Genomic DNA, 107,809 nt, shown 5'->3' with positions numbered 1-107,809 from the left:
CCTTGAAGACCTGCTCGGTTTCCTCGAGCGAAAAGGCGATGCGTTCGCAGAACACGTCCACTGCATCGACCAGCCCTTCGGCCGCGAGCGCGGGCAGCATCTGGTTGCAGACGAGGTCGATGTAGTCGCCGCTGCGGCCCGCGTATTCGGGTGGCAGCGCATGCGCGCCGAGGAAGGTGGTGCGCTCGGTGACGCCATAGGCCTTGCCCAGGCGCCGCGCCACGCGCAGCTGCTTGCGTTCGTGTTCGAGCGAAAGGCCGTAGCCCGACTTGATCTCGATGGCGCACACGCCATCGGCCAGCAGCTGTTCGAGGCGCGGCGCGGCCTCTCTGAAGAGCGTGTCTTCGTCGGCTTCACGCGTGGCGCGCACCGACGAGACGATGCCGCCGCCGGCTTTTGCCACTTCTTCGTAGGTGGCGCCGGCAAGCCGCATCGCGAACTCGTTGGCGCGCTGACCGCCGTAGACCAGGTGCGTGTGGCAATCGACCAGGCCCGGCGTGACGAGCGCGCCGCCGCCGTCGTGCGGCGCGAGAGAAGCGAACTCGGCGGGCAGCGCATTGCGGGCGCCGACCCAGCGGATCGCGCCCTCCGTGACCGCGATCGCGGCTTCGGCATCGGCTGGCAATGCGGCGTCGGGCGCGGCACCGGGCGCCAGGCGCAGGCCGGTCCAGAGGCCGTCGGCCGATGGAAATGAGTGTGCGGATGTCATGGTTCGTTTTCCGGTTTCCACAGCTTACGCCGGCACGATGCGAACCGCAGCCAGCCGAGCGCCTTCACCCTCGGGCACGGCCTGCCACGCCTGCGCGCCGTCGGTCCAGCAGAGGCCTTCACCCTCGGCGCAGGCCTCGCCGTTCAGCCGCCATGCGCCGCGAAGCGCAAGCAGCACGCCGTGCGGCGCGGGCTCGATGGCCGATGCGTGCGCGAGCACCCGCACGTCGGCGCGCCATTCGCCGCGCCGCGTCATGATGTTGAAGTCGTTCGACGATGCGCCGCCCAGCAGCGCACAGTCGATCGCGTCGTCGCCGCTGAACGCGAACGGCCGATGCGGCACGTCGAGCGCGTGGTCCACTCGCCCGTCTTGCGTGTAGAGCCGCACGCCGTCGCCTTCTAGCAGCATGATGCTGCGGTCGACGCCCGCGAACACCGAGAACGGGCCGGCCGCCGCGATGGTCGCAATGCTCGCGCGCCAGCCGAAGCTTTCGAGCCCCGCGCCTCGGGGCCAGCTGACGATTTCCTGCGTGGTGCCGCCGCCGTTCTTCCAGGGGGTGGCCGGCAGCGCGGCACGCGAGAAGCGATGCACGTGGTTCATGAGAGATCCTCTTGCTCCTTCCCCCTCTGGGGGAAGGCTGGGATGGGGGCAGCGTCCAATGAGCGCCGAGCAAGGCTCGAGGCCGTCGTGCCCCCACCCCGACCCTCCCCCGGGAGGGGAGGGAGAAATTCAAACGCAGCGGCGCCGCTCATCGCATCAACCCGCCCTGCCGCAGCTTCTGCTCGAAGTGCCTGAGAACCAGCGTCATCGTCCCCGTGAGCACGAAGTACACGAGCGCAATGGCCAGGTAGACCTCCAGCGAACGGTACGACACGCTGATGATCTTCTGCCCCTCGTGCATCACGTCATGGATCGTGAGCAGCGACACCAGCGCCGAGTTCTTGATGAGCGCGATGAACTCGTTGCCCAGCGGCGGAATCATGCGCACCACCGCCTGCGGCAGCACGATCTCGCGCATCGCCGTGCCGGGCGTCATGCCCAGCGACTGCGCGGCCATGGTCTGGCCCTTGTCGATCGACTGGATCGCGCCGCGCACGATCTCCGACACGTAGGCGCCCGAGTAAACGCCCAGCCCCAGCACACCGCACAAGAAGGCCGGCAGCAGGATGCCGAAATGCGGCAGGCCGAAGAACAGGATGAACAATTGCACCAGCAGCGGCGTGCCGCGAATCGCCGCCACGTAGGCCGTGCACACGCCATAGAGCCAGCGCCGCTTCGGGTTGAGCCGGCCGATGCCGACCAAGAGGCCCAGCACGCAGCCGAGCGCGAGCGCGCAGGCGGTGATTTCCACCGTGACGAGCGCACCGCGCAGCAGGTCAGGCCAGCCCTGCCAGACCGGCGAGAAGTCGAAATCCATGGGTCAACCTCTTCGGCGGCCGAGCGCCGGGCCGCCCCAAGCCGGCCGCGCCTCCCCCATGGGGGGTGGAGTTACACGCGCGCAGCGCGTGAAAAGCCGGGGGGCCGACATTACTTGAACCACTTGGCGACGATCTGCGCGTAGGTGCCGTCGGCCTTGAGCTTCTCGATGGCGCCATTCACGGCCTTGGTGAGTTCGGGCGTGTCCTTGCGAATGGCCATGCCGTATTCCTCGGTGGTGATCTGCTCCGGCAGGACCTTGAGGCCGCCGCGCGTGCGCACGTACTGGTAGGCCGCGGGCTTGCCGGTCACGGCGGCGTCGGCGCGGCCGATGTCGACGAGGTTGAACATCTCCTGGTTCTTCTCGACCTCCATCAGCTGCACCTGCGGGAATTTTTCCTTGGTGTAGGCGACCGACTTGGTGCCCACCTGCACGCTGACCTTCTTGCCGTTGATGTCGGCCGGCGTCTTGATGGCCGTGTTGCCGTCCTTCACCATCACGACCAGGCCGCCCGCATAGTACGGCACGGTGAAGTCGACGACCTTCTTGCGCTCGTCGGTGATGTAGATGGCCGACACGGCCATGTCGAAGCGCTTGGAGATAAGGCCCGGCACGAGGCCCTTGAAGTCGATGTCGATCCACTCGATCTTGCGGCCCAGCGTCTTGCCGATGGCCTCCACCAGTTCCACGTCGAAGCCCGTGCGCTTGCCGTTCTCCACGTATTCCATCGGCGGAAAGGTGGCATCGGTGGCCACGCGCAGCGGCTCGCCCTGGGCTTGCGCGGTGGTGGCAAAGCCGAAGAAGGCGAGGCTCGAGAGTGCGGCGGCGATGAGGGTGCGGCGGGTGTTCATGCGAAGGCTTTCGTGGGTTGAAAAAGAAAGGTGCAGCGATGCCTACTGCAGAGCGCGGGAAATGCGGGCCGCCGTGACGACGGTCATGTGGAGCAATGCAGCTTCCATGCCTTCGACGCGCGTGAGCGGCGCCATGAGCGTGATCGCGCCGCGCAGGCGCCGGCCCGCGGCCAGCACCGGTGCGCTGGCGCCCCAGACGCCGGCATCGACCTGGCCATGCGTCACGGCATGGCCGGCTTCGCGGATGGCATCGAGCTCGGCGGCACGTTCGGCGCGCCGCCCGGGGCTTTCGCCGAAGGCGCCGAGCAAGGCATCGCGCTGGTCGGTCGGCATGTGGGCCAGCAGGCACTTGGCGCTGGCGCCGTCGCGCGCCGGCACGCTGCGGCCCCGGTCGAACGAACAGCGCAGCGACTGCTCGCTGTCGATCATCTCGAGGCACACCACGCGGTCGTTCACGGCTGTGACCAGCGCCACGCTTTCATGGCTCTGCTGTGCGAGCGCGCGCATGTCGGCGCGCGCCGCCATCACGAGGTCGGAGTTGCCGTCGAAGCCGCTCGCGAGCTGCACGCTCACCGGGCCGGGCGAATAGCGCCCGTCGGACTCCATCACGAAGCCCCAGCGCCGCAGCATCGCGATCTGCCGGTACAGCGTGCTCTGCGAGAGCCCCGTGGCCTGCATCAGCTCCGCCGCCGACATTGCCACCTTGCTTTGCGCCAGCACCGACAGCACCAGCAAGGCACGGTCGTTGTAGGCGGAAGCTTCGGGCGTCGGCGTCGTCATCGGGGGCAATCGCGGGTGTCGAAAGTGGATGCGGCCTGCAGTATCTTGCCCGCCGTTCCCACGTCCAAGCCTTGATTCCCACTGAGTGGGAATGAGCGCGCTTTTTCTTTCTACCTTCGTCTTACCGCTTCAGCGGACGGTCAGTCAGTCAGCGCACCATCGGCAGATTCAGCCCCTGCTTCTTCGCGGTGGCCACGGCAATGTCGTAGCCCGCATCGGCATGGCGCATGACGCCGGTGGCCGGGTCGTTCCACAGCACGCGCTCGATGCGTTTGGCGGCGGCATCGGTGCCGTCGCAGACGATGACCACGCCCGAGTGCTGCGAGTAGCCCATGCCGACCCCGCCGCCATGGTGCAGGCTCACCCAGGTGGCGCCGCCCGCGGTGTTGAGCAGCGCGTTGAGCAGCGGCCAGTCGCTGACGGCATCGGTGCCGTCCTTCATGGCTTCGGTCTCGCGGTTGGGGCTGGCGACCGAGCCGGTGTCCAAGTGGTCGCGGCCGATGACGATCGGCGCCTTGAGTTCGCCGTTCTTCACCATCTCGTTGAAGGCCAGGCCGGCGATGTGGCGCTCGCCCAGGCCGAGCCAGCAGATGCGCGCGGGCAGGCCCTGAAAGGCAATGCGCTCACGCGCCATGTCGAGCCAGCGGTGCGTGTGGGTGTTCTCGGGGAACAGCTCCTTGATCTTGGCGTCGGTCTTGTAGATGTCTTCGGGGTCACCCGACAGCGCCACCCAGCGGAACGGGCCCTTGCCTTCGCAGAACAGCGGGCGGATGTAGGCCGGCACGAAGCCCGGAAAGTCGAACGCGTTCTTCACGCCCTCGTCGAAAGCGACCTGGCGGATGTTGTTGCCGTAGTCGACCGTGGGAATGCCCATGGCCTGGAAGTCGAGCATGGCCTGCACGTGCACGGCGCACGACTTGGCGGCGGCGGCCTTCAGCGCGTCGTGCTGCGAGGCATCCTTCATCGCGGCCTGCCATTGCGGCACGGTCCAGCCCGAGGGCAGGTAGCCGTTGATCAGGTCGTGCGCGGAAGTCTGGTCGGTCACGAGGTCGGGCTTGATGCCGCCGGCCTTCGCGCGCTTCACGAGTTCGGGCAGGATGTCGGCTGCATTGCCGAGCAACGCGATCGACACGGCTTCCTTCGCGTCGCAGTGCTGCTGGATGAGTTCGAGCGCATGGTCGATGTCGCGTGCCTGCTTGTCGACATAGCGCGTGCGCAGGCGAAAGTCGATGCTGGTCTGCTGGCACTCGATGTTGAGCGACACCGCGCCCGCGAGCGTGGCCGCGAGCGGCTGCGCGCCGCCCATGCCGCCAAGGCCGGCCGTGAGGATCCACTTGCCCGCGAGGCTGTTGCCGTAGTGCTGGCGCCCGGCTTCGACAAAAGTCTCGAAGGTGCCCTGCACGATGCCTTGGCTGCCGATGTAGATCCAGCTGCCAGCCGTCATCTGGCCATACATGAAGAGGCCCTGGCGGTCGAGCTCGTTGAAGTGCTCCCAGTTGGCCCATTTCGGTACGAGGTTCGAATTGGCAAGCAGCACGCGCGGCGCGTTCTCGTGCGTCTTGAACACGCCCACCGGCTTGCCCGATTGAATGAGCAGGGTCTCGTCGTCGTTGAGTTCCTTCAGCGACGCAAGGATCTGGTCGTAGCAGGCCCAGTTGCGCGCGGCACGGCCGATGCCGCCGTACACCACGAGGTCTTGCGGGCGCTCGGCCACCTCGGCGTCGAGGTTGTTCTGCAGCATGCGGAACGGCGCCTCGGTGAGCCAGCTCTTGCAGTTGAGCGTGCTGCCGCGCGGAGCGCGGATCACGCGCGTGGGGTCGTGGCGCGGATCGGCGGCATCAGGGCTGTTCAGGGCGGCGAATTTTTCCGGAGCGTTCATGGCGTGGTTCTCCTCAATCGGGATGTCGGTTCTTACGAATGGCTGGGCAGGATGTTCAGCAGCGCGGCCGGCAGTTCGGCCTTCAGCGCCCACTGGCGCATGGCTTCGATGTCGGGCGCGAGGTAGCGGTCGCGTTCGAGAAAAGCGACCTTCCGGCGGATGGCGGCGAATTCGGCTTCGACCAGCGGCGAGCTCTTGAGGCCACGCTTCAATTCGATGCCCTGCGCGGCGGCCATGGCTTCGATGCCGACGACGACCGCCGTGTTGTTGACCATGTCGCCCAGGCGGCGCGCCGCGAAGGTGGCCATCGACACATGGTCTTCCTGGTTGGCCGAGGTCGGCAGGCTGTCGACGCTGGCGGGATGCGCGAGCGATTTGTTTTCCGACGCAAGCGCCGCGGCCGTGACCTGCGCGATCATGAAGCCCGAGTTGAGGCCACCGTCGTGCACCAGGAACGGCGGCAGTCCCGAGAGGCCGGTGTCGAGCAGGAGCGCGATGCGGCGCTCGGCGATGGCGCCGACTTCGCTCACGGCCAGCGCGATGATGTCGGCCGCGAAGGCGACCGGCTCGGCGTGGAAGTTGCCGCCCGAAATCACCTCGCCGGTGTCGCAGAACACCAGCGGGTTGTCCGACGCGGCGTTGGCTTCGATCACCAGCACGCGTGCGGCATGCGCGAGGTTGTCGAGGCAGGCGCCCATCACCTGCGGGATGCAGCGCACCGAATATGGGTCTTGCACGCGGCCGCAGTCGGCATGCGACGGCACGATCTCGCTGCCTTCGAGCAGCGTGCGCACGGCACCGGCCACCGCGATCTGTCCCGGCTGGCCGCGTGCCGCGTGAATGCGCGCATCGAAAGGCTTGATCGAACCCTGGATGGCTTCGAGCGAGAGCGCACCCGACATCAAGGCCGAGGCGAACACATCCTCGGCGCCGAACAGCCCTGCGAGCGCGAGCGCGGTCGACACCTGTGTGCCGTTGAGCAGCGCCAAGCCCTCTTTAGGACCGAGCACGAATGGCTCCAGGCCGACGAGGCGCATGGCCTCGGCGCCGCTGACCACCGTGCCGTCGGCCGTGGTCGCTTCGCCCTCGCCGATCAGCACGCAGGCCATGTGGGCAAGCGGCGCAAGGTCGCCCGAAGCGCCGACCGAGCCCTTGCACGGAATGCGCGGCATGACGCCCGCATTGAACAAAGCCAGCAGCGCATCGACCAGCGCGGGCCGCACGCCCGAGTGGCCGCGCGCCAGGCTCACGGCCTTGGTGGCCAGCACCATGCGCACGACGGGCGCGGGCAGCGCCTCGCCGGTGCCCACGCTGTGCGAGAGCACGAGGTTGCGCTGCAGCTCGGCCAAATGGTCGTTGCCGATGCGCGTGCTCGCAAGCTTGCCGAAGCCGGTGTTGATGCCGTACACCACCTGGTCGTTGTCGACGATGTGGCGCACCGCCGCTTCGGCGCGGGCCATGCCATCTTGCACCGAGGGGTCGAGCGCCAGCTGCACGCCACCGGCCTGGATGCGGCGCAGCATCGCGAGGTCCACCTTGCCGGGCGTGAGGGTCAGTGTGGCGGTTGTGTGATTGCTTGGCATGTGAACCTGTCTATACAAGTGGTTGCGAGAGAAAACCTTCGGTTTCCGTGTCAAAAAAATCAACCGAAGGACGGGTTGCCGTCGGCTTTGAAGCGGCTGCCCAGGCTGTAGCGCGACGCCGGATGCAGGCAGCGCACCCAGGTGACCGGCGTGTTGCGTGTCCAGGTGCGGCGCGTGAGCAGCAGGCACGGGTCGGTGGGTTCCATCGCGAGCCGGCTCGCCTGTTCGGCGGTGGGCAGCACGGCATCGACGACGTGTTCGATCTGGTCGAAGGGCACGTTGCGCACCAGGTACTCGCTGGGCGGCACGGCGGCAAAGTCCTGCTCGAGGTAGTCGGGCACAACCTGCGGATTGACGTAGCGCTCTTCCAGCTGCACCGGCGTGTCGTTCTCCAGGTGCAGGCAGACGCTGTGGAACACCGAGGTGCCCGCGCGCATGTCGAGCCAGGCCGCGACGTCGGGCGAGGCGGACAGTCGTTCGACCGCGAGCATCTCGCAGCGGTAGTCGTGCCCGCGTTGGCGGATTTCGCTCGCGATGTTGGCAATCTGCAGCAGCGTGGACTGCGGTTTGTTCTCGGCCACGAAGCTGCCGACGCCGGCCGTGCGCACGATGCGGCCCTGCTCCATGAGCTCGCGCAGCGCGCGGTTCACCGTCATCCGCGAAATGCCGAATTGCGTGACCAGCTCACTCTCGGAAGGCAGGCGGTGGCCGGGCGGCCAGGTGCCGTCCTGGATCTTGCGGGAGATGTGATCCTTGACTTGCGCGTAGAGGGCGAGGGTGGGCAGGTCGCGTTTCATGTCAGGTTTCCAACGCGATGGTGCTTTTGTTCTGGGCGCTGTTGTTCTGGGCGCTGTTGTTCTGGGCGTGTGCACAGGCCACCGGGTACTCCCCTCCGCGAATGTCCCCCGGCTTCGCCTCCTCCTTTATTTCGCTGCGGGGAGCACCCGATGCCCTGTGCACTGGGGCACGCTCTGAGTGTTCCGCCGATCAACGACTGCTCCGTATAACGCTCCCGCTGATGGGGTGCCTTGCGCAGCGAAATAAAGGAGGAGGCCGCAGGCCGGGGGACATTCGCGGAGCAAGGTACCCCGTCGGCGGGTGCGCGCCCTGAACAGCAGCGCTCCGAACAACGCGCCAAACGCAACCCGCGATGAATTGAAAACCCGGCCTTCATCCTAGTGCTCCACAGCAGCCATCGACTCCGCGCGAATCTCTTCCGTCAACCGCGCCTTGATGTCCATGAATTCCGGCGAGGTCTTGATGGTGTAGCTGCGCGGATGCGGAAAGTCGACTGCGATCTCGGTCTTGATGCGGCCGGGCCGCGCGCTGAACACCGCCACGCGGTTGGCCATGAAGATCGCCTCGTCGATGTCGTGCGTGACGAACAGCACCGTCTTGCGCGCCGATTCCCAGATGCCGAGCAGCAGCTCCTGCATCAGCACGCGGGTCTGGTTGTCCAGCGCGCCGAAGGGCTCGTCCAGCAGCAGCATCTTGGGGTCGTTGGCGAGCGCGCGCGCAATCGCGGTGCGCTGCTGCATGCCGCCCGATAGCTGCTTCGGGAAGTGGTTCTCGAAGCCGCGCAGGCCCACCTTGGCAATGAAGAACTGGCTGCGCTCCTTCTGGTCGGCCTCGCTCATGCCGCGCTCGCGCAGGCCGAAGCGGATGTTCTGCGCCACCGTGAGCCACGGAAAGAGCGTGTAGCTCTGGAACACCACGCCGCGGTCGGCGCCCGGGCCATCGATGCGCTCGCCGTCGAGCAGCACCTGGCCGGTGGTCGGAAAGTCGAGCCCCGCGACGATGCGCAGCAGCGTCGACTTGCCGCAGCCCGAGGGGCCGAGGATGGTGACGAAGTCGTTCTCCTTCACCTCGAAGTCGATGGGCAGCAGCGCCTGCGTGCTCTGTCCCTTGGTGCCGGTGAAGACGCGCGAGACGCCTTGAATGGACAGCTGGTTGTTGTTCGTCATCACAGGGCCGCCCATGCAAAGAGGCGGCGGTTGAGCGCCTTGAAAGCGAAGTCGGACACGAGGCCGATGACGCCGATCACGATGATCCCGAAGATGATCTGCCCGGTGTTCAGGAGCGCCTGGCTGTCGGTGATCATGTGGCCGATGCCCGACGAGGAACCGATGAGCTCCGCCACGATCACGTAGGTCCAGGCCCAGCCGAGCACCAGCCGCAGCGTTTCGGCAATGCCGGGCGCGGCACCCGGAATGAGCACGCGCGCCACGATGCCGCGGCTCTTGGCGCCCAGCGTGTAGGCCGCCTCGACGAGGTCGCGCCGCGCGCCGCCCACGGTCACGGCCACCATCAGCACGATCTGGAAGAACGAGCCGATGAAGATCACCAGCAGCTTCTGCATTTCGCCCAGGCCCGCCCACAGGATGAGCAGCGGAATGAACGCGGACGCCGGCAGGTAGCGGCAGAACGAGACGAAGGGCTCGAAGAAGGCCTCGACCGTTTTCCACGTGCCCATCGCAATGCCCAGCGGCACGGCGAACACCGCGGCCAGCAGGAAGCCGCCGAACACGCGCCACACGGTCATGCCGATATCGCCGATGAAGCCGTACTCGGTGAAGAGCAGCCAGCCTTCCTTGACCATGGTCGGCGGGCTGGCGAGGAAGGTCGGCGACACGAAACCGCCGAGCGTGGCCATGGCCCACGCCAGCACGAACACGACGAAGAAGCCGAGCCCCAGCAGCACGCGCGAGCGCGCACCGATGGGTTCGAGCGGCGCGAACACGCGGCGCCGCGTGTTCGCCACGGTCTTGGATGAAACGGCAGGCGCTGATGCAGCCAGCGGCTGCACCTGCGGCAGGGCCTTACTTGACGAAGCTTGCATCGAAGGTTGCTGCATAGTCTTCAGGTGCCTTGCGGATCACGCCGGCCTCCAGCAGGATGGCCGTGGCTTCCTTCATGAAGCTGGTGAGTTCGCCCGCAAAGAACTTCTGGTTGGCGGCCTTGTCCTGCCAGCGCAGGTAAGCCGACGACTTGGCGAACTGCTCGCCGCTCTGCTTCACGGCCGAGCCCATGAGCTCGTTGGCCTTGGCCGGGTCGGCCTTGATCATGTCGAGCGCCTCGAAGTACGACTGCGTGAGCGCCTGCGCAGCCTTGGCGTTGGCCTTGAGCCAGGTGGGCGCGCAGCCCACGGTGTCCATCACCATCGGGTAGTCGAGCGTGGTGGCCAGGATCTTGCCGGCGGTGGGGTTGGCGCGCACGGTCGACAGGTAGGGCTCGTAGGTCATGGCCGCGTCGTTCTGGCCGGCCACGAAGGCTTGGGCGGCGGGCTGCGGCTCGAGCGAGACCAGCTTCACGTCCTTCAGCGTCATGCCGTTCTTGTTGAGCATCCAGGCCAGGCCGAAGTAAGGCGCGGTGCCGGGGGCGCTCACGCCGATGGTCTTGCCCTTGAGGTCGGCGAAGCCCTTCACGTCGTTGCGCACCGCGAGGCCGTCGGCGCCGTAGGACTTGTCCATCTGGAAGATCTGCACGATGGGCACGCCGTTGGCATTCCAGGCCACGTGCGTTTCCACCGTGGTGGCCGCGCACTGGATGGCGCCCGAGGCCAGCGCCAGGTGCCGGTCCTTCTGCGGAATCATCTTGAGTTCGACGTCCAGGCCGTTCTTCTTGAAGATGCCGGCCTTGTCGGCCAGTGAGAGCGGCGCGAAGCCGGTCCAGCCGGACATGCCGAGCGCAATTTTTGTTTCCTGCGCGGCGGCCGTTCCAGCCATGCCCGCTGCACATGCGCCTGCTGCCAGCAGGGACGCGACTTTCACAATTACCGGTTTGACCATGGGTACTCCTGGTTCTGTTCTCTGGAAAAAGGCTCGGCGGTGCACCCGGACTCGGGCTGCACGAACCTCGCATTGTTGCCAAGCGCCCCAACTTGTATATACAGGATAACCCGAAAGGATCAATTCCGGTGCATCCTTCAGGAAAATGCACCAGATTGCTGTCTATACAGGAAGGGTGGCGGGACGGGCTTCACCTTTGCAAACCTCATGCCACAGTCATGTCGATGCCGCTGGGGGACAATCGACGCCTCCCTCCTTTCCCTGCCCATCCCGCCCTTCGCACCCGCTGCCTGTGTCCTCGCTCGCCCCCCTCCCCCTCGACGCCCCCGGCAGCAGCAGCGCACCCGCCGACATCCTTCACGAAGTCTTCGGCTATTCGCAGTTCCGCGGGCCGCAGCAGGACATCGTCGACCACGTGGTGGGCGGCGGCGACGCGCTGGTGCTGATGCCCACGGGCGGCGGCAAGTCGCTGTGCTACCAGATCCCGGCCATTGCGCGGCAACGCGCGGGGCGCGGCGTCTCGGTGGTGGTGTCGCCGCTGATCGCGCTGATGCACGATCAGGTCGGCGCGCTGCACGAGGCCGGCGTGAACGCGGCCTTTCTCAATTCGACGCTCGACTGGGAACAGACGCAGGACGTGGAGCGCCGCATGCTGCGCGGCGAGATCACGCTGCTGTACGCGGCGCCCGAGCGCGTCAACACGCCGCGCTTTCTGTCGCAGCTCGATTCGCTGAAAGAGCGCGGCAAGCTCTCGCTGTTCGCGATCGACGAGGCGCATTGCGTGAGCCAGTGGGGCCACGACTTCCGGCCCGAGTACCGCGCACTCACGGTGCTGCACGAGCGCTACCCGGGCGTGCCGCGCATTGCGCTCACCGCCACCGCCGATGCGCTCACGCGCGCCGACATCGTCGAGCGGCTGCAGCTCGAAGAGGCGCGCCAGTTCGTCTCCAGCTTCGACCGGCCGAACATCCGCTACACCATCGTCGAGAAGAAGGACGCGACCACGCAGCTGCTGCGCTTCATCGAGCGCGAGCACGAGGGCGATGCGGGCGTGGTCTATTGCCAGTCGCGCAAACGCGTGGAAGACGTGGCGGTGATGCTGCAGGGCGCCGGCATCAACGCGCTGCCCTATCACGCGGGCCTGGATGCGGCGGTGCGCCAGAGGCACCAGGACCGGTTCCTGCGCGAGGAAGGCATCGTGATGGTGGCGACCATCGCCTTCGGCATGGGCATCGACAAGCCCGACGTGCGCTTTGTCGGCCACCTGGACATGCCCAAGAACATCGAGGGCTACTACCAGGAAACCGGCCGCGCGGGCCGCGACGGCGCGCCGGCGGACGCCTGGATGACCTACGGCCTGCAGGACGTGGTGAACCAGCGCCGCATGATCGACGAGAGCCCCGCCGGCGAAGAATTCAAGCAGGTGATGCGCGGCAAGCTCGATGCGCTGCTGTCGCTGGCCGAGGCGAGCGACTGCCGGCGCGTGCGCCTCCTGGGCTACTTCGGCGAGAAGAGCACGCCCTGCGGCAACTGCGACAACTGTTTGAACCCACCGCAGGTGTGGGACGGCACCGATGCCGCGCGCAAGCTGCTCTCCACCATCTACCGCGTACAGCAGCTGAGCGGCATCAGCTTTGGCGCGGGCCACATCATGGACATCCTGCGCGGCAAGGAAACCGAGAAGGTGAAGCAGTTCGGGCACGAGCGCATCAGCACCTTCGGGCTGGGCGCGGAGTTCAGCGAGGTGCAGCTGCGCGGCGTGCTGCGCCAGCTCATCGCCACGGGCGCGCTGGCGGTGGACGCGGAAGCCTTCAACACGTTGAAGCTCACCGAAGGCTCTCGCGCGGTGCTCAAAGGCGAATCGAACGTGACGCTGCGCGAATCCATCTCGTCGCCCGCGGAGCGCAAGCCCCGCCGCGAGAAAGTCGCCAAGGGTGCGCCGTCGCCGGCCGCTGCCAAGCTCGACGACACCGGCAAGAAGCGCTTCGAGGCGCTCAAAGCCTGGCGCGCCGAGGTGGCAAAGGAGCACAACCTGCCGGCCTATGTGATCTTCCACGACGCCACGCTGGCGTCGATTGCCGAGCGCGCACCGGCGACGCTCGAAGACCTGCAGGGCATCAGCGGCATCGGCACCAAGAAGCTCGAGGCCTACGGCGCCGAGGTGCTGCGGGTCTGCAAGGCGTTCTGACACGGGCGCAGCCATGGACACCCGCCAGATGCGCTGCATTGTCGCGGTCGCCGAGGCGGGCAGTCTCACGCGGGCGGCGGAGCGGCTCGGCCTGGCACAGCCGGCGCTCACGCAAACGCTGAACCGGCTGGAGCAGGAGATCGGCACGCGCCTGTTCACCCGCACGCGCCGCGGCGCCACGCTCACGGAGGCCGGCCTCGCGGTCATCGACGACCTGCGCGCCAGCCTCGCCTACAGCGACACGGCGGCCGAACGCGCGCGGGCCATGGGCGCCGGGCGTGCGGGCCGGCTGACCGTGGGTTTCGTGACGCATGCGGTCTACGAGGTGCTGCCAAACGCGTTGCGCCGGCTGCGCGCCGAACATCCGCAGCTCGACGTGGTGCTGCGCGAGATGAGCAATGCCGAGCAGGTGGCGGCGCTGGAGGGCGGCCGCATCGACATCGCGCTGCTGCATCCGCCGGTGTCGGTTACCGCCCGGGTGCACGAATTGCGGCTGGGCGAGGAGGCGATGGTCGCCGCGCTGCCGGCCGACTGGCCGCTGGCCGACGATGGATGCGTGTCGCTCGCCGAGATCGCCCGGCACGGACTGGTGTGGTTTCCGGAAGAACAGATTCCCGCCCTGCGCGCCCAGCTGCTCGGCGCGCTGCGCCGCGCGGGCCACGAGACGCGGGTGGTGCAGGACGCCAACCGCACGCTGACGGTGCTGGCCTGCGTGGCGGCGGGCCTGGGCTGGTCGCTGCTGCCGCGCTCGGTGCGCGCGCTGCGGCACGAGGGCGTGCGTTATGCCGAGGTACGCGACGGCGCAGGACTGCCGGCCTTCGAGTTGTCGGCGCTGTGGCTGGCGCGCTCGCGCCCGACGTTCGCCGACGCTTTCGCCGCCCTGCTTGCGAGCAGCCCGGCGCCGGCCTAGTCCACCTGGATCTTGTTGTCCTTCGCGAGCCGGGTCCACTTGGCGATCTCGGCACGGCGGAAGCTGTCGAGCTCGGCCGGGCTGGAGCCGATCACCTCGGCGCCGAGCGCTTCGAGCCGGGTGCGCACCTCGGGGTCCCTGAGCGTGGCGGCGAACTCTTTCGACAGCCGCTCCACCACGGGCGCGGGGGTGCCGGCCGGCACGAACACCGCATTCCATTCGTAGACCTCGTAGCCGGGCAGGCCGGCCTCGGCCACGGTGGGCAGCTGCGGCAATGCGGGCGAATGCGTCTTGCCGGTCACGGCCAGCGCACGCAGCTTGCCGCCCTGGATGAAGGGCAGGCTGGATGCCAGGCTGGCGAAGAACACGGGGACATGTCCCGACATCACGTCGGTGAGCGCCGGACCGCCGCCCTTGTAGGCCACGTGCGTGATCTGGACGCCGGCCATCGAGGCGAACAATTCGCCGGCCAGATGCTGCGCCGACCCATTGCCCGACGAGGCGTAGTTGATGCCGCCCGGCTTCGCCTTGGCCTGGGCGATCAGGTCGGCGACGCTCTTCATCGGCGCCGACGGATTCACCACCAGCACGTTGGGCACCTTCACCAGCAGCGACACCGGCGCCAGGTCGCGCAACGTGTCGAAGGGCATCTTGCGCAGCGCAGGGTTCTGGGCGTGGTTGGAAGCATCGAGCATCACGGTGTAGCCGTCGGGCGCGCTCTTGGCGACCAGGTCGCCGCCGATGGCACCGCCGGCGCCGCCGCGGTTATCGATCACTACCGGCTGGCCGAGCTTCGCCGAGAGCTTGGGCGCGATGATGCGCGCCACCGCATCGACGGTGCCGCCCGGCGGATAGCTCACGACCAGCCTCACGGGCTTTTCCGGCCACGCGCCGGCATGCGCTGAAAGCCCGGCGAGCAGCAGGGCCGCGCCCGCAAGGGCACGGGGAATGGCGCGCAGCAGGCGTGCGCGCGAGAGCTCATTGGTCGTCATCGATGTCTCCGGTTTTGAACTTGAACAATTGCGCGGGCGTGTCGACCTGGATGCGCCGGCGTGCCGTTTCGTCGGGCACCCAGTCGGCCAGCGCCGCCTGCGCGGCGGCGTAGTTCGCGACCTCGCGGTGCTGGGTGTGCGGCCAGTCGCTGCCCCACACCAGGCGTCCGGGGCCGAAGGCTTTCAGCAGCGCGCGGGCGGCATCGCGCGCGGCTGTGCCGGCCGTTGCCGCGGGCCAGTTCCGGTAGGCGGCCGACAGCTTGACCCAGATGCGCCCGCTGGCTGCGGTGCCGAGCAGCCAGGCAAAGCCTTCATCGGCGATGGCGGGCGCCGACGCAGGCCGGCCGAAATGGTCCACCACCAGCGCGCATCCGGCATCGAGCACGGCCTGCGCTGCGAGTGCCAGGTCGCGGGATTCGCGGTGCAGTTCCACATGCCAGCCGAGCGCCCGCGCGCGGACGAAGAGCCGGTGCCACTCGGGCCTGGAGAAATCGGGGAGCGGCAGGCCCACGAGGTTGAGGCGGATGCCGCAGATACCGGCCTCGGCCATGGAATACAGCATGGCGTCGTCCGCGGTCGGGTCGACCACCGCCACGCCCCGCAGCCGCTCGGGGCAGGCGCGCAGCGCGCCGAGCAGGAAGCTGTTGTCCAGGCCCAGAAAGCTGGGCTGCACCAGCACGCCATGCGAAACGCCGTGCGTGTCGAGCAGCGCCAGGTATTCGGCCAGCGTGGCCTCGTAGTCGGGCGCATGCCGGCGCGCCGCCGCCAAGGGCAGGCCATGCGCGAACACATGGGCATGGCTGTCGATGGCTGTGATGGCGGCAGGAGGCACGGCGTTTGTCTCGGTCGGAATCGTTGTGCGTTCGGGAGCGAACGTGGGCGAGTATCCGCAAGGCAAAACCTGTTGGGAATGCGTCTCCTGGTTGCGTTTGGATAAGCGCGGCTTATGACGCTCAGTTCGTGGCGGCAGGCAGCGTGATCGGCACGGGCCGCGTAAGCAGGTCGACATACAGCTCGAAGAATCGCGCGTTGTCGAACTTCTTCACCACCGTCATCTTCTGCAGCGTGGGCCCCGCGGGCTGCGAGCTGTAGCCGATGGAGCGGCCGTTGTCGGCGGCGCCCGGTTTGGCGACCACGTCGACATAACGCTCCACCGTTTGCGTGGCATAGCTCGGATCGATGAGGTAGGCGAGCGTGAGCGTGTCCCAGATGTTCTGCGTGTAGCTGGGGTTGTTCTCGAAGCCATTGGTGCCGCTGAAGCCATAGCCGTTGAGTTGCCCGAACACCTCGGTCACGGCCGTCGGCTTGGCGGTGTGCGCGACGCGGTCGTAGATGGGCTTGGTCAGGAACACGGTGTCGGTCACGTCCAGCGGCACCACCACCTGCGGAATCGGCAGCCGCACCACGAACTGCGCGGCCTCGGGATCGAACCACCAGTTGAACTCGGCAAACTTGGTGGTGTTGCCCGCCACGTCGATGGCGCCGCCCATGTAGATGATCTTCTTGATCAGCGGCACGATCTCGGGGTTCCGCTTGACCGCGAGCGCGATGTTGGTGAGCGGGCCGATGGCCAGGATGGTGATCTCGTTGGGGTTGGCCTTCACGGTGTCGACGATGAAATCGACCGCGCTCTTGCCCTGCACCGGCGTATGCGTGGCAAAGCCGTCGGGCGAGGGCTTCAGGTCGGCATCGCTCTTGGGCTCGGGCGAACTCCAGGCGCCCAGGTAGCCGTCGCCGCCGGAGCCGGCCGCCATCTCGGCCTCGATGGTCGCGTAGTCGTGGTTGAACGCGTAGTTCGCACCCGCATAAATGCCGATGCGGTCGCCCACGCCCAGCCGCTCCACTGACTTCAGCGCATCGGCCACGCCCTGCTTGAGCCACTGGTTGCCCGACACCACGCTGATGCCCATGACCTGCACCTTGCCCGACGCCTGCAGCTGCGCGGCCATGACGCCGAGCTGGCCGTCGTCGCTCATGGTGTTGTAGTCGCTGTCGATGATGATCTTCTGCGCCGGCGGCGGGGCCGCGCCAAACCCCGGGGCCAGCCCGATGCCGCTGTTGCCGTCGCCACCGCCACCGCCACCACCGCAGGCCGAAAGCGCCGTGGCGAGCAAAGCCGCCGCCATCCATTTGCGTCGCTGAATCCGAATCTTCATCCCGGCTCCTTCTCGAGTGGTGGTGTTGTTGGCGATGTAGAACTAAATGCCAAACGTTTGCGCAAACGTTTGCTTGCACTCTAAAGCGCAAGCCGTGGGCGTGGCAAAGGGCAAGGTTTCAAAGGGTAACGACCACGCCGCCGAGCCGGCTCAGCCCGGCGCGGGCGCGGCTTCGAGCAGGCGCATTTCGCGCAGCGGGGTGCGATGAAGCAGGTAGGGCTGCTCCTCGATCGCTTCGGATTTTTCCAGCCCCGGCAATGCCTTGGCCGAAGCCGATGCCGGGCATGCGCCGCCGCCGCGCATGGCAAGCGCGGCCGCGAGCCGTGCCTCGGCCGGGTCGCCGAGCGCATGGTCGAAATCGTCGGCCACGGTGCAGTCGGGCACGAAGCCGTCGCCATAGTCGCCGAAGCCCTTGGCGTTGACGCCCTGGAACTGGATCGCGAAGTAGCTGGTGCCGCAGTTGTCCTGCGGCGAGAAGCCGTAGGGCTTGCCGCAGGTGGCGCCGCCCACGAGGTTGACCCTGACGTCGATGCCGCGCAGGCTGTTGACGACCGATTCGCTGGCCGAGCAGGTGTCGGGCCCGACCAGCACCGTCACCTGCGAAAGGCCGAGCCTGGGCAGCGGCGCGCCGGTGCGGCTGGTGCCGTAGAACGGAATGATCGACTGCGCCGGCGTCAGGCGGAACGGGTTCTTGTCGTTGAAGACGAGGCGCTCGAAAGCCTTGCCTGAGGAAGCGGTGGACGAAGACACCATGGTGGCGAGCCGGCTCGCGATGTTGAGCTGCCCGCCGCCGTTGTAGCGCATGTCGAGCACCAGGTCCTGGATACCGTCCTGCCTGAACTGGTTGAAGGCATCGATGAGCTGCGGCTCCGAGGTCGTGATGTGGTCGTTGAAGAGCAGATAGCCCACGCGGCCGCTGCCGGTGTCGATGCTCTTCACGTTCTGCACCGGCGTGCGCGTGACGCTCGCGGCCGCCAGCGTCACGGTGCGCGTCGCGCTGCCTTCCTGCAGCTTGAAGGTGTGCGACTCGCCGATCGTCGTCGGCGAGAGGCCGCGGTTGATGACGGTGGTGTTGGTGCCGTTGATCACGTCGATGCCGTCCACCTCGAGCACCTTGGCGCCGCGCGCAATGCCGGCCCCGGCCGCGGGCGAGCCGGGCTCGATGAACGCAATGCGCAGGTCGCGCGGGCGCGAGTTGCGCACGAACGCGAACTCCATGCCGTAGCCCGGCGCCACGCCGTTCTGCGACAACTGCCGGTAGCGCTCGGTGTCGTACACGTAATGAAAGCGGTCCTTCGCGCGGCCCGACGCGGTGACGAGCGGGGTCTTGAGCACGTTGAAATAAGCCACCGGCGTGGCGTAGTCGGCCGCCTTGAGCGTGGTCGGCACCTCGCCGTACCAGAGATAGGTTTCGTCGATCCAGCCGCGCACCCAGCGCTTCTCGTCGGTCAGGGTGCCGGCCTTGTCGGGGTAGGCCACCCCGGTTTCGGGGTTGATGCCGCCGCGCGGCGCGGCGCACAGGCCCGCCACGGTGGACGAGGCAAGAATGGCATCGTCGTCGCCGCCGGGCGGCGGTGCGATGGCCGTGGGGGGCGCAACGATCGGGAACGCGACGCCCCCTCCTCCTCCGCCGCCACCCCCGCCCCCACAGCCCGCGAGGACGAGGGCCGCGCAGGCCAGCACGAATGCGGCCGCGGCCGATACGGTGGAGCGCGGCATCTCCCGCGCGCTCGCGTTGCCAAAGTTCATCGAACCCTCCTCGTGTCCGCTGCGACGGACGGTTGCTTTTTGTTTGCCGTGTTCCGGCGGACCTGTTGCGGCCGCTTCCGGCGTCTACCTACTGCACGAAACCCATGCCGCGCGACTCGCGCACCTCGGGCTTGATGCGGTGCTCGGCCTCGAGCTGGTCGAGGAATTCGGCGGCCGAGAAATCGACCGCCAGAATGTCCGTCTGCCGCTTCACGGCCGCGAAATCCCCCGGGCACAGCTGGCGCAATTGCGCGAGGCGGGCCTTGATCTCTCCGGTGAGCAGCGCGGCATCGCCCGCCAGCGCCTCGGTCACGAACATGCGCTCGCGCTGCGGCGCGGTGAGCGGCATGAACTTGATCTTGAAGGTGAAGCGCCGAAGCGCCGCCTGGTCGAGCCGGTCGAGCAGGTTGGTGGTACAGATGAAGATGCCGTTGAAGCGCTCCATGCCCTGCAGCATCTCGTTGACCTCGGTCACTTCGTAGGTCCGCTGGGCGCCGCGCCGGTCCTGCAGGAAGCTGTCGGCCTCGTCGAGCAACAGCACGGCTTTTTCGGCCTCCGCCTCCTTGAACATGGCGGCCATGTTCTGCTCGGTTTCGCCGACGTACTTGCTCATGAGGTCGCTGGCCTGCTTGATGATCAGCGGCCGGCCGATGGCCTTGGCGATGTGCTCGGCCAGCGCGGTCTTGCCGGTGCCGGGCGCGCCGTAGAAGCACAGCGTGCCGTGGCCGCGCGCCTTGAGCGCCACCACGATGCGCGGAATTTCGAAGCGGGTCTCGACGTTGAGCATGTCCAGGTCGTAGGTGGTCACGCTGCGGCGCTCGCCCGGGCCGGTGTCGAGGGTGCCCAGCGCGAGGTCGGCGTTCTTGAGCTGCCGCTCGATCAGCGCCTCCATCGAGGCGCCATCCTCCGTCTGCGCCAGCCCTGCAAAACGCACCGCGGTGCGGATCTGCGCGGGCGTGAGGCCCTTGCGCTCGGCCAGCTTGGCGGTGAAGGCTTCGGACACCACGATGCCTTCGAGCGTTTTCTTCACCAGCTGCTCGCGCGCGCCGGGGGGCGGCGACTTGAGTTCGAGGTGATAGGCAAAGCGGCGCCTGAACGCGGGGTCGATCTGCTCGATGCGGTTGGTCACCCACAGTGTGGGCACCGGGTTGGCTTCGAGGATCTGGTTGACCCAGGCCTTGCCGCTCACGCTGCCGCTGGTGGGCGCCGGAATCTGCTCGGCGCGCGCCATGAACTGCGCGGCCTCGGTGCTGATGGGCGGGAACACGTCCTCGACCTCGTCGAACAGCAGCGCGGCCTGCGCACTGCCCTTGAGGAACACCTGCGCAATCTGCAGCGAGCGGTAGCGGTCTCGGCCGCTCAGCGAGTTGCCGTCGCGGTCGGCATATTCGACCTCGAACAGCTCGAGCCCCGCAGCCTGCGCCACCACCTTGGCGAGTTCGGTCTTGCCGGTGCCGGGCGGCCCGTAGAGCAGCACGTTGACGCCCGGCTCCTTGCGCGCCACTGCCGCGCGCAGTAGCGTGACGAGCATCTGTGCGTCTTCCTCGACAAAGGAAAAGTCTTGCGTGGTGAGCGCGCTCTTGGCCGAGGGCCGCGTGAACACGGCCATCAGTTCGTTGTGGTCGCGGTATTCGCGCATCAGCACCGGCGGCAGCTTTTCGCTGACCTTCATGAGGTCGGCCAGGTCGGTAATGTTGTGCTCGGAGATCAGGTTCTCGACCAGGCCGATGCGCTCCAGCCGCGAGCCCGCGCGCAGCGCCTCGCCCACTTCGCTCGCGTTGACGCCCGCGATGTCGGCAATGGCCGCGTAGGCCTCGGGCGCATTGTTGACCTTGAACTCGACCAGCAGCGAACGCAGGTCGCGCTGGTAGCGCGCGAGCGTGCCGTAGAGCAGCAGTGCGCGCTCGGCCTTGTTGAGTTGCAAGAGGCCTGCGAGCGCATCGATGTTTTTCTCGACCAGCGTCGACTGCTTGCGCAGCGCATGCGTGAGCCAGTCGCGCGTGACGGCCAGCACCGAGAGCAGGTCCTTGGGCTGGTCCTTGGCGTATTCGTCCAGATAGAAGAAGAGCGTGCCTTCCTCGTACGGGCCGCGCCACACGCCGTGGCGCTCCAGCAGCGTGCGGCCGTCGAAATTCTCGACGCCCTTCCAGGCCTCGTTGCCCGCGCAGCGGCGGCCGAGGAACTCGCGGAGGCGATGCAGCACCGCGGCCGGCCAGACCAGGTGGCGGCCGGTGAGCGAGAGCAGGCCGTTGATGTCGCGGCGCACGTTGAAGCGCGGCCCCTGCTTGGCGGCGAGCGTGAGCACGAAGTGCGAGCACATCAGCTCGAGCACCGGCGCTCCCTTGAGCCCAGGCGACGGCAATGCCTGCCCGCGCACCGCAGCAGCCACCACATCGACACCCGCACGCTTGACCATCAGACAACCTCCAGGCGAGGAACTTCCTGGGGCGACCATAGCGCAGACTTTTGCCTTCGGGAAGACGCTGGAACGGTAAAAACCCTGATGGTGCGATTCCGGCCACAATGCCCGCCATGGTCGGAATCGAAGAAATCCGGCGCGCCGCGGCGCGTCTGCAGGGTCAGGTGCTCAACACGCCCTGTGTCGAATCGCGCACGCTCTCGGAAATCGTGGGCGCGCAAGTGTTCCTGAAGTTCGAGAACCTGCAGTTCACCTCCTCGTTCAAGGAACGAGGGGCGTGCAACAAATTGGTCGATCTTTCGGAGAATGGGCCGCGCGGCGACGGCCAGGAAACCACGCGGGGCGTGGTGGCCATGTCGGCCGGCAACCATGCCCAGGGTGTGGCCTATCACGCGCAGCGGCTCGGCCTGCGCGCGCTCATCGTGATGCCGCGGTTCACGCCCGGCGTGAAGATCGAGCGCACGCGCGGCTTCGGCGCCGAGGTGGTGCTGCACGGCGACACGCTGGACGCGGCCCGCGCGCATGCGCTGGAGCTGGCCGAGCGCGAAGGACTGACTTTCGTCCACCCCTACGACGACGAGGCCATCATCGCGGGCCAGGGCACGGTGGCGCTCGAAATGCTCGACGCGGTGCCCGATCTCGACATGCTGGTGGTGTCGGTCGGCGGCGGCGGGCTGATTGCCGGGATGGCCATTGCGGCGCGCGACCGGAAGCCGGGCATCGAGATCGTGGGCGTGCAGACCACGCGCTTCCCGGGCATGGTCAATGCCGTCAAGGGCACCCAGCACCTGCAGGGCAAGAGCACCATCGCCGAAGGCATCGCGGTCGGCACGCCGGGCGTGCTGACGCGGGAAATCATCGCCAAACATGTGGACGACCTGCTGCTGGTCGACGAAGGCGACATCGAGCAGGGCGTGCTGATGCTGCTCGAAATCGAAAAAACCCTGGTCGAAGGCGCGGGCGCGGCCGGCCTGGCGGCGCTGATCCGGCATCCGGAGCGCTTCAAGGGCAAGCGCGTGGGGCTGGTGCTTTCGGGCGGCAACATCGATCCGCTGCTGCTTGCGGCCATCATCGAACGCGGCATGGTGCGGGCCGGCCGGCTGGCCCGCGTGAGGGTGAGCGCGCGCGACGTTCCGGGGTCATTGGCCCAGATCACGGCCACTGTGGCAGAAGCGGGCGCTAACGTCGATGAGGTTCACCACCAACGTGCGTTTACCATGCTGGCAGCGCAGAACGTCGACATCGAGCTGGTGCTGCAGACCCGCGGACGGGCCCACCTGGCCAGCGTGCTGGGCGCGCTGCACGACGCCGGCTTCGAGGCCGAAGAGCAGCATTGAGGGGGCTGGCAACCCCCTAGACCCGTCCGGCGGGCCCGACCCGTAAAATGCCCCCCAGTTTTTGAATCTGAGTATTCGAGGTAATTTCAATGTCCAACCCCACTCCCGTCGAGCCCCACCACGCCGCCGCCGTTGAAAAAGACGCCGTCGAATCGGTCGTGCACCTGATGCCGATCGTGCTGCCGTTGGCTGGCGGCGTGCTGATGCTGCTGCTCGCGTCCATCGCTGTCTATTTGGCCTGACAGCGATTTGCGTCTTCGTCCGCGGGTTTTGCGGCCCGCGTTGACGCAGTCTCTCTAAGAGAAACGTTTTCTCAAACGGACCTCCGCGCCATGCCGGCGCGGCGTCCCGTTCGGAAAGACGATTTTTCAACTTAGGAGATTTCCGATGAACGCACCCACGATGCAGGGCCTCGCCATTCAGGCGCCCTCATACGTCAAGAACGCAAAACTGGTGGCCTGGGTGGCCGACATGGCCGCGCTCTGCAAACCGGAGGCCATCTACTGGTGCGACGGAAGCCAGGAAGAGTACGACCGCCTGTGCCAGAAACTGGTCGACGCGGGCACCTTCAAGAAGCTCAACCCCGCCAAGCGTCCCAACTCTTTCCTCGCGGCATCCGACCCGAGCGACGTCGCGCGCGTCGAAGACCGCACCTTCATCTGCTCCGAGAAGAAGGAAGACGCCGGCCCCACCAACAACTGGATGGCCCCGGCCGAGATGCGCGCCACGCTGCAGCCGCTCTTCGACGGCTGCATGAAGGGCCGCACGATGTACGTGGTGCCGTTCAGCATGGGCCCGCTCGGCTCGCCCATCGCGCACATCGGCATCGAGCTTTCCGACAGCCCCTACGTTGCGGTCAACATGAAGATCATGACACGCATGGGCAAGGCCGTGTACGAGGTGCTCGGCACCGACGGCGAGTTCGTGCCCTGCGTGCACACCGTGGGCGCGCCCCTCGAGGCCGGCCAGAAGGACGTGGCCTGGCCCTGCAACAAGACCAAGTACATCGTCCACTACCCCGAGACGCGCGAGATCTGGAGCTACGGCTCGGGCTACGGCGGCAACGCGCTCCTGGGCAAGAAGTGCTTTGCGCTGCGCATCGCTTCCACCATGGGCCGCGACGAGGGCTGGCTCGCCGAGCACATGCTGATCCTGGGCGTGACCTCGCCCGAAGGCAAGAAGTACCACGTAGCGGCCGCCTTCCCCTCCGCCTGCGGCAAGACCAACTTCTCGATGCTGGTGCCGCCGGCCGGCTTCGACGGCTGGAAGGTCACGACCATCGGCGACGACATCGCCTGGATCAAGCCCGGCAAGGATGGCCGCATGTACGCCATCAACCCCGAGGCAGGCTACTTCGGCGTGGCCCCCGGTACCAACCTCAAGACCAACCCCAACTGCCTCAAGAGCCTGGACCGCGACGTGATCTTCACGAACGTGGGGCTCACCGACGACGGCGACGTGTGGTGGGAAGGCCTGGAAGACGACGTGCCCGGCAAGAAGCTGCCCGAGCACCTGATCGACTGGCAGGGCAAGGACTGGACGCCGCAGATCGCCAAGGAAACCGGCGCCAAGGCCGCGCACCCCAACTCGCGCTTCACCGTCGCGGCCATCAACAATCCAGCGTTGGATCCGGCCTGGGACGACCCGGCGGGCGTGCCGATCGACGCCTTCATCTTCGGCGGCCGCCGCTCGACGACGGTGCCGCTGGTCACCGAAGGCCGCAACTGGACCGAGGGCGTCTACATGGCCGCCACCATGGGCTCTGAAACCACCGCCGCCATCGTCGGCCAGGTGGGCGTGGTGCGCCGCGATCCGTTCGCCATGCTGGCCTTCATGGGCTACAACATGAGCGACTACTTCCAGCACTGGCTCGACCTGGGCAAGAAGCTCGAAGCCTCGGGTGCCAAGCAGCCGAAGATCTACACCACCAACTGGTTCCGCAAGGGTCCGGACGGCAAGTTCGTCTGGCCCGGCTACGGCGAGAACATGCGCGTGCTCAAGTGGATCATCGACCGCATCGAAGGCAAGGCCCAGGGCGTGGACCATGTCTTCGGCGTGAGCCCGCGCTACGAAGACCTCAACTGGACCGGCCTGGACTTCAGCGCCGAGCAGTTCGCCACCGTCACCAGCATCGACAAGGCCGCCTGGCAGGCCGAGCTGAAGCTGCATGCCGAACTGTTCCAGCAGCTGGCGCACCACCTGCCGAAGGAACTGCCGGAAACCAAGGCCGCGATCGAGCAGCGCCTGGCGGCCTGACGCCTCTCCATGTGCGGCCACCGGGCCGCAGCAACGAAAAAGCCGCCCTCGTGGGCGGCTTTTTCATGACTCGGCTGAAGAATCGAATGGGTCGATCAGTAGTAGCGCGAGCTGTTCATGCGGCGCATGGCTTCGTAGAGCGTGGGCATGCGGACGTCGTTGGCACGTGCGGCCTGGCGGCGGGCCAGTGCGTCGACCTTGGCAACCGTGGCAATGGAAGCCGTGCCTTCCGACTGCTGGCGCCAGACAGCGGCTTGCAGTTCCTGCATCACGCGCGGGTCGCTGTGCGCAGTGGCCAGAAAGCGCTCGTCGGCACGGTCGGCGGCGCGGCGCTGGGCGGCTGCACTCAACACGCCGGCAACCTTGGCGGCCGCGTTGCGCAGCGAGCCGGCAAACAGGGCGGCGATGCCGAAAGCGGCGCCGCAGAGCACAGCCCAGGCGGCGAGCAAAGCGCCTTCGTCCCAGTTGGCAACGAGCGTGTCGGCCACCACCAGCACCGCGGAAGCCACGGCAACGATCAGCAGGACAATCAGCGGACGCGAACCGCTCGCGCCGGCGCGGGCGGCCTGGATCTGGCCGAACAACACCTCGGCGCGCTGGACGCCAGGGTGCACAGTGGGTTGGTCTACGTGGACAAAGCTGGTCATGATGAATCCCTCCAGGGATGAATGGCTGAGTGCCGATGTAGTGATATTAGGGTTTGCCCTAGTGTTTATCCACTTTATCTTTCTGATGTTTATCATTCACAACACTGATGGACGTCAATTTCCGCACCTTCGACCTCAACCTGCTTCGCGTCTTCGACGAGGTGATGGCGGAGCGCAACCTCACGCGCGCCGCGCGCAACCTGTCGATCACCCAGCCCGCGGTGAGCAATGCGCTGCGCCGCCTGCGCGAAGTGCTCGGCGACGAGCTGGTGAGCCGGTCGGGCGCAGGCGTCGAGCCCACGCCGCGCGCGCTGGCGCTCTGGCCCACCGTGCGCGATGCGCTCAGGCAGCTGCAGCACACGCTCGCGCCGGGCGAGTTCGATGCAGCGACGGCCGACACCACCTTCCTCCTGGCCATGGCCGATGCGACGGCCGCCGAGCTCATCCCGGGGCTGGTGAAAATCGTGGAGAAGGAAGCGCCCGCTATCTCGCTGCGCGTTCTGCCACTGACCACACGCGATCCGCGGCGCATGCTGGAGCAGGAAGAAGTCGACATGGCGATCGGCTACTTTCCGGCCGTGATTGCCAGCCTGGCGGCGCGTGGCCAATCGGGCGTGGGGGTGGCGTTCGAGACGCAGCGGCTCTATCTGGGCCAGTATGTCTGCGTGATGCGGCGCGGACACCCGCTCGCGGATGCGCCGCTCACGCTGGACGACTACTGCGCCGCGCGGCACCTGCTCGTGAGCTTTTCGGGGCGGCCGTACGGCTTCATCGACCAGACGCTGGGCGCCTTGGGGCGCGAGCGGCGCATCGTGGTGACGGTGAACCAGTTCTTCACCGCGGGCCGGGTGGTCGCGAATTCGGACCTGCTCACGGTGCTGCCGCGGCATTTCGTCACCGTCACCGGCATCGATGACCAGCTGGTGCTGCGCGACCTGCCCTTCGACCAGCCGATGGTGCACGTCGACGCCATCTGGCATCGGCGTGCGCAGCATGGGCACGCGCACGAATGGCTGCGCACGGCGCTGCTGCGTTCGGCCGCGGCGGCTTTCGCGGATTCGGTCCTCGGGCAGAAGGTGCCCGGCTGACCTGGGCTTTTTTTTAGCGAACGACCGAAAGCCAGGCCGATGCCGCAACGCGCAGTTCCTGCGCGTGGTGGGCGTCGAGGCCGGCACGGACGTCGGCGGTTTCCATCAGCGTCGCGGCATGGCTGGCCGGGATGCTGTCATTGGAAGAACGGAAGAAACGGGCCACTTGGGCAATGAGGCTGAACATGACAGTGCGCTGCTTTTGGCTGCGCTGGAGTGGTTGATGTCCTAAGAATAGGGGTTATCCCTAATATTGAAAGCCCCACTTCATGCGCTTTATGCATGGGCTGATTCCCCTAGACTGAGTAGACGATGAAGCTGCAACTGCTCTCCGACCTGCATTTGGAGTCCCATCCCCGGTTCCAGGCCGAGCCCGCGCCCGGGGCCGACATGCTGGTGCTGGCGGGCGACATCGGGTCCTACCAGGAAGGCTCCCGCCTGACCGATACCGACTTCGGCCTGGGCCGCTTCTCGCCCCGCAACGGCTGGCCCGTGCCGGTGATGTACGTGCCGGGCAACCACGAATACGACAACGCCGATTTCGACCAGACCCACGAGCGCCTGCGTGCGCTCTGCAAGGAGCTCGACATCCTCTGGCTCGAGCGGGAAACAACAGTCATCGACGGCATCCGCTTCATCGGCACCACCCTCTGGGCCGACTTCGACGCGCTGGTAACGCCCACCGACGGCCTGGCGGACGCGCTCAAGAAGCGCGGCAAGGCCATGCGGGCGGCCGATTTCTACCTGGAAAAAGCCGCCACCGTGCGCCATGGCCAGCCCTTCATGGCCGGTGCGATGCGGGAGCAGGGGCTGGCATGCCAGGCCTGGCTCGAAGCGGCGCTGGCCGAGCCGTTCGACGGCACCACGGTGGCCATCACGCATTTCGCGCCCAGCCTGGCCAGCGCCGATCCGCGCTACGGCCTCACGCCGGGCACGGCGGGTTTCTGCAATTCGCTCGATGCGCTGCTGCCCCGCGCCCGGCTGTGGCTGCATGGCCACCTGCACTGCCCCTTCGACTACGTGAAGGACGGCTGCCGCGTGGTGGCCAATCCGCTCGGGTACAAGGGCAAGGGCGAACAGGAAGGCTTTCGCCCGAATCTGCTGATCGAAGTGCCCTGACGCTAGAGCAGTTCTTCGCCCACGATCGGCAGCAGCAGCCAGTTCTTGAAGCGCAGCCAGAGAAACTCGCCGGGCTCGTCCTCGTGCACGACGTCGCCGCCCGCATCGTCGTATTCCAGCCACTGCACGCGGCGGCCGTCGGGCGCAAGCCGCAGCCGGTAGCCCAGGCTCACGCGCTCCCCGCCCATGAGCTTTTCGTAGTCGGCCACCAGTTCAGGGCTGTCGATCACGAGGCCCATCTCGGTGTTGACCGCGGCCGAGCGGCGATCGAGATTCATCGAGCCGATGAAGAAACGCTCGTCGTCGATCACCGCGACCTTGGCGTGCAGGCGGCTGATCGACTGGCCGAAGTTGCCGAAGTGCCCCGAGCGCCCGGTGAGCATCGGTGCGATCTCGTAGATGGTGACGCCGATCTTCAGCATGTCGGCGCGGTAGCGCTCGTAGCCCGCGTAGGCGAGCGGCTCGTCGGTGGCGCCCAGCGAGTTGGTCACCACGGTGATGCGCCCTCCACGCGCGATGGCCGCCTTCATCATGGCCATGCCGGGCGGGCCGGGAATGAAGTACGGCGAGGCGATCTTGACCTCGCGCTTGCCCGAATTGATGACGCCCAGCGCGCCCTCGTTCACGCTGCCCGCATAGGCCGCTTCGGGCGAGCGCGTGATCTTCGCGGGGTCGTCCACGAACAGCGTGAATGGTGCCCAGCGCAGATCGACCTTGCCGGTGGTGAGCTGCTCGCCCACCGGCGACTTGTCCATCACGTCGCGCTGGCGAATCGGCACGTCGGGCTGCGCCGTGCTGGCGATGGCATCGAAGCGCTTCTGCGCCTCGTCCACCGTCATGCGCAGCGGCGCGATGCGCTCGATAGGCCACGCATGCTCGCTGTTCCAGTAGCGGTCGAAGCCTTCGGACATCTTGCGCACCACCGGCCCGCTGGAGAGCACGTCCATGTCGATGAAATTGGCCGCCGTGCCGCGCATGAAGTATTCGTTGGCGATGTTGCGGCCGCCCGAGACTGCAAAGCTGTTGTCGGCCACCAGCAGCTTGTTGTGCATGCGGTGGTTGATGCGGCCGAAATCCGCAACCGAGAGCAGGAGACGCAGCGCGAGCGAGTCGGCCCGCGAAGGCAGCGGATTGAACAGCCGCACTTCGACGTTGGGAAACGCCGAGAGCGTGCCGAACAGCTCGTCCTCGCCGCCCGTGTAGAGATCGTCCACCAGGAGGCGCACCCGCACGCCCCGCGCCGCCGCATCGCGCAGTTCGCGCAGCAGCAGCAGGCCGACATCGTCTTTCTCGATCAGGTAGTACTGCACGTCGAGCGACTTCTCGGCATGCCGCGCGAGCGAGATGCGGGCGTCGAAGGCGAAGGCCGCTTCCGGGAGCAGCCGAAAGCCGGACAGCGATGCGGCTTCATCGGGCGCACCCGGCCTCACCAGTTGGCCCAGCGCGGTGCCGGCCACGTCGGTGATGGCCGCAGTCGGAGCACGCGGTTGCGGCGGCGGCAGGCTCGCGCAGCCCGCCAGCCACGCTGAGGCCACGGCGGCCCACACCAGGGCCGCGAGCCTGCGGATCAGGGGAGAGGCTGCCATGGGCCGCACTGTAGCTCCAGGCAGGCGCGAATGGAGCCCTATGATCGCGCTCACAAAAAAAGGAAAGAACACGCGTGCTCAACGGCTTGTGGCTAGGTTTCTTCGGAATGGCGATGCTGGCCGCGCTCGGGCGCTGGCTCGTGGGCGGCGACCCGGCCGTTTTTGCGGCGATCGTCGAAAGCCTCTTTGCGATGGCGCGGCTCGCGGTCGAGGTGATGGTGCTGCTGTTCGGCACGCTCACGCTGTGGCTCGGCTTCCTGCGCATCGCCGAGGCAGCGGGGCTGGTCGGCTGGCTCGCGCGGCTGCTCGGCCCGCTCTTCAGGCGGCTCATGCCGGGCGTGCCGGCGGGCCATCCGGCGCTGGGCCTCATCACGATGAACTTTGCGGCCAATGCGCTCGGGCTCGACAACGCGGCCACGCCCATCGGCCTCAAGGCCATGCGCGAGCTGCAGCGGCTGAACCCCGACCCGGTCACGGCCACCAACGCGCAGATCCTGTTCCTGGTGCTCAACGCCTCGTCGCTCACGCTGTTGCCCGTGACCATCTTCATGTACCGCGCGCAGCAGGGCGCAAGCGATCCGACGATGGTGTTTTTGCCGATCCTGCTGGCCACCAGCGCATCGACGCTGGTGGGCCTGCTCACGGTGGCCGTGGCGCAGCGCCTGCGGCTGTGGGACCCGGTGGTACTGGCCTACCTGGTGCCGGGCGCGCTGCTGCTGGGCGGCTTCATGGCCCTTCTGGGCACCTTGTCGGCGGCGGCGATTGCGTCGCTCTCCTCGCTCATGGGCAACCTGGCGCTGTTCGGCGTGATCATCGTGTTCCTGCTGGCCGGTGCGATCCGGCGCATCAAGGTCTACGAATGCTTCATCGAGGGCGCGAAGGAAGGCTTCGACATCGCGAAGAACCTGCTGCCCTACCTGGTGGCGATGCTGTGCGCGGTCGGCGTGCTGCGTGCCTCGGGCGCGCTCGACTTCGTGCTCGGCGGGCTGCGCTGGCTGGTCGACGCGGGCGGCTGGGATTCGCGTTTCGTCGACGCGATGCCGACCGCGCTGGTCAAGCCCTTCTCGGGCAGCGCGGCGCGTGCCATGCTGATCGAGACCATGAAAACTCAGGGCGTAGACAGCTTCCCCGCGCTCGCGGCCGCCACCATCCAGGGCAGCACCGAAACCACCTTCTACGTGCTGGCCGTGTACTTCGGTGCGGTCGGCATCCAGCGTGCGCGGCATGCGGTGTCTTGTGCACTGGCCGCGGAACTCGCGGGCGTGGTGGCGGCGATCGCGGTCTGCTACTGGTTCTTCGGATGAGCGGCAGCGCGCGGTGCTGCCGGTTTAAGCTCGCAGGCCCATGAAGAAAAGCTCCTCCGCCTCCAGGTCGCATGCCGGATCGCGCACGGTTCCGGCGGCACCCGGCGCTGATGCGCCGGTGCCCGATGCGGAGGCCAAGCGCTCGACCTACCACCACGGCAACCTGCGCGATGCGCTGGTGATGCGCGGCATCGAAATCCTCGATGCACAGGGCCTGGCCGCGCTGAGCCTGCGCCAGGCGGCGCGCGACGTGGGCGTGTCGCAGACCGCGCCGCTGCACCATTTCGAGGGCAAGTCGGGCTACCTCGCGGCCATTGCCGCGCAGGGCTTTCGCATGATGTTCGAGCAGCGCATCCGCGCGCTGCGCAGCCTCAGCGATCCGCGCGAACGGCTGCTGAGCGTGATGCTCGCGCACCTGCAGTTCTCGATCGAGCGGCCCGCGCTGTTCCAGTTGATGTACGGCCCGGCCATTCCGCAGAAGCTGCAGTTCCCCGACCTGGAGCAAGCCGCCACGCGCTCCTACGGCATCCTGGAGACCTGCGTGGGCGACTACCTGAGCCACCGCAACGTCCCGCTGGCCCGCGTGCGCCCCGCGGCGCTGGCCGCATGGACCGCCTGCCACGGCCTGGCCACCGTGATGGTCGACCGCCAGAACGCCTGGGACATCGTCGGCAAGGACCCGATGAAGATCGGCCACGACGTGTTCTCGATCTTCATCGCGGGGCTGGACCACCAGCCGGCGGCAAGCTAGCCCGGCACTACTTCCGCCAGAGCGCGGCTCGCTTCCGGAAGGTCGAGCGCAAGCGCCGCGCGGGCCCCGGCCGATTGGCCGCGGTGCAACGCGAAGGCCTGCAACGCCTGCATGGCTTCGGCCTCGCCCGGGAACACGGCGAAGCCACTACGGGCGAAGGCCTCGCGCACATGGGCGTGCGGGCTGTAGACCGCCAGCGGCTTGCCCGCATCGTCCACCACGGCCCGGCATTCGCGCACGAAACGCGGCAGGTCGTAGCTCGGTCCGCCGACGGCCAGCAGGCCCAGGGTAGCGGCATCCACTGCCTCGTCATGCAGCACCACCTGCATCACCGCGCCGAGCAATGCCGGTTCGGCCAGCAGCATCGCCGTCAGGTCGACCGGATTGCGGTTGAGCGAGAAATTGGGCAGCAGCTCGGCCAGGCGCTGCTCCGCGTGCGCTGCCAGCCGCGCCAGCGGTAGCCCGCGAGCCTGCGCTTCGTCGGCCGCCAGCACGCAGGACGCACCGGAGTTGCTGACGAGCGCGAGCCGCGGCAGCCCTCCGTGGCCGCCGACGCCCATCGCCGGCCCGAGGTACAGCGGCACGGCGCCGACCAGTTCGACCAGGCCGCCCACGGTGCGGCAGCCGTGCGCCTCGAACAGGGCATCGAGCTCGTCACCCGCCGCGCCGCCCGAACCCGTATGCAGATCGGCCGAGCGCCTGCCGTGCGCGGAACGCCCGGAGCGCACCGCCAGCACCGCCACGCCGCGCTGGCGGGCCGTGTCGAGCGCCGCGGCCATGCGCGCCGGGTCGGGCACGTGCTCGACGTAGAGCAGCACCAGCCGCACGCCGGGCTGCCGCGCCAGCGCATCGACGAGGTCGGCAGTGTCCACGTCGGCCTCGTTGCCGGTGGCGGCCACGCAGCGCACGCCCCATCCAGCCTCGCGCAGCAGCGCATAGGCGGACACGCCGAAAGCGCCGCTTTGCGAGACGATCGCCACCGGACCGTCGAGCGGCGCATGGTCGCTGTAGATCGATGCGAAGGAGAGCACCGCGCCGCTGTCGAAGCTGGCGACGCCGATGCTGTTCGGCCCCACCAGGCGGACACCACCCGCACGGGCGATGCCGGCCAGGGCTTCCTGCCGCAAGCGGCCCTCGGGGCCGACCTCCGCATAGCCCGAGGCGAACAGCAGCGCATGGCCGACGCCCAGCCGCGCGCACTCGGCAAGCTGCTGCTCGGCCTGCCCGGCGCCGATGCAAAGCACCACCGCATCGGGCACCTCCGGCAGCTGGTCGAGCGCCGCGTAGGCCTGCAGGCCCTGCACCTCGCCGGCGCGCGGATGGACCGGATAGATGCGGCCGCCGAAGCCCTGCTCCAGCAGGTAGCGGATCGGCCGGCCACCGACCTTGTGCGGGTTGTCGGATGCGCCCACCACCGCCACGGAGCGCGGCGCCAGCAAGCGTTCGAGCGATGGTCGCGCCGCCGCCGGTGCGGCCTGCGCCAGCGCCTTCAGTTGCGACTTGAGCAGCTTGCCGGTGGGGCTGGCGGGCAGTTGCGCCATCACATGCACTTCGGCCGGCACCTTGTAGGGCGCCAGGCGTTCCCGCAAGAAGGCACAGAGCCGCGCGGTGTCGATGCTGCGGCCCTGCAGCGGCTCGACGAAGGCGACGATCTCCTCGTCGCCCGGCACGCTGCGCCCGACCACCGCGCACTGCGCGACCTCCGGAAAGGCGGCAATCGCCTTCTCGACCTCGGCCGGGTACACGTTGAAGCCGCCGCGGATGATCATCTCCTTGCTGCGGCCCACGATGGAGAGGTCGCCCGCCGGTCCGAAGACGCCGATGTCGCCGGTGTGCAGCCAACCCTCCATATCGACAGCCGCGCGCGTCTGCGCCGGGTCGCGAAAGTAGCCCTTCATCACGTTGGGGCCGCGGATCAGGACCTCGCCGCGCTCGCCGCCTGCCACCGGCCGGCCGTCCGCATCCGCGAGCACCACCTCCACGCCGGGAATCGGCCAGCCGGCGGTCACGTCCGCGGGCGGCGGATGGCCGAAGGTGCGAGTCGCCGCCGGTGCCGATTCGGTCAGGCCGTAGCCGTGGTGCAGCGGCAGGCCGAGCAGCGCCTCGGTCTGCGCCTTGCGCGTGGCGTCGACCAGCGAGCCGCCGATGTAGGCCATGCGCAGCCGGTTGGGGGTAAGCGGGCGGCCCTGCTGCTGCGACCATTCGTGCAGCCGCGCGTACATCGCAGGCACGCCCTGGAACACCGTAACCTGGCCGGCGGTGATCGCCTCGGCCAGCAACCCGGCCGAGAAGCGGCCCACCAGGCGCAGCGTGGTGCCCGCGCGCAGGCCGCACAGCAGCGCGGAGATCAGCCCGAACGAATGCGAGATCGGCAGCGCATGAAAGATCACGTCGTCCGGCAGCAGCACCTGCTGCGCCATCGAAGCCCGCGTGACGAAATCAAGGTTGCCATGGGTCAGCATCACGCCTTTGGGCAGGCCGGTGCTGCCCGAGGTGTAGATCATCAGGGCGACGTCGCCGGACGCATCTTCGGCCGCCGTGCCCGAGCCCTCGCAGCGCTGCAAGCGCCCGCCCGGCGCGCAGGCCAGCACGCCGGCGGCGCCATGTCGGTCGGCATGGGCCATCGCCTCGCCCGAGGCGCCAGCCGCGAAGTACACGAGCCGCGGCTCGTTGTGCGCGCAGATCGCGTCGATCTCGCCGCCCGACATGCGGGCATTGAGCGGCACCGCCCAGCCGCCGGCGCGGATCGCACCGAGCAGCAGCACCACCATGTCCTCGCTGTTCTCGCCCACCAGCACCATGCGCTGGCCCGGCGCGAGGCCGGCCTCGGCGAGCGCGGCTGCCGCTTCTTCGATGCGGGCGGCCAGTTGCGCATACGACAGCGCGCGCCCGTCCTCCAGCACCAGCGCGGGGTGGTCGCCGCGGCTTGCTGCGACCACTTCGTCGACGATGCGGTCGATCCTCATGAATGGCCTCGGGGCGCGGCGTCCGGCCCGTTGGATTCCGAAGCCGCTTCACGCAATGCCCGGTCGCGTGCGTCCTGCCCGCGGATCGCTTCGCGCATGCCGCGCCAGGCTTCGTCGTCCAGATCGGCCAGCTCTGTGAAGGACGCGCCGTTCTGCCGGTGCCCCGCGCCGTCGATGGCGATGGTCTCGCCGGTGATCCACTCGACGCCGTCGGCCATCAGGAACACCGCCAGGTTCTGCAGCTCGGGCATGCGGCCCAGCCGGTTCATCGGGTTGCGCACCGCGCCATCTTCCCAGGCGGCCTTGGGGCTGAGCCGGCTGTTCGCGCCTTCGGTCGGAAAAATGCCCGGTGCGATGGCGTTCAGCCGGATGCCATAGCGGCCCCACTCGATGGCAAGCGACTTGGTCATCACGTCCACACCGGCCTTGCTCATGGCCGACGGCACCACGAAAGGCGCGCCGGTGCGCACCCAGGTCACGACGATGGAGATCACCGAGCCCTTGTGGCCGGTTGCGATCCAGCGCCGCCCGACGTGGTGGGTGACGTAGTAGGTGCCGTGCAGCACGATGTTGGCAACCGCGTCGAAGCCGCGCGGCGACACGTCCTGCGTGCGGCTGACGAAGTTGCCGGCCGCGTTGTTCACCAGCCCGTCGAGCGGGCCGTGCTCGGCCCAGATGCGCTCGACCATGGCATCGACCGCGTCGGCATGGCGGATGTCCACCGCATGCGCGCGCACCACGCCGCCATGGCGTTCGGTCAGCTCGGCGGCGGTGGCGTCGAGCATCGGCTGACGGCGGCCGCAGATGTGGACCTCCGCGCCCAGTTGCAGGTAGCGCTCGGCGATCTCGCGGCCAAGGCCCGAGCCGCCTCCGGTCACGAGGATGCGCTTGCCGCGCAGCAGGTTGGCTTCGAACATGCAATGGCTTCCGATGAGGCTGCGAGACTTACTCGAGGACGATGTTCTTGGCGCGGATCAGCGGCGCCCAGCGCTCCCGCTCGCGGCCGATGTAGGCGTTGAACTCGGCCGGCGTCAGTGCCGGCGGCACCACCAGGCCGAGCGCCTCGAACTGTTCGCGGAAGCTGCGGTCCGCCACCGCCTGCGCCACCGAGGCGTTCAGCCGGCTCACCACGTCGGGCGGCGCGTTGCGCGGCAGCATGAGGCCGAACCAGGTGGTGACCTCGTAGTCGGGGTAGCCGCTCTCCGCAACCGTCGGCACATCGGGCAGCGCCGGCAGCCGTTCGCGGGTGGTGACCGCGAGCGGTCGCAGCTTGCCGCCGCGCACCAGGCCCATGGCGCTGCCCGTGGAGTCGGCAAAGAACTGGACGTCGCCGGCCATCAATGCCGCCTGGGCCGGCGCGCTGCCGTTGTAGGGCACATGCACCAGCGAGACGCTAGTGGCGTTTTGCAGCAGCTCGACAGCCAGGTGCAGCGAGCTGCCGGTGCCCGTGGATGCGTAGTTGAGCTTGCCCGGGTTCGCCTTGGCATCGGCGACGAAGTCGCGCAGCGTGCGATGCGGCGAGTTGTTGCCGACCAACATCACGATCGGAGTGACCGCGATGCGGGCCACGGGCTGCAGCTCCTTCTCGGGGTTGTACGACAGCTTGGGATAGAGCAGCGGATTCAGCACCGCAGTGGCGCCGGTGGCAAATAGCACCGTGTAGCCGTCGGGCTCGGCCGAGGCCACCAGGCGCGCGCCCAGGGCGGTGTTGGCGCCGGGCTTGTTGTCCACGATCACGGGCTGGCCGAGTTCCTTGCGCATGCGCTCGGCCAGTGTCCGCGCCAGCACGTCGCTGATGCCCCCCGCCGTATAGGGAACGACCAGCCGGATGGGCCGGTCCGGGTAGGCGCCGGCGGCTGAAGCCGCGGCGCCGAAGAGCGCCAGCGCGGCGAGCGGCGCCCACCGCAGCATGCGCCGAGAGAGTTGTCGTCCGAGCATGTCGTCTCCTTTTTCTGGATCGCTCCCGTCGATCGCGGGGCGCGTTTTAATCTTATCAGTGTCAAGTTGAGAAAGAAATACGAGAGCTTTCCCTATGCATTCTTTGCTATAGCGACGGCGGCTTGTCGCCAATTAATCTAATCACCAGCAAGATCAGACAGGCCGCGCGAAGGGGCGGCGGCGGCCATTGCGGCCTTGGGCCAGAATAGAGCGGCGTCATTCTGCGCACTCTCTCTCTGGCTTTTCTCGTGAACGCTCCCGCCCAGGCGCAACCGCCTTCCTTCTCGACCGAAGAATTCCGCAGCGCGCTCGGCATGTTCGCCACCGGTGTGACCATCGTCACCGCGCGCTCGGCCGAGGGCGTGCTGGTCGGCCTCACGGCCAATTCATTCAACTCGGTGTCGCTCGAGCCCCCGCTGGTGCTGTGGAGCCTGGCACGCGCGGCCGCCTCGATGGCGGCGCTCAGCACCGGCTCGCACTACGCCATCAACATCCTTGCGGCCAACCAGAAGCAGCTGGCCGAACGCTTCGCCACCAAGAACATCGACCGCTGGGCCGACGTGGCCTTTACCGAAGGCCTGGGCGGCGCGCCGGTGCTGGCGGGCGCGGCGGCAAGCTTCGAGTGCTTCAACCGCAGCCGCTACGACGAAGGCGATCACGTGATCTTCGTCGGCGAAGTGGAGCGCTGCACGCACAACGCGGGCGCCTCGCCGCTGCTGTTCCACGGCGGACGCTTCTACACGGAACATCCCTTGTGAGCCGTGCCGCAGCGCTCGGGTCCGTGCTGCTGCTGGCTGCGCAGGCCGCCACGGCGCAGGAGGCTGCGGCACCGCTCAAGCAGAACTGGTTCGACGATCCCTTCTTCCGCATCTCCGCCGGCCTGCCCGCCTGCGCCATGCCCGAAGGCCCGTTCTATACCGCGGAGGAAAGGCGCGCCCAGACCCATTCGCGGCTGGAGCGCGGCACCAGCTGCTGGCTCGCGGGCCAATGCACCGACAGCAACGCCTACCGCTACGACAAGCCGCTCGCGCCCAAGGTGCGCGCCGCGCTGCTGGCCGTGCCGGGCGTGCAAAAGAGCAGCGTGTGGGTGGTCATCCAGCGCCGCTGGGTCTACCTGCAAGGCTGCGTGCCTTCGGCCGCACTGGCCCGCAAACTCGAGCGCGCCGCACGCGTGGTGCCCGATGTCGAAACCGTGGTGCCCGACCTGATGGTGGGCACGCGGGGCAAGCCGACTTATCCCGTGGCCGGCCGATGAACGAACAAACAGCAGCCGCACGAGCAGCGGCAACGACGACAACAACGCGACGAATGATCCAGCGCAAGACCCACCTCGACTCCCTCGCCATCGGCCTCCTGATCGCATGCTGCGCGTTCTGGGGGCTGCAGCAGATCCTCATCAAGACCACAGTGGCCGAAGTGCCGCCGCTCTGGCAGGCATCGATCCGCATGGTCGGCGCCGTCGCGCTGCTGTGGCTCTGGTGCGTGTCGCGCCGCGTGCCGCTTTTCGAGCGCGACGGCACGCTGCCGGGCGGCCTTTTGGTGGGGCTGCTGTTCGCGGGCGAGTTCGCCTGCATCTACCTGGGCCTGCAGCACACCTCGGCCTCGCGGCTCACGGTGTTCCTGTACACCGCGCCGTTCTGGGTGTCGCTGCTGCTGCCGCGCTGGGTGCCCGCCGAACGCCTGCGCGGCCTGCAATGGCTGGGCCTCACCATCGCCTTCGCGGCCGTGCTGTTCGCGTTCAGCGAAGGCTTCGGGCATTCGGGCTCGGGCCAGTTGATCGGCGATGCCATGGGCCTCGCGGGCGGCATGCTCTGGGGACTGACCACCCTGGCGCTGCGCACCACGCGCCTGGCCACCGCGAGCGCCGAGAAGTCCTTGTTCTATCAAGTAGGCGTGACCGCCGCCGTGTGCCCGCTGCTGTCGCTGGCGCTCGGCGAGAAGTGGGGCTTCTCGTATTCGGTGTGGGCGTGGACCTCGATCGGCCTGCAGACCGTGGTCGGCGCCTTCGCGAGCTATCTCACCTGGATGTGGCTGCTGCGGCACTATCCCGCCACGCAGATGTCGTCGTTCAGCTTTCTGACGCCGCTGTTCGCGCTGGTGTTCGGCGTGGTGCTGCTCGGCGAACCGCTCACGCTGCAGCTGATGCTCGCGCTGGCGGGCGTGGCGCTGGGCATCGTGATGGTCAACCGGCGGAGGGCGCGCCCATGAAAGACACGGATTTTCAGCCGGTGCTCGACGACATCGTCGGCACCCTGCGGCCGCTGCTGGGCCAAGCCGGCACCGTGGCCAGCTACATCCCCGCGCTGGCCTGCATCGACCCGCGCCAGCTCGGCATTGCGCTGCGCACCTGCGACGGCACCGAGGCTTTCGCCGGCGACGCCGAAACGCCGTTCTCGATCCAGAGCGTGTCGAAGCTCTTCACGCTGACGCTGGCCATGCAGCGCATGGGCGACGCGCTGTGGGAGCGCATCGGCCGCGAGCCATCGGGCAATCCGTTCAACTCGCTGGTGCAGCTGGAGAACGAACACGGCAAGCCGCGCAACCCGTTCATCAATGCGGGCGCCATCGCCGTGGCCGACCGCCTGGTGACCCAGGCCCTGCAGGCCGGCGGCAGCGCCAAGGCCGACATTCTTGCGTTGATGGGCAGCCTGTGCGGCGAGCCGATTTCGTTCGACGACGAGGTGGCACGCTCCGAAGCCGCGACCGGCTTCCGCAACATCGCGCTCGCCAACTTCATGAAGAGCTTCGGCAAGATCGACAACGACGTGGCCGCGGTGCTCGACACCTACTTTCACCAGTGCGCGCTGCGGATGAACTGCCGCCAGCTCTCGCGCGCGGCGGCCTTCCTGTGCCGCGACGGCGCGCACCCAATCGACGGCGCGGCCGAGGTGACCGGCGAGCGGCAGACGCGCCGCATCAACGCGCTGATGCTCACCTGCGGAACCTACGATGCCGCAGGCGACGTGGCGTTCTCGATCGGCCTGCCCTGCAAGAGCGGCGTGGGCGGCGGCATCGTCGCCGTGGTGCCCGACCGGCTCACGCTGTGCGTCTGGTCGCCCGCGCTCGACGCCACGGGCAACTCGCTGCTCGGAATGAAGGCGCTCGAACTCTTCGTCGCGCGAACCGGGCTGTCGGTCTTCTGAGCGGGCTGCCCGGAGGCGCAGGCGAAAATGGGCCGAGCACGAACCCGAGCACCCGAATGACCGAAGCCACAGACTCCACCGACTCCGACACCCTCCCCCTGCAGGAACCCCGCCTCTGGCGCGACGGCCAATGGACCGCACGCGTCATCAAGAACGAGGAAGACGACGGCTGGGCCGTCGAGATGACCCGCCACGGCGACCCCGAGCCCGCGCTGGTCGGCCCCTGGACCATGGGCCGCGACAAGAAGAACCCGAAGCCGCTCGACGGTCCCGCGTTTTCCACGCTGGTGAAGACCGCCGCCGAAGTGATTCGCCGCCATGAGCAGCAGCTGCATGCCACGCTCAACAAGAGCGTGACCGTCACCGCCAAGGGCGACCAGCGCGTGCGCGTGTCGCTTGCCATCGTGCCCGACGAGGACAGCCCCTCGGCCACGCTTGCCGCGCATGACGATGCCGACGACACCGAGCTCGCGAGCGTCAACGTTTCGCCCGCCTTCCGGCTCTCCGCCGCCAGCGCAACCGCCTGGATCGAATCCGATTACGCGCGGCCCCGCTGAACGCGCTCCGCAATCAGCGAAATGACGTATGGGCAGCCTGAGCTGAGTTGAGAACAATCGGCTCCGACGACACGAATCCACTGCCGCACCAGAGACAAGCCCGAACCGGTTGAACACCGGCTCGGGCTTTTTTGTTTCTCTCTTTTCTCTCAACCACCCTCCAGGAGCAGCGTCATGAGACATGGTGATATTTCGAGCAGCAGCGATGGCGTCGGCGTCGCAGTCGTCAACTACAAGATGCCCCGCCTGCACACCAAGGCCGAGGTGCTGGACAACGCCCGCAAGATCGGCGAGATGCTGGTCGGCATGAAGAAGGGCCTGCCGGGCATGGACCTGGTGATCTTTCCCGAGTACTCCACGCACGGCATCATGTACGACGCGAAGGAGATGTACGACACCGCCGCCACCGTGCCCGGCGAGGAGACCGCGATCTTTGCCGACGCCTGCCGCCGCGCCAACGTGTGGGGCGTGTTCTCGCTGACTGGCGAGTGCCACGAGTCGCATCCGGACAAGGCGCCCTACAACACGCTGATCCTCATGAACAACCAGGGCGAGATCGTCCAGAAGTACCGCAAGATCATGCCGTGGACGCCGATCGAAGGCTGGTACCCGGGCGACCGCACCTACGTGAGCGACGGCCCCAAGGGCATGAAGATCAGCCTCATCATCTGCGACGACGGCAACTACCCCGAGATCTGGCGCGACTGCGCGATGCGCGGCGCCGAGCTCATCATCCGCTGCCAGGGCTACATGTACCCGGCCAAGGAGCAGCAGATCCTGGTGTCGAAGGCGATGGCCTTCATGAACAACACCTACGTGGCGGTGGCCAACGCGGCGGGCTTCGACGGCGTGTATTCGTACTTCGGACACTCCGCCCTCATCGGCTTCGACGGCCGCACGCTGGGCGAATGCGGCGAAGAGGAAATGGGCATCAACTACGCCGAGATGTCCCTCAGCCTGATCCGCGATGCGCGCAAGAACGGCCAATCGCAGAACCACCTGTTCAAGCTGCTGCACCGCGGCTACACCGGCGTCATCAACTCGGGCGACGGCGACCGCGGCCTGGCGGACTGCCCCTACGACTTCTATACCCAGTGGATCAACGACCCCGAGGGCACGCGCGAGAAGGTGGAGTCGATCACGCGCAGCACCATCGGCACGGCCGAATGCCCGATCGAGGGCCTTCCGAACGGAAGCGCCCAGGGCTGAAATCAGAGCTGGCGAAACGTCGTCAGCACCTGCAGCACGCTTTGCGTGGCGCCATCCAGCATGGCCCTCTGGCGGTGGGCGATGCCCAGGCGTCGCGTGAGCCTGGGCGTGATCGGCAGGATCTGCATGCGCTCGTTCAGTGCCGCATCGGTGGTCTGCTGCAGCGGCAGCAGCGCCGCGCCGTAACCGGCCGCCACCAGGCTGCGGATGGCCGCGTCGTAGTTGAGCTCGATGCGCGCACGCGGTGCGAAGCCGGCCGCCGCGAACCACTCCATCGAGAGCCGGTACATGTGAGTGGTGGCGTCGTTGAAGATCAGCGGCTGCGCCGCGAGCCACGCCGGCGTGACACGCCGGGGCGCCTTCCAGCGCTGGGGCACGAAGGCCATCATGGCCTGGTCGCGCCACGGCGTGACGACGATGTCGCGCTGCGGCGGCTGCGGGACGGCCACCAGGCCGATGTCGAGCGTGCCGGCGGCCAGCCGCGCCATCGCCTCGTACGAGCCCAGGATGCTCACCTCCACGTCGATGCCCGAATGCCGGACGCCCAGCGCTTCGAGCACTTGCGGCAGCAGGTCGACCACCACGCCAGTGGAAGTGCCCAGGCGCACGCGGCCGGTGCGGCCTTCGGCCTGGCGCTTGACCGCCTCGACGGCATCGTCGGTGTCGCGCAGCAGCTTGCGCCCGCGCTCGACCAGCGCCGCACCGGCCGCCGTGGACGTCACGCGGCGGTTGCCGCGTACCACCAGCGGCGCGCCCAGCCGCGATTCGAGTTCGCTGATGTGCAGGCTCACGGTCGGCTGCGCAAGATGCAGCGCCTTGGCCGCCGCCGAGAAGGTGCCCAGGTCGGCAATGGCGATAAGGGTGCGCAGCTGGTCGAGGTTGAGTTGTCGCATCAGGAATGCTGATTGAAGGTGTCAGGAATCTCAACTTCCACAATAGCACGCATCGCCGCAAGATGAGCGCTCCCCCACAAGGAGCCCACCGTGACAGCGCCGACGCACTCGCCCTTTCATCAACGCCTGATGCATGCCCTGCGCAGCTGGCGCCACCGCGTCGCGGAGCGCCGCCGCAGCCGCGCGGACACACAGCACCTGGCCGGCATGAGCGACCACGAGCTGCGCGACCTGGGCATCGGCCGCAGCCAGGTGCGGGGCCTGCTGGACCGCGACAGGTTCTGAAGAAAACGGCCCTGCCCGCCGTCTCTCCCTCGCTCCGAGATTTGAGGTTCAATCCGGGGCGTGCCCAAGCCTGCTACACCCTCCCCGCTTTTCATCGAACTCACCTCGCCGCAATCGGTCAACGGCCGGCGCGCGGCGTTCCAGTCGCTCTGGCTGCTCGCACGCATGAAGCACGCGCACGATGCCGAAGGCGGCCTCGTGCGGCTGGCCGACCTGCGCGGCGAAGTGTCCGATGCAAGCACGCTGCGCATGGTGGTGAGCCGCGCGTTCCGCGACTTCAAGGCATGGGACATCGAGGTCGGCTGGGGCGAGGACACGCAGCGCGAAGCGCGCTTTCTCAACGCCGAGCGGCGCAGCCAGGGACCCTTCTGGCTGCCGGCTGCCGAGGCGAAGCGTGTGCGCATGCTGGTGGGCGGCCGCGCGGCCACGGCGGCCGAGGTCGCTTCCTTCCTGGGGCTGCGCTCGCGCCGGGCGAGTGCGGCTGCTCCCGGCTCGCCGAGGCCGCCCGACGCGGTGCACCTGCAGGACGCCGCCTTCTGGAAGCAGCTGGTCGCCTCGCAGCAGGCGGCGCGGCAAGGCAGGCTCATGGCACCGGTGGCAGGTGGTGGCAGCGCGACCGGTTCGCCGGCCAGCGCATTGGAGTCGATCCGCCTCGCCGGCACATTGGCCGCGACCGACTTTCAACGCGCACTGGTCACGCTCAACGAGGCCATGCTGTGGCGCCGCCTCGGCGACAACGAGCAGGCACGCCGCCGTCTGCAGGCCCTGAAAAAGCAACGCCTCGCCCACCACGTGGCGGGCAACGACTACCTGGGCGCGATGGAATGCGTCGTCTCGGCCTGGTGCGCCTACACCGCGCGCGACCTGCCGCTCGCGCAGTCGCTCCTTACCGGCATGGCCGAGGATGCGGTGCGCGGACTCGTGCTGCGGCACCACCCCGACGTGCGCTTCGAATGGTGCAACCTCTGGGCCCTGGTGTGCCGCTCGCGCGCATTGGCGCTCGCCGCCGACGACAGGCCCGCGGCCGCCTCGCTCGCCGAAGAATCGCTGCAACGCTTCGGCGAGGCATTGGCCGCGGCCTTCGAATCGCACTCCTTCGACGCGGCGCAGCACGTGGCCGCCAACATGGGCATGGCCGCGTGGCTGTTCGACCGCGTGGGCCTCTCGGACCTGCCAGCGCTCGCGCACGACGGACACGCCGACACCATGCGCCGCGCCGTACAGTGGATCGCCTTCAGCGAATGGCTCTGCGGCCACACCGACGGCCAGGGCCGCTCGGCCTGGAATGCGATCTACCTGATGCGCATCGCGCGCGGCCATTGCCAGCCCGAGAAGCAACCCACGCTCGCGCAATTCCGCGCGCAGAAACCGCTGGACCCGGCGGCAATCTCGAAACTCGCCGGCCCGCTCGCCGATGCCTTCGATGCCGCGCATTGGCCCGTACGCTGGGTCGAGGTGGCGCAGGCCCGGCTGGCCGACCACCAGGCCGGCCGCCGGCGCTACCCCGGCCTGCAGCATTGCAGCCTTCTGTTCGAGCACGCCTGGTATGCGGCGCTTGCGGGCGACCTGAAGGCGGCCGAGCAGTCGCTGGAGTCGCTGCGCGAGGCATTGCCGCAGCTGGTGCCGAGCGACCGTGCCTATTTCACCGAGTCTTGGAACGACACCTTGCCGGCCGAGCTGGTGCTGGAGACCCGGCCGCCACGGCGGCCGGCCGCGCGCAAGAAAGCCGTGCCCCGGCCCGGCTGATCACCGCGTCGCCGGCGCACCCGTCGACTTGCGCACCACCAGTTCGGGCCGCAGCACCACCGTCGACGCAGACATCGCCTGCCCGTCGATCTCCTCGAACAGCATCTCGGCCGCGCGCCAACCCAGTTCGCGATGCGGCAGGCGGATGGTGGTGAGCGGCGGATCGACCATGTCGACCAGCGGCATGTCGTTGTGGCCGGTGATGGAAATGTCCTTGGGCACGCGCAGGCCGGCCTGGCGCAGCGCGTCGTAGGCGCCGAGCGCCACCAGGTCGTTGCAGCACACCACCGCTTGCGGCGCGGCCCCGGCTTCGAGCATCTGCTGCATCGCCACCGCGCCGGCCTCGCGGCTGTAGCTCGCGCACTCGACCACGCGGAAGGGCTTCATGCGATGGTCGCGCAGCGCCTGCTCCACGCCCAAGCGGCGGCCCACGCCGGTGGGGATGTTCTGCGGGCCGGCGAGATGCGCGATGCGCTTGTGGCCCAGGCTCACAAGGTGGTCGACCGCGAGCTTCATCGCGAGCCGGTCGTCGCTCACCACGGCGGGCAGGCGGCCGGTTTCATCGGCGCGGTTGACCAGCACCGCGGTCATGCCGGTCTTGGTGACGAAATCGACAAGCGGATCGTCGCGCGTGGCTGTGGCCAGGATCACGCCATCGACGCGCTGGGCCAGCATGCGCTCGAGCACAGGCCGCGCGAGCGCAGGGTCGACCACGTTGGTGACGAACACGAAGTAGCCGCGCGCCGCCGCGCTGGCCTCGATGCCCTGCAGGATGGGCGGGAACACCGCGTTCGTGATGTCGGGCACCAGCACGCCGATGGTGTGGGTGCGGCCGGTGCGCAAGGCCGAGGCTGCGCGGTTGGGCCTGTAGCCCAGGCGCTGCGCCGCCTCTTCGACCACGCGCAGCACCTCGTCGCTGATCAATGAGCGCTTGTCCGGGCTGAGCGCGCGCGACACGGTCGACACATGCACGCCGGCCGCGCGGGCAACGTCGCGGATCGTGACGGGCGAAGAAGACGGACTGGTGCTCATGGGGCTGATTGGTGCAAACGATTGTCGGCGGAAGAACACGCTGAAATGGTTACTCACCATTCCCAACCTGCAGAACAGGGTCATTTTACTTTCCAGGATTTTGGACTAAGATCGTGCAAACGATTGCAGAGACTGCCATGAACATTGCCACCTCGCCCGATTCGGTGCTGGGCTTCGCGCTCGAAGCCATGGCACGCACACCCGACCCACGGCTGCGCACCGTGATGGATGCGCTCACGCGCCACCTGCATGCCTTCGTCCAGGAGGTGAAGCTGACGGAGGAAGAGTTCGAGCAGGCGCTCGAATTCATCGTCGCCATCGGCCAGGCCACGGGCGAAAAAAAGAACGAGGTGGTGCTGGCGGCCGACATCCTCGGCGTGTCCACGGTGGTGGCGCTGCAGAACAACCAGGACCCGCACGGCGAATCGCCGGCCGCGCTGCTCGGGCCTTTCTGGCGCGCGAACTCGCCGGCCTGCGCGCAGGGCGACAACATCGCGCGCTCGGGCACGCCGGGCGTTCCGCTCTCGGTGTCGGGCACGGTGCGCAACGCGCGGGGCGAACCGGTCGCGGGCGCCACGGTCGACGTGTGGCAGGCCTCGCCCATCGGTCTCTATGAAAACCAGGACCCGGCGCAGGAAGACATGAACCTGCGCGGTCGCTTCACGACCGATGCGCAAGGGCGCTTTCATTTCCGCAGCGTGCGGCCGGCTGGCTACCCGGTTCCGACCGACGGGCCATGCGGCGTGTTGCTGCGCGCGCAGCAACGCCACCCCAACCGGCCGGCGCACCTGCACTTCATGGTGAGCAAGCCGGGGCACAAGGTACTGGTCACCCAGGTGTTTGCCGACGACGACGAGAACCTGGAGAGCGACCCGACCTTCGGCGTGACGCGGCGGCTGATCGGCCGCTTCGCGCTGACGCCCGATGGCCAGGCGGCCACGCTGCAGTACGACTTCCAGCTCGAGCCCGGCGAGATGAAGTTCCCTCGTCCCCCCATTCCCTGAACCCACTCTTCTTTCATCCCATGAGCTTCGATCCTGTTTCCCGACTCGACGGCAAGGTGGCCGTCATCACCGGTGGCCTCGGCGCCATCGGCTATGCCACGGCCATGCGGCTCGCCGCGCTCGGCGCCACCTGCGTGCTGCTGCACCGCAAGGGCGACGATGCCGCCGCGCGCGCCGCGGCCCTGCCATCCGCCCACGGGCAGCGCCACAGCGCGATCCGCGCCGACATCGTCGATACGCCGAGCCTGCAGGCCGCCGCCGCCGAGGTGAAAGTCACGCACGGCCGCTGCGACATCCTGGTCAACAGCGCGGGGCACACGCAGCCCATTCCCGCCGCAGACCTCGACGCGCTGACCGACGAGCTCATCGACGAGCTGCTGCGCGCCAACTTCCGCGGCGTGTTCGCGACCATCCGCGCCTTCGCGCCGATGCTGAAGCAAAGCGGCGACGGCCTCGTCGCCAACATCTCTTCGATCGCGGGCTTCACGGGCGTGGGCAGCAACCTTGCGTACGTGGCGGCCAAGGCGGGCCTCGACGTGGTGGGCGATGCGCTGGCCAAGGCGCTGGCGCCAGCCGTGCGCGTGGTGTCGGTGTCGCCGGGCGCGGTCGAGTCGGGCTTCGTGCCCGGCCGCGGCGCGGCGTTTGCCGACAAGATGGCGAGCACCACGCCGCTCGGGCGCATCGGCAAGCCCGACGACGTGGCCGCCGCGGTCGAGGCGCTCGCGACGACGATGCGCTTCGTCACCGGCACGCGCATCGTGGTCGACGGAGGGCGCCACCTGTGAGCAGCACTACCAAGGCCCTCAAGACCCTCATCACCTGCGCCGTCACCGGCAACCTAGTGAAGCCCGAGCAGACGCCGCACCTGCCGATCACGCCGGTGCAGATCGCCGACGAATGCCTGGCCGCCGCGGAGGCCGGCGCGGCGCAGGTGCACATCCACGTGCGCCATCCCGAAACCGGCAAGCCGTCGATGGAAGTGGAGCTCTACCGCGAGGTGGTCGACCGCATCCGCCGCGAAAACCGCGAGCTGATCATCAACCTCACGACCGGACCCGGCGGGCGCTACATACCGAGCGAGGACGATCCGAAGATCGCCGCGCCCGGCACCACGCTGCTGCCGCCGGAGAAGCGCGTGGAACACATCGCGCTCATCAGGCCAGACGTGTGCTCGCTCGATCTCAACACCATGAACTCGGGCCCCGACGTGGTGATGAACACGCCGAAGAACGTGCGCCGCATGGCAAAGGTGATTCGCGAGGCGGGCGTGAAGCCCGAGCTGGAGATCTTCGATTCGGGCGACATCAACCTCGCGCTCGACCTGATCGGCGACGGCACGCTCGACGGCCCCGCGATGTGGACCTTCGTTCTCGGCGTGAAGTACGGCTTCGCGCCCACGCCCGAGACGCTGCTCTATGCCCGCAACATGCTGCCGCGCGGCGCCTTCTGGAGCGCGTTCGGCATCGGCCGCATGGAGTTTCCGATCGTCGCGCAGGCCTGGCTCATGGGCGGCCATGTGCGCGTGGGCATGGAAGACAACATCTACCTCGAGAAAGGCGTGCTCGCCGAAAGCAACGCACAACTCGTGGCGAAGGCGCGCGACATCCTGCTGAGCCTGGGCGGCGAGATTGCCAACCCGCGCGAGGCGCGCGCGATGCTGGGCTTGCCTGGTGCGGGGAGCTAGGAGATGACGTCTTGTTCTTCTGTTAGTACGGCTGTGGGCGATTCAGGGCGCGCTCCCGCCGACGGGGTACCTTTCTCCGCGAATGTCCCCCGGCCTGCGGCCTCCTCCTTTATTTCGCTGCGCAAGGCACCCCATCGACGGGATCGTTGTTCAGAGCCGTCGTTGATCGAGCGGAACAACGGCAGCGCTTGGTGTGCACAGGGCGCCGGGTGCTCCCCGCAGCGAAACAAAGGAGGAGCCGAAGGCGGGGGACATTCGCGGAGGGGAGTACCCGGTGGCCTGTGCACACGCCCTGAACGAACGACACCCGAACACAAGCAACCCGCAACACAACACCGCGGTGGAACACTGAAATGAGCATCGCCGCCATGCACACAACCCACACTTCCCGCGCACTGCGCGTGAACGAAAAGGCCGCGAACCTCGACGCGCTGCAACTCGAAGCCGCGCCGCAGCCGGAACCAACAGCGCCCCCCGGCCATGCCGTGGTGCGAGTCGCCGCCGCAGCTGTGAACCCGAGCGACGTGAAAGCCGCGCTGGGCCTCATGCCGCAGGCCGTGTGGCCGCGCACCCCGGGACGCGACTTCGCGGGCACCGTGGTGAGCGGTCCCACCGAATGGATCGGCCGCGAGGTCTACGGCTCGGGCGGCGACATCGGCATCACGCGTGACGGTTCGCATGCACGCTACCTGGCGCTGCCCGAAGCGGCGCTGCATGCCAAGCCCCAGGGCATCTCGATGGACGAAGCCGGCGCGGTGGGCGTGCCCTTCGTCACCGCGTATGAAGGCTTTCGGCGCAGCGGCATGCCGCAGGCCGGGCAGACCGTTCTGGTGCTCGGCGCCAACGGCAAGGTCGGCCAGGCGGCGGTGCAGCTGGCCTCGCAGGCCGGTGCGCGCGTCATCGCGGTGCAGCGCCGCGCCGGACCCTTCGAAGGCTTCGCAAGTGGGCCGGTCGATGTGATCGATGCACGCCACCATGCCGACGTGGGTGCGCAAGTGCGCGAACTCACCGACGGGCGCGGCGCGCACATCGTCTACAACACCGTGGGCAGCGCCTACTTCGAGGCCGCCAACAAGGCGATGGCCAAGGGCGCGACGCAGATCTTCATCGCCACGCACGAGCGTGCCGTGCCCTTCGACATCTTCGCGTTCTACCGCGGCATGCACACCTTCGTGGGCATCGACTCGCTCGCCATGGACTGCGTGGCCTCCACCGCGCAGCTCGACGCGATGCGCGAAGGCTTCGAGCGCGGCACGCTGAAACCCTTTCCGGTCGCGCGGCACTTCACGCTCGACGAAGCCATGGACGCCTACCGGCTCGTGCTTTCGGGCAGCACCGACCGGGTCGTGCTGCGGCCCTGAACACAGATAGGAACCACCGCCATGCACGTGACCCGTTTCAGCGAAGCGCCGCACTACGAAGCGCCCAACCATTTCGACATGCGCTGCCTGCGCCTGCAGGGCAAGGAGGCCGGGCCCTCGACGCAGATGTGGATGGGCATGAGCCAGATCCTGCCCGGCGGCCACACCGGCCTGGACGGCTCGCCGATGGAGAAGTTGTACCTCGTGCTCGAAGGCCAGCTCCACGTGGTCGGCGAGCTCGACGGCGCGCATGAGGAAGAAGTGCTCGACCCCTACGACAGCTGCCGCTTCGCGCCCGGCGAAAAGCGCCAGCTCGAGAACCGAAGCAACCGGCCGGTGCTGGTGGCGCTGGTGATGCCGAACGCACCGCCCGCCGCCTAGCGCCCTCCTCTTTCCCGGTCATTCATCGCTCACCCAAACAAATCAACGGAGACAAGACGCATGAAGAAGACATTCAACCCGAGCCGCCGGCAGGCGCTCGCGATGGCCGCCGCGCTCGCGGCTTGCGCATTCAGCAGCGCACAGGCGCAGAACGCATGGCCCGGCACGCAGCCGATCAAGCTGGTGGTGCCCTTCACGGCGGGCAGCGGCACCGACATCGTCGCGCGCTTGGTGGCCGAGAAGCTCGGGCCGGTGCTGGGCACCAGCGTGGTGGTCGACAACAAGCCCGGCGCGGGCGGCACGCTCGGCGCGGCCATCACGGCCAAGGCGCCGGCCGACGGCACCACGCTGCTGGTGCATTCGGCGGGGCACCTCGTGAATCCGTGGATCTACAAGGGTTTGTCGTACGACACCCTCAAGGACTTCACGGGCATCACGCCGATGGCGAGCCTGCCCAACGTGCTGGTCACCGCGCCTTCGCATTTCACGAACGTGCAAGACCTGGTCGCCAAGGCGAAGGCCAAGCCGGGTAGCTTCAACTATGGCTCCGCGGGCAACGGCTCGGCCACGCACATGAACGCCGAAGTGTTCCGCCTCGCGGCCGGGGTCGACGCGCAGCACGTGCCCTTCCGCGGCACGCCCGAGGCCATGACCGAGGTGATGGCCGGGCGCGTCGACTGGTTCTTCGCGCCGATGGTGTCGGCCCTTCCGCTCATCAAGAGCGGCAAGCTGCAGGCGCTGGCGGTGGGTACGGCCAAGCGCTCGCCGGCGCTGCCCGACGCGCCCACCACGGTGGAAGCCGGCGTGCCGGGCTCCGAGTATTTGTTCTGGGTCGGGCTCTTCGCACCCGCGAAGACGCCGCAGCCGGTGGTGGACCGCCTGCAGGCCGAGGTCGCGAAGATCATGGCTTCGCCCGAACTGAAGGAGCGCCTCGACAAGCTCGGCGCCGAGCCCTTCACCATGCCTTCGGCGCAGTTCAACAAGTTCATCGCCGACGAAACGGCCAAGGCGCAGCAGGTGGTCAAGGCAGCCAGCATCAAGGTGGATTGAGCATGCTGCGCACCTTCCTGGCGATGGCTGCGGCCACCGCACTGCTGCTGCCGATCGGCACGCAGGCACAGCCGGCCGACTTCATCGTCACCAACGCGAAGATCGCGACGCTCGACGCCGCCTCGACCACCGCGCAGGCACTCGCCGTGCGCGAAGGCCGCGTCGTTGCGGTCGGCGGTGCCGGCGAGATGCGCGCGTTCTCGGGCCCGGGCACGCGCACGGTGGATGCCGGCGGGCGCACCGTGATTCCGGGGCTCATCGACTCGCACATGCACGCAGTGCGCGCGGCGCTGAGCTACTCGACCGAGGTCAACTGGATCGGCGCCGGCACCATCGCCGAAGCCATGGCGCGCATCCGCACCGCGGCCTCGCGTGCGCGGCCCGGCGGCTGGCTCATCGTGGCGGGCGGCTGGAACGAGCAGCAGTTTGCCGAGCGCCGCCGTCCCACCATGGCGGAGCTGCAGGAAGCCGCGCCGGAGCATCCGGTGTACGTACAGCTGTTCTACGAGGCGGTGGTGATGACGCCGAAGGCGCTCGAAGCGCTCGGGGTTGCGGCGGGCGCGCTGCCGGCCGGCATGAAGCCCGCGGCCGATGGCGCGCCGGGCTGGATGACGGGCGACATCGTCGGCATCTCGGCCCTGTTCGACAAGCTGCCCAAGCCGACCTACGCCGACAACGTGGCCGGCACGCGCGCCTTCTTCAGCGAGCTGAACCGCCTCGGCATCACCGGCCTGGTGGACCCGGGCGGCTTCAGCATCGCGCCGTCGCAATACGCGGCGCTGTTCGAGCTGTGGCGCGAAAAGGCGCTGACGCTGCGGGTGGCCTACAGCGTGTTCGCGCAGAAGCCCGGCGCCGAGCTGCAGGAGTTTCGCGAGCTGACGCAGATGCTGCCGATGGGCTTTGGCGACGACATGCTGAAGTTCAACGGGCTTGGCGAACGCGTGACGCTTGCGATGTACAACAACAATTTTCCCGATGCGGCAGCGAAGGAAAAGTTTTACGAACTGATCAAGTGGGCGGCGCTGCGCAAGCTGGCCGTCACCATCCACTGGCAGGAGAACGGATCGGTCGACCATCTGCTCGGGCAGTACGAAAAGCTCAACGCCGAGGTGCCGATCAAGGACCTGCGCTGGTCGATCGCACATCTCGACGACGCCTCGCCCGAAACGCTGGCGCGCATGAAGGCGCTGGGCATCGGCTGGACGATGCAGGACGCGATGTACTTCCAGGGCGACCGCGCGCTCACGGTGCGCGGCGAGGCGGCGCGCCGCATGCCACCGATCGGCAGCGCATTGCGCGCGGGCGTGAACGTGGGCGCCGGCACAGATGCGCACCGCGTGGCGTCGTACAACCCCTTTGTCGCGCTGCAATGGATGCTCGACGGCAAGACCGTGAGCGACAAGCCGATGCGCGGCGCCGACGAAACACCGACGCGCGAACAGGCGCTGCGGCTCTACACGGCGGGCAGTGCATGGTTCAGCTTCGACGAGGCCAAGCGCGGCACGCTGGAGGTCGGCAAGCTCGCGGACTTCGCGATCCTCGACCAGGACTTCTTCGCGGTGCCGGTGGAGCGCATCGGCAGGACGGTGTCGCTGATGACGGTGGTGGGCGGGCGCGTGGTCTATGCCGCGCGGCCTTTCGATGCAGCGGGCACCTCGGTCGCCGTGGCGCCATAGGGCTGAGCGAGCGCCTGCCGCACGTGCTCGCGCAGCACCGGCAGCACATCGCTTTCGAACCACGGGTGGTGCTTGAACCAGCCGGTGTTGCGCGGCGACGGATGCGGCAGCGGAATGAAGCGCGGCGCGTACTCCGCAAAGGCCTCGACGGTTTCGGTCACGCCGGCCTTGCGCGCCGCCCCCAGGAAATGGCGCTGCGCGTACTGGCCGATCAAGAGCGTCAGCTCGATGTTCTTCAGCTGCGCGAGCAGGCGCGCGTGCCACAGCTCGGCGCATTCCCTGCGCGGCGGCAGGTCGCCGCTGCTGCCGCGGCCCGGGTAGCAATAGCCCATCGGCATGATCGCGATCTGCGTGGCGTCGTAGAACACCTCGCGATCGATGCCGAGCCAGCGGCGCAATTGCTCGCCGCTCTTGTCGTCCCACGGCAGGCCGGTGGCGTGCACCGTCATGCTGGGCGCCTGGCCGACGATCAGCAGACGCGCGCTGGCGCTGGCCTGCACGACCGGCCGCGGGCCGAGCGGCAGGTGCGCGGCGCAGGCTCGGCAGTTGCGGATTTCCGCGAGGAGCGCGTCCATGACGCCAGCGAATGCGCTACGTGGAGGACGCAGAGGGTGCGGAGAACGGCCTGAAGAACCCGTCGAGGTCCGCACCCACCGCAGCGCCCGCGAAGCCATCGAAGCGCCCCTGCTCGGCGAGTGCGCGCGCGGCGCGGTCGAAGCCGCCCCAGGCCGCGCGTGCGAGCGCGCCCCCCACGCTGACCCGCCGCACGCCAAGCTCTGCAATGTCCTGCATGGTGAGCTCGCTGGCCCAGCCGATCAGCAGGTTGACGGGCTTGGGCGCCACCGCGGCGACCACGGCCGCAATCTGCTCGCGCGTGCGGATGCCGGGCGCGTAGAGGCAGTCGGCACCGGCCTCCGCGTAGGCCTTGAGGCGTGCGATGGCGTCGTCGAGGTCGGGCCGGCCGACGAAGAAATTTTCTGCGCGGCCCACCAGCAGCGTGTCCCCGCCGGCCGCATCGATGGCGCCGCGTGCCGCGCGCAAGCGTTCGACCGCAACGCCGATCTCGAAGAGCGGATTCGCCGGATTGCCGGTCGAGTCCTCGATCGACAGCCCCGCCACGCCGGTGTCGAGCGCCAGCCGCACGCTCTCTGCCACGGCTTGCGGATCGGCCCCGAAGCCATTTTCGAAGTCCGCGTTCACGGGCAGGTCGGTGGCGGCGACGATGTCGCGCAGGTGCGCCAGCACGACGTCGCGCGATTGGGCGCCGTCGGCCAGGCCCTGCGACCACGCATGGCCCGAGCTGGTGGTCGCCAGCGCCTTGAAGCCCAGCCCTTGCAGGTAGCGCGCGCTGCCAGTGTCCCAGGGGTTGGGGATGACGAAGCAGCCCTGCTCGTGGAGGGCGCGGAAATCGGCGCGCTTCTGCGCGGTGGTGCGGGTCATGAAAGCCTCGTCTTTCTTTCTTGCGTCGAAGGATGGGTTTTTAACGCAACGCCGCGGACATTGCGCGCTCGCACCGTTCGGTGTTCTGATCGGTCCCCATGCCTCACGCCATTTTGCTTTTCATCCATCTTCTCGCCGCCGCCTTCTGGGTCGGCGGCATGGCCACCCTGCACTTCGCCGTGCGTCCCGCCGCCGTCGCCACGCTAGAGCCGCCACTGCGCCTGCGCACCATGGCGGCGGCGCTGCGGCGCTTCTTCGTCGGCGTGGATGCGGCGGTCACGCTGCTGTTCGTGACGGGCGTGGCGATGATCCTGCTCGCGGGCGGTTTTCGCACGGTGCACTGGCGCGTCGAGGCCATGATGAGCATCGCCATCGTGATGGTCGGAATTTATGTGTACATCCGCGCCTCGGTGTTCAAGGCCCTGCGGCGCGCGGTGGACGAGAGCGCGTGGCCCGTGGCCGCCGGCCGGCTCGACATGATCCGCAAGCTGGTGACCCTGAACCTCGCGCTCGGCGTGGCGGTGTTCGGCGTGGCGATCCTGGGCCGCGCCGGCTAGACGGGCTAGTAGCTGCCTGCCGGCCCTTTCAGCTCCACGCCGTTGCCGTCCGGGTCGGCGATGTAGATCGAGGGGCCGTTGCCCTCGGCGCCGAAGTTGTTCTGCACGTCGCCATTCACCGGCACGCCGTGCTGTGCCATCAAGGTGCGAATCGCTGCTTCGTCGAAAGGCTCGATGCGCAGGCAGAAGTGATCGACGTTGCGCCCTTCCTTGCCGGCCAGGGCGCCGCCCTGCCGGCCGAGCGGCCCATCGTGCGTGACAAGGTCGATGAGGTTCGAGCCGGCGCGCAAGTGAACGAGCCCCAGGTCGTCGCGGCGCTTTTCAATTTCGCAGCCCAGCACGTCGCGGTAGAAGGCGATGGCGCGCTCCACGTCCTTCACGCGCAGCACGATGTGGTCGATGCGCAGCACCGAGAACGGGGGGTGCATCGGGCTGGTCATGGCTGCCATTTTTCCTCTTCTTCAGACCACGCCTGCCGAGCGCAGCGCATCGAAGCGCGCGGCGTCGATGCCGAACTCGGCCAGCACCTCGCGCGTGTGCTGCCCGAGCGCGGGCGGCGCGTGGCGCAGCACGGGCGGCGTGGCCGTGAGGCGCAGCGGGCTCGCCACGCCGGTGATGCTTTCGATGCCGTCGCCCGCATGGCGCGGCAGCGTGATGGCCAGGCCGCGCGACTTGACCTGTGCGTCGTCGAAGGCCTGCGCGATGTCGTTGATCGGCCCGCAGGGCACGGCCTTGTCTTCGAGCAGCGTGACCCAGTCGGCGGTGGTGCGCGTGCGCGTGAGCTCTTCCATCATCGGGATGAGCACGCCGCGGTGCTTCACGCGCAGCGTGTTGGTGGCAAAGCGCGCATCGGCCGCCCACTCCGCGTGGCCAGCCGCTTCGCAGAAGCGCGCGAACTGGCCGTTGTTGCCGATGGCCAGCAGCATCGAGCCGTCCAGCGTCGGAAAGTCTTGATAAGGCGCCAGGCTCGGGTGCGTGTTGCCCTGGCGCTCGGGCGCCTTGCCGGTGTTGAGGAACGCACTGGCCTGGTTGGCGAGGATGGCCATGCCCACGTCGAGCAGCGCCATGTCGATGTGCTGGCCTTCGCCCGTGCGGTCACGCACCTGCAGCGCCGCGAGGATGGCGGTGCTCGCATAGACGCCGGTGAACAGGTCGGTGAGCGCCACGCCCACGCGCAGCGGGCCGCCGCCGGGCACGTCGTCCGGACGGCCGGTGATGCTCATCATGCCGGTCATGGCCTGGATCATCAGGTCGTAGCCGGCGCGCTCTGCGTACGGGCCGTCATGGCCGAAACCGGTCACGCTGCAGTAGATGAGCCGCGGGTTGGCCGCGCGCAGGGCCTCGTGGTCGAGGCCGTATTGCTTGAGGCCGCCGGTCTTGAAGTTCTCCACCACGATGTCGGCCTGTGCCGCCATCTGCTTCAGCAAGGCTTGCCCATCGGCCGTGGCCATGTCGACCGTGACCGAGCGCTTGTTGCGGTTGCACGCGGTGAAGTAGCTCGCCTGGTCGGTGTCGTTGCCGTTCGCGTCCTTGATGAACGGCGGGCCCCAGGTGCGCGTGTCGTCGCCCACGCCGGGGCGCTCGATCTTGATGACGTCGGCGCCCAGGTCCGCGAGGATCTGCGTGCACCACGGGCCCGCGAGCACGCGGGACAGATCGAGGACCTTGATGCCGTCGAGTGCTGCGGGCTTGGCTGTCATGCGCTCTCGGCTCAGTTGGCGAAAGCGGCGATGCCCGTGATGGCACGACCCAGGATCAGCGCATGGATGTCGTGCGTGCCTTCGTAGGTGTTCACCACTTCGAGGTTCACGAGGTGGCGCGCCACGCCGAACTCGTCGCTGATGCCGTTGCCGCCCATCATGTCGCGCGCCAGGCGGGCGATGTCCAGGGCCTTGCCGCAGTTGTTGCGCTTCATGATCGAGGTGATCTCGACCGAGGCCGTGCCCTCGTCCTTCATGCGGCCCAGGCGCAGGCTGCCCTGCAGGCCCAGCGTGATTTCGGTCTGCATGTCGGCCAGCTTCTTCTGGATGAGCTGGTTGGCGGCGAGCGGGCGGCCGAACTGCTTGCGGTCCAGCGTGTACTGGCGGGCGCGGTGCCAGCAGTCTTCGGCGGCACCGATCGCGCCCCACGAGATGCCGTAGCGGGCGCTGTTGAGGCAGGTGAAGGGACCCTTCAGGCCTTGCACTTCAGGGAACGCGTTTTCTTCGGGGCAGAACACGCCGTCCATCACGATTTCGCCGGTGATGCTGGCGCGCAGGCCGACCTTGCCGTGAATGGCGGGGGCGGAAAGGCCCTTCATGCCCTTCTCGAGCACGAAGCCGCGGATCGGGCCGACGGTGCCGCTTTCGCTGACTTCCTTGGCCCACACCACGAACACGTCGGCGATGGGCGAGTTGCTGATCCACATCTTGGCGCCGCTGAGCGAATAGCCGCCCGGCACCTTCTTGGCACGCGTGACCATGCTGCCGGGGTCGGAGCCGTGGTCGGGCTCGGTCAGGCCGAAGCAGCCGATCCATTCGCCGGTGGCGAGCTTGGGCAGGTACTTCTGCTTTTGCGCCTCGGTGCCGAATTCGAAGATGGGCACCATCACGAGCGAACTCTGCACGCTGGCCATCGAGCGGTAGCCCGAATCCACGCGTTCGACTTCGCGGGCGATCAGGCCGTAGGCCACGTAGTTGAGGCCGGGGCCGCCGTACTGCTCGGGAATGGTCGGGCCCAGCAGGCCGAGCGCGCCCATTTCGCGAAAGATGGCGGGGTCGGTCTCCCCGGTGCGGAAGCCTTCGATGACGCGGGGCGCGAGGCGCTCCTGGCAGTAGGCATTGGCCGCGTCGCGGATCATGCGTTCTTCATCGGTCAGTTGCTGGTCGAGAAGAAGGGGGTCGTCCCAGTGGAATTGCGCTTTGGCGGCCATGTGGCTGTCTCCGGTATTGGGGGAAAAACGAAAGAGAGGGGGAATGGGGTCGATCCTAGCCATGCGGAGGGCCGGGCGCAAACGATGAATCCTCACCCAGATATGCGCTTAGCGCACATCTCGCACCTGCATGGAAAGACGTTTCCATTGGTAGCGGCACTTCTCCAGTCATACACTACCGGCATACATGCGCCGCAAGATCCCACCCCTGCAAACCCTCGTGTGCTTCGACGCGGCCGCGCGCCACGAGAGCTACACCCGCGCCGCGCAGGAACTCGCGCTCACGCAAAGCGCGGTGTCGCGCCAGATCGGCACGCTCGAAGCCTTCCTGGGCGTGGCGCTGTTCCGCCGCACCCGCCACGGCGTGGCGCTCACGGCCAGCGGCGCGGCCTACGCGCGGCAGATCACCAAGCGGCTCGAAGCGATGGAGCGCGACACGCTCGACGCCATGGCGCACCAGGGCGAAGGCGGCTCGCTCTCGCTGGCGGCCGTGCCCACCTTTGCCACCCGCTGGCTGATGCCGCGGCTGAAGGGCTTCGCGGCATTGCAGCCCGACGTGGTGGTGCACATCGAGACGCGCACGCGCCCCTTTCTCTTTGCCGATGCGGAGTTCGACGCCGCGCTGTACGCCGGCACACCCGCGCAGGTCGAGAACTGGGCCGGCACGCGTGCGCTGCTGCTGATGCACGAGGACGTGGTGCCGGTGTGCAGCCCTTCGCTGTTGCCGCGCGGCAAGGCCGTGGCGCCGGCGGTCATCGCGCAGATGCCGCTGCTGCAACAGAGCACGCGGCCCGAAGGCTGGCGCCAGTGGTTCGATGCGCAGCAGATCGATGCGCCCAATGCGCGCGGCGGGCCGCGCTACGAGCTGTTTTCCATATTGGCCGCGGCCGCATCGCACGGGCTCGGCGTGGCGCTGATGCCCACGATGCTGGTGGCCGACGAACTCGCGCGCGGCGAACTGGTGGTGGCCTGCGCGCGGCCGCTGTCGGGCGAGCGCAATTACTACCTCGTGACACCCGAGCGCGCCGACCAGCGTCCACTGCTGAAGTTCTTCAGCGACTGGCTGCTGGGCGAGGCACGGCGCGGCTCGCCGTAAGAAGCTGCCGATATGATGGTCCGCATCGCCCCGCGGACCGTCTTCTTCCGCCCCTCACACCATGCTGAACAACCTCGCTCCCTTTCTCGTGCACTGGGCCATCACCGCGCTGTCGCTGTGGGTGGCCAGCCTGATCTTTCGCGGCATCAAGTTCGAGAGCACTTCGGCGCTCGTGATCTCGGCCCTGCTGCTGGGCCTTGCCAATGCCATCGTCAAGCCGCTCCTGATCGTGCTCACGCTGCCGCTGACGCTTCTGACCCTCGGCCTGTTCCTGCTGGTGATCAACGCGCTGATGATCATGCTGGTGGCCGCGATGGTGCGCGGGTTCAAGCTCTCGGGCTTCTGGACGGCGTTCTTCGCGAGCATCTTCATTTCGCTCCTGAGCATCGGGATCGATTCGCTGGTGAACAGCGGCGATCCGGCAACGACCATCCAGATGCCGACGGGCAGCGGCAAGTGGCTGTAGGCCTGTGGGCCTGCAGGGCTGCACCCATGTCCGGAAACAGCGAGCGCCGCAGCCGCGCCAGTCGCACACTGGCGGCATGCCGATCTCTGCCAAAAAATTCGTTGCCGCTCTCGATTGGCCCCGCATCGAAACCGACCTCGCGACGCGCGGCTCTGCAACCACGGGCGTGATCTTCAGCCCGGAGGAATGCAACGCGCTGGCGGCGCTGTATGACGAACCGGACCGTTTCCGCAGCCGCGTGGTGATGCAGCGGCACGGCTTCGGGCAAGGCGAGTACCAGTACTTTGCCAACCCGCTGCCGCCGGTCGTGGCCTCATGGCGCAGCGCGCTGTACGAGCGCCTGGCGCCGCTTGCCAACGCTTGGGCCGCCGCGATGGGCCAGCCCGCCGCCTATCCGGCGGACCATGCCGCCTACCTCGCGCGCTGCCATGCGGCGGGGCAACTGCGCCCCACGCCGCTGCTGCTGCGCTACGGCGAGGGCGACTACAACTGCCTGCATCAGGACCTGTATGGCGACCTGCAGTTTCCGTTGCAGCTCACGGTGCTGCTGAGCCGGCCGGGCGAAGATTTCACCGGCGGCGAATTCGTGCTCACCGAGCAGCGGCCGCGCATGCAGTCGCGCGCCGAAGTGGTGGCGCTCGCGCAGGGCGAGGCGGTGATCTTCGCGGTCAACCAGCGGCCGGTGGCAGGCACGCGCGGCACCTACCGCGTGACGATGCGCCATGGCGTGAGCCGCGTGCGCTCGGGGCGTCGCCATACGCTGGGCATCATCTTCCACGACGCGCGCTAGGGCCTCACGACGCCGCGCGCCGCGCCGCGAATTCCACGTACCAGGCGAGCGAAGCGGGGTTGGCCATGGCCTCGCGATTGACCACCTTCTCGAGCGGCTGGCCCAGCAGCAGCTTCTTGATCGGCAGCTCCTGCTTCTTGCCCGAGAGCGTGCGCGGAATCTCGTCCACCTGGAAGATGTCGTTGGGCAGGAAGCGTGGCGAGAGCGATGTCTTGATGGCGCCGTTGATCTTCGCGCGCATGGCGTCGTCGAGCGCCACGCCGGGGCGCAGCACCACGAAGAGCGGCATGTAGCTTTCGCGGCCGAGGTATTCGAGGTCGACCACCATCGAGTCGAGCACTTCGGGCAGAGCCTCCACGGCGCTGTAGATCTCGCTGGTGCCCATGCGCAGGCCCTGGCGATTGATGGTGGCGTCGCTGCGGCCGTAGATGATGCAGCCGCCGTCTTCGCCGATCTTGATCCAGTCGCCGTGGCGCCAGACGCCGGGGTAGGTGTCGAAGTAGCTCGACAGGTAGCGCGCGTTGCCTTCGTCGCCCCAGAAGTACAGCGGCATCGACGGAATGGGCCGCGTGCAGACCAGCTCACCCACTTCGCCGATGACGGGCTGGCCGTTCTCGTTCCATGCCTCGACAGCGTGGCCGATCTGCCGGCACTGCATCTGGCCGGGTACCTCGGGCAGCTCGCGGTTGCCGCCGACGAAGGCGCCGCAAAAATCCGTGCCCCCCGAAATATTGCACCACCACACGTCGCTGGCGCCGGCGGCCTGCAATTGCGCCGTGCCCCAGCGCTGCACGTCTTCGGACAGCGGCGAGCCGGTGCTGCCGAGCGCGCGCACGCGCGACAGGTCGCCGCATTCGGACGCCACCACGCCGGCCTTCATGCAGTTGGTGAAGTAGGCCGCGCCGGCGCCGAAGAAGGTGATGCGGTGCTTCGCGACGAAGCGCCACAGCACGGCCCAGTCGGGCTTCTCCTTGCTGCCGGCCGGATGGCCGTCGTAGATGACGATGGTGGCGCCAAAGGCCAGGCCCGAGAGCTGACAGTTCCACATGACCCAGCCGGTCGAGCTGTACCAGTGAAAGCGTTCGCCGAAGTTGTTGGCGCCGTAGCTCGCGCCGACGTCGTTGTGCAGGCCGCAGGCATACATCGTCATGATGATGCCGCCCTGCCCGTGCACGATGGGCTTGGGCAGGCCGGTGGTGCCGCTCGAATAGACGATCCAGATCGGATGGTCGAAGGGCAGCCACTCGGGTTCGAAGGCCGCCACCTCGGCGTCGTTGCGTGCAATGGCGTCGTGCCAGTCGGCATCGGCGGCGAGCTGTTGCGCGGCATGCGGCGTGCGGAGCAGCAGCAGCTTCTGCACGCTGGGCAACGCGCCGCGCAGCTCCTGCACCACGGCGCTGCGGTCGATGGGCTTGGTGCCGTAGTGCACGCCATCGGCGGCGATCAGCAGCTTGGGTTCGATCTGTCGGAAGCGGTCGACCACCGCGGCCGTGCCCATGTCGGGCGCGCACACGCTCCACACCGCGCCGATGCTCGTGCACGCGAGAAACGCCACCATGGTTTCGGGCACGTTGGGCATGTAGACCGCCACGCGGTCTCCGCGCTGCACGCCCAGCGAGCGCAGCGTGAGCGCGACCGAGGCCACCTGGCGGCGCAGCTCGGGCCAGGACAGCTCGCGCACTTCGCCGAGTTCGTTGTCGCTCACGATGGCGGGCATGCCGGCCGCATGGGCCGCATCGGCGTGGCGCAGCACCTCGCGTGCGTAGTTGACCTGCGCACCGGGGAACCACTTGGCGCCGGGCATGCGCGCGTCGGCCAGCACCGCAGTGTGCGGCGTGGGCGAGCGCATGCCGACGTAGTCCCAGATGCTCTGCCAGAACGCGTCGAGGTCGGTCACGGACCAACGCCACAGTGCGTCATAGGTGTCGAACGACAGGCCGCGCTGGTCGCGCAGCCAGTCCTGGTAGAGGCGGATCTGGGGGATGTTGGGGGCGGACATGCGTCGAGCGTAATGCCGTGCCACGCGCCGCTCAATCGGGGTTGACCTCAGGGTTTGTACGTGTGTTCAATAGTTTTGTACAGATGTTCAATACGCTCCGATGAACACCCGTACCCCGCCCGCCAGACGAAGCGCCCACCGTGCCGCGGCCACCAGCGCCGAAGCGGCCCGGCCCGACCGGCGCCACGCGATCCTGCTGGCGGCGGAAAAGCTCTTTGCGCAGCACGGCTACCACGCGGTCACCATCCGCCAGATCGCCGAGGAAGCGGGCGTGCCGCTGGCGCTGGTGGGCTACTACTTCGGGCCCAAGCAAGAGCTCTTCCACGCCATCTTCGAGCACTGGAGTCACAGCATCGAGGAGCGGCTCGCGGGCCTCAAGGCGGTGAACAACGACCCCGACGACGCGCGCACGCTGCCGCGCATCATCGAGGCCTTCACCGGGCCGGTGCTGGCGCTGCGTGCGAGCGCCGAGGGCGAGTACTACGCGCTCCTGGTGGCACGCGAGCTCTACCACGCCACCGAGGAAGCCGACCGTGTGCTGCGCGGCTACTTCGACCCGCTGGCCGAGGCCTACATCGACGCGCTGCACGTCGCACTGCCGCATGCCACGCGCGGGCAGGCCGCCTGGTGCTACCAGTTCTCGCTCGGGGCGCTGCTGCATCACCTGACCGACAGCCGCATCGAACGGCTCTCGCACGGCGAGAACCGGCGCAGTGATCCGGCGGCGGCGCCGATGCTCGTGAACTTCATCGTCGGCGGGCTGCGCGCCGCGCTGCCGCGGCCCAAGGCACCGCCAAAGAAAACCACCTCCAGGAGACAAAAGACATGATGAAAAGACGCACCCTGCTGTCGGCGCTGGCCGCCGCATCGGCCGCCGCGGCGCTGCCTTCGCGCGCGCAAGCGAACCCGAAGATCGTGTTCGGCTACACGGCCGTGTCCGACTTCGCCTCGGTCTTCCTGGCCGCCGAAGAGGGCTACTTCAAGAAGCGCAACCTCGACGTGGAGCTGAAATTCATTCCGCTCAACTCCACCATTCCCGCGGCGCTGCAGTCCGACTCGCTGCAGATCGGCGGGCCCACGCCTTCGGTGTTCCTGCAGGCGGTGGACGGCGGGCTCGACCTGGTGCTGGTGGCCGGCGGCGGGCTCACGTCGAAGACCATCACGGGCTTCGGCCTGGTGGCGCGCGCCGGCTCGGGCATCAAGAACCCGCAGGATTGCGTGGGCAAGAAGATTGGCGTGCCCGGGCTCGGCGCGTTCCTGCACGTGACCTTCCGCGCCTGGCTCAAGGACAGCGGCGTGGACTACCGCAAGGTCAACTTCGTCGAGGCCTCGTTTCCGCAGCATGCCGATTTGCTGCGCGGCGGCTCGGTCGATGCGGTGGTGTCGGCCGACCCGTTCATGAGCCGCATCACGGAGAGCGGCGCGGGCTACGTGGCGTCGTACTACTCCACCTTCCTGCCGGAGAACAACCAGACCATCGTGCATGCGGCCAAGCGCGAATGGGTGACGAAGAACCCCGCTGCTGCGCGCGCATTCCGCGAGTCGCTGGTCGAGGCCGCGGCCTTCATGCAGCAGCCGAAGAACGATGCCAAGGTGCGCGCGGCCATCGGCAAGTACATCAAGCTGCCGCCCGAGGTGCTCGCGAAGATCCAGATCTCGCCGCCCGGCGCCATGGTGAACGAGAAGCAGCTGGGCTACTGGGTCGGCCTGATGAAGGACCAGGACATGCTGAAGACGCCCATCGACGTTGCGAAGTTGATCGCCAAGTGAGCGCTGCCGCCGACTTTCTTCGCTTCGACGGCGTTGCGATCCGGCTCGGCGGGCGCGAGATCTTGTCGCCCACCTCGTTCGACGTGGCGCGCGGCGAGTTCGTCTGCATCGTCGGCCCGAGCGGCTGCGGCAAGACCACGCTGCTGCGCGCGGCCAGCGGGCTCGTGACCGCGAGTGCCGGCGAGGTGCGGCGCAACGGCGTCAAGATGACGGAGCCCTCGCGCGAAGTGGCCTTCGTGTTCCAGGACTACGGCCGCGCGCTCTTGCCCTGGCGCACGGTCGAAGGCAACGTGAGCCTCGCACTCGAAGCGGCCGGCGTGCCCGCCGCCGAGCGCGCGCCGCGCATTGCCGACGTACTGGGCAAGGTGGGCCTTGCGAAACATGCGCAGAAGTTTCCGGTGCAGCTTTCGGGTGGCATGCAGCAGCGCGCGCAGATTGCCCGCTGCCTGGCGCAGAAGCCCGAGCTCATGATGATGGACGAACCCTTCGGCGCGCTCGATGCGCTCACGCGCCAGAGCCTGCAGGACGAACTCGCGCGGCTGGTGCGCGACGATGGGCTCACGGTGCTTTTCGTCACGCACGACCTGGAAGAAGCCATCTACCTCGGCGACCGCGTGATCGCGCTGCAGGCCAATCCGGGGCCGGGCCGGCCCAGTCTCGCGCGGATGATCGACGTGAAGATTCCGCGTCCGCGCGACCAGCTCACGACCAAGGAGCATCCCGAGTATCTGCAGCTACGGCGCGAGCTGTTCGCCTTCATCGAGCAGGGCCATGACTGAAAGCCGCCTGCTTCGTTGGGTGCGGCCGTGGGTGTTTCCTGCGCTGCTCGTCGGCGCGTTCGAGTGGTATGCGCGGCGTGCGGCGGCGTTGGGCAGCGATGCGCTTGCCCCACCGAGTGCGGCCGCCAAGGCCTTCGTCGGTGCGGCGCTCGACGGTTCGCTGTGGCAAGCCACCGGCTTCACGCTGGGCACGGCCGCCCTCGGCCTGCTGCTGGGCGCGGTGCTCGGCATCGCGCTCGGGCTGGTGCTCGGCCTCTCGCGCCGCACGGCGCAGTTGGGCTCGATGTCGATCGAGGTGCTGCGGCCCGTGCCCTCGGTGGCGCTGATTCCGCTCGCGATGCTGACCTTCGGATTCGGCGTGCGCATGGAGCTGGCCATCGTCGCCTTCGCCACCTTCTGGCCGCTCTTGGTGCTGGTGCAGTCGGCGGTGCAGCAGATCGAGCCTCGGCTGCTCGAGGTGAGCCGCGTGCTGGGCCTCTCGGCGCGAGAGCGGGCTTTCAAGATCGTGCTGCCGGCCATCGTGCCGCGCCTGTTCGTTGCGCTGCGGCTGGGCGTGGCGGTGGCGCTGGTGGTGGCGGTCACGGTGGAGATCGCGGCCAACCCCAACGGCATGGGCTACGCGATGATGATTGCGCAGCAGAGCTTCGATCCCGCGCTGATGCTCGCGTGGCTGGGCTGGATCGGCGTGGTGGGCTTTGCGGTCAACGCGGGCATGCTGCTGCTGCAGCGCGTGGTTGCGCGGCGCATGGGGGTGCAGCCATGAACGCCGGAAACCGCCGCCTCGTGGGCATGAACTGGCTCGGTTCGTTCGCCGTGCTGTGCGCACTCGTTGCGCTGTGGTGGACGGCAAGCAATGCGGGCTGGGTGAGCCGCGTGTTCCTGCCGACGCCGCAAGCCACCTTGGTGAGCCTGCTCGAAGGGCTCAATCTCTCAGGCGGTTCGGGGAACGGCGAACTGCTCGCCTTCACTCAGGCCACGGTCGGCCGCATGGTGCAGGGCTGGTTGCTGGCCTCGCTGTTCGGCGTGCTGCTGGGTGCGGCCATCGGCGTGTCGCCCGCGGTGCGCGCCTGGGTGCAGCCGACGCTCGAATTCATCCGCCCCCTGCCCGCCTCGGCGCTGCTGCCGCTGGCCATTTCGATCTTCGGGCTGAACCCCGGCATGGTGCTGTTCGTGGTGGCCTTCGGCGCGATGTGGCCGGTGCTGCTGGCCACCGTGCACGGCTTCGCGGCCGTGGAGCCGCGGCTGTCGGAGGTGGCGCGCTGCCTGCAGATGTCGCGCGCGGCTTTCGTCTGGAAGATGGGCCTGCCCAATGCCATGCCCGACATTCTGGCCGGCATGCGGCTCGCGTTGACCATTGCGCTCATCGTTGCGGTGGTGGGCGAAATGATCGCCTCGCAAAGCGGCCTGGGCCAGGCCATTCTTCTCGCGGCGCGCGCGTTTCGCGCCAGCGACCTGTTCGCCGGGATCGTGCTGCTCGGGCTCATCGGCTTCGTGAGCAACGCGCTGCTGGCCTTTGCCGAGAAGCGGCTGCTGCGCTGGCAGCAGCCCTGAACTCTTCACGCCCCGTCCATACCAACACCGTACAAGGAGCTCACATGCCACGCAAATTCGTCGACCTCTCGATCTTTCTCGAAAACGATGTGCTCTCCGATCCGCCAGCCTTCGCGCCGAAGATCCAGTACTTCACGCACGAGCAGACCTACGAGCAGATCGAGCCCTTCTTCCCGGGCTTGAAGAAGGAAGACCTGCCCGATGGCGAAGGCTGGGCCGTGGAGCTGGTGCAGCTTTCCACGCACAACGGCACGCACCTCGATGCGCCCTATCACTTCCACTCGACCATGGACAAGGCGCTGGGCGAGAAGAAACCCGCCATCGCCATTCACGAGGTGCCGCTCGAATGGTGCTTCCAGCCCGGCGTGAAGCTCGACTTCCGGCATTTCGCCGATGGCTACGTGGTGACCGCCGACGACGTGGAGGCCGAGCTCAAGCGCATCGGCCACACGCTGAGCCCGCTGGAGATCGTGGTGGTGAACACGCGCGCGGGCTCGCGCTACGGCAACCCCGACTACGTCTCGGCCGGCGCGGGCATGGGCTACGAAGCGACCATGTACCTGCTGGAGCGCGGCGTGCGCCTCACGGGCACCGATGCATGGAGCTGGGACGCGCCCTTCGTGCACACCGCCAAGAAGTACGGTGAGACGCAGGACGCCTCGCTGATCTGGGAAGGCCACAAGGCCGGCCGCGACATCGGCTACTGCCACCTGGAGAAGCTGCACAACCTCGAGGTGCTGCCGCCCACGGGCTTTTTCATCAGCTGCTTTCCGCACAAGATCCGCGGAGCGTCGGCCGGGTGGACGCGCGCGGTGGCGATCTTCGACGACGCGCTGATGGCGTCGGTCTGAACGCGGGAGGCGAGAGATAAATGATTGCGCTCAACCACACGCACGACGCCCGCGTCAGGAGCTGGGTCGACACCGCGAATATCGAAGGAACCGACTTCCCGATCCAGAACCTGCCGTATGCGGTGTTTCGTCGCACGGGCAGTCCGGAACCGTTTCGCGGCGGCGTGGCCATTGGCGACCAGGTGCTCGACATGGCGGCGCTCTCCGCACGCCAATTGCTCGACGGACTCGCCCTCGATGCGGCGCGTGCCGCCGCGCTGCCGGCGCTGAACGATTTCTTCGCGCTCGGCGGCGCCGCCTGGCAGGCGTTGCGCCACGCGGTGTTTGCATTGCTGCGGAGCGATGCAGCTGCCGCCACGGTGTATGCCGTGCGCGAGTGCCTGGTGCCGCAGGCCGAGGTCGAATACACGGTGCCCGCACGCATCGGCGACTACACCGACTTCTACACCTCCATCGATCACGCGCTGAACATCAGCCGCCTGATGAATCCCGAGGGCGACGTGACGCCCAACTTCCGCTGGATTCCCACGGCCTATCATGGACGCGTATCGACCATCGGCGTCAGCGGCCAGCGCTTCCATCGGCCGATGGGCCAGACGATGGCGCCGGGCGCGAAGGCGCCCACGTACCACGCCTGTGCGCGGCTCGACTACGAGCTGGAGCTGGGCGTGTGGATCGGCGAGGGCAATGCCGCCGGCGAGCCGATTCCGCTCGCGCGCGCGGAAGAACACATCTTCGGCATCTGCCTGCTCAACGACTGGTCGGCGCGCGACATCCAGTTCTGGGAGATGGCACCGCTCGGGCCCTTTCTTGCCAAGAACTTCGCGACCACCATCTCGCCGTGGATCGTGACGATGGAAGCGCTTGCGCCCTACCGGCAGGCATGGACGCGGCCCGCCAATGAGCCCCAGCCGCTCGACTACCTTGAAAGCCCGGCGAACCGTGACAGCGGCGCCATCGACATCCGCCTGGAGGTGTGGCTGGAAAGCGAGAAGGCGCGCGACGACAGAAGCGGGCCTTCCCGCCTGTCGCGCACGAGCTTCAAGCACCAGTACTGGAGCGTGGCGCAGATGGTGGCGCACCACACGGTGGGTGGCTGCAGCCTGAATCCGGGCGACCTGTTCGGGAGCGGAACCATCTCGGGACCGGGGCCGGGCGAGGCCGGCGCGATCATCGAGTTGACGCGCGCCGCGCAAAGCCCCGTCACGCTGGCCAATGGCGAAGAGCGCGGATTCCTCGAAGACGGCGATGCCGTGCTGCTGCGCGGCTGGTGCGAAAAGCCAGGGCATGCGCGCATCGGCTTCGGCGAAAGCCGTGGAACGGTGCTGCCCGCAAGAGGCTGAAAAAATTCGCAGCGCCCAAAAGAAAAGGCCACCGGTGAGGTGGCCTTTTGCATGAAATGTGGAGCGGGAAAAGAGTCTCGAACTCTCGACCTCAACCTTGGCAAGGTTGCGCTCTACCAACTGAGCTATTCCCGCATTTCAGGAGTCGAATTATAGAGGGATTTTTGGGGCTGTTTTGAGCGGTCGGGTTTCGAACACCACCAAGAGCCGCGGCCCTAACGCACGAGACCCGGTTTCCGACGACGGAGAGGTCCCACACCAGCGAGCGGCCATCTCGCACATGGCGACATAGGAGCGGCCCGCGACGGTAGCGACCGAACTGGCCCCAAGCCGGTTCGGGCCGATCACCGGCCATCTTCAAACGAAAGGAAAAGTCACCTATGAAGCAGCAACAACAACACAAGTCCATCGTCGTCGGCGCCTTGCTCGCAGGCCTGCTTGCCATGAGCGGTTTCGCACAGGCACAAGGCGTGGGTGTCGGCGTGGGCGTGAATGCCGATGTCAACACCTCGGGTGCCGTCAAGACCGCACCGGCCCAGGGCAGTGCAGGCGCAGGGGCGGGAACCGCCGCAACGGCCGGCACCTCCACTTCCACTGGCGGAAATGCCGGCGGTGCAGCGGGCGGCCTGGGCAACACGCTCGGCGGCGTGGTGGGCGGTGCAACGGGTGCCGTGGGCAAAGCGACCGATACGGTCGGCGGTGCCACCGGGGCTGTGAGCGGTGCGACGGGCGCCGTCGGCGGCGCCACCAATGCGGCAGGCGGCGTCACGAACACCGTGGGCGGCACGCTGAACAGCGCGACCGGCGCCGTGGGCTCGGCCGGCGGCGCGGTGAAGCCTTCGGGCGCCGGCGTGAAGGCCAGCGGCAAGGCGAAGGGCTCGGGCGCCGTCGACGTCACGAAGTAAGACGCTGGAGCCGTAAACGCCCATGAAGCCCGCAGCGCTCGCGCGTTGCGGGCTTCTTTTTGTTTGGCGAATCAGGCGGGCGGCTCGAGCCTGAACAGGCTCGTGACTTCCACATCGAGCACCATGAGTTCGCGCTGATTGAAGAGCCGCCAGCGCCAGCGCAGGATGCCGAGCGTGGGCCGCTTCTCGGAACGCCGCGCCTCGATGACATCGGCCACCAGCCGCAGGGCATCGCCCGGCCGCACCGGGTGCGGCCATCGCACATGCTCGAGCCCCGGCGACGCGAACGACTCGGAGCCTTCAAGTGCGGCATCGACCACGAGGCGCATTGCGATGGAGCAGGTGTGCCAGCCGCTCGCGATCAGTCCGCCAAAGGCGCTGTCCGCCGCGGCCACGGGATCGGTATGGAACCACTGCGGGTCGTAGGCCTGCGCGAACCCGATCAGCTCCTTTTCAGAAACGACATAGGGCCCGGCCTCGATGACCTGGCCGGGGTGGAAGTCGGCGAACTTCATTCGCCGGAGCTTAGTAGGTTTCGAGATGCAGGCGGCCTTCGCGCTTCAATGCGGCACCGACGGTGTCCCAGTCGAGTCCGGCTTCCTTGGCGACATCGCGCAAGGCGAGCACCACGCCTTCTTCCATGCTCTTGAGGCCGCACACGTAGAAGTGGCTCGCGCCGTCTTTCAGCAGCGCGGCCAGGTCGGCGGCGCGTTCGCGCATCAGGTCCTGCACGTAGCGCTTGGGCTGTCCCGGCGTGCGCGAGAACGCGAGGTTGATGTCGATGAAGTCTTTCGGCAGCGACTGCAGCGGGCCGAAGTACGGCAGCTCCTGCTGGGTGCGCGCGCCGAAGAACAGCATGAGCTTGCCGCCTTCGAACTTGCCGCTCTTGCGCAGGCGCCGGCGCCATTCGGTCATGGCGCGCATCGGTGCGCTGCCGGTGCCGGTGCAGATCATCACGATGTGCGACCTGGGATGGTTCGGCATCAGGAACGAGGTGCCGAAGGGCCCGACCACCTGCACCGTGTCGCCCACCTTCAGGTCGCACACGTAGTTGGAGCACACGCCGCGCACCGGGTCGCCCTGGTGGTCTTCGGTCACGCGCTTCACGGTGAGCGACACGTTGTTGTAGCCGGGCCGCTCGCCGTTGCGCGGGCTGGCGACCGAATACTGGCGCGCGTGGTGGCGCTTGCCGATGGCATCGACGCCCGGCGGAACGATGCCGATCGACTGGCCTTCGAGCACCGGGAACGGCACCACGCCAAAGTCGAGCACGATGTGGTGGGTCTCGCTGTCGAAGCCCGCCTCGGTGCAGTTGAAGTTGCCGACCACGGTGGCGGTGGTCGGCGCCTTGGGCGCAAACAGGTTGGTGTAGGCGTGCGCGGCCGACCACGGGGGCACAGTGGCGCCGTATTGCGCCGAGTTGAAAACCGGCTCGACGGATTCGACCGCGGCCTGGGCTTGCGCCTGGGTCTGTGCGGGCACGGCGGCTGCCGCATCGCCGGCTGCTTCGGCCGATACGCCCGCGGCTTCGAACTCTTCGGGAGAAAGCTCGGCAGGCAGCGATTCCCAGGTGAGCTGCTCCTCGATGGAGTAGGCGCGCACCAGCGGCATCGTGCGCCAGTTGTCGATCGAACCCGTGGGGCACGGCGAGATGCAGGCCATGCAGCCATTGCAGACGTCGGCCCGCACGACGTAGTTGTTGTCGTCGTGCGTGATCGCGTTGACGGGGCAGGTGGCCTCGCAGGTATTGCAGCGGATGCAGATCTCGGGGTCGATCAGGTGCTGCTTGATCACTCCGGCTTCAACGGCCATGTCCATGTTTTTTCTCCTTTCCCTCGCCCCTTGGGGAGAGGGTCAGGGTGAGGGGGCGGCAGCTTGTCGTGGGGACGCCGCCTACCCTCACCCCTGCCCTCTCCCCGAGGGGAGAGGGAGTCATACCAATCAACCGAAACGCACGTACTCGAAATCGACCGGCTGGCGGTTGATGCCCATCACCGGCGGCGAGATCCAGCCGGCGAACTTGCCGGGCTCCACCACGCGGCCCATCAACGATGCCACGAAAGCGAAGTCTTCGGCGCTCGGCAGCCATTCGTCCCTCTTCGCGGCCCATTCGACCTCGTTCACCACGCGGCCTTCGGGCGACATCTTGATGCCGGCGAGCGCCCCGATCTGGCGGTTGAAGGCCTTGTGCGGCACCGACAGGCGGGTCGGGATGCCGGCCTTCTCGAGCACCTTGTTCCAACGGCCCACGCCGGCCACCGAGTCCTTGATGAAGTCGTCGCGCAGCACTTCGTTCAGCGCGTTGAGCATCGGCACTTCCTTCTCCAGGAGCTGGCCGTCCTTCACCTCGAGCACCTTGTAGGTCTGGCCCTTGAGCACGTGGTCGTCGCCGCGCTTGCCTTCTTCGTAGCGGCCCTTCAGGCCCGAGCTGTAGAAGATGGCGGCGTTGCTCGACTGATCGGCGCCGAACAGGTCGATGGTCACGCTGTAGTGGAAGTTCAGGTAGCGCTGGATCGTGCCCAGGTCGATGGCGCCGGCGGCACGCACCTTCTGCGGGTCGTCGGTCTTGAGCTCGTTCATGACCTGCGCAGTGCGCGCCAGGACACGCGACACGCCGCTCTCGCCCACGAACATGTGGTGCGCTTCTTCGGTCAGCATGAACTTGGTGGTGCGCGCGAGCGGATCGAACGCGCTCTCGGCCAACGCGGCCAGCTGGAACTTGCCGTCGCGGTCGGTGAAGTAGGTGAACATGAAGAACGCGAGCCAGTCGGGCGTCTTCTCGTTGAAGGCACCCAGGATGCGCGGGTTGTCCACGTCGCCCGAGGTGCGCTGCAACAGCGCCTCGGCTTCCTCGCGGCCGTCGCGGCCGAAGTGCTTGTGCAGCAGGTAGACCATGGCCCACAGGTGGCGGCCTTCTTCCACGTTGATCTGGAACAGGTTGCGCAGGTCGTACATGCTCGGCGCGGTCAGGCCCAGGTGGCGCTGCTGCTCGACCGATGCGGGCTCGGTGTCGCCCTGCGTCACGATGATGCGGCGCAGGTTGGCGCGGTGTTCGCCGGGCACGTCCTGCCAGGCCTTCTCGCCCTTGTGGTCGCCGAAGTGGATCTCGCGGTTGGCATCGCCTGGGTTCAGGAAAATGCCCCAGCGGTAGTCGCGCATCTTCACGTGGCCGAACTGCGCCCAGCCCTGCGGATCGACGCTCACCGCCGTGCGCAGGTACACCTCGTGGTTGGTCGATCCCTCGGGGCCCACGTCGTCCCACCAGTTGATGAAGTTGGGCTGCCAGCCTTCGAGTGCGCGCTGCAGCGTGCGGTCCTCTCCGAGGTTGACGTTGTTGGGGATCTTCTCGCTGTAGTTGATCGTGCTCATCGTTGTTCCTTGGGTTGTGCGAAGGACTGCGGGTTCAGACCCGGTTCAAATCGAAGCCGGCTTTCTCGCCGGTGCCATAGACCTTCAGTGCGCCCTTTTCGCCGACGGCGTTGGGGCGGTTGAAGATCCAGTTCTGCCAGGCGGTGAGCCGGCCGAAGATGCGGGTGGCCATGTTCTCCTGGCTTGCGAAGCGCAGGTTGGCTTCGAGGCCGGTGAGCGCATCGGGCGACATGGCGGCCCGCTCCTCGATGGCGATGCGGATCTCGTCCTCCCAGTCGATGTCGTCGGGCGCGGCGGTCACGAGGCCGAGCTTCAGCGCCTCGTCGGCATCGAGCGGCTTGCCGGCCGCGGCGCGGGCGGCGTCGAGCGGCGCGGCTTCTTCATAGAAGCGGCGCTGCAGGCGGCTCTGGTCGTTCACCATCGGGAAGAAGCCGAAGTTGAATTCATTGAGCACGAGCTTCGGTGCGCGCGCGGCGTCGTCGGGCAGTGCCAGCATGTAGGTCCGGTCGGCCGCAAATGCGACCTCGGCCAGCGTGCCGGCAAAGCAGGAACCCGCCTCGACCAGCGCGAACAGGCTGCGCGATGACACGTCCAGGCGCGCCAGCGTGCGGCGCAGCGCGCCGATGGTTTCGCGCACCAGCCAGTGGTTCTTGTTGGCGAGCATCACGGCGTCCGATGCGAGCACGGCCTGTACGTCGCCTTCGGTCTTGAGCAGCCAGGTGCCGATGTCGAGCTCGTTGGTGCGCAGGTTGAGGATGGCGTCGTCGAGTTGGCGGCACATCGCGAGCGGCCACCAGGCGGCACCGGCCGCTTCGATGGCGGCAATGTCCGCGGGCTGGGTGCCGGTGGGCGCCTTGATGGTGATGGTCGCGGTGCGCTTGCTGCGGTCGATCTGGATGTCGACATGCGAATAGCTGAGGCTGTCGGCGGTTTCCTCGCGTTCGAGGCGGGTCAGCGCCACGCCCTTGCCATTCGCGGGGCGGTCGCTGCCGGCGGCGAGCTGCGCGGCGCGCTCCTGCACGGCGGCGGCAAATTGCGCGGGCTTGGCCACCGCATCGACCAGGCGCCACTCGACCGCGCGCTGGCCGCGCACGCCTTCGACGCTGGTGCAGAAGATGTCGGCGAGGTCATGGCGCACGTGGCGCTTGTCGGTCACGCGAGTGAGGCCGCCGGTGCCGGGCAGCACGCCGAGCAGCGGCACCTCGGGCAGCGACACGGCCGAGGAGCGGTCGTCCACCAGCAGGATTTCGTCGCAGGCCAATGCCAGCTCGTAGCCGCCGCCGGCGCAGGCGCCGTTCACGGCCGCGATGAACTTCAGGCCCGAGTGCTTCGACGTGTCTTCGATGCCGTTGCGCGTCTCGTTGGTGAACTTGCAGAAGTTCACCTTCCATGCATGGCTCGACACGCCCAGCATGAAGATGTTGGCGCCCGAGCAGAAGATGCGGTCCTTGCCGCTGGTGACGATCACGCTGCGCACTTCGGGGTGCTCGAAGCGCACGCGGTTCAGCGCGTCGTTCAGCTCGATGTCCACGCCCAGGTCGTAGCTGTTGAGCTTGAGCTTGTAGCCGGGGCGGATGCCGCCGTCTTCCGCAATGTCGAGCACTAGGCGCGCCACCGAGCCTTCGAAGCTGAGCTTCCAATGCTTGTATTGCGCGGGTTCGATGCGGTAGTCGACGCGCGGGGGCGCCTGAAGGGTCGTGGTCTCGGTCATACGGAAGTCTCCTGTGGGCCAGATGCAAACCGGAAGAATAATGCATCTTCTGGTTCCGATGACATGCATCATGCTGCATGCGAACAGGCAAGTCAATGCCTGAATCGCTTTTTTTCAATTCAGCGGTTCAGGCGCCGGGGCGCATGGATTGGTGTGCGATGGCGCGCAGCGCCTGGAAGCTTTGCGCAAGGGTCCTGCCGCTGGTGTCCACCGACAGGTCGGCCTTCGAATAGAAGGCCGCGCGGCCGTTCAGGATGCGGCGCAGGTCTTCCATGGCTTCCTTGCTGGCCGCCATCGGGCGGGTGTCGCCCTGGGCGGCCACGCGGCCCATGTGTTCCTCGGGCGCGGCCTGCAGCCACACGGTGGTGCAGTGCGCGAGCAGCTCATTGAAGGTGGCGGGGTCGGACACGATGCCGCCCGGCGTGGCAATGACCACTTCGCTGTAGATCTGGATGGTTTCCTCGAGCGCGCGGCGCTCGTAGCGGCGGTAGGCGTTGGTGCCGTAGAGGTCGTGGATCTCGCGCACGCTGCAGCCCGCCAGCGTCTCGATCTCGCGGCTCAGCTCGATGAAGGGCACGTCGAGGTCTTCGGCCAGCATCTGCCCGAGCGTCGACTTGCCCGCGCCGCGCAACCCCACGAGCGCGATGCGGCGGTGCCGCGCCGGATCGACCGAGGCCGTGCCCAGCAGCTCGCCCAGCGCCACGCGCACGCGGCGCAGGTCGGCTTCGCTGCGGTGCTCGAGCAGCTCGCGAATCAGCAGCCATTCGGGCGAGCTGGTGGTCACGTCGCCGACCAGTTCGGCCAGCGAGCAGTGCAGCGCGCCGGCCACCTGCTGCAGCACCAGGATCGACGCATTGCCGATGCCGTATTCGAGGTTGGCGAGATGCCGCTCCGAAACGCCGGCCGACACCGCCACCGCCTTGCGCGTGAGGCCGCGCTGCGCGCGCAGGTTGCGCACGCGGTCGCCCAAAGCGGCCAGCAATGGATTCCTGGCTTCTCCCGGCGGTGTGGCGTTGCTGGCGTGGTTGCCGTCGCGCGCGGCGGGCAGCACCGCGTCTACATGCTCGTTCATGCAAGTCCTCGTTCTAGGCCGGGATTGTGCGCGCTCAGGGTAAACACCATATATGCACTATATTGCTTGACACCCGATGTCTCGGTGCTTATTGTTCGATCACAAGCAAGATACTGCACGCGCACCAATCCTGCAAGGTAGATCGTAAGTTTCGCTGTGGCGCCATCGCTGCCAGCCAGCCTCCCAAAGGAAGCCCGCCAATGTCCAGCAAGGAAGCATTTCACCAGTTGATCGCCGGCCTGACCGCCGAAATTGCCGGCAGGCCGCTCGACGAACAACTCGACCAGTGGCTCAACGCCACCCATGGCGCGGGCAGCCCGCGTTTCGAGCAACTGCGCCAGGCCTGCATCGGCGGCGTGGCCGAGGGCTGGCTGTGCGAGCGCGAAGGCGGCGGCATCAAGTATGGCCGCGTGTTCAAGGCCGAAGACGCGCTGCACCGGTTCTCGGTCGACGTGGTCGACATGCAGGACATCGCCGGGCCGCATCACACCCATCCCAACGGCGAGATCGACCTGATCATGCCGCTCGAGGGCAGCGCCGATGCCACCTTCGACGGGCGACCCGCGGGCTGGTGCGTCTACGGCCCCGGCACCGCACACCGACCAACCGTGGCGCAGGGCCGCGCGCTCGTTCTCTATCTCTTGCCCGAAGGGCAGATCAAATTCACCCAATGACCGAGCTCCTACCCAACCACGTCGCCGGCCGCTGGCAAAGCGGATCGGGCGCCGGCACGCCCTTGTTCGACCCGGTGCTGGGCACCGAGCTCGTGCGCGTCGACGCCACCGGCCTCGACCTGCCCGCGGCCTTTGCCTTTGCGCGCGAACAGGGCGGCAGCGCGCTGCGGGCCCTCACCTACCGCCAGCGCGCGGGCCTGCTCGGCGCCGTCGTGAAGGTGCTGCAGGCCAACCGCGATGCGTATTACGAGATTGCCACGGCCAATTCGGGCACGGTGAAGAACGACTCGGCCGTCGACATCGACGGCGCGATCTTCACGCTCGGCCAGTACGCCAAGTGGGGCGACGGCCTGGGCGACGTGCGCGCGCTGCGCGACGGCGACGCGGCCAGGCTCGGCAAGGAGCCGGTGTTCCAGTCGCAGCATCTCCAGCTGCCGACGCAGGGCGTGGCGCTGTTCATCAACGCCTTCAACTTTCCTTCGTGGGGGCTGTGGGAAAAGGCCGCGCCCGCGCTGCTCTCGGGCGTGCCCGTGATCGTGAAGCCCGCCACGGCCACCGCCTGGCTCACGCAGCGCATGGTGAAAGACGTGGTCGATGCGGGCGTGCTGCCCGCCGGTGCGCTGTCGGTCGTCTGCGGCAGTTCCGCCGGCTTGATGGATGCGCTGCAGCCTTTCGACGTGGTCTCTTTTACGGGCTCGGCCGAAACGGCGGCGGTGATCCGCTCGCACCCGGCCGTGGCCGAGCGCTCGGTGCGCGTGAACATCGAGGCCGACAGCCTCAACAGCGCCCTGCTCATGCCTGGCGCCGCGCCCGGCAGCGACGCCTTCAACCTGCTCGTGCGCGAAGTGGTGCGCGAGATGACGGTGAAGTCGGGCCAGAAGTGCACCGCCATCCGCCGCATCCTGGTGCCGGCCGAGGTGTACGACGCCGCGGCCGAAGCCATCGGCGCCAAGCTCAAGGGCGTGACGGTCGGCAATCCGCGCAACGAGAGCGTGCGCATGGGTTCGCTCGTGAGCCGCGCGCAGCTCCACGCGGTGAACGAAGGCCTGGAGGCGCTGTCGGCGCAGACCACCGTGCTGTACGACGGCCGCAGCACGCCGCTGGTCGACGCCAACCCGGCCGTGGCGGCCTGCATCGGCCCCGTGTTGCTGGGCGCGCGCGATGCCGATGCGGCAGAGCGCGTGCACGACGTGGAAGTGTTCGGCCCGGTCGCCACGCTGCTGCCCTACCGCGACCTTGCGCACGGCATCGCGCTGGCGCACCGCGGCCAGGGTTCGCTGGTGACTTCGCTCTACGGCAGCGACGACGCTGCCTTGGCACAGGCCGCATTGGCCGTTGCGCCGAGCCACGGCCGCGTGCACGTGGTCACGCCCGAAGTGGCACAGGCCCACACCGGCCACGGCAACGTGATGCCGATGTCGCTGCACGGCGGCCCGGGCCGTGCCGGCGGCGGCGCCGAACTCGGCGGACTGCGCGCGCTGGACTTCTACCATCGCCGCAGCGCCGTGCAAGCGAGCCCCGGCGTGCTCGCGCAGCTCGGCCTCTAGAAAAAAGAACACGGCCCAAGGAGACCCCATGACGAGCCCGCCCGCACGATTCAATTTTGCCGAACACCTGTTCGCCCTCAACCGCGGCCGCGCCGATCGCACCGCCTACATCGACGACCGCGGCACGCTCAGCTACGGCCAGCTCGAAGAGCGCGCCCGCCGCCTGGCTGCCGCGCTGAAGGCCGCCGGCGTGCGCCGCGAAGAACGCGTGCTGCTGCTCATGCTCGACAGCGGCGACTGGCCCGTGAGTTTTCTGGGCTGCCTTTATGCCGGCGTCGTTCCTGTCGCCGTCAACACGCTGCTCACGCCCGACGACTACGCCTACATGCTCGACCACAGCCGCGCGCAGGCCGTGCTGGTGTCGGGCGCGCTGCTGCCCACGCTGCAAGACGCGATGAACCGCGGCGCGCATGAGGTGCACACGCTCATCGCTTCGCAGCCGACGGCTGCGCTGCCCGCGGGCGCGCAGGAATTCGAGGCCGCGCTCGCCGCTGCCGAGCCGATGGCATCGCCCGCGCCCACGGCCTCGGACGATCCCGGCTTCTGGCTGTATTCCTCCGGCTCGACCGGCAAGCCCAAGGGCACGGTCCACACGCACGCCAACCTGTGGTGGACGGCCGAGCTCTACGGCAAGCCGGTGCTCGGGCTCACCGAAGACGACGTCTGCTTCTCGGCCGCGAAGATGTACTTTGCGTACGGGCTCGGCAACGCGCTGACCTTTCCGCTTTCGGTCGGCGCCACGGTGGTGCTGATGGCCGAGCGGCCCACGCCCGACGCCACCTTCCGCCGCTGGGTCGAGCACAAACCCACCGTGTTCTTCGGCGCGCCCACCGGCTTTGCCGGCATGCTCGCCTCGCCGAAGCTGCCGCCGCGCGAAGCCGTCGCATTGCGCATGTGCTCTTCCGCCGGCGAGGCCCTGCCTGGCGAGATCGCGCAGCGCTTCAAGGCGCACTTCGGCTGCGAGATCATCGACGGCATCGGCTCCACCGAGATGCTGCACATCTTCATCTCCAACCGCCCCGGCGACGTGCGCTACGGCACCACCGGCAAGCCGGTGGAAGGCTATGAGGTCGAGCTGCGCGGCGAAGACGGCCGGCCGGTGCCCGACGGCGAAGTGGGCGACCTCTACATCCGCGGCCCGAGCTCGGCGCTGATGTACTGGTGCAACCGCGAGAAGTCGCGCGAGACCTTCCAGGGCGGCTGGACCAAGAGCGGCGACAAGTACACGCGCGATGCCGACGGCTACTACACCTATGCCGGCCGCAGCGACGACATGCTGAAGGTCAGCGGCATCTACGTGTCGCCCTTCGAGGTCGAGGCCACGCTGATGCAGCACCCCGCCGTGCTCGAGGCCGCGGTGATCGGCAAGGAAGATTCGGACGGCCTCACCAAGACCAAGGCTTTCGTCGTGCTGAAGGACGGCCACTCGATCACGGACGACGAACTGAAGGCTTTCGTGAAGGAGCGGCTCGCGCCGTACAAGTACCCGCGGTTCCTGGAGTTCGTGCAGGAGCTGCCGAAGACGGCGACGGGGAAGATCCAGCGGTTCAGGTTGCGTGAGCGGGAGAAGCAGGCATGAGATTCCCGCTTTGTCCCCTCTCCCTCTGGGAGAGGGCTAGGGTGAGGGCATCGGCCTTCGCTGGCGCACAGCTTTTGCCAGCGCCGCTGGCCCTCACCCCCGCCCTCTCCCAGAGGCAGAGGGGGCAACAGCCATGACCCCCGACTTCGCCACCATCGACTGGCGCGGCCGCCCCGTCCGCATCGAATGCCATTGGATCGCCCCCGAGCGCACCGATGCCCGGCTCATCGTCTTCCTCCACGAAGGCCTGGGCTCGGTCGCCATGTGGAAGGACTTTCCCGCGCAGCTCTGCGAAGCCGCCGGCGCGCGCGGCCTCGTGTTTTCACGGCCCGGCTACGGCCGCTCCACGCCACGCGAAGAAAACGAGATCTGGGACGTCGACTTCATGCACCGCCAGGCCCACGAGGTGCTGCCCGCGCTGTTCGCCGCGCTGAAGATCGTCGACGATGAAAAACCCTGGCTCTTCGGCCACAGCGACGGCGGCTCGATCTCGCTGCTCTACGCCTCGCGTTTTTCGGACCGCGTGCAAGGCCTCGTGGTCCTCGCGCCGCACATCTTCGTGGAAGACGTGACGGTCGAGAACATCGAACAGGCGCGCAGCGCCTATCTCGGCACCGACCTGCCGAAGAAGCTCGGCCGCTACCACGACAATGCCGACTCCGCCTTCTGGGGCTGGAACCGCATCTGGCTGGACCCGCCCTTCCGCGAATGGAACATCGAGGCCGAACTCGACACCATCCGCTGCCCGGTGCTCGCCATCCAGGGCACGGACGACGAATACGGCACGCTCGCGCAAATCCGCGGCATCGCGGCGCGCGTGCCCGGCTGCGAACTGGTGGAAATCCCGGAATGCGGGCATTCCCCGCATCGCGATCAGCCGGATCGTGTCATCGTCGCGACCACTTCTTTCATTGGTAAAAACAGGAGACAGCCATCATGACCATCCGCACCGCCCGCCTCGCGCTCACGGCGATCGCATTCGCCGCACTGGCATCCGCCGCCGGCGCCCAGGGCACCGGCAAGCTCAAGGTCGGCCTGATGCTGCCGTACAGCGGCACTTTCACCGCGCTGGGCGTGGCCATCGAGAACGGCTTCAAGCTCTACGTCGACGAGCAGGGCGGCAAGCTCGCCGGCCGTGAGATCGAATACTTCAAGGTCGACGACGAGTCCGATCCCGCCAAGGCGACCGACAACGTCAACAAGCTGATCAAGCGCGACAACGTCGACGTGATCGTGGGCACCGTGCACTCCGGCGTCGCCATGGCCATGGCCAAGGCCGCGAAGGAAAGCGGCACCGTGCTGATCGTGCCGAACGCCGGCGCCGACGCGGTCACGGGCCCGATGTGCGCACCCAACATCTTCCGCAGCTCGTTCAGCAACTGGCAACCGGCCTACGCCATGGGCGAGGTGGCGGCCAAGCAGCAGGGCAAGAAGAAGGTCATGACCATCACCTGGAAGTACGCGGCCGGCGAGGAGTCGGTCAACGGCTTCAAGGAAGGCTTCGAGAAGAACGGCGGCAAGGTCGAGAAGCAGCTCACGCTGCCGTTTCCCAACGTCGAGTTCCAGGCGCTCCTGACCGAGATCGCGGCGGCCAAGCCCGATGCGGTGTACGCCTTCTTCGCGGGCGGCGGCGCGGTGAAGTTCGTCAAGGACTACCAGGCGGCGGGCCTCAACAAGACCATTCCGCTCTATGGCCCGGGCTTCCTGACCGACGGCACGCTCGATGCGCAGGGCGAGGCCGCGCAGGGCATGCTCACCACGCTGCACTACGCCGACGGCCTCAACACCGCGCGCGACAACGCCTTCCGCGTCGCCTATGCCAAGGCCTTCAAGCTGCAGCCCGATGTGTACGCGGTGCAGGGCTATGACGCGGCGCAGATGCTGGGCGTGGGCCTTGCCGCCACCAAGGGCGACATCGGCAAGAAGGCGGAGTTCACGGCCGCCATCGAGAAGGCCAAGATCGACAGCCCGCGCGGCTCGTTCACCATGAGCAAGTCGCACAACCCGGTGCAGGACATCTACCTGCGCAAGGTGGACGGCAAGGAGAACAAGCTGGTGAGCACGGCGATCAAGGGGCTCGCAGACCCGGCCCGTGGCTGCAGAATGTGACCCACCCCCGTCCCTCGCTCACTTCGTGTAGCTCGACTCCCCCCTTGAGGGGGCGACACCAGCGGACCGGCGAAGCCGGATCCGCGGTGTCTCACGAACATCGCGGGCGCTAACGCGCCACGCTCCCCTCACGATCTCACAGGGATGAATCCAACGTGGATTTCGGCACCTTCCTCGTCCAGTGCCTGAACTCGGTTCAGTACGGACTCCTTCTCTTCCTGGTGGCCTCGGGGCTCACGCTGATCTTCGGGATCATGGGCGTGATCAACCTGGCGCACGGCAGTTTCTACATGATCGGCGCGTACATGGCGTTCGCGCTCGCGCCGCTGTTCGGTGACCAGTTTCTGTTGATGCTGGTGGCCGGCGTGGTGCTGGCGGCCGTCTTCGGCTACCTGCTCGAATGGGCCTTCTTCAGCTACCTGTACCAGCGCGACCACCTGCAGCAGGTGCTCATGACCTACGGGCTCATCCTGGTGTTCGAGGAGCTGCGCTCCATCCTCGTGGGCAACGACGTGCACGGCGTGAAGGTGCCGGCATGGCTGGACGGCAGCTTTGCGCTCGGCAACGTCATGAGCTACCCGTGGTACCGGCTCTTTGCCTCGGCCGCGTGCATCGTGCTCGCGGTCGGGCTGTACTGGGTGGTCAACCGCACGCGGCTCGGCATGATGATCCGCGCGGGCGCGAGCAACCGCGACATGGTGCGTGGCCTGGGCATCGACGTGAAGCGGCTCTACCGGATCGTGTTTGCGGCCGGCGTGGCGCTGGCGGCATTGGCCGGAATGATCGCGGCGCCGATGTCCTCGGTGTATCCGAACATGGGCGCGAGCGTGCTCATCATCTGCTTCGTGCTGGTGGTGATCGGCGGCATCGGCTCGATCACCGGCGCGCTGCTGGCCTCGCTGCTGGTGGGCTTCGTCGACACCTTCGGCAAGGTGTTCTTCGCGGACCTCGCCGGCATCGGCATCTACCTGTTGATGGCCATCGTGCTGATATGGAAGCCCGAAGGGCTGATGGGGAGGCGGCCATGACCGAAGCCACCACCCCCATGCGCACAACCTCCATGCGGCTGGGCGCGTTCGCCGTGCCGGTGGCCTGCGCCATTGCCATCGGCGTGCTCGGCCCGCTCATGGGCAACTACGTCTCGGACTTCGTCGTCAAGGTGATGATCCTGTCGATCTTCGCGCTGAGCCTCGAACTGCTGGTCGGCATGACCGGCCTCGTGAGCCTGGGCCATGCGGCGTTCTACGGCATCGGCGCCTACGTCACGGTGCTGGCCTCGGGCAACGAGGGCGGCAACCTCGCGCTGCTGCTGCCGGCGGCCATGGGCGCGGCGGCGCTGTATGCATTGTTCGTGGGCGCGCTGAGCCTGCGCACGCGCGGCGTGTACTTCATCATGGTGACGCTGGCCTTCGCGCAGATGGCCTTCTTCGTGTTCCACGACACCAAGGTGGGCGGCGGCAGCGACGGCATCTACATGTACGTGCGGCCCGCCATCGGCAAACTCGACATGGAAAACCGCATGGTGCTGTTCTACGTGGTGCTCGCGTCGCTGGTGTTCACCTACGGCCTCTTGGCGTTGGTTCGCCGCTCGCGCTTCGGCGCGGCGCTGGCGGGCATCCGCGTGAACGAGCAGCGCATGCGCGCGGCGGGTTTCCCGGTGTACGGCTACAAGCTCGCGGCCTTCGTGCTGGCGGGCGCGCTGGCCGGGCTCGCGGGTTTTCTGCTGGCCTCGCGCGACGGCGTGGTCAACCCCGAGCTCATGGCATGGCACAACTCGGGCGAGGTGCTGCTGATGGTGATCCTGGGTGGCCTCGGCCATTTGCGCGGCGCGGTGATCGGCGCCATTGCGTTCACGCTGCTGAAGGAAATCTTCTCGACGCATGCGGTGATGGGGCCGCTTGCGGACCACTGGCAGCTGACGCTGGGCATTGCGATCATCGTGTTCGTGGCGCTGTTGCCGAAGGGTCTGATCGGCCTGGTCAAGCGGCTGTCTCCCAAGGAGGCCGCATGACCTGCTCCCTGTGTTTCTCCCTCCCCTCCCGGGGGAGGGCTGGGGTGGGGGCACGCGGCGCCACCACCGAGCGCTCTGCCCGCCCCCATCCCAACCTTCCCCCAAAGGGGGAAGGAGCCAAACCATGAACGCCACCGCTCTTCTTTCCGTTCATGGCCTCACGCGCCGCTTCGGCGGCCTCACCGCCGTGAACGCCGTCACGCTCGACCTGCACGTCGGCGAAGTGCATGCGGTGATCGGCACCAACGGCGCGGGCAAGTCGACGCTCATCAACATGCTTTCGGGCGAAATCGAAGCCTCCGAAGGCCGCATCGCGCTCGACGGCATCGACGTCACGCAGCGCGCGCAATGGCGACGCGCGCGTGCCGGCGTGGGCCGCAGCTACCAGCGCACGACCATCTTCCCGGAGTTCAGCGTGCACGAGAACTGCCGGCTCGCGGCGCAGGCCGCCACGGCGCGGCCCTGGACCGTGTGGCAGTCGTCGCAGCGCTGCGCGGCCAGCAATGCGGCGGCCGATGCGGCGCTCGAGGCCGCGGGCCTGTCGAACGAAGCCCGGCGCGTTGCCGGCACGCTGAGCCACGGCGCGCAGCGCCAGCTCGAAGTGGCGATGTGCCTGGCCACCAAGCCCCGCGTGCTGCTGCTCGACGAACCGCTCGCGGGCATGGGCGCCGAGGAAACGGACCGCATGCTCACGCTGCTCGCACGACTGAAATCGACCCATGCGATCCTGCTGGTCGAGCACGACATGGATGCGGTGTTCCGCATTGCCGACCGCATCACGGTGATGGTGAACGGCACCGTCATCGCCACCGGCGACCCGGCCTCGATCCGCGAAAACCCGGAAGTGCGCACCGCCTATCTTGGAGAAGACCACTGATGCTCGTCGTCCGCGATCTCAACACCTACTACGGCAACAGCCACATCCTGCGCGGCGTGCATGCCGGCATTCCGGCCGCCACGTCGGTCGGCCTGCTCGGGCGCAACGGCATGGGCAAGACCACGCTGATCCGCAGCATGATGGGCTACGTGCGCCCCGCCTCGGGCGAAGTGCAGGTCGATGGCCGCACGGTCACCGGCTGGCCGCCGGAGAAGATGGCGCGCCTGGGTATCGGCTACGTGCCCGAAGGCCGCGGCATCTTCCCCAACCTCTCGGTGCGTGAGAACCTCGTGATGAGCGAGCGCGCCGGCATCGACGGGCACCGCGCCTGGACCTTCGACCGCGTGATGGCCACCTTTCCGCGCCTCGCCGAGCGGCTCTCGCATGGCGGCCAGCAGCTCTCGGGCGGTGAGCAGCAGATGCTCTCCATCGGCCGCGCGCTGATGACCAATCCGCGCTTGCTCATCCTGGACGAAGCCACCGAAGGCCTCGCGCCGCTGATCGTGGCCGAGATCTGGCGCGTGATCGGCGAAATCCGCAGCACCGGCATCGCCACGCTCATCGTCGACCGCGACTACCGCAAGGTGCTCGCGCACACCGACCTGGCGGTGGTGATGGAGAAGGGGCAGATCGTGCGGCACGGTGCGTCGGCCGACCTGCTGGCGGAGCCTCAGGCGCTCGAAGAATTGCTGGGTGTGTAAGGCGCCTCAGGCGGCCCGCTGCGCCATCAGGAAATCGATGAACACCCGCATGCGCAGCGGCACGTGCCGCCCGTCCGGGTACAGCAGCGTATAGGGCCGCGAGCGGCCCGCGAAAGGCTGCAGCACCTCGACGAGCGAGCCGTCGGCCAGCTCTTTTTCCACCACGAAGCGGTAGGCCTGGAAGAGTCCTGCGTCGCTTTTCGCGAGCGTGACGCCGCCCAGCACGTCGTCGGAGCAGCTGTAGGCGCTGTCCGCGAAGATCTCGCGGTCCTTGCCGTTCTCCTTGAAGAGCCATGAGATGCGGCGGCCGCTGCTGGGCAACTCGAACTGGATGCACTCGTGCGCCGAGAGATCGTCCAGCGTGCGCGGCGTGCCGGCCTTCTTCAAATACTTGCGGCCGGCCACCACCACCAGCTGCGCATCCTCGAGATGCCGCGCGATCAGCGTGGAGTCGGGCTGGGCGCGCACCCGCACGGCCATGTCGTAGCCCTCTTCCACGAAGTCGATGTTCCGGTTGCTCAGGTGCACGTGCAGCCGGATGTCGGGAAAGCGTTCGCGAAAGACCGGCAGCAGCGGCAGCAAGCGGTGGTGGCCGTAGGTGGTGGGCACGCTGATGCGCAGCATGCCCGAGGGCTGCGCCTGCTGGCCCATGACCTCGCGCTCGGCTTCGGCCAACTGCGTCAGCGCCTGGCGGCATTGCGCGAAGTAAGAGCGGCCCGCGTCGGTCAACCGCACGCTGCGCGTGGTGCGCACGAAGAGTCGCAAGCCCAGCCGTTTTTCGAGCCGCGAGATCGAGCGGCTGACGGCCGCCGGCGTGACGCCCGCGGCCAGCGCGGCCGAGGTGAAGCCGCCCGTTTCCGCCGCCAGGCAGAACAGCTCGATGCTGCCGAGAAGGATGTCGCCGAACTGCCGCTGCATGGATTGATTACCTCACGTATCAATTGAAGTACGAGTCTAGTGATTTATCTCCTGTGGCGTCATCAATACAGTTCATCCATTCCCTCAACTCTTTGGAGTACCGACATGCAAGACACCCTCAACACCCCGTCCACGGTCGTCATCACCGGTGCCTCGAGCGGCATCGGCCTGGGACTCGCGCAGGCTTATCTCGAACGTGGCTTCAACGTGGTCGCCAATGCGCGAACCGATGAACGCCTCGCGGCCGCGGCAAAGCAACTCGGGAACCCGACGCGCTTTCTTGGCGTGGCCGGCGACATCGGCCGCCGCGACACCGCGCAGCAGCTCATCGACCGCGCCGTGGAGCGCTTCGGCCAGGTCGACGTGCTCATCAACAACGCGGGCATCTTCAACGCCAAGCCTTTTGTCGAATACACCGAGGAAGAACTCGACCAGCTGGTGGCCACGAACCTCAAGGGTTTCGTCTACGCCTCGCAAGCTGCGGCAAAGCACATGGTGGCGCGCCGCCAGGGCCATATCGTGAACATCACCGCAAGCATTGCGCTGCAGCCGAACCAGCAGGTGCCGGCCGCGCTGCCGGTGCTGATCAAGGGTGGCATCAACGCCGCGACGCGCGCGCTGGCGCTCGAACTCGCGCCGCACAACGTCAAGGTGAATGCGGTGGCACCCGGCATCGTCGACACGCCGCTGTACACGCCCGAGCAGCACGGCTTCCTGAACGGCCTCTCGCCCGCCGGCCGCATCGCGACCGTGCGCGAGATCGCCGATGCGGTGCTCTATCTCACGAACGCCGATTTCACGACGGGCGTGGTGCTGCCGGTGGACGGCGGCATGAGCACGGGCAAGTGGTAATCACCTCATCCATTCCAAGGAGCACACCATGCCTTTCATCAACCTGAAGATCACCCGCGACGGCGTCACGCGCGAACAGAAAACCCAGGTCATCGCCGAGTTCACGGAAACCCTGGAACGCGTGCTGAACAAGCCGCCCGAATGGACGCACATCGTGATCGAGGAGATCGACACCGACGACTGGGGCTTCGGCGGCCTGACGACGACGGAGTACCGCAAGCGGCTGGCGGACAAGGCGAAGCCAGCGAAGTGAAATGGACGGATCAGTTGTTTCTGTTCAAGAGACGACTGAGCTCGCGTTCCGCAATTTCGCGATGAAAGGTCGACTCTTCGAGGCCGAGGTATTCCCTGTACTTCTCGACGGCCATTGCAATTTCGCCTGCGTCTTCATGCTCCAAGGCCTCGCCCATGAACCGAGTGAGCAACTTGTTGGAAGCGGAATACGGCGAGGGTTCGCTCAGGTAAGCCGGTTTCAGATCCGGTCGGAGCACGTAGATCTCTTGCTGAATCTCGAATATTCCAGCAATGAGGTGACCGATCTGCGAGATGTTCTCGCGAACAGGCTCCAGCTTCGCGTCCCGTATTTCTGAAGCGGCGCTGTCCAGCAATCTTGAAGCGACGGCGAGGAGGCGATGAATTGATTCCGGGGAAGCCATACGGGCCTGTTGCGAGAAAGTTCGAGGCGCTTGCCGTGAATTGGATCTCCGAGGGCTATGAGCATTTCGTGAAACACACACCCGTCCAGTCGCATTACAGCAAGGACTTCCCAAAGGCGCCAGCCCTTTCCCCTACTCGATGAACCGCCGCAGCCCTTCCAGGTCGATCACGGTAATCCCGCCGTACTCGATCCGCAAAAACCCCGCCTCCTTCAACCGGTTCAGCGCCGCATTGCAACGCTGGCGCGAAACACCCGACAGGTTGGCGATCTCTTCCTGCGAGGTCTGCAGATGCGGCTCGCTGCCCGGATACAGCCACGGGTGGAACAGCCCCGCCAGCGCACGGGCCACCTGGCTGTCGGCGTCGAGCAGCCGGTGAGCCGCGTAGTTGCCCATGAACCAGTGCAGCCGCTCGTTGAGCTGCTGCAGCAAAAAATGGTCGAAGCCGCGCTGCGTGCGGTGCAGCCACTCGAAAGTCTCTACCGGCAGCTGGGCCACGCGACTCGGCCGCAGCGCAATGACGTCGGCCGAGCGCGGAGCGCCGCGCAGCAGCGTGCCTTCGCCGAACCAGCTGCCGACCGAGAGCCCGCCGAAGGTCACCGAGCGGCCATCGCTCGAGGTGATCGACCACTTCAGAAGCCCCTCGAGCGTGCCGTACCAGTGCAGCGGCGTATCGCCGCGCCGGCACAGGGCGGCGCCGGCCGCTACCTCGACCTCGCGGATTTCATCGAGCACGCGCTCGCGCGCTGCCTCGTCGAGCAGCGGAAACCAGGCCGAGCGCTGAAGCAGCTGCGCAACCGTCAGCGATGCCGCCTTGATGGCCGGCTTCGTCGTAGGCATGAAAAGAAAGCTCCTGATGGCATGGGCGCGGCCCGCGCCGCGTAAACCCTGACCCCAAATGTCGTCGCAATGACTGAGTGTGCCTGCGCCTCCAAAAATAATAGCGCGCCCCTCATGAAAGAAGACACCAGGAGACTCCGGAGCATGTCGTCGAAGCGCAAAGTGATCGTGACCATCGCCCCCACCGGCGGCATGGCGCACAAGTCGCAGAACCCCCACCTTCCCACCCAGCCGGCCGAAATTGCGGCCGACGTGCTGCGCTGCTGGAACGCCGGCGCCAGCGTGGTGGCGATCCACGCGCGCCGGCCCGACGACGGTGCCACCTGCAACGCCGACGTGTACCGCGACATCAACAGCCGCATCCGCGCGGGCGGCTGCGACATCGTCATCAACAACTCCACCGGCGGCGGGGTGCACGGCGACATGGTGAAGCCGCTGGCTGGCGACCGCTGGGAAATTGCGTGGGAAGAGCGCATCAAGGGCATGGATGCGGGCGCCGAGATGTGCACGCTGGATGCGACCACGCTGAACCTGAGCTTCGAGGGCAAGCAGATCCTGATGGACACGCCCATCACCCGGGGCCGCGAGCTGGCCGCCGGCATGAAGGCGCGCGGCATCAAGCCCGAGTGGGAGGTGTTCAGCCCCACGCACATCCTGCAGGACACGACCACGCTGATCGAAGAAGGCCATGACGACGAGCCCTACTTCATCAACCTGGTGATGAACGTGCACCGCAACTTCCAGAACGCGATGCCCTATTCGCCGCGCTTCCTGCAGATGATGGTCGACACCCTACCCAAGGGCAGCATCTTCTGCGTGAGCGGCATCGGCCCCTCGCAGCTCGAGGCCAACGTGGCGGCGCTGCTGCTGGGCGGGCATGCCCGTGTGGGACTGGAAGACAACCTTTATTTCCGCCAGGGCGAGCTCGCCACCAACGTGCAGCTCACCGAGCGCATCGTGCGCGTTATCCATGAGCTCGACATGGAAGTGGCCACGCCGGCCGAGGCAAGGCAGATGATGGGGCTGCCGCGCAGAGGCGGGCCGCGCCCCGAATTCGCGCCGCATTGAAGCGGCCGTCATCCCGCCAGAAACCGCCCTGAAGATATTAGTAGGAGACATTTCATGAACACCCGCCGCCACTTCCTCCACACCCTGGGCGCAGCCACTGCGCTGGGTACCCTCTCGCCGCTGGCTGCATTCGCCCAGGCGCTCGAACAGGTCAAGATCTACTACGGCTTTCCCGCCGGCAGCGCCGGCGACAGCGTGGCGCGCCGCGTGGGCGAAAAGCTCGCGGGCTCGGCCTACACCCGCAATGCGGCCGTGGTCGAAAACAAGCCGGGCGCGGGTGGCCGCATCGCGCTCGAAACCCTCAAGAACGCACCGGCCGACGGCAGCGTGCTGGCGCTGTCGCCGTTCTCGTGCACGTCGATCTACCCGCACATCTACAGCAAGCTCAGCTACGACCCAAGCAAGGATTTCGTGCCGGTGTCGATTGCCGCCGTCATGCACCACGGCCTGGCGGTCGGCCCGCTGGTGCCGTCCGAGGTGCGCACGGTGAAAGACTTTCTCGCCTGGGCCAAGGCCAACCCGAACCAGGCCAGCTACGGCTCGCCGGCGGCCGGTTCGACGCCGCACTTCATCGGCGCGCTGCTGGGCCTCAACAACGGGGTCGAACTGAAGCACGTGCCCTACCGCGGCTCCATTCCCGGCGTGACCGACGTGGTGGGCGGGCAGATCGCCGCCATGGTCACCCCCAGCGGCGACTTCATCCCCAACCACAAGGCCGGCAAGCTGCGGCTGCTGGCCACCTCGGGCAAGGCGCGCTCGCCGTTCTCACCGGAAGTGCCGACCTTTGCCGAACAGGGCTTTGCGGAACTGACCACCGAGGAGTGGTTCGGCTTCTACGCGCCGGCCAAAACGCCGGCCAGCGTGGTGGCCACCGCCAATGCCGCGATCAATGCGGCCATCAAGGAAAAGGTGGTGACGGACAGCCTGGCCGTGGTCGGCCTGATCGCCCAGGGCTCCACGGCCGAGGAGATGGCGCGCTCGCAAAAGGCCGAGGGCGAGCGCTGGGGGCCGCTGGTAAAGAAGATCGGCTTCACGGCGGAATCCTGAAACGATGCCGATGGAACCGAATCCGAAACGCGTGGCGGTGGTCGCCACCGGCGTCATCGGCGCCAGTTGGGCCGCCTTCTTCCTGGCGCGCGGCCTCGACGTGGACGCCACCGACCCCTCGCCCGATGCCGAGGCGCGGCTGCGCGCGGCGGTGGCCGCGCACTGGCCGACGCTGGAACGCTTCGGGCTGGCAGAGGGTGCCTCGGCCGGCCGGCTGCGCTTTCATGCGCGGCTTGAAGACGCGGTGGCGGAAGCCGATTTCGTCCAGGAGAGCGGCCCCGAGCGGCTGGATTTCAAGGTCGACCTGTTCCGCCGCATGGACGAGGCGGCACCCGCCCACGCGATCCTGGCATCGAGCTCTTCGGGGCTCGCCATCAGCGCGGTGCAGGCCGAATGCCGCCATCCGGAACGCGTGGTGCTGGGCCACCCGTTCAATCCGCCGCACCTGATTCCGCTGGTGGAAGTGGTGGGCGGCGAGCGCACATCGGCCGAGACCATCGATCGCACCATGGCCTTCTATGCCGCCATCGGCAAGCGGCCGATCCACGTGAAGCGCGAGGTCAAAGGGCACATCGCGAACCGGCTGCAGGCCGCCCTCTGGCGCGAGGCCTTTCACCTGGTCAATGAAGGCGTGGCCAGCGTGGCCGACATCGATACCGCCATTGCGCACGGCCCCGGCCTGCGCTGGGCGGTGATGGGGCCCTTCATGAACCTGCATCTCTCGGGCGGCGCCGGCGGCATCGCACATGTGCTCGCGCACCTGGGCGGGCCGATCGAGGACTGGTGGAAGGACCTCGGAGCGCCGTCAATGACGGACGAACTCAAGGCCAAGGTGACCGAGGGCGTGGCTGAAGAACTGGGCGCGCGGCGCGTGGCTGACCTCGAGGCCGCGCGCGACGTCCTGCTGTTAAACCTGATTCGCGCCAAAGCCGACACCGGCAGACTCGATTGAAATGAGCAACCACGACTTCCTCCTGGACGAGCGCCAGATCGCCCCGCCGCGCACGGTGCGCATCGACTTCGATGACGGCTCCTTTGCGCTGCGTTCGCCGGTGGCGCTCAAGCCCTACGCGCGCTGCATCGGCGAATGGATCGAGCGCTGGGCGCGCGAGACGCCCGATGCGCTGGCCTTCGCCGAGCGCGACGAGAGCGGCGAAGGCTGGCGCAAGCTCGACTACCGCGCGCTGCGCCATGCCGTGGGTGCGGTGGCGCAGGCGCTGCTCGACCTGGACCTGCCGGCGGGCAAGCCCATCGCGATCCTCTCGGACAACGCCATCGACCACGCCGTGCTGATGCTCGCGGCAATGCACATCGGCCGCACGGCCTGTTCGCTGTCGAGCGCGTATTCGCGCATGGCAAAAGATCCGTCGCGGCTGCACGGCATGCTGCAGGCGCTGCAGCCGGCGTTGATCTACGCATCGGATGCCAAGGTGTATGGCGGCGCGCTCGCGGGCTCCGGCGTGGAGGCGGTGGCGGTGTTCAGCCGCAACGCCGATGCCCACCCCGGCGCCCTGCCCTTTGCGCAACTGCTGCAGGCCAGCGAAACGCCGGCCGTGATGCAGGCCCACGAAGCCGTGCTGCCCGACACCCACGCCAAATACCTGCTGACCTCGGGTTCCACCGGCAAGCCCAAGGTGGTGATCAACACGCACCGCATGCTGTGCGCCAACCAGCAGATGATGGCGCAGACCTGGCGCTTCCTCGAGCACGAAAAGCCCGTGCTGGTCGACTGGCTGCCCTGGAGCCATACCTTCGGCGCCAACCACAACCTGAACATGGTGCTATGCCACGGCGGTGCGCTCTACATCGACGAGGGCCGGCCCGCGCCAGGGCTCATCGAAAAGACGGTGCGCAACCTGCGCGAGGTGAAGCCCACGCTGCTGTTCAACGTGCCGCGCGGCTTCGACATGCTGCTGCCGTTTCTCGAAGCCGACGATGCGCTGGCCGCCGAAGTGTTCTCGCGCCTGCGGCTCGCCTTCTACGCGGCCGCGGCGCTCGCCCCCTCGACCTGGCAGCGGCTCGAAGCGGTGGCCAAGCGCGTGCGGCCCGAGCGGCCGCTGTGGCTCACCACCTCATGGGGCGCGACCGAAACGTCGCCCGCCATCACCTCGGCGCACTGGAAGCTCGACGGCGCGGGCTGCATCGGCTCGCCGCTGCCAGGGCTCGAACTCAAGTTCGTGCCCAACGGCCAGAAGCTCGAGATGCGCGTCAAGGGCGTCTCGGTGTTCCCGGGCTACCGCCATGCACCGCGCGAAACGTCCGAGGCCTTCGACGAAGAGGGCTACTACCGCATCGGCGATGCGGGCTACCTTGCCGACCCCGAGCGTGCCGAGCGCGGCGTGATCTTCGACGGCCGCGTGGCCGAGGACTTCAAGCTTTCGAGCGGCACCTGGGTGTCGGTGGGTACCTTGCGCGTCAAGCTGGTGTCGATGCTGGCGCCGCATGCGCAGGACGTGGTGCTCACGGGCCATGACCGCGGCGAAATCGGCATGCTGGTGTTTCCCAGCCCGCAGGCCGCGCCGCAAGCGTTGGCCGAGCGCATCGCCGACGTGCTGCGCACGCTCCGCGAGGAAGGCGCCGGTTCTTCGCAATGCCCGACGCGCGCGCTGGTGCTCACCGAACCGCCGAGCCTCGACGCGGGCGAGATCACCGACAAGGGCTACATCAACCAGCGCGCGGTGCTCACGCGGCGCGCGGCCGAAGTTGCGCGGTTGCACGCCGGCGCACACCACGACCTGCAGATCATCCAGTTGCGCAGTTGAGCCACCGCGCCAGGAGGGCGCTCAGCGGGAAACGCCCGGCGATCTTTGCGGCTGCGGCGGCGTCTTCTTCTTCGCGGGCTCCTCCGCGCCGAACAGCTTTTCCACCTGCTGCCCCACGCGCGCGCCGATGGCCGTGCCCACGCCCGGCAGCACCGCGGTACCGACCGCCGCACCGGCCAGCGCGCCGCCCGTCAGCGACACCTCGGGTTCGCTCATGCTTCCGCTCACCTTGAGCGGCACGCCGACCACGCCGTCGACAAGATCGACCGCCACTTCGCCGTCCAGCTTGCGGTTGAAGAGCTTCAGGTTGCCGCTGGCGGTGAGCAGGCCCGAGCGCGCCTTGAGCCCCGTGTAGCGCATCACGATGCCGTCTTCGCCGCCTTGCGTGTCGAGGGTGCCCGTGAGCTCGTCGAGCGGCGTGGTGCCGCCGCGGCTGATGCCGGCGGTGCTCACGGCCTTGGCCAGGTCGAGCCGGGTGAGCGTGGCGGGCTTCACCGTGAAGGTGGTGCGCGTGTGCAGGCTGCGGATCAGCGCGCCAAGCTCGCCGGCTTGCGCCACCAGCGTGGTCTGGCCCGAAAACTTGCCCGCCACGGCGGTGCGCCGGCCGAAGGCCTGCACCAGCCCTTCGATGTCGACCTGCCGGGGCTCGAGTTCGGCCGACACGCGCATCGTGTCATCGGGCAGCAGCTCGAAGCGCGTGACGCCGTTCCACGTGCCGCCGCCCACGTCGATGCGGGTGTGCCATCGGTCCCAGCCGGCTTCGCGGTCCAGGCGCAGCCGGGCGGGAGGCGAGGCGCCGGCGCGTTCGACGCGCGCCTGGCGCGGGCGCCAGTGGGTGTCGAAAACGATGTCGCCGTCATAGGCGAGAGCGATGCCGCGCCGGTCGATCCAGACCACGTCATGCCAGCGCACCTTTTCGAGTGGAATGGGCGCCAGCGCCCAGGGCGCGGGCAGCGCGAAGATGCGGTCGCCCTCCTTCGGCTTGGGGCCCTTGCCGCGGAAGGCGCGCACCGATTCGCGCGGCAGCACCAGGCTTTCGATTTCGGCCTCGTCGACGGCGACGATTCTTTGCAGCAGCTTCCGGAGCTTGAGCTGCAGCGTGATGCGGCGCAGGGTGATCGGGCGCGGCTGCTCGGTGGCCACCTGGGACAGCACCAGCACCGGGCTGGGCCACAGCGCCCAATGCGCGCCGCCGATCGTCAGGCCGACGCCAAAGCGCTTTTCGAACGCTTCGGAAATGCGCGCGGCCACTTCCTCGTCGCTGGGAAGGCGGGTGCTCGCAACCCACACCAGCGCGCCGGTGCCGAGCAGCAACACCACGGCAATGCCGATGAGCCAGCGTCGGACGGGGTGCTTCATCGAACCAACTTAGCACGCAAAGGCGACTGCGGTTGTCAGCCGCCATCGCTATAGTTTCCGGAACCCCGTACTGGAGACAACCTCATGCGCATCTGGAAAAAAGACATCTCGGTCGAAGAGCTGACCCGCAACCACATCGGCACCGCCGTCTCCACGCTGGGCATGGAGTTTTTGGAGGTGGGCGACGACTTCATCCGCGCCCGCGTGCCGGTGGACGAGCGCACCCGGCAGCCCTACGGCATCCTGCACGGCGGGGTGTCGGTGGTGCTGGCCGAAACGCTGGGCTCCTGCGGCGCGCACTACTCGGCCCCGGAGGGCGACCGGGCCGTGGGCCTGGACATCAACGCCAACCACATCCGCTCGGCCACCAGCGGCTGGGTCACGGGCACCGCACGGCCGGTGCACCGCGGGCGCACCACGCAGGTATGGCAGATCGACCTGACCAACGACGCCGGCGAATTGACCTGCGTCTCGCGCATCACAATGGCGGTGCTGCCGCCGCGCTAGGCAAGCAAGAATCCCGTCCAACAGACGGGTGGCAGCGGGCCGGAAGAAGCCCCTCAAAAACACAAGACGAGGAGAAAGCAAACTCATGAGCAATCTATTCAGCTGGCGCGAAGTCGCCGCCACCGAGGGCCGCGTGGTCGCGCCCGACGAACGCCTGCCCTGGCTGCAGACCGGCGCCATGGGCGTGCAGCACGTGATCGCGATGTTCGGCGCCACGGTGCTGGCGCCCATCCTGATGGGCTTCAACCCCAACATCGCCATCCTGATGAGCGGCATCGGCACGCTGATCTTCTTTTTGGTGACGGGCGGCAAGGTGCCCAGCTACCTGGGCTCGAGCTTCGCGTTCATCGGCGTGGTGATCGCGGCCACCGGCTATGCGGGCAAGGGGCCCAATGCCAACATCGCCGTGGCACTGGGCGGCATCGTGGCCTGCGGGGCGATCTACATCCTGATCGGCGCCCTGGTGCAGGCCATCGGCACCGGCTGGATCGAACGCTTCATGCCGCCGGTGGTTACGGGCGCGGTGGTGGCGGTGATCGGGCTCAACCTGGCGAGCGTGCCGATCAAGAACATGGCGGCCAGCAATTTCGATTCGTGGATGCAGGCCGTCACCTTTCTCTGCGTGGGGCTGGTGGCGGTGTTCACGCGCGGCATGCTCCAGCGCCTGCTGATCCTGATCGGGCTCATCCTTGCTACTGCGGTCTATGCGCTGCTGACCAACCTCTTCGGCATGGGCAAGCCGGTCGACCTGAGCGGCATCGCCAATGCGGCGTGGTTCGGCATGCCCACCTTCACCGCCCCGGTGTTCACCACCAACGCCATGCTGCTGATCGCACCCGTGGCCATCATCCTGGTGGCGGAAAACCTCGGCCACCTGAAGGCGGTCACGGCCATGACGGGGCGCAACCTCGACCCGTACATCGGCCGCGCCTTCATCGGCGACGGCATTGCCACCGTGGTGAGCGGCGCCGCCGGCGGCACGGGCGTGACCACTTATGCCGAGAACATCGGCGTGATGGCGGCCACGCGCATCTATTCGACGGCGGTGTTCGTGGTGGCCGCGCTCATCGCGCTGGTGCTGGGCTTCAGCCCGAAGTTCGGCGCGCTGATCCAGGCCATTCCGCTGCCGGTGATGGGCGGCGTGAGCATCGTGGTGTTCGGCCTCATCGCCATTGCGGGCGCCAAGATCTGGGTCGACAACAAGGTCGATTTCTCGCAGAACAAGAACCTGATCGTGGCCGCGATCACGCTGATCATCGGCACCGGCGACTTCACCTTGAAGTTCGGCCAATTCGCGCTGGGCGGCATTGGAACCGCGACTTTCGGTGCGATCATTCTTTACGCACTTCTGGGGCGAACGCGCAACGCTTCCGCCCTTTCAAAGTGAAACGCCTTGCAATAAATGTTCTGCCAAGTGGTTGAAGCAGGGCCCGGTCACTGGCCGGAAGCCCGCGCCCGTTAGACTTCAACGCTTTTCGCACCGACGTTTTCCAATGGCCGATGTCTCCGCCGCGCGCACCAAGGCGGTTTTCGAATTCAAGAGCGCCACGCTGCCGCTGATCGCAGTGATCCTCAAGACGGCCGACCTGGCCGTGCTGGCTGAGGCGCTCGACGCCCAGTTGGCCGATTCGCCCGATTTCTTCGAGCAGGAGCCGGTGGTCATCGACCTCTCGCAGCTGCAGCCGGAAGAAGAAGGCGGCGAGGAGCCCGCAGCGCTCGACTTCGCGGCGCTGCGCGGCCTGCTGGCGCGCCACCAGACGCAACCCATTGCGGTGCGCGGGGGCAACGACGCCCAGAATGCGGCGGCCCGCGCGGCCGGTCTCTCGGTCACGGCCATGCCCGTCGCGCCCGCGCCGCGCTCCCCCGCGCCGCCCGCTGCTTCGCCAGCACCCGCCAGCGAAGCGCCGCAGATCGTGCGCGAAGTGCCGGTGCCGGCCAACGGCACGCTGTTGATCGACAAGCCGCTGCGTTCGGGCCAGCAGGTCTACGCCCGCGGCGGCGACGTGGTGGTGACGGCAGTGGTGAGCTTTGGCGCCGAAGTGATTGCCGACGGCAACGTGCATGTGTACGCACCGCTGCGGGGCAAGGCGATTGCCGGAGCGCGCGGCAATACCGAGGCGCGCATCTTCTCGACCTGCATGGAAGCGCAGCTGGTGGCCATCGCGGGCATCTACCGCACCAACGAAGTGCCGCTGCCCGATCCGGTGCTCGGCAAGCCGGCGCAGATACGCCTGGACGGCAAGAAATTAGTGATCGATCCGATCTGATGCGCCGCGGCGCATCCGAAAAACCAACAACCGAATCGAAACAAGAAGGAATGGCAATGGCCAAAATTGTGGTGGTGACCTCAGGCAAGGGCGGCGTCGGAAAGACCACGACGAGCGCCAGCTTCGCGTCGGGCCTTGCGCTCGCCGGCAAGAAGACGGCGGTGATCGACTTCGACGTGGGCCTGCGCAACCTCGACCTCATCATGGGCTGCGAACGCCGCGTGGTGTACGACCTGATCAACGTGATCCAGGGCGAAGCCAACCTGAGCCAGGCGCTCATCAAGGACAAGCAGTGCGACAACCTGTTCGTGCTGGCGGCCTCGCAAACGCGCGACAAGGAAGCCCTGACGCAAGAGGGCGTCGAAAAGGTGCTGACCGACCTGGCCGCGATGGACTTCGACTACATCGTCTGCGATTCGCCCGCGGGCATCGAGACCGGCGCGATGATGGCCATGCACTTTGCCGATGAGGCACTCGTGGTGACCAACCCCGAGGTATCCTCGGTGCGCGACTCCGACCGCATCCTGGGCATGCTGAGCAGCAAGACCAAGCGGGCGAAGGAAGGCGGCGACCCCATCAAGGAGCACCTGCTGATCACCCGCTACAACCCCAACCGCGTGGCCGGCGGCCAGATGCTCTCGCTGGAAGACATCCAGGACATCCTGCGCATCAAGCTGATCGGCGTCATTCCCGAATCCGAAAGCGTGCTGCAGGCGTCCAACCAGGGTGTGCCTGCCATCCACGACAAGGAAACCGACGTGGCCAAGGCCTACAGCGACGTGGTGGCGCGCTTCTTGGGCGAAGACAAGCCGATGCGCTTCGTCGATGCGGAAAAGCCTGGCTTCTTCAAGCGAATTTTCGGAGGCAAGTAGGCCATGTCCTTTTTCTCGTTCCTGCTCGGCGAAAAGAAGAAGACGGCCAGCGTCGCCAAGGAGCGGCTGCAGATCATCCTCGCGCACGAGCGGTCCAGCCTCAGCGGCAAGAAGCGCCCCGACTACCTGCCCGACCTCCAGCGCGAGCTGATGGCGGTGATCTCGAAATACGTGAAGATCAATGCCGAGGACATCAAGGTTCACCTGGAAAAGCAGGACGACCTCGAAGTGCTCGACATCAAGATCGAACTGCCCGACCCGGCGCCCTCGCCGGCACGCTGATCGAACACGCGGGGGGCGGCGCAGCCCTCCCGTTTCAGTTCAGGGCTCAGCTCAAGGCTGCGCCACGAAGCGCGCCACCTGCCGCAGCACGGCCTCTTCCTTGAGGATGCGGCGGTGCCCCAGCCCCTCCGTGGCCACGAGCCGCGCCCCCTTGATCGCATCGCGGTAGGCCTCCGCGTCGGCAAAGCGGTTCACGCGATCATCGCGGTCATGCACGATCAACGTCGGCTGCACGATGCGCGGACCGACAGCCGGCGGCTCCAGCTGCGCCATCAGGAGGCCTTCGCGCGCTTCGAACAGCCGTTGCATTGCGAGCCGCGTCGCTTCGCTCAGCCCGAACGTGTGCGCGAAGTAGCGCGTGAATTCGCGCGCCGAAGCCGGTGGCGCGAGCAGCACCAGCCGCTCGGCGCGGAGGCCCTGCGCGGCGGCCAACCCGAGGGCGTTGGCGCCCATCGAATGCGCCACCACTGCGCGGAGGGCATAACCGTCGGCCGCGAGCCTTGCCACCACATAGGCGATGGCACGGGCGAACTGCGGCGAGTTGCTCATGATACCCGCGCTGCGGCCATGAGCCGGCAGCTCGAGCAGCACGGGCCGAAGGCCTTCATCGGCCAACACCTTGGCCAACGCCAGCATCTGACCGGCATGCCCGCCCCAGCCATGCACCAGCAGCACGATGGGTGCCGATTCCGCGCCCGAATCCTGCGTGGCAAGGTGATAGAGGCCGAGGCTCGCGTTCTCGAAGGCCCAAGCTTCGCGACGCCAATCGGTGCCGGGCGCCTGCCCGCGGTAGAGCCACTTGGGCGGCAGCGGCGTGCCGAAGAGCCGGTACGCGGCGCGCACTCCCAATGCAGGCCACAGGCGCTGCGCGGTGGTCAGGGCGAAACGCAGTGTGCGCATTACACGGCTGGGGCGGTAGTAGTTCGACTGCGCGGCGTGCGTGGCCGCGGAGGTGGTGGTGCTGCTCGGCATGCAATGGCTCCGTCGATTCAGTACCAGACCCAGTCTTCATTGCTGCGCGGCAGGCTGCGCAATGCCTCCCGAGCGGCTTCGGCGCCGATGGCGCCCAGGTAGACGACAAGGCAGAGGGCAATGATCAGCATGGTGCTTCTCCTTTTTATCGCACGACTGTGCGAAATTAGAACAAAGAAAGACGAATGAAACCTGTGCGCCCGTGGCTCAGGCGCGGTAGCTGGAAAGAAGCCGCTGCCAGGTCTGCTTGGCGCGGTCGGCGGCTTGGGCGTCGCGCAAAAAGCGCGCGTCATGCAGCAAGCCCATGATGAGGCCGTTGAGTTCGCTGACGACCTGCGCGGCGTCGGTGTCGGCGCGCAGCTCGCCGGACTCGATGGCCTGCAGCACGGTGCGGCGCAGGGCGGCGCGCCAGCGCGTGATCTCGGCGAGCAGCAGGTCGCGCAGCTCGCCTTCGCGGTCGTCATACTCGAAGGCGCCGGCCATGTAGATGCAGCCGGTTTCGGCTTCGATGTCGCGGGTGCGCGCTATCCAGCGGTCGACGATATCGTTGAGCCGCGCCAGGCCCTTGGGCTTTTGCATGGCCGGCACGAACACGTCGGCCAGGAAGCGACGGCCGTACTCTTCGATCACGGCCTTCTGCAGTGCCTCGCGCGAACCCACGCGCGAGAACACGCCGCTTTTGGAGAGCGCCAAGCGGCTGGCCACGGCCTGGAGCGTGATGGCGTCCAGGCCTTCGGTCAGCGCGAGGTCCATCGCCGCGCCGACGATGGCGGTGCGGGTGAGTTCGCTTTTCTGGGTCTTGGCGTCCATGATTCAGACTTTAGCACAGTCGTGCGAAATTTCAAATGCACTGGCAGAGGCACTCCAGTCGGTGCGGCACAGATGATTTGCTCATGTGAAACCAACAAACGCATCGTTCCCCGCATAAGCACTTGTGCCGAGAATCGCCGCTCGGCCAGTCCGGGCCTTCTCCTTCCGATCCTTCGCGCCAGATGAACTTCCAACAACTGCGCTCGGTACGCGAGGCCGTTCGTTGCGGCTTCAACCTGACCGAGGTCGCTCATACCCTGCACACCTCCCAACCGGGCGTGAGCCGGCAGATCCGCGAGCTGGAGGAGGAACTCGGCATCGAGCTTTTCGTGCGAGCCGGCAAGCGACTCACCGGACTCACCGAGCCGGGCGGCCACGTGCTGCCGATCATCGAACGCATGCTGATGGAAAGCAGCAACCTGAGGCAGGCGGGGCAGGAGTTCGTGGCGCAGCAAAGCGGGCTGCTCTCGGTGGCGGCCACGCATTCGCAGGCGCGCTACGCCATGCCGGTGGCGGTGCAGGAATTTCGCGCGCAGTTTCCCAACGTGAAGCTGCACCTGCACCAGGGCTCGCCCAAGCAGATCGCGCAGATGCTGATCGACGGTGAGGCCGACGTAGGCATTGCAACCGAGGCGCTGGGCGACTATCCGCAGCTGGTGGCCCTGCCCTGCTACCGCTGGACGCACTCTGTGGTGGTGCCGCCGGGCCATGCGCTGCTCGATGCGCCGCTGACGCTCGAGGCGCTCACGCGCCATCCGCTCATCACTTACGACACCGGCTTTACCGGCCGCTCGCGCATCGACGAGGCGTTTGCGCAGCGCGGGCTCATACCGCACATCGTCCTCGCGGCCATGGACGCCGACGTGATCAAGACCTACGTGCAATTGGGCATGGGCGTGGGCATCGTCGCCGGTGTGGCCTACGAGGCTGAGCGCGACACGCAGCTGCGCGCACTCGACGCGGGTCGGCTGTTCGGCATCAACCTGACCAAGCTGGCGGTACGGCGCGGCAATTACCTGCGCAAGTACGTCTACTCGTTCATCGAGTCGTTTGCACCGACCTTGACGCGCAGCGTGGTCGAAAAGGCTCTGGGCGATGAAGCGAAGGGCTCGCACTACGAAATCTAGCGCCGGCGCAACGGATTCAACGCTTGCCGACACAGGTTTAAAAAAGAAGCTGGCTGCTTCACACAGGGAGCGTACATTCGGATTAATTCCTTGGCTTCCCGGAACGGATCAGCAATGGCATCGACCCCGCAGCAGCAACAGCAAACCAAGGCCGCCCAGAAGGCCGCCGACGCCGCCGAACGGCGCGAGCGGCTCAGACGGGCACTGCCCGCCACCGTCGAACTGCTGCAAAGCCGCCAGGCGGACCGCATCGACGACGCCGACATCGATGCGTATGTGAGCCTTAACTGGCTCGAATGGCACGGCGGTGGTTTGCGGCTCACCATCACCGGGCGCAATGTTTGCGCCCAGTCGCTGCCCACCGTAGCAGCCTGAGGGTTTCACTCCCTCTCAAAAAAACAAAGACCGCCGCAGGAAGCCCTGCGACGGTCTTGAATGAAGCTGTGCGCGCGGCGTGCCGCGCTCTTTGCCTTTACTGGTTGCCCACGATGATCTGCGCGATCAGACCGGTGGCAATGGCGGCGAGCACGTAGTCGCCGCCCACGCCCACCCACTGATAGCCGCGAGGAGGCGCCTGTAGCTGGTAGGCGCGGTAGTCGTTCACCACGTAGTTGCGGCCACGGTACTCATGGGGCACACGCCCGCCGCGGCGCCATTCGGCATGCGGCTGGGGGTAGCCGCGGCGATCGAACTGGCGGCCGGGCCGGTAGTCTTCGCGGCTGTAGCGGTCGCCATGCCGGTCGCCATACCGGTTGTCGTGCCGGTCGAATCGGCGGTCCTGTTGTTCGTAGCGGCCGTTGCCGTGATCGTTGCCGCGGTCATGGCCCCGATCGCGATCATGGCCGCCACGGTCTTGCGCGAAGGCGCTTCCCGCTGCCATGCACATCGCGAGCGCCGCAGCAGCGACGGCCATGCTCTTTGAATTGATGATCATCTGGAACTCCTTCGTGTTGATGACGAGTCCATTCTCAGTGGCGCTTGTGTCTGCCCGGAGCACATCAGGTCGCCGTCAGGTGAAATCAGGTAAGCGCTGGTATCGGCGCGGCGCGTTGTCCTTCAATTTGGCGCGTAGCGGTTGACCACGACACCGCATTCGTAGGCCCTGGAGCCAAGCAAGCGCAACTTGTGGCCGTTGCGCTGGTCGTGAAACACCGAGCGCCCGCCGCCAACGGCGGTCGGATTCACGAAGAACTGAAACTCGTCGACGAGCCCCTCGGCGACGAGCGACGATGCAAAGCCGGCGCCGCCGATGCAGAGGATGTTCGCGCCCGCCTGCTGCTTGAGCGCATTCACCTCGTCGGCCATGCTTCGGTTCGCAATGTCGGTGCGCGGCCATCGCGATGTCTTCAGCTTGCCGGTGAGCACGACCTTCCGTGCATCGACCACCTTCCGCGCGAAGGCGTAGTTCGAATCGGCGGGGTGGCTTCTCGCGACCCGGCCCCAGTGGTCGAGATAGCCCTCCTCGATGATCTTGCGGCTCAGCAGAATGGTGTCGACCGATTCGAAGACCTCGTTGAAATATTGCTTGAGCGCGTCGTCCCAGCCCCAACGGTCACCCCACCCCCAAAGCTGCCAGTCGAGGCCGGGGTTGGCAGCTGCAACGCAGCCATCGACCGACATCTGCATTTGCAGAACGAGCTTTCTCATGCGGTTCTCCTTCGCCGGTGCATGCCGGATAACTGCTCTTGATTTGCAACCGGTTGAAGTATTGGAGTACTGGTACGAAAATGCAAGCAGTTTCAATAAGAGAGCAATATCGACGATGGCAAACCAGCAGAGATCCCTGTGCCCGATCAATCTATCGCTCGAGGTCTTCGGCGACCGCTGGAGCCTGCTCATCGTTCGCGACATGATGTTTGCGGGCAAGCGGCACTTCAGGGAATTCCTGCAATCCGACGAAGGCATCTCCTCCAACATCCTCACCGAGCGCCTGGGCAAGCTCGTGGAGCACGGCGTGCTCCACAAGGCCGACGACCCCACGCACAAGCAGAAGGCCATCTACAGCCTGACACCGATGGGCATCGACCTGCTGCCGGTGGTGGCGCAGATCGGCATCTGGGGGCGCAAGCACCAGCCGGTCACGCGCGAGAGCGCAGCGGCCGCGGCCGCCATGGAAAAAGGAGGGCCGGTGCTCTGGAAGCAGATGCAGGCCGAGCTGCGCAAGACGCACGCCGCCGCGCGCAAGGGCTGAGCCCGGCGCTTGCTTCATTGAATGCGTTTAAGCTCGCGCCCAGCATGAAGCGACGACACCTTTTCCACCTGCTGGCCGGCATGTCCGCAGCCGCCGCGCTGGCCGCGTGTGGCAAGCGCAAGCCCTCCGCCGCCGCATTGAAATCCGACGCCCGCGTGCTCGCGCTGGGCGACAGCCTGACCTTCGGCTACGGCGCGCCGCCCGAGGCGGCCTGGCCCGTGAAACTGGGCGAACTCACCGGCTGGCAGATCGACAACGCGGGCATCAATGGCGACACCTCGGCCGGGGCGCTGGAGCGCCTGCCGTCGCTGCTGGCGGCGGGCAGCTACGACGCGATCCTGATCGGCATCGGCGGCAACGACATGCTGCGCGGCGTGTCGCCCTCTGCCACGCGCGACAACCTTGCGGCCCTCGTGAGCCAGGCGCGTGCGCACACGCCCCATGTCGCGCTGCTGGCCACGCCCTCGCCCGATGCGATGCGCGCGGCTGTCGGATCGCTCAGCGATGCGCCGTTCTACGACGAGGTCGCGAAGTCGGGGCAGGCGCTGCTCGTCGCCAATGTGTATTCGAGCGTGCTGTCGGACGCCTCGCTGCGCTCCGACCGCATCCATGCCAACGCCAAGGGCTATGCCAAGGTTGCGCAGCAGCTCGCGGACCAGCTCAAGGCCGCGGGCTGGCGCTGATGAGACTCAAGCAGCAGCAGCAACGGCGGCGCGCAGCAGGTCGACGTAGGCGCCCTGCACCAGCTGGTCGGTCGCAATGCCCAGCTGCGCCATGAGCGCATGCGCTTCGGCTACGCCCTCTTCGGCGGGCTCGCCCTCTTTCAGCATCACCTCGAGTTCGAGGAATTCGCCCAGGCCTTCCACGCGGTCAAGGTGCACGCGCGTGCGGCCCACGATGAAGAGCCGACGCTGCTTGCGCACACGGCCGGTCTGGCCCCAGGCCAGCGTGAGCGACTCGCGCAGGGTGTCGGGCGTGGTGGTGGGTGAGATCAGATAGAACGACTCTTTCGGGCCGCTGCTGTTCGCGCGGCGGTAGAAGATCAGCTCCGCATGGTCGGGCGCGAAGGTGCGCAGCTTGAGGCGATCGGCGCTGTTCTCGCAGCGAAAGAACGTGTCGTCCTGCGCGATTTCGATCGGGCCCGATTCGGCCAGTTTCGCGGCGATGAGCGCCACGCGTTCCACGCTGTCGATGCGGGCCTTGATCTCTATGTTTCTTGCCATCTCGGTTGGTCTGTCGCTGCGTGTTGTGGCTTGCTTGTGTTCGGGACGCGTGCGCAGGCCACCGGGTACTCCCCTCCGCGAATGTCCCCCGCCTTCTGCTCCCGCAGCTCCTCCTTTGTTTCGCTGCGGGGAGTACCCGGCGCCCTGTGCACCAGGGCACGCTGCTGGTGTACCGCCGATCAACAACCCCTCTGAATAACGATCCCGTCGATGGGGTGCCTTGCGCAGCGAAATAAAGGAGGAGGCCGCAGGCCGGGGGACATTCGCGGAGAAAGGTACCCCGTCGGCGGGATCGCGCCCTGATGACGATCAGGGCGCGTTGCCTTGCGGCCCCACCGGCGGCGGCGCAGTGCGGCCGCTGGAGCCGGGCGCGAGCTTGCGGCCAAAGGACTCGCCCACCCTGCGCACCGGCCGACTGGCCTTTTCCGAAACGTTGTTGACACCGCGCCGCGTGGCGTCTTCGGCGCGGTCGATGCCCCGGCCGGCGGCGTTGGTGCCGCGCTGCACGCTGTTCACGACCTTGCTGTCACGCGGCGGCGGCGGGAGGGTGTGCGCGGGCTGGACCTTGGGTGGGTTGTCGGCGCTCTGGGCGTGAACGGCAGTGGCGGACAGCAGCAGGAGCGCGGCGCTCGCAGCAGCCAGCGCGAATGAATGAGCAGGCATCTTCTTGGTCATGAGGGGCTTCCTTCCTTGTCGTCAGGCTGGTCGGCATCCGATGCTTCTGCGGCAACTCGCGCCATGCGTTCGCTCTTCCAGTAGACGTCGTCGCCGCCGTTCATCCGGTTGAGCACGCGCGCAAGCACGAAAAGCAGATCGCTGAGCCGGTTGAGATATTGCCGCAGCGCATCATTGAGTTCCGCCGTGGCGCCGAGAGCCACTACCGCGCGCTCGGCCCGCCGCGCCACCGTTCGGCACACATGCGCGAGCGAGGCCGCGCGCGTGCCCGCGGGCAGGATGAATTCGGCCAGGCGCGGCAAGGCGGCGTTGTGCTCGGCCAGCGCGTTGTCCAGTTGAAGCAGCGCGTCGGCCTTCAGCAGCGTGTAGCCTGGCATTGAAAGCTCGCCGCCCAGGTTGAAGAGCTGGTGCTGCACGTCGACGAGCAGCTCGCGCACGGGCTCCGGCATGGGCTCGCAGAGCAGCACGCCGATCTGCGAGTTGAGCTCGTCCACGTCGCCCATGGCGTGCACGCGCAGGTGGTCCTTGGGCACGCGCGTGTTGTCGCCCAGGCCGGTGGTGCCGTCGTCGCCGGTGCGGGTGGCGATCTGGGAAAGTCGGTTGCCCATGGGCGCTCCTGTTGTGCCTGTTTTATCGCAGGATGGTCGACGCGTCGATCTTGCCGGCCAGCCATTGCAGGCCCGCCAGATGCTGCTGGTCGTGGCTGCAGAGGTAGTGGATGAGGCTGCGCATGGTGAGCGGTCCGTAGCCCTCGAACACGGCGGTGCGCGCAAGTTGCGCATCGCTCAGCTTCGAGATGATTTCCATGGTCTGCGCGCGCGCGATCTTGAACTCGGCCAGCACCTTGGCCGCGTCGGCCATGCCGTAGGCGCGCGCAATGGCGAGCGGCTCGCTGTCGATCGAAGCCAACGTGGGATTGCGCTCTTCCAGCGTGCGGCGAAAGCGGACGTGATAGCCCTCGATCTCGATGTCGCGCACATGGCAGAGCTGCTCGATGGCCGTGAAGGCCTCGCTCGGAACGCCCTCCCACGAGGGGGGCGCCCAATGCCGGAATGCAACGGGAATGGCCGCATAGTGGGCGGCGAGTTGCGACGGAAACGCCGCGAGTGTGTTGAGGGTCGTAGGGTTCATGGTTCTGCTGACGCGCATTATGGTGCTCGCTCCGTAAAATGGCCGCACAGAGCCCCGCCCTCACCCCCTCCAGGAGACGCCCGATGAACGCACCGACCCAAACCTCGCACCTGATGCCGGCGCTTCATCTGCGCGACGTGCCCGACAGCCTGATCGAGGGCCTGAAAGCACGCTTCGGCGCCAACTGCTCCACGGCCATGGCGGTGCGCACGCAGCATGGGCGCGACGAGTCCTCGTTCGACGCCCCGCCCCCTTCGGCCGTGGTCTTTGCCGAGAGCACGCAAGACGTGGCCGACGCCGTGAAGCTCGCGAGCGAGCACAGCGTACCGGTCATTCCCTTCGGCGTGGGCTCATCGCTCGAAGGCCATCTGCTCGCCGTACAGGGCGGCATCAGCATCGACGTGTCGCGCATGAACAAGGTGCTGTCGGTCAATGCCGACGACCTCACGGTCACGGTGCAGCCCGGCGTCACGCGCAAGCAGCTCAACGACGACATCAAGAGCACGGGCCTGTTCTTCCCCATCGACCCGGGCGCTGACGCCTCCATCGGCGGCATGACGGCCACGCGGGCGAGCGGCACGAACGCCGTGCGCTACGGCACCATGCGCGAGAACGTGCTGGCGCTCGAAGTCGTGACCGCCGCGGGCGAAGTCATCCGCACCGGCACGCGCGCGAAAAAATCGTCCGCGGGCTACGACCTCACGCGCCTCATGGTGGGCAGCGAAGGCACGCTGGGCGTGGTCACAGAGGTCACGCTGCGCATCTACCCGCTGCCCGAGGCGGTGTCCGCCGCAATCTGCTCGTTCCCGAGCATCGAGGCCGCGGTGCGCACCACCATCGAGACCATCCAGCTCGGCGTGCCGATCGCGCGGGTCGAACTGATCGACGTGAACACGGTGCGCATGGTGAACGCCTACGCCAAGCTGGGCCTGCGCGAAGAGCCGCTGCTGCTGATGGAATTCCATGGCTCGCCCGCCGGCGTGAAGGAGCAGGCCGAGACGGTGCAGGAGCTCGCCAGCGGCCACGGCGGCAACGCCTTCGAATGGGCCAGCACGCCGGAAGAGCGTACGCGCCTGTGGACCGCACGGCACAACGCCTACTTTGCGGCCGTGCAGTCGCGCCCCGGCTGCCGGGTGATCTCGACCGACACCTGCGTGCCCATTTCGCGCCTGGCCGATTGCCTGCTCGACTCGGTGGCCGAGGCCGATGCGAGCGGCATCCCCTACTTCCTGGTCGGCCACGTGGGCGACGGCAATTTCCACTTCGGCTACCTGCTGGACCCGAACATTCCCGAAGAGCGCGTGAAGGCCGAGGAGCTGAACCATGCGCTCGTGAGCCGCGCGCTGGCGCTGGAGGGCACCTGCACCGGCGAGCACGGCGTGGGGCTGCACAAGATGGACTTCCTGGTGACGGAAGCCGGCGTGGGCGCGATCGACATGATGCGCACGATCAAGCGCGCGCTCGACCCGAAGAACATCATGAATCCCGGCAAGATCTTCGCGCTCTGATCCGGCGCGTTCGGGCCCGATGAAAAGCCCGGCTGCTCGCGAGAGCCCCGGGCTTTTTTGCGGCTGGCCCGCGCGTCTTGCTTACTTACTTGCGACGGCGGGCGGGTGCCTGCTCCGGCGGCACGTAGGTTTGCGACGGGGCCGCGCCGCCGTCCACGCCCAGCCGGCCGCCGCCGCCAAGGCCCTGGCCGCGCACGGTT

General features: G+C 67.5%; 109 protein-coding genes and 1 tRNA gene (2 of these 110 cut by a window edge). 61 read left to right on the top strand and 49 right to left on the bottom strand.

The genetic code is table 11. The annotated features are described in order from the left end of the window. The 11 genes from hutI to ACJ7Z0_RS16780 all read right to left on the bottom strand — a co-directional run. Window positions 1-709: the 5' portion of an imidazolonepropionase gene (gene hutI / locus ACJ7Z0_RS16830; protein WP_434790725.1), read on the bottom strand. Its footprint begins 542 nt before the window's first position; 709 of the gene's 1,251 nt are visible here — the first part of the coding sequence; the start codon lies at window positions 707-709; the stop codon falls past the left edge of the window. 24 nt (window positions 710-733) lie between these two features. Continuing rightward, window positions 734-1,309 carry a HutD/Ves family protein gene (locus tag ACJ7Z0_RS16825; RefSeq protein ID WP_434790724.1) on the bottom strand — a complete coding sequence of 192 codons (576 nt, stop codon included), beginning with the start codon at window positions 1,307-1,309 and terminating at the stop codon, window positions 734-736. A 148-nt stretch (window positions 1,310-1,457) separates the two neighbouring features. Then, window positions 1,458-2,126, bottom strand: coding sequence for an amino acid ABC transporter permease (locus ACJ7Z0_RS16820; RefSeq protein ID WP_124961348.1), 669 nt, complete (start codon window positions 2,124-2,126; stop codon window positions 1,458-1,460). A gap of 110 nt (window positions 2,127-2,236) precedes the next feature. Further along, the gene (locus ACJ7Z0_RS16815) at window positions 2,237-2,977 is read right to left on the bottom strand and encodes a transporter substrate-binding domain-containing protein (RefSeq protein WP_431125930.1); all 741 of its coding nucleotides are present in this window, start codon (window positions 2,975-2,977) and stop codon (window positions 2,237-2,239) included. Between the two features lie 42 nt (window positions 2,978-3,019). Further along, window positions 3,020-3,757, bottom strand: coding sequence for an IclR family transcriptional regulator (locus tag ACJ7Z0_RS16810; RefSeq protein ID WP_434790723.1), 738 nt, complete (start codon window positions 3,755-3,757; stop codon window positions 3,020-3,022). A gap of 148 nt (window positions 3,758-3,905) precedes the next feature. Next, window positions 3,906-5,636, bottom strand: a complete 1,731-nt coding sequence (hutU, locus tag ACJ7Z0_RS16805) for a urocanate hydratase (protein ID WP_434790722.1) — start codon at window positions 5,634-5,636, stop codon at window positions 3,906-3,908. Between the two features lie 32 nt (window positions 5,637-5,668). Further along, a complete protein-coding gene (gene hutH, locus ACJ7Z0_RS16800) occupies window positions 5,669-7,219 on the bottom strand; it encodes a histidine ammonia-lyase (protein WP_434790721.1) in 1,551 nt (516 codons plus the stop codon). Between the two features lie 59 nt (window positions 7,220-7,278). After that, a complete protein-coding gene (gene hutC / locus ACJ7Z0_RS16795) occupies window positions 7,279-8,016 on the bottom strand; it encodes a histidine utilization transcriptional repressor HutC (RefSeq protein ID WP_434790720.1) in 738 nt (245 codons plus the stop codon). A 378-nt stretch (window positions 8,017-8,394) separates the two neighbouring features. Then, entirely contained in the window at window positions 8,395-9,198 is an 804-nt protein-coding gene (locus ACJ7Z0_RS16790) for an ABC transporter ATP-binding protein (RefSeq protein WP_434790719.1), read from the bottom strand. Continuing rightward, window positions 9,183-10,058, bottom strand: coding sequence for an ABC transporter permease (locus ACJ7Z0_RS16785; RefSeq protein ID WP_434790718.1), 876 nt, complete (start codon window positions 10,056-10,058; stop codon window positions 9,183-9,185). Before ACJ7Z0_RS16785 ends, ACJ7Z0_RS16790 begins: the two co-directional genes overlap by 16 nt. Continuing rightward, the gene (locus ACJ7Z0_RS16780) at window positions 10,039-11,007 is read right to left on the bottom strand and encodes an ABC transporter substrate-binding protein (protein ID WP_431125942.1); all 969 of its coding nucleotides are present in this window, start codon (window positions 11,005-11,007) and stop codon (window positions 10,039-10,041) included. Before ACJ7Z0_RS16780 ends, ACJ7Z0_RS16785 begins: the two co-directional genes overlap by 20 nt. Window positions 11,008-11,299: 292 nt before the next feature. On the opposite strand from ACJ7Z0_RS16780, the gene recQ reads away from it, so the two are divergent. Continuing rightward, a complete protein-coding gene (gene recQ, locus ACJ7Z0_RS16775) occupies window positions 11,300-13,195 on the top strand; it encodes a DNA helicase RecQ (protein ID WP_434790717.1) in 1,896 nt (631 codons plus the stop codon). Between the two features lie 13 nt (window positions 13,196-13,208). Then, window positions 13,209-14,105: a LysR family transcriptional regulator gene (locus ACJ7Z0_RS16770; RefSeq protein ID WP_434790716.1), complete on the top strand. Its 897-nt coding sequence runs from the start codon at window positions 13,209-13,211 to the stop codon at window positions 14,103-14,105. On the opposite strand, the gene ACJ7Z0_RS16765 is transcribed toward ACJ7Z0_RS16770, so the two are convergent. From ACJ7Z0_RS16765 to ACJ7Z0_RS16745, 5 genes are all read right to left on the bottom strand, one after another. After that, window positions 14,102-15,097: a tripartite tricarboxylate transporter substrate binding protein gene (locus ACJ7Z0_RS16765; RefSeq protein WP_434790715.1), complete on the bottom strand. Its 996-nt coding sequence runs from the start codon at window positions 15,095-15,097 to the stop codon at window positions 14,102-14,104. The genes ACJ7Z0_RS16770 and ACJ7Z0_RS16765 overlap by 4 nt on opposite strands. Continuing rightward, window positions 15,084-15,929: an amidohydrolase family protein gene (locus tag ACJ7Z0_RS16760; protein ID WP_434790714.1), complete on the bottom strand. Its 846-nt coding sequence runs from the start codon at window positions 15,927-15,929 to the stop codon at window positions 15,084-15,086. Before ACJ7Z0_RS16760 ends, ACJ7Z0_RS16765 begins: the two co-directional genes overlap by 14 nt. A 121-nt stretch (window positions 15,930-16,050) precedes the next feature. Further along, window positions 16,051-17,253 (bottom strand): nucleoside hydrolase, encoded by a 1,203-nt coding sequence (locus tag ACJ7Z0_RS16755; protein ID WP_434790713.1) that lies wholly within the window; start codon window positions 17,251-17,253, stop codon window positions 16,051-16,053. 150 nt (window positions 17,254-17,403) lie between these two features. Beyond that, window positions 17,404-19,002 carry a S41 family peptidase gene (locus ACJ7Z0_RS16750; protein WP_434790712.1) on the bottom strand — a complete coding sequence of 533 codons (1,599 nt, stop codon included), beginning with the start codon at window positions 19,000-19,002 and terminating at the stop codon, window positions 17,404-17,406. An 88-nt stretch (window positions 19,003-19,090) separates the two neighbouring features. Then, window positions 19,091-21,418, bottom strand: coding sequence for an ATP-binding protein (locus ACJ7Z0_RS16745; RefSeq protein ID WP_434790711.1), 2,328 nt, complete (start codon window positions 21,416-21,418; stop codon window positions 19,091-19,093). Between the two features lie 116 nt (window positions 21,419-21,534). Here ACJ7Z0_RS16745 and ACJ7Z0_RS16740 point away from each other — a divergent pair, with 116 nt between their 5' ends. The 3 genes from ACJ7Z0_RS16740 (at window position 21,535) to ACJ7Z0_RS16730 (ending at window position 25,014) form a co-directional block, all read left to right on the top strand. Then, window positions 21,535-22,758, top strand: coding sequence for a threonine ammonia-lyase (locus tag ACJ7Z0_RS16740; RefSeq protein ID WP_431125958.1), 1,224 nt, complete (start codon window positions 21,535-21,537; stop codon window positions 22,756-22,758). Window positions 22,759-22,847: 89 nt separating this feature from the next. Further along, the gene (locus tag ACJ7Z0_RS16735) at window positions 22,848-23,000 is read left to right on the top strand and encodes a hypothetical protein (RefSeq protein WP_185868078.1); all 153 of its coding nucleotides are present in this window, start codon (window positions 22,848-22,850) and stop codon (window positions 22,998-23,000) included. 145 nt (window positions 23,001-23,145) lie between these two features. Further along, the gene (locus tag ACJ7Z0_RS16730) at window positions 23,146-25,014 is read left to right on the top strand and encodes a phosphoenolpyruvate carboxykinase (GTP) (RefSeq protein WP_434790710.1); all 1,869 of its coding nucleotides are present in this window, start codon (window positions 23,146-23,148) and stop codon (window positions 25,012-25,014) included. Between the two features lie 95 nt (window positions 25,015-25,109). Here the strand turns inward: ACJ7Z0_RS16730 and ACJ7Z0_RS16725 are convergent, their stop codons facing one another. Continuing rightward, window positions 25,110-25,661, bottom strand: a complete 552-nt coding sequence (locus ACJ7Z0_RS16725) for a hypothetical protein (protein ID WP_434790709.1) — start codon at window positions 25,659-25,661, stop codon at window positions 25,110-25,112. A 107-nt stretch (window positions 25,662-25,768) separates the two neighbouring features. Here ACJ7Z0_RS16725 and ACJ7Z0_RS16720 point away from each other — a divergent pair, with 107 nt between their 5' ends. After that, on the top strand, window positions 25,769-26,749 hold the full coding sequence (locus ACJ7Z0_RS16720) for a LysR family transcriptional regulator (protein WP_434790708.1): 981 nt from the start codon (window positions 25,769-25,771) through the stop codon (window positions 26,747-26,749). A gap of 13 nt (window positions 26,750-26,762) precedes the next feature. Here ACJ7Z0_RS16720 and ACJ7Z0_RS16715 read toward each other — a convergent pair whose 3' ends face one another. Further along, the gene (locus ACJ7Z0_RS16715; protein WP_369653872.1) at window positions 26,763-26,936 is read right to left on the bottom strand and encodes a hypothetical protein; all 174 of its coding nucleotides are present in this window, start codon (window positions 26,934-26,936) and stop codon (window positions 26,763-26,765) included. 125 nt (window positions 26,937-27,061) lie between these two features. Between ACJ7Z0_RS16715 and ACJ7Z0_RS16710 the strand changes: the two genes are divergently transcribed. After that, on the top strand, window positions 27,062-27,868 hold the full coding sequence (locus ACJ7Z0_RS16710) for a metallophosphoesterase (protein ID WP_434790707.1): 807 nt from the start codon (window positions 27,062-27,064) through the stop codon (window positions 27,866-27,868). A 2-nt stretch (window positions 27,869-27,870) separates the two neighbouring features. Here the strand turns inward: ACJ7Z0_RS16710 and ACJ7Z0_RS16705 are convergent, their stop codons facing one another. Continuing rightward, window positions 27,871-29,454, bottom strand: a complete 1,584-nt coding sequence (locus ACJ7Z0_RS16705) for a phospholipase D family protein (RefSeq protein WP_434790706.1) — start codon at window positions 29,452-29,454, stop codon at window positions 27,871-27,873. Window positions 29,455-29,528: 74 nt separating this feature from the next. On the opposite strand from ACJ7Z0_RS16705, the gene ACJ7Z0_RS16700 reads away from it, so the two are divergent. Together ACJ7Z0_RS16700 and ACJ7Z0_RS16695 are read left to right on the top strand one after the other, a co-directional pair. Further along, window positions 29,529-30,758 (top strand): nucleoside recognition domain-containing protein, encoded by a 1,230-nt coding sequence (locus ACJ7Z0_RS16700; protein WP_434790705.1) that lies wholly within the window; start codon window positions 29,529-29,531, stop codon window positions 30,756-30,758. Window positions 30,759-30,798: 40 nt separating this feature from the next. Next, window positions 30,799-31,509, top strand: a complete 711-nt coding sequence (locus ACJ7Z0_RS16695) for a TetR/AcrR family transcriptional regulator (RefSeq protein WP_434790704.1) — start codon at window positions 30,799-30,801, stop codon at window positions 31,507-31,509. Here ACJ7Z0_RS16695 and ACJ7Z0_RS16690 read toward each other — a convergent pair. The 3 genes from ACJ7Z0_RS16690 to ACJ7Z0_RS16680 are packed head-to-tail and all read right to left on the bottom strand — an operon-like array spanning window position 31,506 to window position 36,413. Further along, entirely contained in the window at window positions 31,506-34,475 is a 2,970-nt protein-coding gene (locus tag ACJ7Z0_RS16690; protein WP_434790703.1) for an AMP-binding protein, read from the bottom strand. The two genes, ACJ7Z0_RS16695 and ACJ7Z0_RS16690, sit on opposite strands and share 4 nt — an antisense overlap. Next, entirely contained in the window at window positions 34,472-35,392 is a 921-nt protein-coding gene (locus ACJ7Z0_RS16685) for an SDR family oxidoreductase (RefSeq protein WP_434790702.1), read from the bottom strand. The genes ACJ7Z0_RS16690 and ACJ7Z0_RS16685 overlap by 4 nt, the downstream gene beginning before the upstream one ends. A 28-nt stretch (window positions 35,393-35,420) precedes the next feature. Then, window positions 35,421-36,413, bottom strand: a complete 993-nt coding sequence (locus ACJ7Z0_RS16680) for a Bug family tripartite tricarboxylate transporter substrate binding protein (protein ID WP_434790701.1) — start codon at window positions 36,411-36,413, stop codon at window positions 35,421-35,423. Between the two features lie 314 nt (window positions 36,414-36,727). Here ACJ7Z0_RS16680 and ACJ7Z0_RS16675 point away from each other — a divergent pair, with 314 nt between their 5' ends. From ACJ7Z0_RS16675 to ACJ7Z0_RS16650, 6 genes are all read left to right on the top strand, one after another. Next, window positions 36,728-37,171: a flavin reductase family protein gene (locus ACJ7Z0_RS16675; protein WP_254787564.1), complete on the top strand. Its 444-nt coding sequence runs from the start codon at window positions 36,728-36,730 to the stop codon at window positions 37,169-37,171. Next, window positions 37,168-37,668, top strand: a complete 501-nt coding sequence (locus ACJ7Z0_RS16670) for a BON domain-containing protein (RefSeq protein ID WP_434790700.1) — start codon at window positions 37,168-37,170, stop codon at window positions 37,666-37,668. The genes ACJ7Z0_RS16675 and ACJ7Z0_RS16670 overlap by 4 nt, the downstream gene beginning before the upstream one ends. 53 nt (window positions 37,669-37,721) lie before the next feature. Further along, complete coding sequence (locus ACJ7Z0_RS16665) at window positions 37,722-38,621, top strand: DMT family transporter (protein WP_434790699.1); 900 nt, start codon at window positions 37,722-37,724, stop codon at window positions 38,619-38,621. After that, entirely contained in the window at window positions 38,618-39,556 is a 939-nt protein-coding gene (locus tag ACJ7Z0_RS16660) for a glutaminase (RefSeq protein WP_434790698.1), read from the top strand. The genes ACJ7Z0_RS16665 and ACJ7Z0_RS16660 overlap by 4 nt, the downstream gene beginning before the upstream one ends. A 56-nt stretch (window positions 39,557-39,612) precedes the next feature. Next, entirely contained in the window at window positions 39,613-40,113 is a 501-nt protein-coding gene (locus tag ACJ7Z0_RS16655) for a hypothetical protein (RefSeq protein ID WP_434790697.1), read from the top strand. A gap of 174 nt (window positions 40,114-40,287) precedes the next feature. Beyond that, entirely contained in the window at window positions 40,288-41,322 is a 1,035-nt protein-coding gene (locus tag ACJ7Z0_RS16650; protein ID WP_434790696.1) for an aliphatic amidase, read from the top strand. A 2-nt stretch (window positions 41,323-41,324) separates the two neighbouring features. On the opposite strand, the gene ACJ7Z0_RS16645 is transcribed toward ACJ7Z0_RS16650, so the two are convergent. Further along, window positions 41,325-42,215, bottom strand: coding sequence for a LysR family transcriptional regulator (locus ACJ7Z0_RS16645; protein ID WP_434790695.1), 891 nt, complete (start codon window positions 42,213-42,215; stop codon window positions 41,325-41,327). 90 nt (window positions 42,216-42,305) lie between these two features. Between ACJ7Z0_RS16645 and ACJ7Z0_RS16640 the strand changes: the two genes are divergently transcribed. Next, entirely contained in the window at window positions 42,306-42,500 is a 195-nt protein-coding gene (locus tag ACJ7Z0_RS16640) for a YjiS-like domain-containing protein (protein WP_434790694.1), read from the top strand. Between the two features lie 60 nt (window positions 42,501-42,560). Beyond that, window positions 42,561-44,246 carry a hypothetical protein gene (locus ACJ7Z0_RS16635; RefSeq protein ID WP_434790693.1) on the top strand — a complete coding sequence of 562 codons (1,686 nt, stop codon included), beginning with the start codon at window positions 42,561-42,563 and terminating at the stop codon, window positions 44,244-44,246. Here the strand turns inward: ACJ7Z0_RS16635 and ACJ7Z0_RS16630 are convergent, their stop codons facing one another. Then, complete coding sequence (locus ACJ7Z0_RS16630; protein WP_434790692.1) at window positions 44,247-45,278, bottom strand: LacI family DNA-binding transcriptional regulator; 1,032 nt, start codon at window positions 45,276-45,278, stop codon at window positions 44,247-44,249. Window positions 45,279-45,415: 137 nt separating this feature from the next. On the opposite strand from ACJ7Z0_RS16630, the gene ACJ7Z0_RS16625 reads away from it, so the two are divergent. The 7 genes from ACJ7Z0_RS16625 to ACJ7Z0_RS16595 all read left to right on the top strand — a co-directional run bounded on the left by ACJ7Z0_RS16625 (window position 45,416) and on the right by ACJ7Z0_RS16595 (window position 52,434). Beyond that, on the top strand, window positions 45,416-46,282 hold the full coding sequence (locus ACJ7Z0_RS16625; RefSeq protein ID WP_434790691.1) for a dioxygenase family protein: 867 nt from the start codon (window positions 45,416-45,418) through the stop codon (window positions 46,280-46,282). Between the two features lie 20 nt (window positions 46,283-46,302). Continuing rightward, complete coding sequence (locus ACJ7Z0_RS16620; protein WP_434790690.1) at window positions 46,303-47,067, top strand: SDR family NAD(P)-dependent oxidoreductase; 765 nt, start codon at window positions 46,303-46,305, stop codon at window positions 47,065-47,067. Beyond that, the gene (locus ACJ7Z0_RS16615) at window positions 47,064-47,966 is read left to right on the top strand and encodes a beta-keto acid cleavage family enzyme (protein WP_434790689.1); all 903 of its coding nucleotides are present in this window, start codon (window positions 47,064-47,066) and stop codon (window positions 47,964-47,966) included. The genes ACJ7Z0_RS16620 and ACJ7Z0_RS16615 overlap by 4 nt, the downstream gene beginning before the upstream one ends. 353 nt (window positions 47,967-48,319) lie before the next feature. Further along, window positions 48,320-49,327, top strand: a complete 1,008-nt coding sequence (locus tag ACJ7Z0_RS16610) for a quinone oxidoreductase family protein (protein ID WP_434790688.1) — start codon at window positions 48,320-48,322, stop codon at window positions 49,325-49,327. 21 nt (window positions 49,328-49,348) lie between these two features. Further along, complete coding sequence (locus ACJ7Z0_RS16605; RefSeq protein ID WP_434790687.1) at window positions 49,349-49,708, top strand: cupin domain-containing protein; 360 nt, start codon at window positions 49,349-49,351, stop codon at window positions 49,706-49,708. A 60-nt stretch (window positions 49,709-49,768) separates the two neighbouring features. Beyond that, a complete protein-coding gene (locus tag ACJ7Z0_RS16600; RefSeq protein WP_434790686.1) occupies window positions 49,769-50,758 on the top strand; it encodes a tripartite tricarboxylate transporter substrate binding protein in 990 nt (329 codons plus the stop codon). A gap of 2 nt (window positions 50,759-50,760) precedes the next feature. Continuing rightward, on the top strand, window positions 50,761-52,434 hold the full coding sequence (locus tag ACJ7Z0_RS16595) for an amidohydrolase (RefSeq protein WP_434790685.1): 1,674 nt from the start codon (window positions 50,761-50,763) through the stop codon (window positions 52,432-52,434). Here ACJ7Z0_RS16595 and ACJ7Z0_RS16590 read toward each other — a convergent pair. Both ACJ7Z0_RS16590 and ACJ7Z0_RS16585 read right to left on the bottom strand, forming a co-directional pair. Further along, complete coding sequence (locus ACJ7Z0_RS16590) at window positions 52,380-53,009, bottom strand: uracil-DNA glycosylase family protein (RefSeq protein ID WP_434790684.1); 630 nt, start codon at window positions 53,007-53,009, stop codon at window positions 52,380-52,382. The two genes, ACJ7Z0_RS16595 and ACJ7Z0_RS16590, sit on opposite strands and share 55 nt — an antisense overlap. A 16-nt stretch (window positions 53,010-53,025) precedes the next feature. Beyond that, on the bottom strand, window positions 53,026-53,874 hold the full coding sequence (locus ACJ7Z0_RS16585) for an isocitrate lyase/PEP mutase family protein (protein ID WP_434790683.1): 849 nt from the start codon (window positions 53,872-53,874) through the stop codon (window positions 53,026-53,028). A 98-nt stretch (window positions 53,875-53,972) separates the two neighbouring features. On the opposite strand from ACJ7Z0_RS16585, the gene ACJ7Z0_RS16580 reads away from it, so the two are divergent. Continuing rightward, window positions 53,973-54,431, top strand: a complete 459-nt coding sequence (locus ACJ7Z0_RS16580; RefSeq protein ID WP_434790682.1) for a CopD family protein — start codon at window positions 53,973-53,975, stop codon at window positions 54,429-54,431. Between the two features lie 5 nt (window positions 54,432-54,436). Here the strand turns inward: ACJ7Z0_RS16580 and ACJ7Z0_RS16575 are convergent, their stop codons facing one another. From ACJ7Z0_RS16575 to ACJ7Z0_RS16565, 3 genes are read right to left on the bottom strand one after another with little or no spacing between them, the layout of a single operon-like run. Then, window positions 54,437-54,871, bottom strand: a complete 435-nt coding sequence (locus ACJ7Z0_RS16575) for a VOC family protein (RefSeq protein ID WP_434792678.1) — start codon at window positions 54,869-54,871, stop codon at window positions 54,437-54,439. Between the two features lie 21 nt (window positions 54,872-54,892). Continuing rightward, entirely contained in the window at window positions 54,893-56,131 is a 1,239-nt protein-coding gene (locus ACJ7Z0_RS16570; RefSeq protein ID WP_434790681.1) for a CaiB/BaiF CoA transferase family protein, read from the bottom strand. 11 nt (window positions 56,132-56,142) lie between these two features. Further along, on the bottom strand, window positions 56,143-57,342 hold the full coding sequence (locus tag ACJ7Z0_RS16565; RefSeq protein ID WP_431126016.1) for an acyl-CoA dehydrogenase: 1,200 nt from the start codon (window positions 57,340-57,342) through the stop codon (window positions 56,143-56,145). Between the two features lie 187 nt (window positions 57,343-57,529). Here ACJ7Z0_RS16565 and ACJ7Z0_RS16560 point away from each other — a divergent pair, with 187 nt between their 5' ends. The 3 genes from ACJ7Z0_RS16560 (at window position 57,530) to ACJ7Z0_RS16550 (ending at window position 59,694) form a co-directional block, all read left to right on the top strand. Beyond that, the gene (locus ACJ7Z0_RS16560; protein ID WP_431126018.1) at window positions 57,530-58,438 is read left to right on the top strand and encodes a LysR substrate-binding domain-containing protein; all 909 of its coding nucleotides are present in this window, start codon (window positions 57,530-57,532) and stop codon (window positions 58,436-58,438) included. A gap of 61 nt (window positions 58,439-58,499) precedes the next feature. Next, window positions 58,500-58,904 carry a phage holin family protein gene (locus ACJ7Z0_RS16555; RefSeq protein WP_055807015.1) on the top strand — a complete coding sequence of 135 codons (405 nt, stop codon included), beginning with the start codon at window positions 58,500-58,502 and terminating at the stop codon, window positions 58,902-58,904. Window positions 58,905-58,980: 76 nt separating this feature from the next. Further along, window positions 58,981-59,694, top strand: a complete 714-nt coding sequence (locus ACJ7Z0_RS16550) for a 2OG-Fe(II) oxygenase (RefSeq protein ID WP_434790680.1) — start codon at window positions 58,981-58,983, stop codon at window positions 59,692-59,694. Window positions 59,695-59,698: 4 nt separating this feature from the next. Here the strand turns inward: ACJ7Z0_RS16550 and ACJ7Z0_RS16545 are convergent, their stop codons facing one another. Beyond that, entirely contained in the window at window positions 59,699-61,693 is a 1,995-nt protein-coding gene (locus ACJ7Z0_RS16545) for an acetoacetate--CoA ligase (RefSeq protein WP_434790679.1), read from the bottom strand. 100 nt (window positions 61,694-61,793) lie between these two features. On the opposite strand from ACJ7Z0_RS16545, the gene ACJ7Z0_RS16540 reads away from it, so the two are divergent. Genes ACJ7Z0_RS16540 through fahA form a run of 7 tightly spaced genes read left to right on the top strand, consistent with a single transcriptional unit; the run spans window position 61,794 to window position 67,987 of the window. Next, the gene (locus ACJ7Z0_RS16540) at window positions 61,794-62,522 is read left to right on the top strand and encodes a TetR/AcrR family transcriptional regulator (RefSeq protein WP_434790678.1); all 729 of its coding nucleotides are present in this window, start codon (window positions 61,794-61,796) and stop codon (window positions 62,520-62,522) included. Further along, the gene (locus tag ACJ7Z0_RS16535) at window positions 62,519-63,463 is read left to right on the top strand and encodes an ABC transporter substrate-binding protein (RefSeq protein ID WP_434790677.1); all 945 of its coding nucleotides are present in this window, start codon (window positions 62,519-62,521) and stop codon (window positions 63,461-63,463) included. The genes ACJ7Z0_RS16540 and ACJ7Z0_RS16535 overlap by 4 nt, the downstream gene beginning before the upstream one ends. Beyond that, the gene (locus ACJ7Z0_RS16530; RefSeq protein ID WP_434790676.1) at window positions 63,460-64,242 is read left to right on the top strand and encodes an ABC transporter ATP-binding protein; all 783 of its coding nucleotides are present in this window, start codon (window positions 63,460-63,462) and stop codon (window positions 64,240-64,242) included. The genes ACJ7Z0_RS16535 and ACJ7Z0_RS16530 overlap by 4 nt, the downstream gene beginning before the upstream one ends. After that, window positions 64,235-65,005: an ABC transporter permease gene (locus ACJ7Z0_RS16525; RefSeq protein ID WP_434790675.1), complete on the top strand. Its 771-nt coding sequence runs from the start codon at window positions 64,235-64,237 to the stop codon at window positions 65,003-65,005. Before ACJ7Z0_RS16530 ends, ACJ7Z0_RS16525 begins: the two co-directional genes overlap by 8 nt. After that, on the top strand, window positions 65,002-65,793 hold the full coding sequence (locus ACJ7Z0_RS16520) for an ABC transporter permease (protein WP_434790674.1): 792 nt from the start codon (window positions 65,002-65,004) through the stop codon (window positions 65,791-65,793). Before ACJ7Z0_RS16525 ends, ACJ7Z0_RS16520 begins: the two co-directional genes overlap by 4 nt. Window positions 65,794-65,837: 44 nt before the next feature. Beyond that, on the top strand, window positions 65,838-66,644 hold the full coding sequence (locus ACJ7Z0_RS16515) for a cyclase family protein (protein ID WP_431126034.1): 807 nt from the start codon (window positions 65,838-65,840) through the stop codon (window positions 66,642-66,644). A 20-nt stretch (window positions 66,645-66,664) separates the two neighbouring features. Continuing rightward, window positions 66,665-67,987 (top strand): fumarylacetoacetase, encoded by a 1,323-nt coding sequence (fahA, locus tag ACJ7Z0_RS16510; protein WP_434790673.1) that lies wholly within the window; start codon window positions 66,665-66,667, stop codon window positions 67,985-67,987. A 59-nt stretch (window positions 67,988-68,046) separates the two neighbouring features. On the opposite strand, the gene ACJ7Z0_RS16505 is transcribed toward fahA, so the two are convergent. Beyond that, window positions 68,047-68,122, bottom strand: a tRNA-Gly gene (locus ACJ7Z0_RS16505). A gap of 245 nt (window positions 68,123-68,367) precedes the next feature. Here ACJ7Z0_RS16505 and ACJ7Z0_RS16500 point away from each other — a divergent pair. Further along, a complete protein-coding gene (locus ACJ7Z0_RS16500) occupies window positions 68,368-68,892 on the top strand; it encodes an adhesin (RefSeq protein ID WP_434790672.1) in 525 nt (174 codons plus the stop codon). 71 nt (window positions 68,893-68,963) lie between these two features. Here the strand turns inward: ACJ7Z0_RS16500 and ACJ7Z0_RS16495 are convergent, their stop codons facing one another. The 5 genes from ACJ7Z0_RS16495 to ACJ7Z0_RS16475 all read right to left on the bottom strand — a co-directional run bounded on the left by ACJ7Z0_RS16495 (window position 68,964) and on the right by ACJ7Z0_RS16475 (window position 75,044). Continuing rightward, a complete protein-coding gene (locus ACJ7Z0_RS16495; RefSeq protein ID WP_434790671.1) occupies window positions 68,964-69,407 on the bottom strand; it encodes a MaoC family dehydratase in 444 nt (147 codons plus the stop codon). A gap of 10 nt (window positions 69,408-69,417) precedes the next feature. Then, window positions 69,418-70,710 carry a benzoyl-CoA 2,3-epoxidase subunit BoxA gene (boxA, locus tag ACJ7Z0_RS16490; protein ID WP_434790670.1) on the bottom strand — a complete coding sequence of 431 codons (1,293 nt, stop codon included), beginning with the start codon at window positions 70,708-70,710 and terminating at the stop codon, window positions 69,418-69,420. 123 nt (window positions 70,711-70,833) lie between these two features. Continuing rightward, window positions 70,834-72,261 (bottom strand): benzoyl-CoA 2,3-epoxidase subunit BoxB, encoded by a 1,428-nt coding sequence (gene boxB, locus ACJ7Z0_RS16485; protein ID WP_431126051.1) that lies wholly within the window; start codon window positions 72,259-72,261, stop codon window positions 70,834-70,836. A 34-nt stretch (window positions 72,262-72,295) separates the two neighbouring features. Then, on the bottom strand, window positions 72,296-73,972 hold the full coding sequence (gene boxC, locus ACJ7Z0_RS16480; RefSeq protein WP_434790669.1) for a 2,3-epoxybenzoyl-CoA dihydrolase: 1,677 nt from the start codon (window positions 73,970-73,972) through the stop codon (window positions 72,296-72,298). A 127-nt stretch (window positions 73,973-74,099) separates the two neighbouring features. Further along, window positions 74,100-75,044, bottom strand: a complete 945-nt coding sequence (locus tag ACJ7Z0_RS16475; RefSeq protein WP_434790668.1) for a helix-turn-helix transcriptional regulator — start codon at window positions 75,042-75,044, stop codon at window positions 74,100-74,102. A gap of 200 nt (window positions 75,045-75,244) precedes the next feature. Here ACJ7Z0_RS16475 and ACJ7Z0_RS16470 point away from each other — a divergent pair, with 200 nt between their 5' ends. The 9 genes from ACJ7Z0_RS16470 (at window position 75,245) to ACJ7Z0_RS16430 (ending at window position 84,542) form a co-directional block, all read left to right on the top strand. Beyond that, window positions 75,245-75,718: a 4-hydroxylaminobenzoate lyase gene (locus ACJ7Z0_RS16470; protein WP_369653921.1), complete on the top strand. Its 474-nt coding sequence runs from the start codon at window positions 75,245-75,247 to the stop codon at window positions 75,716-75,718. After that, a complete protein-coding gene (locus ACJ7Z0_RS16465; RefSeq protein ID WP_434790667.1) occupies window positions 75,715-77,265 on the top strand; it encodes a 3,4-dehydroadipyl-CoA semialdehyde dehydrogenase in 1,551 nt (516 codons plus the stop codon). Before ACJ7Z0_RS16470 ends, ACJ7Z0_RS16465 begins: the two co-directional genes overlap by 4 nt. Before the next feature lie 28 nt (window positions 77,266-77,293). Then, window positions 77,294-78,844: a benzoate-CoA ligase family protein gene (locus tag ACJ7Z0_RS16460; protein ID WP_434790666.1), complete on the top strand. Its 1,551-nt coding sequence runs from the start codon at window positions 77,294-77,296 to the stop codon at window positions 78,842-78,844. 133 nt (window positions 78,845-78,977) lie between these two features. Then, on the top strand, window positions 78,978-79,784 hold the full coding sequence (locus ACJ7Z0_RS16455; protein WP_434790665.1) for an alpha/beta fold hydrolase: 807 nt from the start codon (window positions 78,978-78,980) through the stop codon (window positions 79,782-79,784). Continuing rightward, on the top strand, window positions 79,781-80,953 hold the full coding sequence (locus ACJ7Z0_RS16450) for an ABC transporter substrate-binding protein (protein ID WP_434790664.1): 1,173 nt from the start codon (window positions 79,781-79,783) through the stop codon (window positions 80,951-80,953). The genes ACJ7Z0_RS16455 and ACJ7Z0_RS16450 overlap by 4 nt, the downstream gene beginning before the upstream one ends. 155 nt (window positions 80,954-81,108) lie before the next feature. Continuing rightward, a complete protein-coding gene (locus ACJ7Z0_RS16445) occupies window positions 81,109-81,981 on the top strand; it encodes a branched-chain amino acid ABC transporter permease (protein ID WP_431126067.1) in 873 nt (290 codons plus the stop codon). Continuing rightward, window positions 81,978-82,964 (top strand): branched-chain amino acid ABC transporter permease, encoded by a 987-nt coding sequence (locus ACJ7Z0_RS16440; RefSeq protein ID WP_431126069.1) that lies wholly within the window; start codon window positions 81,978-81,980, stop codon window positions 82,962-82,964. The genes ACJ7Z0_RS16445 and ACJ7Z0_RS16440 overlap by 4 nt, the downstream gene beginning before the upstream one ends. A gap of 124 nt (window positions 82,965-83,088) precedes the next feature. Then, entirely contained in the window at window positions 83,089-83,841 is a 753-nt protein-coding gene (locus ACJ7Z0_RS16435) for an ABC transporter ATP-binding protein (RefSeq protein ID WP_434790663.1), read from the top strand. Then, window positions 83,841-84,542: an ABC transporter ATP-binding protein gene (locus ACJ7Z0_RS16430; protein WP_431126071.1), complete on the top strand. Its 702-nt coding sequence runs from the start codon at window positions 83,841-83,843 to the stop codon at window positions 84,540-84,542. The genes ACJ7Z0_RS16435 and ACJ7Z0_RS16430 overlap by 1 nt, the downstream gene beginning before the upstream one ends. Before the next feature lie 6 nt (window positions 84,543-84,548). Here ACJ7Z0_RS16430 and ACJ7Z0_RS16425 read toward each other — a convergent pair whose 3' ends face one another. Beyond that, window positions 84,549-85,460, bottom strand: coding sequence for a LysR family transcriptional regulator (locus ACJ7Z0_RS16425; protein ID WP_431126073.1), 912 nt, complete (start codon window positions 85,458-85,460; stop codon window positions 84,549-84,551). 105 nt (window positions 85,461-85,565) lie between these two features. On the opposite strand from ACJ7Z0_RS16425, the gene ACJ7Z0_RS16420 reads away from it, so the two are divergent. Both ACJ7Z0_RS16420 and ACJ7Z0_RS16415 read left to right on the top strand, forming a co-directional pair. After that, window positions 85,566-86,312: an SDR family NAD(P)-dependent oxidoreductase gene (locus ACJ7Z0_RS16420; protein ID WP_434790662.1), complete on the top strand. Its 747-nt coding sequence runs from the start codon at window positions 85,566-85,568 to the stop codon at window positions 86,310-86,312. A gap of 28 nt (window positions 86,313-86,340) precedes the next feature. After that, the gene (locus tag ACJ7Z0_RS16415; protein ID WP_434790661.1) at window positions 86,341-86,565 is read left to right on the top strand and encodes a tautomerase family protein; all 225 of its coding nucleotides are present in this window, start codon (window positions 86,341-86,343) and stop codon (window positions 86,563-86,565) included. A gap of 10 nt (window positions 86,566-86,575) precedes the next feature. Here ACJ7Z0_RS16415 and ACJ7Z0_RS16410 read toward each other — a convergent pair whose 3' ends face one another. Together ACJ7Z0_RS16410 and ACJ7Z0_RS16405 are read right to left on the bottom strand one after the other, a co-directional pair. Beyond that, window positions 86,576-86,968: a hypothetical protein gene (locus tag ACJ7Z0_RS16410; RefSeq protein ID WP_431126079.1), complete on the bottom strand. Its 393-nt coding sequence runs from the start codon at window positions 86,966-86,968 to the stop codon at window positions 86,576-86,578. Between the two features lie 132 nt (window positions 86,969-87,100). Next, entirely contained in the window at window positions 87,101-87,808 is a 708-nt protein-coding gene (locus ACJ7Z0_RS16405; RefSeq protein ID WP_431126081.1) for a Crp/Fnr family transcriptional regulator, read from the bottom strand. A gap of 144 nt (window positions 87,809-87,952) precedes the next feature. Here ACJ7Z0_RS16405 and ACJ7Z0_RS16400 point away from each other — a divergent pair, with 144 nt between their 5' ends. The 4 genes from ACJ7Z0_RS16400 to ACJ7Z0_RS16385 are packed head-to-tail and all read left to right on the top strand — an operon-like array spanning window position 87,953 to window position 92,685. Continuing rightward, entirely contained in the window at window positions 87,953-88,876 is a 924-nt protein-coding gene (locus ACJ7Z0_RS16400; RefSeq protein WP_434790660.1) for a beta-keto acid cleavage family enzyme, read from the top strand. 54 nt (window positions 88,877-88,930) lie between these two features. Then, complete coding sequence (locus tag ACJ7Z0_RS16395; RefSeq protein ID WP_434790659.1) at window positions 88,931-89,923, top strand: Bug family tripartite tricarboxylate transporter substrate binding protein; 993 nt, start codon at window positions 88,931-88,933, stop codon at window positions 89,921-89,923. A gap of 10 nt (window positions 89,924-89,933) precedes the next feature. Next, window positions 89,934-90,875 carry a 3-hydroxyacyl-CoA dehydrogenase NAD-binding domain-containing protein gene (locus tag ACJ7Z0_RS16390; RefSeq protein ID WP_434790658.1) on the top strand — a complete coding sequence of 314 codons (942 nt, stop codon included), beginning with the start codon at window positions 89,934-89,936 and terminating at the stop codon, window positions 90,873-90,875. A gap of 1 nt (window position 90,876) precedes the next feature. After that, window positions 90,877-92,685 carry a feruloyl-CoA synthase gene (locus tag ACJ7Z0_RS16385; RefSeq protein ID WP_434790657.1) on the top strand — a complete coding sequence of 603 codons (1,809 nt, stop codon included), beginning with the start codon at window positions 90,877-90,879 and terminating at the stop codon, window positions 92,683-92,685. 21 nt (window positions 92,686-92,706) lie between these two features. Here ACJ7Z0_RS16385 and ACJ7Z0_RS16380 read toward each other — a convergent pair whose 3' ends face one another. Continuing rightward, the gene (locus ACJ7Z0_RS16380) at window positions 92,707-94,044 is read right to left on the bottom strand and encodes an AsmA family protein (protein ID WP_434790656.1); all 1,338 of its coding nucleotides are present in this window, start codon (window positions 94,042-94,044) and stop codon (window positions 92,707-92,709) included. Window positions 94,045-94,128: 84 nt separating this feature from the next. Here ACJ7Z0_RS16380 and ACJ7Z0_RS16375 point away from each other — a divergent pair, with 84 nt between their 5' ends. From ACJ7Z0_RS16375 to minE, 5 genes are all read left to right on the top strand, one after another. After that, on the top strand, window positions 94,129-94,551 hold the full coding sequence (locus ACJ7Z0_RS16375; protein WP_055807112.1) for a hotdog fold thioesterase: 423 nt from the start codon (window positions 94,129-94,131) through the stop codon (window positions 94,549-94,551). 85 nt (window positions 94,552-94,636) lie between these two features. Further along, window positions 94,637-95,938 (top strand): solute carrier family 23 protein, encoded by a 1,302-nt coding sequence (locus ACJ7Z0_RS16370; RefSeq protein WP_434790655.1) that lies wholly within the window; start codon window positions 94,637-94,639, stop codon window positions 95,936-95,938. Window positions 95,939-96,044: 106 nt separating this feature from the next. Next, window positions 96,045-96,818, top strand: a complete 774-nt coding sequence (gene minC / locus ACJ7Z0_RS16365; protein WP_434790654.1) for a septum site-determining protein MinC — start codon at window positions 96,045-96,047, stop codon at window positions 96,816-96,818. A gap of 56 nt (window positions 96,819-96,874) precedes the next feature. Further along, window positions 96,875-97,690, top strand: coding sequence for a septum site-determining protein MinD (gene minD, locus ACJ7Z0_RS16360; protein WP_055807861.1), 816 nt, complete (start codon window positions 96,875-96,877; stop codon window positions 97,688-97,690). Window positions 97,691-97,693: 3 nt separating this feature from the next. Continuing rightward, a complete protein-coding gene (gene minE / locus ACJ7Z0_RS16355) occupies window positions 97,694-97,972 on the top strand; it encodes a cell division topological specificity factor MinE (protein WP_354397075.1) in 279 nt (92 codons plus the stop codon). Between the two features lie 51 nt (window positions 97,973-98,023). On the opposite strand, the gene ACJ7Z0_RS16350 is transcribed toward minE, so the two are convergent. Next, a complete protein-coding gene (locus ACJ7Z0_RS16350; RefSeq protein WP_434790653.1) occupies window positions 98,024-98,944 on the bottom strand; it encodes an alpha/beta fold hydrolase in 921 nt (306 codons plus the stop codon). Window positions 98,945-99,151: 207 nt separating this feature from the next. Next, entirely contained in the window at window positions 99,152-99,754 is a 603-nt protein-coding gene (locus ACJ7Z0_RS16345) for a TetR/AcrR family transcriptional regulator (protein WP_434790652.1), read from the bottom strand. A gap of 182 nt (window positions 99,755-99,936) precedes the next feature. Here ACJ7Z0_RS16345 and ACJ7Z0_RS16340 point away from each other — a divergent pair, with 182 nt between their 5' ends. Further along, the gene (locus ACJ7Z0_RS16340) at window positions 99,937-100,881 is read left to right on the top strand and encodes a CysB family HTH-type transcriptional regulator (protein ID WP_434790651.1); all 945 of its coding nucleotides are present in this window, start codon (window positions 99,937-99,939) and stop codon (window positions 100,879-100,881) included. 114 nt (window positions 100,882-100,995) lie between these two features. Next, window positions 100,996-101,256, top strand: a complete 261-nt coding sequence (locus ACJ7Z0_RS16335) for a hypothetical protein (RefSeq protein WP_369653944.1) — start codon at window positions 100,996-100,998, stop codon at window positions 101,254-101,256. 97 nt (window positions 101,257-101,353) lie between these two features. Here the strand turns inward: ACJ7Z0_RS16335 and ACJ7Z0_RS16330 are convergent, their stop codons facing one another. Then, window positions 101,354-101,815, bottom strand: coding sequence for an RcnB family protein (locus ACJ7Z0_RS16330; RefSeq protein ID WP_431126103.1), 462 nt, complete (start codon window positions 101,813-101,815; stop codon window positions 101,354-101,356). 122 nt (window positions 101,816-101,937) lie between these two features. After that, window positions 101,938-102,528, bottom strand: a complete 591-nt coding sequence (locus tag ACJ7Z0_RS16325) for a dihydrofolate reductase family protein (RefSeq protein ID WP_434790650.1) — start codon at window positions 102,526-102,528, stop codon at window positions 101,938-101,940. A 115-nt stretch (window positions 102,529-102,643) separates the two neighbouring features. On the opposite strand from ACJ7Z0_RS16325, the gene ACJ7Z0_RS16320 reads away from it, so the two are divergent. Both ACJ7Z0_RS16320 and ACJ7Z0_RS16315 read left to right on the top strand, forming a co-directional pair. Next, window positions 102,644-103,072, top strand: coding sequence for a winged helix-turn-helix transcriptional regulator (locus tag ACJ7Z0_RS16320; RefSeq protein WP_434790649.1), 429 nt, complete (start codon window positions 102,644-102,646; stop codon window positions 103,070-103,072). Between the two features lie 44 nt (window positions 103,073-103,116). Next, window positions 103,117-103,755 (top strand): GDSL-type esterase/lipase family protein, encoded by a 639-nt coding sequence (locus ACJ7Z0_RS16315; RefSeq protein ID WP_434790648.1) that lies wholly within the window; start codon window positions 103,117-103,119, stop codon window positions 103,753-103,755. Between the two features lie 6 nt (window positions 103,756-103,761). Here the strand turns inward: ACJ7Z0_RS16315 and ACJ7Z0_RS16310 are convergent, their stop codons facing one another. The 4 genes from ACJ7Z0_RS16310 to ACJ7Z0_RS16295 form a co-directional block, all read right to left on the bottom strand. Further along, window positions 103,762-104,295: a class IV adenylate cyclase gene (locus ACJ7Z0_RS16310; RefSeq protein WP_434790647.1), complete on the bottom strand. Its 534-nt coding sequence runs from the start codon at window positions 104,293-104,295 to the stop codon at window positions 103,762-103,764. 309 nt (window positions 104,296-104,604) lie between these two features. Further along, a complete protein-coding gene (locus ACJ7Z0_RS16305) occupies window positions 104,605-104,970 on the bottom strand; it encodes a hypothetical protein (RefSeq protein WP_055807146.1) in 366 nt (121 codons plus the stop codon). Next, entirely contained in the window at window positions 104,967-105,578 is a 612-nt protein-coding gene (locus tag ACJ7Z0_RS16300; RefSeq protein WP_434790646.1) for a cob(I)yrinic acid a,c-diamide adenosyltransferase, read from the bottom strand. The genes ACJ7Z0_RS16305 and ACJ7Z0_RS16300 overlap by 4 nt, the downstream gene beginning before the upstream one ends. A 22-nt stretch (window positions 105,579-105,600) precedes the next feature. After that, complete coding sequence (locus tag ACJ7Z0_RS16295; protein ID WP_434790645.1) at window positions 105,601-106,101, bottom strand: DinB family protein; 501 nt, start codon at window positions 106,099-106,101, stop codon at window positions 105,601-105,603. Between the two features lie 83 nt (window positions 106,102-106,184). Between ACJ7Z0_RS16295 and ACJ7Z0_RS16290 the strand changes: the two genes are divergently transcribed. Beyond that, entirely contained in the window at window positions 106,185-107,609 is a 1,425-nt protein-coding gene (locus ACJ7Z0_RS16290; protein ID WP_434790644.1) for an FAD-binding oxidoreductase, read from the top strand. Between the two features lie 85 nt (window positions 107,610-107,694). On the opposite strand, the gene ACJ7Z0_RS16285 is transcribed toward ACJ7Z0_RS16290, so the two are convergent. Then, window positions 107,695-107,809: the end of a CsgG/HfaB family protein gene (locus ACJ7Z0_RS16285; protein WP_434790643.1), read on the bottom strand. Its footprint extends 785 nt past the window's final position; only the last 115 of its 900 coding nucleotides appear in the window; the start codon falls outside the window, past its right edge; the stop codon is at window positions 107,695-107,697.

Source organism: Variovorax palleresanus, assembly GCF_051144945.1.
GTDB classification, from domain to species: domain Bacteria; phylum Pseudomonadota; class Gammaproteobacteria; order Burkholderiales; family Burkholderiaceae_C; genus Variovorax; species Variovorax paradoxus_S.
The sequence above is the reverse complement of the archived record's forward strand: the minus strand, read 5'-3'. Positions and strand labels throughout refer to the sequence as shown.

Excerpts from the sequence above, each read along its gene's own strand:
- ACJ7Z0_RS16825 (WP_434790724.1), bottom strand. The coding sequence starts at position 1,309 with ATGAACCACGTGCATCGCTTCTCGCGTGCCGCGCTGCCGGCCACCCCC.
- ACJ7Z0_RS16820 (WP_124961348.1), bottom strand. The coding sequence starts at position 2,126 with ATGGATTTCGACTTCTCGCCGGTCTGGCAGGGCTGGCCTGACCTGCTG.
- ACJ7Z0_RS16815 (WP_431125930.1), bottom strand. The coding sequence starts at position 2,977 with ATGAACACCCGCCGCACCCTCATCGCCGCCGCACTCTCGAGCCTCGCC.
- ACJ7Z0_RS16810 (WP_434790723.1), bottom strand. The coding sequence starts at position 3,757 with ATGACGACGCCGACGCCCGAAGCTTCCGCCTACAACGACCGTGCCTTG.
- hutU (WP_434790722.1), bottom strand. The coding sequence starts at position 5,636 with ATGAACGCTCCGGAAAAATTCGCCGCCCTGAACAGCCCTGATGCCGCC.
- hutH (WP_434790721.1), bottom strand. The coding sequence starts at position 7,219 with ATGCCAAGCAATCACACAACCGCCACACTGACCCTCACGCCCGGCAAG.
- hutC (WP_434790720.1), bottom strand. The coding sequence starts at position 8,016 with ATGAAACGCGACCTGCCCACCCTCGCCCTCTACGCGCAAGTCAAGGAT.
- ACJ7Z0_RS16790 (WP_434790719.1), bottom strand. The coding sequence starts at position 9,198 with ATGGGCGGCCCTGTGATGACGAACAACAACCAGCTGTCCATTCAAGGC.
- ACJ7Z0_RS16785 (WP_434790718.1), bottom strand. The coding sequence starts at position 10,058 with ATGCAAGCTTCGTCAAGTAAGGCCCTGCCGCAGGTGCAGCCGCTGGCT.
- ACJ7Z0_RS16780 (WP_431125942.1), bottom strand. The coding sequence starts at position 11,007 with ATGGTCAAACCGGTAATTGTGAAAGTCGCGTCCCTGCTGGCAGCAGGC.
- ACJ7Z0_RS16770 (WP_434790716.1), top strand. The coding sequence starts at position 13,209 with ATGGACACCCGCCAGATGCGCTGCATTGTCGCGGTCGCCGAGGCGGGC.
- ACJ7Z0_RS16765 (WP_434790715.1), bottom strand. The coding sequence starts at position 15,097 with ATGACGACCAATGAGCTCTCGCGCGCACGCCTGCTGCGCGCCATTCCC.
- ACJ7Z0_RS16755 (WP_434790713.1), bottom strand. The coding sequence starts at position 17,253 with ATGAAGATTCGGATTCAGCGACGCAAATGGATGGCGGCGGCTTTGCTC.
- ACJ7Z0_RS16750 (WP_434790712.1), bottom strand. The coding sequence starts at position 19,002 with ATGAACTTTGGCAACGCGAGCGCGCGGGAGATGCCGCGCTCCACCGTA.
- ACJ7Z0_RS16745 (WP_434790711.1), bottom strand. The coding sequence starts at position 21,418 with ATGGTCAAGCGTGCGGGTGTCGATGTGGTGGCTGCTGCGGTGCGCGGG.
- ACJ7Z0_RS16740 (WP_431125958.1), top strand. The coding sequence starts at position 21,535 with ATGGTCGGAATCGAAGAAATCCGGCGCGCCGCGGCGCGTCTGCAGGGT.
- ACJ7Z0_RS16735 (WP_185868078.1), top strand. The coding sequence starts at position 22,848 with ATGTCCAACCCCACTCCCGTCGAGCCCCACCACGCCGCCGCCGTTGAA.
- ACJ7Z0_RS16730 (WP_434790710.1), top strand. The coding sequence starts at position 23,146 with ATGAACGCACCCACGATGCAGGGCCTCGCCATTCAGGCGCCCTCATAC.
- ACJ7Z0_RS16725 (WP_434790709.1), bottom strand. The coding sequence starts at position 25,661 with ATGACCAGCTTTGTCCACGTAGACCAACCCACTGTGCACCCTGGCGTC.
- ACJ7Z0_RS16720 (WP_434790708.1), top strand. The coding sequence starts at position 25,769 with ATGGACGTCAATTTCCGCACCTTCGACCTCAACCTGCTTCGCGTCTTC.
- ACJ7Z0_RS16715 (WP_369653872.1), bottom strand. The coding sequence starts at position 26,936 with ATGTTCAGCCTCATTGCCCAAGTGGCCCGTTTCTTCCGTTCTTCCAAT.
- ACJ7Z0_RS16710 (WP_434790707.1), top strand. The coding sequence starts at position 27,062 with ATGAAGCTGCAACTGCTCTCCGACCTGCATTTGGAGTCCCATCCCCGG.
- ACJ7Z0_RS16705 (WP_434790706.1), bottom strand. The coding sequence starts at position 29,454 with ATGGCAGCCTCTCCCCTGATCCGCAGGCTCGCGGCCCTGGTGTGGGCC.
- ACJ7Z0_RS16695 (WP_434790704.1), top strand. The coding sequence starts at position 30,799 with ATGAAGAAAAGCTCCTCCGCCTCCAGGTCGCATGCCGGATCGCGCACG.
- ACJ7Z0_RS16690 (WP_434790703.1), bottom strand. The coding sequence starts at position 34,475 with ATGAGGATCGACCGCATCGTCGACGAAGTGGTCGCAGCAAGCCGCGGC.
- ACJ7Z0_RS16685 (WP_434790702.1), bottom strand. The coding sequence starts at position 35,392 with ATGTTCGAAGCCAACCTGCTGCGCGGCAAGCGCATCCTCGTGACCGGA.
- ACJ7Z0_RS16680 (WP_434790701.1), bottom strand. The coding sequence starts at position 36,413 with ATGCTCGGACGACAACTCTCTCGGCGCATGCTGCGGTGGGCGCCGCTC.
- ACJ7Z0_RS16675 (WP_254787564.1), top strand. The coding sequence starts at position 36,728 with ATGTTCGCCACCGGTGTGACCATCGTCACCGCGCGCTCGGCCGAGGGC.
- ACJ7Z0_RS16665 (WP_434790699.1), top strand. The coding sequence starts at position 37,722 with ATGATCCAGCGCAAGACCCACCTCGACTCCCTCGCCATCGGCCTCCTG.
- ACJ7Z0_RS16660 (WP_434790698.1), top strand. The coding sequence starts at position 38,618 with ATGAAAGACACGGATTTTCAGCCGGTGCTCGACGACATCGTCGGCACC.
- ACJ7Z0_RS16655 (WP_434790697.1), top strand. The coding sequence starts at position 39,613 with ATGACCGAAGCCACAGACTCCACCGACTCCGACACCCTCCCCCTGCAG.
- ACJ7Z0_RS16650 (WP_434790696.1), top strand. The coding sequence starts at position 40,288 with ATGAGACATGGTGATATTTCGAGCAGCAGCGATGGCGTCGGCGTCGCA.
- ACJ7Z0_RS16645 (WP_434790695.1), bottom strand. The coding sequence starts at position 42,215 with ATGCGACAACTCAACCTCGACCAGCTGCGCACCCTTATCGCCATTGCC.
- ACJ7Z0_RS16630 (WP_434790692.1), bottom strand. The coding sequence starts at position 45,278 with ATGAGCACCAGTCCGTCTTCTTCGCCCGTCACGATCCGCGACGTTGCC.
- ACJ7Z0_RS16625 (WP_434790691.1), top strand. The coding sequence starts at position 45,416 with ATGAACATTGCCACCTCGCCCGATTCGGTGCTGGGCTTCGCGCTCGAA.
- ACJ7Z0_RS16620 (WP_434790690.1), top strand. The coding sequence starts at position 46,303 with ATGAGCTTCGATCCTGTTTCCCGACTCGACGGCAAGGTGGCCGTCATC.
- ACJ7Z0_RS16610 (WP_434790688.1), top strand. The coding sequence starts at position 48,320 with ATGAGCATCGCCGCCATGCACACAACCCACACTTCCCGCGCACTGCGC.
- ACJ7Z0_RS16605 (WP_434790687.1), top strand. The coding sequence starts at position 49,349 with ATGCACGTGACCCGTTTCAGCGAAGCGCCGCACTACGAAGCGCCCAAC.
- ACJ7Z0_RS16600 (WP_434790686.1), top strand. The coding sequence starts at position 49,769 with ATGAAGAAGACATTCAACCCGAGCCGCCGGCAGGCGCTCGCGATGGCC.
- ACJ7Z0_RS16595 (WP_434790685.1), top strand. The coding sequence starts at position 50,761 with ATGCTGCGCACCTTCCTGGCGATGGCTGCGGCCACCGCACTGCTGCTG.
- ACJ7Z0_RS16590 (WP_434790684.1), bottom strand. The coding sequence starts at position 53,009 with ATGGACGCGCTCCTCGCGGAAATCCGCAACTGCCGAGCCTGCGCCGCG.
- ACJ7Z0_RS16585 (WP_434790683.1), bottom strand. The coding sequence starts at position 53,874 with ATGACCCGCACCACCGCGCAGAAGCGCGCCGATTTCCGCGCCCTCCAC.
- ACJ7Z0_RS16580 (WP_434790682.1), top strand. The coding sequence starts at position 53,973 with ATGCCTCACGCCATTTTGCTTTTCATCCATCTTCTCGCCGCCGCCTTC.
- ACJ7Z0_RS16575 (WP_434792678.1), bottom strand. The coding sequence starts at position 54,871 with ATGACCAGCCCGATGCACCCCCCGTTCTCGGTGCTGCGCATCGACCAC.
- ACJ7Z0_RS16570 (WP_434790681.1), bottom strand. The coding sequence starts at position 56,131 with ATGACAGCCAAGCCCGCAGCACTCGACGGCATCAAGGTCCTCGATCTG.
- ACJ7Z0_RS16565 (WP_431126016.1), bottom strand. The coding sequence starts at position 57,342 with ATGGCCGCCAAAGCGCAATTCCACTGGGACGACCCCCTTCTTCTCGAC.
- ACJ7Z0_RS16560 (WP_431126018.1), top strand. The coding sequence starts at position 57,530 with ATGCGCCGCAAGATCCCACCCCTGCAAACCCTCGTGTGCTTCGACGCG.
- ACJ7Z0_RS16555 (WP_055807015.1), top strand. The coding sequence starts at position 58,500 with ATGCTGAACAACCTCGCTCCCTTTCTCGTGCACTGGGCCATCACCGCG.
- ACJ7Z0_RS16550 (WP_434790680.1), top strand. The coding sequence starts at position 58,981 with ATGCCGATCTCTGCCAAAAAATTCGTTGCCGCTCTCGATTGGCCCCGC.
- ACJ7Z0_RS16545 (WP_434790679.1), bottom strand. The coding sequence starts at position 61,693 with ATGTCCGCCCCCAACATCCCCCAGATCCGCCTCTACCAGGACTGGCTG.
- ACJ7Z0_RS16540 (WP_434790678.1), top strand. The coding sequence starts at position 61,794 with ATGAACACCCGTACCCCGCCCGCCAGACGAAGCGCCCACCGTGCCGCG.
- ACJ7Z0_RS16535 (WP_434790677.1), top strand. The coding sequence starts at position 62,519 with ATGATGAAAAGACGCACCCTGCTGTCGGCGCTGGCCGCCGCATCGGCC.
- ACJ7Z0_RS16525 (WP_434790675.1), top strand. The coding sequence starts at position 64,235 with ATGACTGAAAGCCGCCTGCTTCGTTGGGTGCGGCCGTGGGTGTTTCCT.
- ACJ7Z0_RS16520 (WP_434790674.1), top strand. The coding sequence starts at position 65,002 with ATGAACGCCGGAAACCGCCGCCTCGTGGGCATGAACTGGCTCGGTTCG.
- ACJ7Z0_RS16515 (WP_431126034.1), top strand. The coding sequence starts at position 65,838 with ATGCCACGCAAATTCGTCGACCTCTCGATCTTTCTCGAAAACGATGTG.
- fahA (WP_434790673.1), top strand. The coding sequence starts at position 66,665 with ATGATTGCGCTCAACCACACGCACGACGCCCGCGTCAGGAGCTGGGTC.
- ACJ7Z0_RS16500 (WP_434790672.1), top strand. The coding sequence starts at position 68,368 with ATGAAGCAGCAACAACAACACAAGTCCATCGTCGTCGGCGCCTTGCTC.
- ACJ7Z0_RS16495 (WP_434790671.1), bottom strand. The coding sequence starts at position 69,407 with ATGAAGTTCGCCGACTTCCACCCCGGCCAGGTCATCGAGGCCGGGCCC.
- boxA (WP_434790670.1), bottom strand. The coding sequence starts at position 70,710 with ATGGACATGGCCGTTGAAGCCGGAGTGATCAAGCAGCACCTGATCGAC.
- boxB (WP_431126051.1), bottom strand. The coding sequence starts at position 72,261 with ATGAGCACGATCAACTACAGCGAGAAGATCCCCAACAACGTCAACCTC.
- boxC (WP_434790669.1), bottom strand. The coding sequence starts at position 73,972 with ATGACCGAGACCACGACCCTTCAGGCGCCCCCGCGCGTCGACTACCGC.
- ACJ7Z0_RS16475 (WP_434790668.1), bottom strand. The coding sequence starts at position 75,044 with ATGAACGAGCATGTAGACGCGGTGCTGCCCGCCGCGCGCGACGGCAAC.
- ACJ7Z0_RS16470 (WP_369653921.1), top strand. The coding sequence starts at position 75,245 with ATGTCCAGCAAGGAAGCATTTCACCAGTTGATCGCCGGCCTGACCGCC.
- ACJ7Z0_RS16465 (WP_434790667.1), top strand. The coding sequence starts at position 75,715 with ATGACCGAGCTCCTACCCAACCACGTCGCCGGCCGCTGGCAAAGCGGA.
- ACJ7Z0_RS16460 (WP_434790666.1), top strand. The coding sequence starts at position 77,294 with ATGACGAGCCCGCCCGCACGATTCAATTTTGCCGAACACCTGTTCGCC.
- ACJ7Z0_RS16455 (WP_434790665.1), top strand. The coding sequence starts at position 78,978 with ATGACCCCCGACTTCGCCACCATCGACTGGCGCGGCCGCCCCGTCCGC.
- ACJ7Z0_RS16450 (WP_434790664.1), top strand. The coding sequence starts at position 79,781 with ATGACCATCCGCACCGCCCGCCTCGCGCTCACGGCGATCGCATTCGCC.
- ACJ7Z0_RS16440 (WP_431126069.1), top strand. The coding sequence starts at position 81,978 with ATGACCGAAGCCACCACCCCCATGCGCACAACCTCCATGCGGCTGGGC.
- ACJ7Z0_RS16435 (WP_434790663.1), top strand. The coding sequence starts at position 83,089 with ATGAACGCCACCGCTCTTCTTTCCGTTCATGGCCTCACGCGCCGCTTC.
- ACJ7Z0_RS16430 (WP_431126071.1), top strand. The coding sequence starts at position 83,841 with ATGCTCGTCGTCCGCGATCTCAACACCTACTACGGCAACAGCCACATC.
- ACJ7Z0_RS16425 (WP_431126073.1), bottom strand. The coding sequence starts at position 85,460 with ATGCAGCGGCAGTTCGGCGACATCCTTCTCGGCAGCATCGAGCTGTTC.
- ACJ7Z0_RS16420 (WP_434790662.1), top strand. The coding sequence starts at position 85,566 with ATGCAAGACACCCTCAACACCCCGTCCACGGTCGTCATCACCGGTGCC.
- ACJ7Z0_RS16415 (WP_434790661.1), top strand. The coding sequence starts at position 86,341 with ATGCCTTTCATCAACCTGAAGATCACCCGCGACGGCGTCACGCGCGAA.
- ACJ7Z0_RS16410 (WP_431126079.1), bottom strand. The coding sequence starts at position 86,968 with ATGGCTTCCCCGGAATCAATTCATCGCCTCCTCGCCGTCGCTTCAAGA.
- ACJ7Z0_RS16405 (WP_431126081.1), bottom strand. The coding sequence starts at position 87,808 with ATGCCTACGACGAAGCCGGCCATCAAGGCGGCATCGCTGACGGTTGCG.
- ACJ7Z0_RS16400 (WP_434790660.1), top strand. The coding sequence starts at position 87,953 with ATGTCGTCGAAGCGCAAAGTGATCGTGACCATCGCCCCCACCGGCGGC.
- ACJ7Z0_RS16395 (WP_434790659.1), top strand. The coding sequence starts at position 88,931 with ATGAACACCCGCCGCCACTTCCTCCACACCCTGGGCGCAGCCACTGCG.
- ACJ7Z0_RS16390 (WP_434790658.1), top strand. The coding sequence starts at position 89,934 with ATGGAACCGAATCCGAAACGCGTGGCGGTGGTCGCCACCGGCGTCATC.
- ACJ7Z0_RS16385 (WP_434790657.1), top strand. The coding sequence starts at position 90,877 with ATGAGCAACCACGACTTCCTCCTGGACGAGCGCCAGATCGCCCCGCCG.
- ACJ7Z0_RS16380 (WP_434790656.1), bottom strand. The coding sequence starts at position 94,044 with ATGAAGCACCCCGTCCGACGCTGGCTCATCGGCATTGCCGTGGTGTTG.
- ACJ7Z0_RS16375 (WP_055807112.1), top strand. The coding sequence starts at position 94,129 with ATGCGCATCTGGAAAAAAGACATCTCGGTCGAAGAGCTGACCCGCAAC.
- ACJ7Z0_RS16370 (WP_434790655.1), top strand. The coding sequence starts at position 94,637 with ATGAGCAATCTATTCAGCTGGCGCGAAGTCGCCGCCACCGAGGGCCGC.
- minC (WP_434790654.1), top strand. The coding sequence starts at position 96,045 with ATGGCCGATGTCTCCGCCGCGCGCACCAAGGCGGTTTTCGAATTCAAG.
- minD (WP_055807861.1), top strand. The coding sequence starts at position 96,875 with ATGGCCAAAATTGTGGTGGTGACCTCAGGCAAGGGCGGCGTCGGAAAG.
- minE (WP_354397075.1), top strand. The coding sequence starts at position 97,694 with ATGTCCTTTTTCTCGTTCCTGCTCGGCGAAAAGAAGAAGACGGCCAGC.
- ACJ7Z0_RS16350 (WP_434790653.1), bottom strand. The coding sequence starts at position 98,944 with ATGCCGAGCAGCACCACCACCTCCGCGGCCACGCACGCCGCGCAGTCG.
- ACJ7Z0_RS16345 (WP_434790652.1), bottom strand. The coding sequence starts at position 99,754 with ATGGACGCCAAGACCCAGAAAAGCGAACTCACCCGCACCGCCATCGTC.
- ACJ7Z0_RS16340 (WP_434790651.1), top strand. The coding sequence starts at position 99,937 with ATGAACTTCCAACAACTGCGCTCGGTACGCGAGGCCGTTCGTTGCGGC.
- ACJ7Z0_RS16335 (WP_369653944.1), top strand. The coding sequence starts at position 100,996 with ATGGCATCGACCCCGCAGCAGCAACAGCAAACCAAGGCCGCCCAGAAG.
- ACJ7Z0_RS16330 (WP_431126103.1), bottom strand. The coding sequence starts at position 101,815 with ATGATCATCAATTCAAAGAGCATGGCCGTCGCTGCTGCGGCGCTCGCG.
- ACJ7Z0_RS16325 (WP_434790650.1), bottom strand. The coding sequence starts at position 102,528 with ATGAGAAAGCTCGTTCTGCAAATGCAGATGTCGGTCGATGGCTGCGTT.
- ACJ7Z0_RS16320 (WP_434790649.1), top strand. The coding sequence starts at position 102,644 with ATGGCAAACCAGCAGAGATCCCTGTGCCCGATCAATCTATCGCTCGAG.
- ACJ7Z0_RS16315 (WP_434790648.1), top strand. The coding sequence starts at position 103,117 with ATGAAGCGACGACACCTTTTCCACCTGCTGGCCGGCATGTCCGCAGCC.
- ACJ7Z0_RS16310 (WP_434790647.1), bottom strand. The coding sequence starts at position 104,295 with ATGGCAAGAAACATAGAGATCAAGGCCCGCATCGACAGCGTGGAACGC.
- ACJ7Z0_RS16305 (WP_055807146.1), bottom strand. The coding sequence starts at position 104,970 with ATGACCAAGAAGATGCCTGCTCATTCATTCGCGCTGGCTGCTGCGAGC.
- ACJ7Z0_RS16300 (WP_434790646.1), bottom strand. The coding sequence starts at position 105,578 with ATGGGCAACCGACTTTCCCAGATCGCCACCCGCACCGGCGACGACGGC.
- ACJ7Z0_RS16295 (WP_434790645.1), bottom strand. The coding sequence starts at position 106,101 with ATGAACCCTACGACCCTCAACACACTCGCGGCGTTTCCGTCGCAACTC.
- ACJ7Z0_RS16290 (WP_434790644.1), top strand. The coding sequence starts at position 106,185 with ATGAACGCACCGACCCAAACCTCGCACCTGATGCCGGCGCTTCATCTG.